The sequence below is a fragment of the Kocuria sp. CPCC 205235 genome, assembly GCF_040980905.1.
Taxonomy (GTDB): Bacteria; Actinomycetota; Actinomycetes; order Actinomycetales; family Micrococcaceae; genus Kocuria; species Kocuria carniphila.
This window is the reverse complement of the sequence record NZ_JAVKPR010000003.1, coordinates 173,014-260,718: the sequence shown is the minus strand read 5'-3', so window position 1 is coordinate 260,718 and position 87,705 is coordinate 173,014. Positions and strand designations below refer to the sequence as shown.

Genomic DNA, 87,705 nt, shown 5'->3' with positions numbered 1-87,705 from the left:
CCTCGGCGTCTATCCCGGCACCGACGCGCCCGGCCCACGCCCCGCAGCTACCCTCTCAGCTGCGAAGAGCCTCCAAAGTGGTTCTCACGCACGATGTCGCGCAGCGCGACAACCTGCGCGTGGGTCGCCACGACGGCATCATCGCCGTGGTCGAGGCGCTCAAAGGCCAGCCGTTGTTCGGTCACATGACCCTGAACCGTTCCGAGCGCTCGCCGATCGCCGCGCTCGTCACCGACGTGCTGGAACGTTCGGACGTGTAGGTCGCAAGCTTCTTTCGACGCCGACGTCGCCCGTGACCTGTTTGACGCAGGTCACCGGGCGGCGTTTCGTCCTGTGAGCACTCCTGCAGGACAGTAGCTGCTTGCTGGACGGGGAGGTTGATCCATAGGTCTGGCCTGACGTTTGAAAGATTGTTGATGTGATGCTATTCGCTTGTGAAAGTCCGGCGTACTCTAACGTTCACCACCGGGTTTTTGCGTCAGTTCTCAATGGCGAGAAGGCGTGCCCGCTGGTAACGACCGTGCGATGGGGCTGCTATGAACGAGAGCAAGGTATTTGGAGGCGGCGGGTGGTGCATCAACAATAACGCGCAAACGCGCATTAGTCTGCTGTGGCTCGTGGTATTCCCTGGTGTTTCCCACGTGAAAACGAGTAAAGCAGGGTGGATAACCAATGGGTAGTAATAAACAATATGGGTTTTTTGGTTTTGCAATTGCGATGCTCGCTATTGTCATTCTTTCGGCGTTAGCTCTTTCGTCATGGCACTCGTCGGCGGGTCCACTACTCTTATGTGGAGAGGTTTGACACTTCTGATGATGGGGGTGGGGATTGGAGCCCTTAGTATTGTCGTAACGAGAAAGGTTGGGAGTGAGTCAGAAGACGAACAAGGGAATTCATAGATGAGCACCTAATGAAGATGTCTAGTTTTGCTAAATTTCTTCTCTTCATCGCGATCCTGGTACTAGTTTGATGGTGGATGAAGAGTGTATTCCCACTGGTGTCCCTACCACTTTCCCGCTCGGTGCGAATTATTATTGGCGACCCCGTATGATTAATGGAATTATCATGCAATTCTACTATTGCTTTACGGTTAGTGGGAGTGTGTCCCAAATGCGATGGGTGCCAGCACTTTCAGGAGCCTTCATTTCTATGGAAGGTAGGCCCAAATTTCAGGGCTGGGTGCAGTATCGCGCGATTCTCCCATTGAGGGCGGTTAGTGTAGTCTTGCGGAAAGAGAGTACTATGAAATTCAAAAGCCCAATTACGGCTTACTGCAGCGGCTACGTAGTAATGGCAATTATTGTATGCGGGTGGTTACTAGTCTCTGAAGGGGTTGTATTTTCTCTAGCACTTTTCCTTTCGTTCTTATTTTTAAGCTCCCTGACAACATCCCTAATTATGATTTCTGATACGGTTTGGGGAAATCATCTGCGCTGGGTATCAAACGCGTATAAAACTGAGAGTGCGAGCGAGCAAGACATAGAAAAAAATCTCAAGAATGCTCGACGCATATTTATCTGCGTTTGCGTCATCAGTGCGATACTTTCAATCCCTGTTTTTATAGAGACGGGGGACATTTTACAAATATGATGAACAAGCATGGTGCCTGAGTGTAGGGTGTTCAGCAGAAGGCACTTTGACCAAGGTAATGTAAGGCGGTGGTCATGAGAAACAACGGGATGACTATTACGGCGACAATCTTACTTTTAGGGATTGGGGGTCTCGTAATTTGGAGATTTGCGACGACGTCGGACCTAGACGACTTAAGGATTGTATTGCTGTTTATGGGAGTGTCTGCCTTCGTGGGTGCCCTTGTAATTAAGCCTGAAAATTTCTGGGGAAAGAGGATGAGGAGCTACTCCGTATCCATGGGCACTCGAGATTCTCCTCCTAGAAAGTCGAAAGAAGATGTTATGAGGACAAAAAAGATCATGTTTCTCTTATCGGGAGCGTGTGTGTTGTTCGGTATTATGGGGTTCCTGGTTTAGGGTGGAATTGTCTGCTGGAATTTAAATCCTCGTTCGATGGACTCAGGAGTAATCAAGTCAGCAATTTTTTCCATTTGAAGCTATGGGAGGGGGCAGAATGAATGTGAGAATTCTCATCCAGTCAATGTTTTTGTTCTTTACAGCGGTCGCCGTAGGTATTGTGGCATTCATTGTTACGGATGATGGATGGCGCGACGAGCCCTCCATGGCAGTGTGGTTCATGCTTGCCTTCGCCGCTCTGTACTTCGTCATGTTTTTTATCTACCGCAACAATCTCGAAATCAACCGATCAGTAGCCCGCTACTTTTCGAGCACTGGAAAGGGTGCCACGGAGGACGAGGCGATGGAGCTTGTGCGACGCTACTCACCGTTCATGCTCCTCGGGGGAGCAGTCTTCCTGGTTGCCGGAATTGTCGGACTAACGACAGGCTGAGCCATTCCGCTGGGCTGACTGACAACGTGGTAGTTGACCACATGTTGGTCAGCCCAACGGAATCGGCCAAGGTACGTGGTCCGAGACGTCCGTGAGGTTGAAGTCCATGTCGGTGAAGAGGTCGTCGAGTAGGTAGTCGTCCGCGGCCTCGATGCCTAGCTTGTGCCCCTGGCCAGCAAAGGGGCCGTCGAGCACCTTGGAATAGACACACACGCCGGTTGCCGTATCCACGGCAATGCGTGTGGGGCCGGGTGTCAGGGGATGCTCCGGAGTGAAGGGGCGGTAGCGCGTTCGCGGGGTGACGGTCGCGAGCCACACCTTCCGGTTCGCGAAGCGACCTTCCACCACGTCCGTGAGATTGGACGGTCGCTGTTCGGGCAAATTGTTGGGAATGGGCGCGGGGCCCACGCATTCAACCGGATCGAGGACCGCTTGCCAACGGCCACCTCCGAACATGGGATCACCGTAGGCGGCCTCGGGGCGGCGCCAAACCAGGCCTTCGTCGGTGTAGACCGGGGTTACGAGCGCGGGCGGTAGCAGCCAGGACTTGGGCGTGGCGGCAACGTAGAAATCGTCGCGGGACTTCTCGAGCGACGTCGCCGTGTAAAGCAGCTTGCCCTGCAACGTCTCGACGCGCAGATCCGAGGGGCGTCTGAGCCACGCGCGAACCGGAAGGGCTGCTGGCTGATCGTCGCGTTCCATCCAGTACAACGAGAACTGCAGCGTGTCCCACCGCCACGGGGACGACCGGCACAGCGCAGCGAACTGATTGGCCGGTACGGTCACTCGGGCGGGGCGAGAATCCCACGGTGCGCTCATGCCCCCAGTCTAGGAACTCGTACTGCACATCCCCTGAGTTGCCTGGCGCTCGGCGCGGGCGTGCCTAGGATGGAGATCATGATGCAGCCAATGACGGCGAGTGTCGGGGTATTCGTGGGGGAACAGCTTCAAGCGGCCAACGCTTCCGGGTGGCTGGCCGCGGCGACTTGTGCCCTGGGGGTCCTGGTTCTTGCATGCACCGGAGTGTGGTTAGCCGCGACCGACATTCGGTACCACCGACTGCCACGCAAAGTGGTCTGGCCGCTCTATCCCGCCGTCACTGCACTATTGGGGGTCTCTGCGATTCTCGCTGGTGAGCCCGTTCGTTGGTGGTGGATGCTGTGGGGCCTCATGATCATGGGCGGTCTTTTCGTTCTGCTGCGCCTCGTCTACCCGGCAGGCATGGGCCTGGGGGATGTTCGGCTGGCTGGAGTTTTGGGGATCGCCACGGGGTTCGCGTCCGTGGGTCATACGTTCATGGCCATTGCGGTGACCTTTGTCTTGGCGGGTTTGTTCTCTGCAGCGCTCTTGGCTATGCACAAAATCGACATGACCTCGCGCGTCGCTTTCGGTCCCTTCATGCTGGTCGGCAGTTTGGGAGTCTTGGCGTTCGTGTAGCCAGCTCCGGTAGACAAGAACCTCAGGATGCCGACCCAACCAACAGGAGGACTTCCCCGTGGCCACACCCGAATTCATCGTGGAAATGCGCAAGAAGATCGGTCACGACCTGTTGTGGCTGCCCGGTTGCACCGCGGTGGTCATCCACGAGGGCAAGGTGCTGCTCGGTCAGCGATCGGACAACGGTAACTGGGGCCTGATCACGGGCATCGTCGAACCGGGGGAGGATCCGGGCGTTGCCGCCCGGCGCGAATGCCTCGAAGAAACCGGAGTGGACGTCCAGGTCGAAGCGCTCGTGCGGGTCAAGGCCTACGACGTCGTGCGGTTCCCTAACGGGGACATATGCCAGTTCCTGGACCACACCTTCCTTTGCCGTTATGTGAGTGGCGAAGCGCGGGTAGCGGACGACGAATCCTTGATCGTCGGTTGGTATGACTTAGACGATCTGCCGCCCATTCCCGAACATCAGTTGGAACGGTTGCGGGCGGCACAGGAATTCTCGGGGACCACCGACTTCGTGCGCTGAAAATCCCATTACATTCCTCGATCTCATATGAGACGCAGGCTTTGCTCATCTGATATTCTCCGAGTGTGACCCAGCTCTCCCTGCTGCGGTTGGATGCACCCCTCTGGAGGATCTCGTGAGTTCTGACCATGCCGCGGGACAGGCCCGCCCTCTCAAACGTTCGAACCTGGATGCGCTGGACATTCCGGTGCCCGCTTATGACCGTTCCAACGTCACGGTGGGGATCGTGCACTTTGGTGTGGGTGGCTTCCACCGAGCGCATCAGGCCATGTACCTGGATCAATTGATGAACCAGGGAGAGGCCCTCGACTGGGGCATCGCCGGCATGGGTGTGCTGCCCGGAGATGCTCGGATGCAGGAGGTCATGGAGGAACAGGAACACCTCTACACACTGGTCCTCAAGCACCCGGACGGCACTCTTGAACCCCGAGTGATCGGCTCCATTGTTGACTACGTTCTGGCCCCGGCCCAGCCCGAACGGGCCATGGACCTGCTGACCGCGCCCAGCACCCGCATTGTCTCGCTGACCATCACCGAGGGCGGCTACAACTTCAATCAGGCCACGGGTCGATTTGATGAGACCAACCCCGCTGTGGTGCACGATCTTGAGCAAGCCCAAGCGACGGAGAAAGGTTTGTCGGCGGAACCTCCTGCCACCGTCTTCGGGCTGGTTGTGGAGGCACTCGCGCAGCGCAAGGTCGCGGGGATCGAACCTTTCACCGTGATGTCCTGCGACAACATTCAGGGCAACGGGGACATGGCGCGCGAGCAATTTACCGCCTACGCACGATTGCGTGACCCTGCGCTGGCGCAGTGGATCCAGGGCACCGTGCCGTTCCCCAACTCCATGGTCGACCGCATCACCCCGGTCACCACGGACGCAGACCGCGAACTCGTCACGCAGGAGTTCGGCGTCGAGGACGCCTGGCCGGTCGTGTGCGAACCCTTCACGCAGTGGGCGCTGGAAGATTCCTTCGTGTCCGGACGGCCGCCGTTCGAGGAAGTCGGTGTGCAGGTCGTGCCGGACGTGGTGCCCTACGAACTCATGAAGCTTCGCCTGCTCAACGCGAGTCACCAGGCCCTGTGCTACCCCGGCTACCTTGCCGGTTACCGCTACGCGCACGAGGTGTGCCAGGATCCGCTGTTCATCGACTACTTGCTGGCCTACATGGACCGAGAGGCCACACCCACCCTGCAGCCCGTCGAGGGAGTGGACCTCCACGCCTACAAGCGACAGCTGATCGAACGGTTCGCGAACCCCAACGTCCGGGACACCCTGGCACGATTGTCCGCCGAGTCCTCGGACCGGATTCCCAAGTGGCTGGTCCCGGTCATCAAAGAGAACCTGGCAACCGGGGGAGATGTCACGCTCTCCGCCACCATCGTGGCCTCGTGGGCGCGTTACGCGGAAGGAACTGACGAGGACGGCCAGCCGATCGACGTGGTCGATCAACGCAAGGACCGCGTCATGATTGCTGCCGCCCAACACGATGATGACGAACTCGCGTTCATCCGCGATTCAGAACTCTTCGGCGACCTGGTGGAACACCCTGAGTTCACCGAACCGTATCTCGCGGCACTGCGAAGCTTCCGCGGCCAAGGAGCCCGAGCCACGATCCAAGCCGCGGTCAACGGAACCCCCGCCTGACCCGCGGAGTCTCCGAGCGGCGTCGTTACCTCAACTGCTCCTCGTAGCGGCGCCGCAAGGCACCATAGCGCTCGCGGAACTCGCCGATACCCGCGTCGCCGGTGGGCTCCAACTCGCTGTAGATCACGCGGGGCCATTCGGGTTGCTGTCCGGTCGCAACCCACGCGGCTTGGCGCGCGGCGCCCAGCGCCACGTACTCCCAGGAACGTGGAACGCTCACTGCCAGGCCCAGGGTGTCCGGAAGGACACTGCGCAGCGCGTCCGACTTGGCGCCGCCGCCGATCAGAAGCACGCGCTCCACATCCACGTGGATGTCGCGCAGGATATCCAGGCAGTCCGCCAGGGAATTCGCCACGGCCAGGACGGCGGAACGCGCCAAGTTCTCACGCGTGAATGACGCCCGGGTGAGTCCGTCCAGGCGGCCAGTGGCCTCGGGCAGGTTAGGCGTGCGCTCGCCGTCGAAATAGGGGAGCATCGTGAGCCCGCCGGCATCACTGGGGCCGCTGGAAGCCAGCCGCGTAAATTCGTCCAAATCCGCACCCAAGGTCTCGGCCGTGGTGGTCATGACGCGCGCGGCATTGATGGTGCAGAGCAGCGGAAGGTGCTGGCCCGTGGCATCCGCGAATCCCGCGGTGACGCCGGAGCGATCGATCGTGGGCTCGGCGCTGCAGGCGAAGACCGTGCCCGAGGTGCCCACGGAAATGGTGACCTCGCCCGGTTCGAGGTTCAGGCCAAGTGCCGCGGCAGCATTATCACCGGCGCCTGGGCCGACCACGGCGGGAGTCTCGCCGGACCCGCCCCACTTGGAACTCAACGACCCTGCGGTCTCGTGAGCCTCGAGCACCCGCGGCAGTTCCGGAACCGCGCCGAAATACTCCTCGAGCAGCTCGGGGCGGTACCGGTTGTCCGTGGCGTTGAAATAGCCGGTGCCGGAAGCGTCCGAGCGGTCCGTGACGAATTCCCCGCACAGATGCAGCGTGAGCCAATCGTGGGGCAGCATGACCCGGTGCACGCGGGCTGCGGCCTCGGGTTCGTTCTCCCGCAGCCACGCGAGCTTGGCCAGGGTCATGGAACTGATCGGCGCCATGTTCACGGCTTCCATCCACCAATCCAACCCGTGATCGGTCACCATGCGGGCAGCCTGTGGAGCGTTGCGCACGTCGTTCCACAGCAGTGCGTCATGCACGGGCTCACCCTGGGCGTCCACGGCCACCATGCCGTGTTGTTGCCCGGCCACGGATACGCCCACGACGTCGCTGCGCTCGGGCACGCCCGCCGCTCGCCACGCGTTCCTCAGGGCTTCCAGCCACACCCGTGGATCGACACTCGTGCCGTCCGGATGGGGCGCCGTGGCGGTCGAAAGCACCTCTCCGCTCTCCAGTTCCACGACCACTACTTTGCAGGACTGTGTTGAGGAGTCGATCCCCACCACCGTTGCGGGCATACGCTTTTACCTTTCGGACGTCGAGGGGTCAGCCGGCGCTGGCCGGGGTGGGTTCGGGGTGGTCGACGAGTGCGGCCAGTGCGTGGCGCAACGGCTCGTCGCACACAAGGACATTGATGAGCCCCGCCCTCGCGGCGGCATGTACGGCCGGTGCCCGACCGGCGTCGAAGGCGGCGGCCACCGTGGTGCGCGCGTTTCTGATCTGCTCCACCGAGGCCGCGACCACCATGGACTCGACCGGTGAGTCGACCGGCGTGCCATCCGTGGCCAGTAGGTGGCCCGAGATTTCGGCGACGGCGCCCGAGGCGCGGGCCTGCTCTGCGACCTCCGGGTTCACCCTGTTCCAGACGGTGGACAGCTCCGGAGACCAACTACCGATCGCGATCAAGGCCACGTCGAGGCTGTTCGCGCGATCCAGGGTCTGCGCAATTTCTGGGCTCTTCATGAGCGCGGGGGCGTTCTCCACAATGAGCGGTGCCCACAGGGGCCACGCGGACTGGCAGGTCAGGTCGGCCAGGAGCCGGGGAGCTGCCTGGCTGTCTTCGTTGCTGAGTGCCCCGGCCAACTGAATCACCTGATTGTGGGGGAGTGGAGGAAGTTCACGGGTCACGAGTTGGAGGGTGCGCGACCACGAAATGCCCAGCACGTCTCCCGGGTTGACCTGATCCATGAACACCCGGGCCGTCTCTCGGGCGAGGGTGTGGCGGTCCGCGGACCACGGCCCCGTTCCCACGGTGACGACTTTCTCGATGCCCAATGCGTGAGCTAGCTGGGCATCCTGGTCGTTATCCGGGATGGTGATCTCGATGCGGACGATTCCGGTGTCCTGCGCCTCCTGGATGAGGGCGGCCACCTGGAACCGGGACAGGTTCGTTTGTTTGCCGATGGCCACCTTGGATGCGCCGTCCACGAAGTACAGCTGCGCAAGTTGGGCTAAGAGTTTTTGGCGCTCCGGTTGATCACTGGGAGGCCATGGATCGGGTATGGACATTATTCACCGCATCTGAGGGGTCGGCTCTTGATCATCTGAGTCTATATGACTAGCATCACATCTCAGATGTGAATCCAAAGATTCTCACTTGAGAGTAGCTGACGCTAGCTGCGCTCTTCCGACATCAGAACACCGATGACAAGGAACATCATGCGTAACAGCACAGCTGCTCCGGATCGTGTCAGGGGCCGTCATCGCACCGCAGTGCGGCGAGGAGCGTGGTGGCAAGCATTGTTACTCGCTCTCGTCACGGGTTTTGCAATGACCGGTTGCGCCGCATCCGCGGACGAAACCAAGGACGAGATCGTCGTGGCCATCGTGTCCAACCCGCAAATGCAGGACGCCATGGAACTACAGGACGAGTTCGCCAAGGCCCACCCGGACGTGAACGTGAAATTCGTGTCCCTGCCCGAGAACGAGGCCCGCGCCAAGATCACCGCTTCGGTGGCCACCGGTGGTGGTGAATTCGACGTGGTCATGATCTCCAATTACGAGACGCCGATCTGGGCCGAGAACGGCTGGATCGAGAACCTCCAGCCCTACATCGACAAGACCGAGGGCTATGACGATCAGGATTTCATCGGCTCGATCCGTAATGCGTTGAGCTACGAGGACGACATGTACTCGGTGCCCTTCTACGGCGAGTCCTCATTCCTGGTCTATAACGAGGAAATGTTCGAGAAGGCCGGCGTGACCATGCCGGAGAACCCCACCTGGCCGGAGATCAATGAGCTGGCGGCCAAACTGGATGACCCGGACAACGGCGTTTCCGGTATCTGCCTGCGTGGCCTGGCCGGCTGGGGCGAGGTCATGGCACCGCTGAGCACCGTGATGAACACCTACGGCGGCGGCTGGTTCGATGAGGATTGGAATCCGACCCTTACCTCGCCCGAGACCAAGCAGGCCGTCAACGAATACGTGAACCTGGTGCGCGAGCACGGTCAGCCCGGCGCGGCCACCTCCGGGTACGGCGACTGCATCACCCGCTACAGCCAGGGGAATGCCGCCATGTGGTACGACGCCACGGCCATGGTCTCCTCGATCGAGGATCCCGCGTCCTCCACCGTGGCGGGGAAGAACGGCTACGCACCGGCACCCGTCATGGACACCGAGGATGCAGGCTGGCTCTACAGCTGGTCGCTGGCCATCCCCAGCACTTCCGATCACAAGGACGCCGCGTGGGACTTCGTGTCCTGGATGACCAACAAGGAGTACATCAAGCTCGTGGGTGAGCGCTTCGGTTGGGAGCGCGTGCCACCGGGGTCGCGCTACTCGACCTACGAGGTGCCGGAGTACCGCGAGATCTCGCAGGCGTACGCGCAGCCCACCCTGGATGCCATGGACGGTGCGTCGCAGGAATCTTCCATGACTCACCCGGTCCCGTACGAAGGACTTCAGTTCGTGGCCATTCCCGAATTCCAGGATTTGGGCACCCGCGTGGGCCAGCAGATCTCGGCGGCCGTGGCCGGTCAGATCACCGTCGATGAGGCCCTGGAGCAGTCCCAGGCCTATGCAGAACAGGTGGCTCGCACCTATCAGCGTGAGGAAGGCCAGTAACCGCCATGTCTACGTCAACCGGGGCTGCCCGTACTGGCCGCCCGCGCAAATCCCGCGCTCAAGCACCGCGTCGCAGTGACGCGTGGCAGCGGCGCCTCCCGCTCCTGCCGGCCCTGATCTTCACGATCGTTGCCACGCAGATTCCGTTCCTGATCACCATTTGGTACTCGCTGCGTTCCTGGAACCTGTTGAACCCGGCTTCGGACGTGTTCGTCGGGCTGAGCAACTACATCGAGATCTTCGCCGACCGCACGTTCCGGCAAGTCGCGATGAACTCGGTGATCTATACGCTCGGATGCGTGTTGATCGCCATGGTGCTCGGCATCCTGTTCGCCCTGTTGCTGGACCGCAAGTTCCTGGGCCGCGGCGTGGTGCGCACCCTGCTGATCACGCCGTTCCTGATCATGCCGGTGGCGGCATCCACACTGTGGTCGGTGTCCATGTTCAACCCGACCTTCGGCCTGGTGAACTGGTTCCTAGGAATCTTCGGAATCCCGGCCGTGGACTGGACGTCCTCCCACCCCGTGGTCTCCATTTTGATCGCCCTGGTGTGGCAGTGGACGCCGTTCATGATGCTGCTGATCCTGGCGGGGCTCCAGTCCCAGCCCAAGGATGTTCTGGAGGCTGCGCAGATGGACGGTGCGTCATCCCTGCAGACGTTCTTCTTCATCACGCTGCCGCACCTGCGCCGCTACATCGAACTGTCGGTGCTGTTGGGTGCCATCTACGTGGTCAACACGTTCGACCAGATCTACTTGATGACCGCCGGCGGCCCCGGTACCAGTAGCGCCAACTTGCCCTACTACATCTACCAGCGCGCCTTCCTGGGCTTTGACATCGGTCAGGCCGCAGCCATGGGCGTGGTGGTTGTCATCGCGACGATCATCATTGCCAACTTCGCCCTGCGATTGATTTTCAAGGGCTTCATGAGCACGGAGCAGAACTGATGAGCACCACCGTTCAAACACAGACGCCCTCCGTCGAAACCTCGGAGCCGCCCGTCCGTCGCAAGCGCAAAGGAGGCGGCGCGGGCTCCGCGGCGCTCACCTTGTTCACGTGGCTGCTGGCCCTCGGGTTCTTCATGCCCGTCCTGTGGATGGTGCTCACCTCGTTCAAACAAGAGGCCGACGCCGCCTCCAACCCTCCCAAATTCTTCTTCACTCCCACACTGGACTAGTACAAGGCCGTGTTCGAGGCCGGGGCGGGCGGGTACCTGTGGAACTCGGTGATCGCCACGGTCGTGTCCACAATCCTCGTGATCCTGTTGGCCATTCCCGCGGCCTACGCGGTGAGTATTCGGCCCGTGGAGAAGACCAAGGCCGTGCTGTTCTTCTTCATCTCCACCAAGATGCTGCCCGTGGTCGCCGTGATCATGCCGATCTACGTGGTGGCCGGCAAGCTCAAGGTGCTGGACAACATCTGGACCCTGGTGTTACTCTACACGGCCATGAACCTGCCGCTCGCGGTGTGGATGATGCGCTCGTTCTTCCAAGAGGTTCCGCGTGAGGTGCTCGAGGCCGCCCAGATGGACGGTGCGTCGTTGATGACCACCATGCGCGTGGTGCTGATTCCCATGGTGGCTCCGGGCATCGCGTCCACGGCTCTGATCTGCGTGATTTTCGCGTGGAACGAGTTCTTCTTCGCACTCAACCTCACGGCCGCGGATGCAGCCACGGTGCCCATCATGCTGGTGTCCACCATGACCAGTGAGGGTCTCTACTTGGCACGTCTCTCGGCCGCCAGCGTGCTGGCTTCACTGCCCGTGGTGCTCGCTGGTTGGATCGCGCAGAAGCAGCTGGTGCGCGGCCTGTCGATGGGCGCCATCAAGTAGACAACGCCCATCGACCCTGTCAGGGGTTCACGACAGCCTTCAACGCGCCTGGGCGCGTCCCCGTGGTAAGTGCCGCGGCGACGTCGTCCAGGCCGTGTCGTGTGGTGACCAAGGAATCCAAGTCCACAAGGCCCTGTTCGACCATGCGAATGGCCGTGTCCCACGTGTTGGCGTAGCGGAAGATCCCGGTCAGGTGCAGCTGTCGCTCCTGGATCAGGGGCACCGGAAGCCGCAGGGTATCCGCGCCCATGCCGACCAGCACCACGCGGCCTTCGGGTGCCAGGCGCTGCATCCCGGAGAGAATCGCGGGCTCGGCCCCGCTGGCGTCGAGGAGCACGGTGTAGCCGCTTCCGGGGAAGGGCTCATCCGGCGAGGGAGCGTTGTCCGCACGGAAGGTTTCGGTGGCGCCGTAGTTCATGGCCGTTTCCAGACGATCGTCGCGGGTGTCGGTCACCACCACGTCCAGTGCGCCGGCCAAACGGGCGCACTGTGCGGCCAGTAGACCGACAGGGCCGGCGCCGGTCACCAGAACTCGGTCACCCAGGGTGACGCCCGCGGCGCGCACCGCGCTGATGCCCACGGAGAGCGGCTCGAGGAGGGCGGCGGCGTCGTCGGAGAGTGCGTCGGGGACGGGATGTGAGAAGGCGGCGGGGTGGGTCACGTACTCGCAGAACACGCCGTCGATGGGCGGGGTCGCGAAGAAGCGGACGGCTGGATCCAAGTTGTACTGCCCGTGCAGCGTCTGAGGGGAAAACGGCTGCGGGATCCCAGGTTCCAGGGAGACGCGCTGGCCCACGTGACGGTCGGTGACCTCGGAACCAACGGCCACAATGACGCCGGAGGGTTCGTGGCCCAGAATCATGGGCTCTTCAACCACGAAATCACCGATCCGACCGTGCTCGTAGTAGTGCGTATCGGAACCGCAGACGCCCACCGAGGTGACGCGAATCAGCACCTCGTGCGGGCCGGGTTGCGGGGTATCCCGCTGTTGGACCTCCAGTTGATGCGGTGCCAGCAAGACGCTGGCCTTCATGACGGAAGGTACAACGGGAATGTCGGCGGGGCTGGTGAGAGTCACAGTGGTGGCCTTTCGCTCGTCGGTGCCTCGGTGCGCGGAGGTCTAGGAATAAAGGAAACGTCACGCGCCCCCCAAGAGTGCGCGTGACGTTTCGGATCATGGATAAGACATCAGTCCGGGAGGCGCTCGCCTGTGCCGGCGTCGAACAGGTGGACTCGGTCCCCGTTGGTGCTGACCCAAACCGTGGTTTCGGCCGCCGGTGGTTGCCGACCATCCACGCGGATCACGATGGGACTTGCATCCGCTTCTTCGCTGGTTCCGGTATTGGGAACGGTGTCCTCATCGTGACCGGCCACCCCTGCAAAGGGGGTGACATGCTGGTCCGAGCTGTGGTCGAGGTGGCCGTAGACGTACGCGTCTGCTCCGAGCTCCTCCACGATGTCCGCGACAACGGCCAGGCCCTGGCCGTTCTCGGACGGCACCAGGTCCTCAGGGCGAACGCCCACCGTGACCTCCGAGCCGGTGAGGGCTTCCCGGGCGGCGGCGCTGAGGGGCAGCTTGAGGCTACCCAGCTCCACCGCGCCGTCCTCGGTGACGGTGGTGCGGAACAGATTCATGGCGGGGGAGCCGATGAAGCCGGCCACGAATTCGTTGGCCGGGCGGTCGTAGAGTTCGCGGGGCGTATCCACCTGCATGAGCCGCCCGTCCTTGAGCACGGCCACGCGGTCGCCCATGGTCATGGCCTCGGTCTGGTCATGGGTCACGTAGACCGTGGTCACGCCCAGGCGACGGGTGAGGGACGCGATCTGGGTGCGGGTTTGCACACGCAGCTTGGCGTCCAGGTTAGATAGCGGCTCGTCCATGAGGAACACCTGGGGCGAACGCACAATGGCACGGCCCATGGCCACGCGCTGACGCTGGCCGCCGGACAGGGCCTTGGGCTTGCGATCCAGGTACTCGGTGAGGTCCAGGATCTTGGCGGCTTCTTCGATGCGCTTATTGCGCTCGGCCTCTCCCACCTTGGCGATCTTCAACGCGAAACCCATGTTGTCGCGCACGGTCATGTGCGGGTACAGCGCGTAGTTCTGGAAGACCATGGCGATGTCACGATCGCGCGAGGCGGTATCGGTCACCTCGTTGTCACCGATGTGAATGGCACCGCCGGTGACCTCTTCCAGGCCCGCGAGCATGCGCAGGGTGGTGGATTTACCGCAACCGGAGGGGCCCACGAGAACTAAGAACTCGCCGTCGGCGATGTCGAGGCTGAGGTCAGAAACTGAGGGGCGATCGGCCCCGGGATACTGACAGGTGACCCTGTCGTAGCGCACGCTGGACATGTAGTTCCTCTTTCCCGGCAGGCACGTGCCGGACGATCCGTAGGAGAAAAGGACGGCGGGAGTGACCTGCGCCACTCTCATCTGAGATCATAGCGAAACTCATGTGATAACCGCCACCCTTTTCACCACGGAAAAGAGGAACACCTTACGTGAATCAGCCGCGGGGGATGTTGCGCAGGTTGGAACGCGCCATGGACACGGCCTCACCCGCGCCGCCGTTGAAGACCATCTTGGACATGGCCGTGGCGAACCCGAAGACCTGAGCGCTCTCGATGTGCGGCGGGATCGACAGGGCATTGGGATCCGTGATGATTTCCACGACCGACGGGCCCTGGTGTGCGAGCGCCGTGGTGAAGGCGCCCTCCAGATCCTTGGGTTGCTCCACGCGAATGCCCTGCAGACCGGCGGCCTGTGCAATGGCCGCGTAGTTGGTCTGCGGTACGTCCACGCCGAAGTCGGGCATGCCGTCCACGAGCATCTCCAGCTTGACCATACCCAGGGACGAGTTGTTGAACACGACCACGGTTACGGGCAGGTTGTAGGCCGCCAGGGTCAGGATCTCGCCCATCAGCATGGACACGCCACCGTCACCGGAGACCGAAATGACCTGGCGATCCGGGTAAGCCATCTGCGCACCGATGGACTGGGGGAGCGCATTGGCCATGGACCCGTGCAGGTACGAGCCGATCACACGTCGAGTGCCTAACGGGTTGATGTAACGAGCCGTCCACACGTTGCACATGCCGGTGTCCGCCGTGAAAATCGCATTGTCCGAGGCCACCTGATCCAGAATCGAGGCCGCGTATTCGGGGTGAATCGGCGTCATCTTCTCGACCTTGCGCGTGTACGCCCCCACGGCCTTGTTCATGAGCTTGTCGTGCTTGGCCAGGGTCTTCTTGAGGAACGAGCGGTTCTTCTTCCGCTTCAGCTCCGGCAACAGCTTGAGAATGGTGGACTTCACGTCACCATGGACGGGGATGTCCACACCGGTGCGGCGGCCGATCACGGAGGCGTCCGTATCCACCTGGATGGTGGTGACGTCCGGCAGGAACTGGTCGTACGGGAAGTCCGTGCCCAGCATGATCATCACGTCGGCGCCCTTGAGTCCCTCGGCCGCGGCGCCGTAGCCGAGCAGCCCGGTCATGCCCACGTCGAACGGGTTGTCGTACTGGATCTGGTCCTTACCGCGCAGCGAATGCCCGATGGGGGCACCCAGGGTGTCGGCCAGCGCGATCACCTCATCGTGGGCGCCCGCCACGCCGATGCCCGCGAAGATTGCGACGTCCTTGGCGTTGTTCAGGGCGGTCGCCATGCGCTCGATAGTTGCGTCCGAAGGGACGACGGCGCCCGGTTCCGGCACACAGAACGGCCGCGCCTCGGCCTGGGTCTCGGATTCGGCGAGGTCACCCGGCAGGGTCACCACGGCCACACCGGGAACGGTCATGGCGTGCTGAATGGCCGAGCTGACCACGGCCGGGGACTGCTTGGGTGTGCTGATCAGCTCCGAGTACACCGAGCACTCGTTGAACAACCGGTCCGGGTGGGTCTCCTGGAAGTAGGACGATCCGATGTACTGCGACGGGATGTGGGAGGCGATCGCCAAGACCGGGGCTCCGGATCGATTGGCGTCGTAGAGGCCGTTGATCAGGTGCAGGTTTCCCGGTCCGCACGAACCGGCGCACACCGCCAGTTGGCCGGTGAGTTGAGCCTCCGCGCTCGCGGCAAAGGCTGCGGCCTCTTCGTGGCGCACATGAACCCAGTCAATGCCCCCCTTGGCAGATCCGCCGGTACGGCGAACCGCATCCACAATGGGATTCAGGCTGTCGCCCACCACGCCGTAAATGCGCTGGACGCCAGCGTCCATGAGTTGCTGGATGATTTGCTCTGCGAGTTTCACGTATTGCTCCTGCCGAACGGGGGTGACCGTGGCTCGGTCACAAGGTTGCTTCCGATCCAGCATAGGCGGACAGAAACACATCGGGGAGGGGTTTGTGAGGCGCAGGACCGCGCTTGGTGAGGTGAATCACTCCAAGGATGCGTCAAGAAAAACTTGACAGACCACCTCGTGTCAATGTTTCCTTGACACATGACTTGCGAACAGAAAACCAATGCATCCCGCACCCGAGCACACTGGACCGACATCGACTGGGCAGCCATCGACTGGACCGCCGTGAACTGGGCGGAGACTGCTTCACCCCGGATCAACTGGGTTGATTTCTACCGCAGTGCTCCTACCATCAACTTCGCGGGCGGAACCGCCCATCCCGTTCGTGGTACGTCCACCGCGAGTGATACACAGACCACCGCAACCGGGACCGGCGACGAGAACTACGGCGCAGCGGCGTCGTCGTGGACCGCTCAGCGCGAATTTCCCGTGACCGTGTTCGGTATCCGCGAGCCGCAGCCGGGCCCGCGTTGGAAGGCCCTGTTCGACGCGACCTGGCCCGCCTACCGTGCCTTCTACCAGTCCGGCCCGGACGCGCGACCCGAATTGGCAGAAGCCCGCGGCATGCTCGAGAAGTACATGCCCGAGCTGATGCCCACGTGGCGCAAGCTCGTGGAATTGACCGGCAACGACGACGTCGCGGCGCGCTTCCTGACCATGTGGAACTTCCCCGCGTTCGCACCGGCGTGCTCGCAGGCCGCCCTCACCGGCGAGGAGACCTCGCTGACCCGCAACTACGACTACGTCCCGAGCCTGTGGGAAGCCACCGTGTACTCGAGCGAGTTCACCGGGCGCAAGGTCATCGGCACCGGTGACTGCCTGTGGGGCCTGCTGGACGGCATAAACGACGCCGGTCTGGCCGTGTCCCTGACGTTCGGCGGCCGCCCTGGATCGGGCCCGGGCTTCGCGGTCCCGATCGTGATCCGCTACCTGCTGGAAGTGGCCGAAACCGCCGAACAGGCACGCGAGCTGCTGCGGGACCTGCCGGTCTCCATGTCCTACAACATCACGGTGGTGGACACTTCCGGCGACAAGTTCACCGCGTTCGTGGCGCCGGGCCAGCCGGCCGAGTTCTTCGACGCCTGCACCGCGACCAACCACCGCGGCAAGGAGCCCGAGTACCCCGCCAAGGCCGCACAGTTCTTCTCCAAGGAGCGTCTCGAGCACTTGGACCGCACGGTGGAAACCGAGATCACCGCGGACGAGATGCGCGATCAGTTCCTCACGGATCCGCTCTACCAAGACAACTTCTCCGGCGGCTTCGGCACGCTGTTCACCGCTCACTACCGCCCGGACAAGGGACACGTTGAGTACCGCTGGCCCGGTGTGTCCTGGAAGCGCGGTTTCGAGGACGCGGACGACACCCTGGACGTCGTACTGGTGGGCCGCTGAGTCTCGGTGGGATGATGGTCACGTGAGTACCGAAATTCCTGAACCCAGTGACGGACCGACTCCCGTGGCCCAGCTGGAGAGCGCGGCCATGGAGGTCGTGCGCCAGCTCGCCGCCAGCGGTGACCCGGAAGCGTTCCAGGCGCTCCTGCGCTTGAGCGGAACCGTGGGTGAGTCCCTCGGGATCAGCGCGCGCAACGTTGCGGCGGCGTCGTCGTGGACCGCCGTGGCCGGTGCGGCCGGGACTTCCCGGCAAGCGGCCTGGTCCCGCTGGAAAGCCTGACCTATCCCTTAAAAGCTTTGGCCCCGCACGGTGCGTGCGGGGCCGAAGCTTTTAACCTGAGAGCCGGTGATCGGCGACTAGGACCGATCAGTGGTTGGCTCAGTAGTTACCGGTCATGGTGGTGACGTCCAGAGCCTTGTCCAGCTGCTCCTCGGTGAGCTTGTCGCCGTCCACGTAGCCGAGCTCGATGGTGGCCTCGCGCACCGTGACCTTGTTGGCCACGGCGTGCTTGGCGATCTTGGCCGCGGCCTCGTAACCGATGGCCTTGTTGAGCGGGGTCACGATGGACGGAGAAGCTTCAGCCAGGAAGGTGCAGCGTTCCTCGTTGGCGACCAGGCCGTCAACCATCTTCTCCGCGGCAACGCGGGAGATGTTGGCGAGCAGGCGGATGGACTCGAGCAGGTTGGCGGCCATCACGGGGATGCCCACGTTGAGCTCGAACGCGCCGTTGGTGGAGGACAGTGCCACGGTGGTGTCGTTGCCGATGACCTGGGCGGAGACCTGGATGGCGGCCTCGCAGATCACGGGGTTGACCTTGCCCGGCATGATGGAGGAACCCGGCTGCAGGTCGGGGATGTGCAGCTCGCCCAGACCGGTGTTGGGACCGGATCCCATCCAGCGGATGTCGTTCATGAACTTCATGTAGGAGTACGCGATGTTGCGCAGCTGCCCGGAAGCCTCGACCAGACCGTCACGGTTGGCCTGGGCCTCGAAGTGGTTGCGGGCCTCGGTGATCGGCAGGCCGGTTTCTTCGGCCAGCAGCTCGATCACGCGGGCGGAGAAACCGTCCGGGGTGTTGATGCCGGTGCCCACGGCGGTGCCGCCCAAGGGAACCTCGGCCACGCGGGGCAGGGAAGCGTCGATGCGCTCGATGCCGTAGCGGACCTGTGCTGCGTATCCACCGAACTCCTGACCCAGGGTCACCGGGGTGGCGTCCATCAAGTGTGTACGGCCGGACTTCACGATGTTCTTGAACTCTTCGGCCTTCTTCTCCAAGGAGGTAGCGAGCACATCCATGGCGGGCTTGAGGTCGTTGATCAGCGCGTTGGTCACGGCCACGTGCACGGAGGTGGGGAACACGTCGTTGGAGGACTGCGAGGCGTTGACGTGGTCGTTGGGGTGGACCTCCACGCCCTCGGACTCCAGCGAACGGGAGGCCAGGGTTGCCAGGACCTCGTTGGTGTTCATGTTGGAAGAGGTTCCGGAACCGGTCTGGAACACGTCGATGGGGAAGTTCTCGTCGTAGTCACCGGAGGCGACGGCGTCAGCGGCGTCGCGAATGGCCTGAGCGCGCTGGGCGTCCAGGACACCCAGTTCCTCGTTGGCGGTGGCTGCGGCCTTCTTTACCTGGGCGAGCGCCTTGATGTGCTGGCGCTCCAGGGTAGAGCCGGAGATGGGGAAGTTTTCCACGGCACGCTGGGTCTGGGCGCGGTACAGGGCGTTCTTGGGAACGCGGACCTCACCCATGGTGTCGTGCTCAATGCGGTACTCAGTATTTTCTGCCATGACCCCTAGCTTATGCGCTCGGATCGGGGCCGGGCTGACGGTGGCGTGCCGTGACACGCCACCTTGCCGTGCAGAATCGAGTGCGCTGTCAGCCGCGCTCCGGGAACCACGGGCCGTGGCCGTAGACGAGTTCGGCCTTGCCGGCATCCAGGTGATAGAACACGCCGATCACTGCGGCGTCACCCTTGGAGACGGCCGCCGCGATCGAACGGGACTGGTCCAACATGCGGGCGGCAGTCTGCTTGGTGTGCTCCACGACCATGTCGGAGAGGGTGTCCAGACCCTTGCGCTTGGACTCCAGGACGGAAGGCGTGATGCGCTCCACCAGGTCGCGCTGGAAGCCGCGCGGTAGCTCGCCGGAGTCGACGGCGTTCTTGGTCGCCGTCACGGCGCCGCACGAGTCGTGGCCGAGCACCATGATCAGGGGAGTGCCCAGCACATCGATGGCGTACTCGAGCGTCCCCAGCACCGCATTGTCGATGACCTGCCCGGCGGTGCGGATCACGAACGCGTCACCCAGGCCCAGGTCGAAGATGATTTCCGCGGCCAGCCGGGAGTCCGAGCAGCCGAAAATCACGGCGAACGGCTTCTGTTTATGCTCCAGTTCCTTACGGCGCTGCGCATCCTGGTGGGGATGCAGGGTCTCACCTGCGATGAACCGCTCGTTGCCGTCCTTCAATCGCTGCCAAGCATCCTGCGGCGTCTTGGGCATGCTGGTCGGCTTGTCGGCGTCGCTGATCTTCGGTTGGATCTTTTCGCTCACGGTGGCTCCCGGTTCGACTCACGGTTGGTGCGTCACGGGAGCGTGTCCCGGTGGCGCGTTCCTAGCGTAAACCTCTAGGTGTTGTGCGACGTGCCGCGCATGAACATCTGGGCCAGCGAATCCCGAGCGCAAACAAATATGGCAGTCGTTCGTAGTAAAAACCGCACTTCGCGTGCGAACCACTACCCCAGATGCCGGGAGACCAACAATGTGTGCGAACCTCTGCCCGAGATGCAGGCAGCGCCGCGGATTCTGCGAACCTCTACCTCAGATGTGCCGCTCCATGATGCGGGCGAGGTGTGAGCTCAGCGCCCCTCGGCCAGCGCCTTCGCAACGTGCTCGAATTCGCCCTCGGTCGCCTTGCCCGTAAGGATCACGGTGGAATCATCGAGTTCGCCGACCCACGCGGTGAATTCTTCCTGCTTACCCGAGGGGTCACGGTGGTGAATGTCCCACGAGATGCCACCCACGTTCTTCTGCCCGGTCGCGGGAATCAGTTCTGTGCGCTGGGCCAACCATGTGGGGTTGGACTCGGCCGTCTGCACCATTTCGACCAACCGGTAATTGGGGGAGAGGTAGCCAACGCTCCAGAGGGGAACGCCTTCTTGAGAGTTGGCCTGCCAGCGCGCGTAGTTGGCGGTCCAGTCGTCGCCAAGTTCGGGCGCAGCCGGAGTGAACTCCGCTTGCTCCGCTACGAAGCCCGCTTCCTCGGAAACGTTCACATCCGCGCGGTAGGGCTGAGCATCAGGCTTAGGAGCGAGCCACAAGAACGGCAGGATGAGCATGAGCAGCACCGCCATGGAGATGATCATGCCGCGGATGGGTGCGTTGATTTTGGCCGCCTGCTTGGTGGTGATCTGGGGCAGCGGGGCGCCTTCCTCCGGGGTTGCGGAGGTGACCTGAGGCTCGTCAGGTTTGCGGGGCGGCGTCGTAGCTGAATCACTCACCCCTCTATTGTGCCGTGCCGTGACATACCCGCCCAATCGGACAAGGCCGGGGATATGCTGGAAACGCACGCAAGGCTTGTGTGCTCGCCCACGAACACGTGCGTCGCGAGATTCACGAGCGCAGCTGACTCGAAGGTGAGGAACATGGCGACTCAAACAACCGCAGGTAGCGCTTCAGGTAACGCGGCGGACCGAAATCTGGCTCTGGAACTGGTCCGCGTTACGGAGGCTGCCGCAATTGCCGGTGGTCACTGGGTTGGCGCGGGTGACAAGAACCGAGCGGACGGCGCGGCAGTGGACGCCATGCGTTCGTTCCTGTCCACGGTGAGCTTCAACGGAACCGTGGTGATCGGTGAGGGCGAGAAGGACGAAGCCCCCATGCTGTACAACGGCGAGCAGGTGGGTGACGGGCACGGCCCCGCTTCGGATGTGGCCGTTGACCCCATTGACGGAACCCGGCTCACCGCTCTGGGCATGAACAACGCCCTGGCCGTGATTGCCGTGGCGGACGGCGGTTCGATGTTCGACCCCTCCGCCGTGTTCTACATGGACAAGCTCGTGGTCGGCCCGGAAGCCGCTGACATGGTGGACCTGCGTCTGCCTGTCAAGCAGAACCTTCACCTCGTGGCCAAGGCCCGCGGCGTGAAAACCAACCAGCTCACGGTGTGCGTGCTGGACCGTCCCCGTCACCAGGGTCTCGTGGACGAAATCCGCGCGACCGGTGCCCGTACGCGCATGATTCTCGACGGCGACGTCGCCGGCGCTATCGCTGCGTGCCGCGAGGGAACCGGCGTGGACGTGATGATGGGCATCGGCGGTACGCCGGAAGGCATCGTGACCGCGTGTGCAGTCAAGGCCACGGGTGGTGTGATCCAGGGTCGCCTGGCTCCCACCGATGAGGCCGAGCGCGAGAAGGCAGCCGAAGCGGGCCTGGACGTTGACCGCATCTTGACCACGGACGAACTGGTGACCTCGGACAACTGCTTCTTCGCAGCAACCGGTATCACGGACGGCGATCTGCTGCGGGGTGTGCGTTACCGCGGGCCCAGGATCACCACCCAGTCCATCGTGATGCGTTCCAAGTCCGGCACCGTGCGCATGGTCGAAGCCGAGCACGTGGCCAAGAAGTGGGAGAAGTACGAGCGCGGCAACAACTGATCCACTGGCCTCTTTGAAGTCATTGAATACTCGCGCGTGATTGCCCCACGGGGTGGTCACGCGCGAGTGCTGTCCACAGCTAAGCTGTATGACGGTGTGCTGGGGACTAACGAAAGGACGCACCGTGTCATTGAGCGTGAACCCGTGTGACAACCGGAAGACGTGGGACGCCAGGGTTCGCGTGACCGGCGGAAATCCCCAGCTGCTGTGGGGTATCGGCGAGGCAGAAGCCCTCAGCGATGAGCAGATCAGCGTGGAACGCGTGATGGTGAACCGCGCCAATCAAACGATCGGCTACGGCCAGCTCCTGATCTACCCCGAAGACAAGCACACGGTGGTGGACGCTCGATCATTGCACGTGAAGAGTCCCCACGAACTCGTCAAGGTGCTGGGTGCGCTTCAGGACTACGCCCGCGAGAAGCACGACGGTGCGGTCCTTCGCATCAGCCCGGACACAGCGGTCAACCCGCAGCTGCTTTCCGACCTTGAAGAGGCGGGCTATCGCCGTCGGGACAAGATCCGCAAGGGTGAGGCCGGCCCCCGCGAACTGATCGTGCGTCTGGGCGAAACCGAGAGCGACCTGTCGAAGCGTCTCTCCAGCGGGACCCTCGAACGTTGCCGTGCCGGACTCAAGGTCGCCGGCGTGAAGGTTCGCCGCGTTTCCGCCAACACTCAGAGCTTGGCCAACGTAGGCCTGCGCACCGCTCACATCGATGATCTGCTCAAGGCTGTGGGCCAGGACTCCGTGTTCCTGGTGGCCACCGAACAGGCCGAGGGTGAGCAGGAAACTGCACTTGGCTACCTGTGGTTCGTGCACACCGGCGAATCCGCATTGCTCTACCGCGTGGGCTTCACTGATCGCGCCCGCCAGTTGGGTGTGGACGACGCTCTCTTGCTCACCGGTCTGGTGCAGCTCCAGCAGCGCCGCGTCCACAATGTGGTGGCCGGCGATCCGGATTCCGAGAACGCGTCCGTGGTTCTGCGCGAGCTCGCCGAGGAGCAGCGTGAGATCCTGGGCGTGTGGGAGTACCCACTGGTCAGCGCCTATCAATTGGCTGGCCGCGCCGAGAAGACCAGGCACAAGATTTTCGGAGAGCGCCCGCCCAGGAAGAAGCGCCGCTTCAAGGTTCTTTCGGCGCAGCCCGCTCGCGAGGATGATCCCACCGCGCCCGAGACCGGTTCCCTCGCGGCGCAAGATGCCAATAGCGCCGTCGACGCCGATCCGGACCTCGCTCGCCAGCCCGCCGCACCCAAGCAGAAGAAACAGCCGAAGTCGGCCAAGCCTGCGGCGTCGGTTTCCGAACCCTCAGGTGACGCGGCGACCGACACCGCTGACACGACCGAGCAGCCAGCGAAAGACAAGAAGTCACGTAGCCTGCCCAAAGTCACGGTCCCCAAGGTGTCCATGCCCACGCGCCCATCCTTCATGAAAAAGGACGACGCCGACGACGCCGCCTCGAGTGCCGATTCGAATGGCACCGATCCTGCCGAGCGCGGAAAGGTCCGCGGCTTCGCGCGACGGGTCGTGGACGAGGGCACCGCCGCCATGCGCGACGCCGCGCGCTGGTAATACTCACCACCCTGGGAGGACACACCTGAAGGGTCGATAGGATCCTCGGGAACACCTCAGGCGCCGTTGGGACCCTTTTGGCCAGCGTGGAAGGTTCTACTAACACCTCAGGTGTAAACGTGGGCTCTAACGCGACGTCAGGCGTGACGGTTCTCGCGAGATGACGAACGCATTTGAGGGGCCGGTAGGACCCTCGGGAACACCTCAGGCGCCGTTGGGACCCTTTTCGCCAGCGTGGAAGGTTCTAATGACACCTCAGGTGTAAATGTGGGTTCTAACGCGACGTCAGGCGTGGCGGTTCTCGCGAGATGACGAACGCATCTGAGGAGCCGGTAGGACCCTCGGGAACACCTCAGGCGCCGTTGGGACCCTTTTCGCCAGCGTGGAAGGTTCTAATGACACCTCAGGTGTAAATGTGGGTTCTAACGCGACGTCAGGCGTGGCGGTTCTCGCGAGATGACGAACGCATCTGAGGGGCTGGCGGGGCCCTCCGGAACAGCTCAGGCGCCGTTAGGGCCCTTATGGCCAGCGCGGAAGGTTCTAATGACACCTCAGGTGTAAATGTGGGTTCTAACGCGACCTCAGGCGCGGCGGTACTCGCGAGATGACGAACGCATCTGAGGAGCCGGTAGGACCCTCGGGAACACCTCAGGGGCCGTTAGGGCCCTTATGGCCAGCGTGGAAGGTTCTAATGACACCTCAGGTGTAAACGTGGGCTCTAACGACACCTCACGCGCAGCGCGGCGCCGTGCAATGTAGTGCGACGCAGTGCCAGCCGCGTACCGGCATCAGCGCCGCAGCAGCCGTAACTACCGCCCCGAAATGATGGACGTCGCCCGGGCCACCAACGGCGCGGGCAGCACGCGGGTGAGGGCCTCTACCGCGTGGAAGGTGCGAGGTGCCACCACGCGGGAACGGCGCTTGTCCACTGCGGTCATGGCGGAAGCCACAATCTGTTCCGGGCTCATCGCACGGCCGATCTTCACGGCACTGGAACCGACCACGTCGAAGAACTCGGTATCCACGGGACCAGGGTTCACGCAGGTCACCAGCACACCTGACTTGCGGGCCTCAACGCCCACGGCAAGAGTGAACCGTTCCACGAACGCCTTGCTGGCGCCATACGTGGCCATGTAGGGAATGGGCTGGAACCCGGCCACAGACGCAATGTTCACGATTGCGCCGGTGCGCCGCGCGGTCATCGACTGAAGCGCCTCGTGGGTGGTGGCCATCAGAGCGGTCATGTTGACGGTGGCTTCTTCGAGTTCGCGATCGATGTCCAGTTCGGCGAAAGCACCGTGCGTGCCGAAACCTGCATTGTTGATCAGGATGTCCAGCGAGTTGGAGCGAATCACGTCCACCAGGGTGGAGATCCCGTCCTGCGTTCCCAGGTCAGCGGCCACGATCTGCGCAGCACCGTCGGTCACGGTTTGAGACAGTTCAGTCAGCTTCTCCGTGCTCCGACCGGTGATGATCACCTGATAGCCGCGCCGGTGCAATTCGGCGGTGAAAGCGCGGCCAATTCCTCCGGTGGCACCGGTGATCAGAGCAGTTTTAGTCATGCCTCGATGGTACGCTCGCGGATTTTCTTCCGAGCCGCAGTGACCGCTTCCCGGGCGTGGCGCACGCCGGTGTAAGCGGTGTAGCCACCGGTCGAAACGGGCAGGTCCCATGTGCCCGCAAACGATACCGGCGAGCCACCGAACGACTTCTTGAAAGACGTGAATCCGTACCACTCGTGCTCTGGACCAGCGCCCTCGGGTGCGGTGCCGAACAAGTCGAACCACGCGAGGCCTTTCTCCTTGGCGTCCATGATCATCGTGACCACCAGCGGGATGCCCGCTGACAGCTTGCGGTGACGCTGATCCATGGCCGCGTGGGCGTAGGTGCGGGTGTCCGAGGAGTCGTACACGAGCGAGGCCGCAATGGGCTCGTCCTCGAGCTTCGCGAGATAGATCGCGGCAGCGCCGGCGGGCATCAGCGACCGGGCTACCGCGCGCAGGTAGTCGTCGTGCTGGCGGTTGAAATCCTTGCGCTTGGCGGTGTCGTCCAAGAACTTCAGGAGGTAATTGACGTCCTCCGGGTTGGATGAGCGCTCAATCGTCACACCCTTCTTGTGGATGTTCCGGTACAGATTTCGGTTGGTGGACTTCATGTCCTTGAGCAGCTCTTTCTCGTCCTTGCTGAGGTCAATGAGCTGCGTGTGCGAAGGCTGAACCTGACGCGGGGCAACCTTCATACCGCGGCGGCGCAACGAAGACTTCTCCGTTTCCAGACCGTCCACGAAATTCGCATTGGCCGGTTCCACGCGCACGAACCAGCACTTGTGCTCCTTGGCCACGCGCGTGAGGTCCGCCAGAGCGGCGTCGAAAGCCTGTGGGGAATCCGCCTCGGGACCGTACGGGCAGTACAGGTACCGGCCCGTGCGCCCGCCCTCGACCGTGGCCAGGTAGCGCCACCCGTCTCCGGAGGCCTGGACGACCTGGTGTCCGATGCTTCGCTGAAACTCTGCCCATTCCTGGGACTGCAGGATATTTGCCACGCGTCCACTGTACCGACCTGCCGCTCAGGTCAGAACGCGCAGCGCGGATTCGGTTACGGCACGGAGCAGGTGCCGTTGGGAGACAACTCCTCGGCGGTGGTCAACATCGCGGGGGAGGCCGGCACGGGCACCGACATGCCCACGCCCACACCACCCGGCGCGCCGGCCACACCACGGGCCGGAACGCTCGACGACGACGCCGCCTCAGCGCCGTCGTCCGTTGCCTTCTCGAGCACGCCCTGGAGATCGGACTGGAACAGCTCGAAGTCCGGGTAGGTGGGGAAGGACTGGTCGTAGAACGGTGGGCCCACGGCATAGGACTCGAGGTCGTGGTTCTTGGCCTTCATGGCCACGTTGACCAGGGAACCGATGGAGGACTGCGGAATGTCTGTCTCGATAATTTCTTCACCCGAGTTGGCCAGATCCTCGAACTTGGTGGCCACGTTGACCGGATTCAGTTGCTTGAGCATTGCGGCCTGTACGCAACGCTGGCGCGCCTGTCGGTCATAGTCCGTGGCGCCCTCGCGGGACCGGGCGTACCAGAGGGCGTGATGGCCGTCCATGTGCTGCACACCGGGTTCGATCCAGCCCAAGATGGGGTTCGGCAGACCGGTGTCCATGTTGGTGCCACCGCCCATGGGCACGCGTCCACCCACGTCCAGGGTGATGCCGCCCAGGGCATCAACCAGCGACTCGAAACCGTCCATGTCGATCAGCACGTACCCGTGGATCTCCAGGCCGGTGACGCCCTCGGCGGCATCCTTGGTGGCTTCTGCGCCGGGGTCGGCCACGTCCGGATAGAGGTTCTGGTGATTCTGCATCACGTCCGTGTAGATCGCGTTCATGATGCACTCGTCGCCGCAGCTGAACCCGCTGGGGTACACGTCGTGCAACGGGGAATCTTGCGGGAACGGCACGTTCTGCAGGTTGCGGGGCAAGGACACGGTCACAGTGCGACCGGAGTCCGCGTCCACGCTGAGCACGGTCATGGAGTCGGGGCGGCGGCCTTCGCGGTCATCACCGGCGTCGCCGCCCATGAGCAGGATGTTGTAGCGCCCGTCGTCCGGGGCGAACGGTAAACCGCCGCCAAAGATGTTGGAGACCGCCCCCCGCGCCACCGAGACCAAGTGGGCGGCATAACCCAAACCACCACCGGTGATGAGCATGGCCAGCACGGTCACGATGACCACGGCGCGGCGGACCTTGTCGCTCAACAAACCTGGTCTGATCAGGCGGAGCGTGTCGAACCACAGGAATACCCAGCCCAACGCGAGGCCCAGCAGGCCGAACATAAGAATCCACGAGGTGACCGAGTTGGTGAGCAGCCAGATCAGCGCGGTCTTCCACACGAGCCACAGCAGGGCAGCGAAGAGAATGAGCGCCCACACGGTTACGGTCACCCGGAGCGCCAAGCGTCCCAACGGCCTGCGTCCGGCCACCAGCTGAGCGGAGCCGGGAACCAGTGCGGTGGCGCCCAACAGCCACCACGCGCGCTTGGTGCGGTCGGCCGGTGCGGCGAACTTGGGGTTGATCAACGGATCGGCCACGTTGGAGCGCTTCTTGCGCGGGCCGCTACCGGGATCGCGGGTCGCGGAAGCACCGTGGAAGGTTTCTTCCGCGTAGCCACCATCCGGGTGGGGGGCTCCGGCCGTGGGCGGGTAGGGGGTACCCCCTACCTCGCTCGAGGATGATCCGTTCACGTGCAACTCCGTGCTGATGGGGAAGGCGGTGTTGCGGCCGGCTTACGCGGGTGATTGTGGGAATCACCCTCTCGCGAGTCACGACGCACTGCGGTTATTGTGCCGCTACTGGCTGAATCCTGGCCGAAAATCGACCGGGCAAAGCACTGCTACTCCTGAGTCGTGGCGCCTCGCAACACCGTGTCCCGCAGCGCCTGACCCTTACGGTGAGCGGTCTCGGACAGCTCCCGCGCGAAGTTCTGCAGGTTGTCGCGCAGGTGCTCGGCGGACGTGTCGGTGGCCGAGGCCAACACACGAGCGGCCAGCAGACCGGCGTTTCGGGCACCCCCGATGGACACGGTGGCCACGGGAACACCCGCGGGCATCTGAACGATCGACAGCAGCGAGTCCATGCCGTCCAGGGTCTTGAGCTGGACCGGTACACCAATCACCGGCAGGGGTGTGACCGAGGCCAGCATGCCCGGCAGGTGCGCCGCGCCGCCGGCACCGGCAATGATCACCCGCAGACCACGTTCGTGAGCGGTCTGGCCGTATTCGAGCATTTCGTGCGGCATGCGATGAGCGGACACGACATCCGCCTCGTACGGAATGCCCAGTTCTTCCAGGACCTCCGCGGCCAAGCGCATGGTGGACCAGTCCGAATCCGAGCCCATGACCAGTCCGACCACGGGCGCCCGCAGCTGCGACAGGGGGGTCGCGCCCCACGTGGGGTGCGCCTTGCCTTCGGACTGGATATGAGTGGGCTCTTCCGATCGGTCCTCACCGTCGCGAATGATGGCCGCCGCACGGGTCGCAATGCGGCGCAGTTCGGCCGTCTCATCCGCGGATCCAACCACGTTCACGTGCCCGATCTTGCGGCCGGGACGCACCGACTTGCCGTAGTTGTGAATCTTGGCGCGCGGCTCGGCGGCCATCGCGGCCGGGTATGCCGCGAAGAGGTCCTGATTGTCGCCGCCCAAGAAGTTCTTCATCACGGCAACATCCGCGTTGACCTCCGTGGCACCCAGCGGCCAGTCCAGAACGGCACGCAGGTGCTGCTCGAACTGACTGGTCACGGAGCCGTCCATGGTCCAGTGCCCGGAGTTGTGCGGGCGCATGGCCAGCTCGTTCACGGCAAAACCGGCGCCGTGGCCGGGGGTCTCGAACAGTTCGGCAGCCATCACGCCGGTGACGCCCAGTTCCTGGGCGAGCATGATGGCCGCTCCCGACGCCGCCGCGGCCACTTCCGGGTCCAGGCCGGGTGCCGGGGCGATCACCTCATCGCACACGCCGTTGACCTGCACGGACTCGACCACGGGCCACGCCTTGGTCTCGCCGGACGGTGTGCGCGCCACCAGAGCGGACAGCTCACGTGTGAACGGGACGGCTTCCTCCGCGAGCAAGCCGTCCTCGGAAGCCTGAGCGAACCACGCCGGGACCGGATCCTGGTGGACTGCCTGAGCGTCGTCGAGCTTCAACACGCCCTTGCCGTCGTAGCCGCCGCGTGGCGTCTTGAGAATCAGCGGCCATCCGGCCGTCTCGCCGAAGGCCAACAGCTCGTCCGCGGTGCGCACCTGGGCCCACTGGGGATTGGGCAGACCGAGCTTCTCCACGGCCTTGCGCATGACCAGCTTGTCCTGCGCGTGCACCAGCGCCTCCGGGCCCGGCTGCACCGACACCCCGGCTTCCTGGAGGGCGCGCAGGTGCTCGGTGGGTACGTGCTCGTGATCGAAGGTGACCACGTCCACCTCTGAGGCGAACTGCCGCAGGGTGTCCAAATCTTTGTAGTCCCCAACGGGGGTGGTGCGGACGGCGGCCACGGCCGAAACGTCCGGGCCTTCCGCCAGGACGCGCAATTCCACGCCCAGCTCGGTAGCGGCGGGTGCCATCATGCGGGCCAGCTGGCCGCCTCCGACAACACCAATGACAGGACCTGTAATGGGGAAACTCACGTTCCCCAGGGTATCGCCACAGCGGGCCACCAGCTATTTAGGAGTAGGATGCAGCTCAATATGCGGGTAGATCACGCACTTCTGCGGATCACCCATGAGCGTGCAAGTACCAGCGCGCATGACTTCCCCGAGCGACGGAAACCGAGAACCATTCGTGAATAGCATCATGGAACGCGCTGACGCGCTGTGGCACCTGTTCGTCAAAGAACTCATGAAGTTCGGCGTGGTGGGTGCGCTGGCGTTCGTCATTAACGCGACGCTCACGTGGATCCTGATGCACACCCCGTGGTTCGAGGACAGCCACATCAAGGCCAAATTCGTGGCCACGGTGGTGGCCATCCTGTTCTCGTGGGTTGCCAACCGCTTGTGGACCTTCCGCGAGAAGCGTCAAGCGGACAAGCGGCGTGAGTTGGTCCAGTTCTTGGTGGCCAATGGCATTGGCCTGGGCATTGAAATGGGCTGCTTGTTCTTCAGCTACTACGTGCTGGGCCTGCAGTCGGCCACGGCGTCCTTCATCTCGGGCACGATTATCGGCACCATCCTGGGCACCATCTTCCGGTACTTCGCCTACCGGTTCTGGGTCTTCCGCCAGGAGCTCGATGAGGACCCGGATTTCGCGGGCAGCCGCGAAGAAGAGTTCGCGTTCATCACCGGTCAGATCCCCGTGGTGCAGCGCAAGGACGAGACGGCCCACCAGGACTCGGACGCCTCATCCCGCTCTCGCACCGATTCGGACGCCCCGCCCAGCCAGATCTGAGCCGGAACTGACCGTCCGAATCGAGTCTGTCGGTCTGGTCCCTCACTCGCCCGACAACGGGACCGCCTTCTCCTGCGCCAGGACATCCGGCGTAACATCCGACTCGTTTGCGGTCAGCAACACAGCGCCGTCGCGCAAGAGCAGTCCCAAAGTGATCAACAGGGCACGTTCTTTCCAGCCGTTTTTCAACGGCACATACACGGTGTGGTCCTCGACCGCCGACGCCGCTCGCTCGGCTTCCCCCAGCAACTCACCGTGCGTGATTCCGGCCTCTGGCAAGGCATCATCGCCGTCCTGAGGTGCTTCCATTCCCATGTACGCGTCCGGAAATGATCGGACTTCGGCGCAGAAGTCGATGACCGGATCCGAAACATCTTCCTCACACGCGAAGGCCAAGGCCGGGGAGGCGACGGCCAGGACGTGTTCGGCCGGAACGCCGTCGTTGAGGTGACCTTCGAGCGCGGCGTGGACGGCGGCGTCGTCGGCGGAATTCTCACCGAACCGTACCGAGGCACCAACCCGTAGGGCGGCGAGGGTGAGAACTACGAGTCGCCAGTGTTGGCGCGGGGAAACGGTGATGAGTTGGCCGGACTCCACGTCCAATTCGTCGACCAGGAGGCTTGCGGATTTTTCGACCCAGTTGACGAGCACGCGGCCGGAAAGCTCAACACGTTCGTCCCCGTTGCGCCAGATGAGCGCGGGTGTGGGGCGTTCGGAAAGCTGGGCCAAGGCCTGTGCGAAAGTGGCCGGTGTGCGTCTCACGCAGAAACTCCTTAGGGTAAGTGACGGTCCCTCGTCCACACTGACGGCACGCCGGTCAAATCTGCAAGTCCGCCGAACCCAGCTTGACTCAGCAGGACTTACACGCGTGTAATTAGGGGGTCCGCTTCGGGCCAAGCGGACCAACCCTTCGCCTGGAGCGGTTGATTTCCCGCGGCCCAAATGGGCGGGTCACGGGCACCACATAGCTTTTGCGTCGGACGGAAGGACTGACATGGGAGAGGCCGCACGCCGCCACTTCAACGATCAAGAGGACACCGCCGAGCAGGGCCGTCCGAACGCGCACGAGGTGATCCCCGCAGATTGGTTCGTCGATCCCGTGGATCAGGCTCGTGGTGGATCCACCATGGAAGTCACCACCCTGGACGATCTCGCAAGCGCCTTCCTGGCTGCGCATCCCGAATCCGCAGGCGATGTGATGTTGCGATCCGATCGCCGCAAGACCACCGATTCCGAACCCGTGGCGCAGACCCCCGCGCAGCCGCCGGTTCCGCAGAATCTCACCGACGTGGACGTCCACGACCCGCAGAGCGTGGACGCTTCCGTGTGGCAGGCCGTTGCCGGCCTGTACTCCGTGAGCGAGGGCGACGCCGAAGGCGAACTCGCCTGGCAGACCGACGCTCTGTGCGCACAGACAGACCCCGAAGCTTTCTTCCCCGAAAAGGGCGGCTCGACCCGCGACGCCAAGCGCGTGTGCGAGGCGTGCCCCGTGAGCGGCGAGTGCTTGGACTACGCGATGTCCAACGATGAGAAGTTCGGCATTTGGGGCGGGCTCTCCGAACGCGAACGCCGCAGGCTGCGCCGCCGGGGACGCTGAGTAAGCGCATGAGCGAAGAACTTCCTCAGCGCAGCTGCAGCCGCCAGACCTGTTCCAGGGCCGCCGTCTGCACCCTGACCTACGTGTACTCGGACTCCACCGCGGTGATCGGTGCGCTGTCCGCCCGTTCCGAACCGCATGCCTACGACCTGTGCGCCTTCCATGCGGACCGCATGACCGCCCCGCGCGGGTGGCGTGTGGTGCGTCTGGAATCACCGGACGGCTGGAACCGCGATGACCTGGGCGCCATGGTCGAGGCCGTGCGCGATGACGAGCCGGCCGCGCGGCGTCGTCCGCAGTCACCGCAGCGGCCCGGAATGCGGGCCCCCGGGCGAGTATTGCGGGACGTTTCATTCAATCGCGCGCCGGCCGAAACCATTGGGGACGATCAACCCGGGAGCGGGCACGAAGCGAAGCCGCAAGCCGCACCGGAATTCCGGTCCGCGCCCATGCCGCAAAGTATGCGGCGCGCCCACCTGCGTCGCCCGTAATCCATCCGAAGTCAACTTGTTGTTCAGCGGGTAACCGGGCAGTCTGGGTGAGATCCAGCCACGCGAAGTGAGGTTCACCATGGCCCCCCATTCCCCCCGCAAGAGCACCTGGCGTTCGCGCGCCGTCACCGGTTTGGCGGGTTTCAGTGTGCTGGCCCTGGCCGCGTGCGGTACGGGTTCCGGGGGCGACGGCGCTGCGTCCGGTTCACCGGGCGACGGCGCCTCGAATGCCACAGCCACCGAGGCAGCTGCCGAACCCACCGTGACCGTGGCCCCTGCCGCGGACACCACCATGGTCAATCCCGTGGACCCGGTCACCGTGACGGCGGACCAGGGCAAGCTCACGGATGTCTCGGTCGTTTCCGATGACGGCCAAGAAGCCGCCGGGGAACTGTCCGAGGACGGAACCACGTGGACTTCCACCAAGCCCCTCGAATTCGATTCCGCCTACACCGTGACCTACACGGCGGACAACAACGGCCGCACCGGGGAGGGGACCTCCGCGTTCTCCACCGTGGACGCCGCCCACGAAATGGACGTTCGCATGAACGTGCGGGACGGCGGCACCTACGGCGTGTGGCAAGTGGTCGAGTTCGATTTCTCCGAACCCATCCTGAACAAGGACGAGATCGAGAAGGCCGTGACCGTCAACGGCGGCGGCGACCAGGACGGCGCGTTCCGCTGGTATTCGGACACCAAGCTGCGGTATCGACCCGCCGAACCGTGGGCCCCGGACTCCAAGGTGAAGGTTGCCATCGAATTGCTCGGTAAGGACGTGGGCGATGGGATGATCGGCAACGAGAACCAGACCGTGAACTTCACGACCGGTCCCGAACACCGCGCGTACGTGGATAACAACACCAAGACCCTGGTGGCCTACGAGAACGGCAAGAAGACCGGCGAATGGCCCGTGACCTTGGGCAACCCGGAATGGCCGTCGACCACGGGTAAGAAGGTCATCATCGAGCAGGCGGAATCGTATGAATTCAAGCCGTCGTCGCTGAACCTCTCACCCGGGGACCCGCACTACTACGAGCCCTTCAACGCCTCCAACGTGGCTCGACTCACGTGGAGCGGCGAGTTCATCCACCAGGCCCTGCCCTCTGCCATGCCGGTGTTGGGCTACCAAAATGTGTCCCACGGTTGTGTGGGTATGCCCGTGGAGGGCGCCAAGTACATTTTTGACACCTTCCGCCCCGGTGACATGGTGGAAGTGGTCAATACCGGTTACCCGCAGGCTGATCCCGACGACGGCTTTGGTGACTGGAACATTCCCTTTGACAAGTACTCAGACGAAAACTGGCACGGAAACTGGTGATATCCCCGGTGAGTTCTCCCACTACGGCGGTCAAGCGTCCCCGCGAGGCGAAATTTCGTCGCCTTCAACAAGTCTTTCTGGCGCTGACGTTCCCGATTCTCCTGATCGCCCTGGGGGTGCGGCTCGTGGCCACCCCGCTGTTCCTGTGGATCGAGTACCACCGCCCAGGGTTCCCCGCTGATCACTGGGGGATGACCACCGAACAGCGCATGACCTACGGGTCCTACGGGCTGGACTACATCATGAACTTCGCGCCGCCCGAGTACCTGAGCGGGTTGATCAGCGAAGAAGCCGGCATGTTGTTCCAGGACCAAGAGGTGTCCCACATGACCGACGTGCAACACGTCATCCAGTGGGGCTTCCTGGTCGCGTTGATTCTGCTGGTGCTCAGTGCGATCAGCTGCCTCTATCTGCACCGCCGCGCACCCGGCGCCGCGTCCGGTGCACTGTTCTTCGGAGCGTGGCTGACCGTTGCACTGCTGGTGATTCTCCTGGTCGTGGCGGTATTGGCCTGGGAGACGTTCTTCGCGCTGTTCCACTCATTGTTCTTCGACGCCGGTAGTTGGACCTTCCGCATCACCGACACCCTGATCCGGCTGTACCCCACCCAGTTCTGGATGGACGCGGCGATCGCGGTCGCCTTGATTGCCGTCATCGGTGCGTTCGTGACCATGTTGATCACGCGTCCGCGGATGCGTTCCGCCGCCCGCGGTGAACGTGCTGCCGTTGATGAGGGTTCCGGTCATGATGGCCGCGAAGAAACTGAGCACGAGAGGGCTGACGTTGAGGACTCCAACACGGAGCGCCAGGATGCCGACTCTGAACGCGATCAAACTCTTGGGAACCGGGAATCCGCGTCCGACCACTCGGCTAGCGAGAACCAAGGTGCACCGTCCGCAAAGGACAGGCCTAACCGCGATTCCGACGCTCCTTCCGCGCCCTGGGCCTAGTCGCTCGTTTCTCATAACGCCACCGCCCGCTGACACTGGGCGGCGTCACCCTCGCTTCTGAGGTGTCGCAAGGACCGCGCGTGACACCTCAGGGGCCATAAGAACCCCTTCGGACCATCCGGCGGGTCCTAATGTTGCACCAGACGCACCCCAGGGTTCTAGCGGCACCCAGCATGCGCACTCAACCGCCGACGCCGCCCGGTCCTGATCCCGACGCCGCCTGGTCCTGATCGCGACGCCGCCCGGTCCTGGGCCGGGGGCCATGTCCAGGATTCGTGTGTTAGCGGCCCGCGTCCGTTGTGGGGCCCGTTCGAACCGTTGGAGACGTCTCATGTTTTGTCAGAGCCTCTGTAGGAGCACTGAGGGGTTCTAACGGCACACCCGGTGCGGGAGGGGGTCCTTGCGGCGCTTGGAATGACAGTGGTGTCTTACAGGTCAGTGGCGAAGGGCGCAGACTGCTTCGTCCATGCGGACCCGCCATTGGATATTGGCGACCCTTGCGCCACCCTTAAATTTCAAGGGTTGCAGGGGGCCGTGTTGTAGTTGCGCGCCTAGATCCAGGAATCGAACCACATGCGCCAGCGCCAGTGGTCGTAGGGGATGGTCTGCCCGGTCCAGACGGGCCAGAAGAAGACGGCGCACACGACCACCAGACTCATGAACACGAGGGCAACGGTGGTCCAGCGGTGACCCCACACGGCGGAGATGAAGCGGTTGCGGGCCGCGGGCGTCCCTGCAGTGTCTCCGAACGGGGCGGCTCCCACTCGTCCGGTCAGAACTCCGAGTACTCCCACGATGATCAGCACCATGAACGGGAAGTACGCGAGCGCGTAGAAGTAGAACATGGTGCGCTCCGGGTAGAGGAACCACGGAAGGTACGCGGCGGCGTACATCCCCAGTAGACCTCCGAAACGCCAGTCCCGCTTCACAGCCCACAGCACCAGCGCGAATAGAACCGCCGCGATGCCCGCCCACCAGATCACGGGGTTGCCCTGATTCAAGATCGCCTGGGAACACGAGTCCACGGTGCATCCGTCCACACCGCGCTCGGGGGATTCATAAAAGTAGGAGGTGGGCCGAGCCAGGATGGGCCACAGTGCAGGGCCGGCCATATAGGTGTGTTCGCTATCCAGACCCGAGTGGAACGAGTACGCGGCCACGTGGTACTCCCAGAGGGAGCGCAGTGCGGGCGGAAACCACAGCAGGCCTTCGCCCGGGTTCTGCTCGGCCCATTGGCGGTGATAACCGTTGGCGGTGGTGAGCCAGCCGGCCCACGTGATGACGTAGACGATCAAGCCGGTGCCGATCATGGCGACGAAGGCGGGCAGCCCGTCCTTGACCACCGCGCCCCAGAACCAGTGCTTCACCCCGGCAATCCGGCGGGCATTCATGTCCCACAGGACCGTGAGAATGCCCAGTGCGGCCACCAGGAACAGGGCATTCCACTTCACCCCCACGGCGAGTCCGCAGGCCACACCGGCGGTGATTCGCCACCACCGGATCCCCAGCCACGGACCCAAGCCGTGGGGAGAGAAACGGGTGACCAGGCGGCGTCGTCCGTCGTCCCGGTCGAGCAGGAGGAACACGAAGGCCAGGAGCACGAAGAACATCAGGAAGATGTCCAGCAGCGCCAAGCGGGATTCCACGAGGTGGAGGCCGTCCAGGCTCGTGAGCAGGCCGGCGGCGGTCGCGAGAGTGACGGAGCGGAACAGCAGCCATGCCGCGGCGAAGATCAACGCGATGGACAGCGTGCCGAAGAGAGCGGCCGAAAAACGCCAGCCAAAGGGATCATCCGCGCCGAACAGCCAGAGACCACCGGCGATCAGCCACTTGCCCATCGGCGGGTGCACCACAAAGGACGGCTCGTCCAGATTGGCGGGGGGCTTGCCAGCGGCAAATGATTCGTCGGCGTTGGAGGGCCATTGTTGCTCCGTGCCGTTGAGCAGGAGCGAATAGGAATCCTTGAGGTAGTACGTCTCGTCGAACACCACGGCGTGCGGCCAGGAGAGATTGACGAACCGCATCACGCCGCCCAGCACGGTCACGATCAGCAGCGGAACCCACCACAACCTGGGCAATCGAGTCACGGCGGGTAGTAAGAGACCACGAAGGTCAGTGGAGGGGCCGCGGGTCACCGGCTGGGAAGCAGTCAGATGCACTCACTCATCGTAGGCGCTGGCTCTGAATAGGCCCTGTTCACGGGGGAGTTTACGGCGGTTCTCAGCTGACGATTGGACAGGGTTCGTAGAGTACTGGGTGTGAGCTCGCAAGAATCTACGCCTCAGGAAACCCCCCAGTCTTCTCCGGAGCACGCCGATCGAGGCGCGGTGGTGGTCGTGGGCACGCCCATCGGCAACCTGTCGGACGCGTCCCCCCGCTTGTTGGAGATCCTCCGGACCGCGGATGTGCTGGCCGTTGAGGACACCCGCACGCTGCATCGCCTTGCTGCTGGACTGAATGCCCACTTCACCGGCCGCGTCATGACTCACCATGAGCACAACGAAAACGAGCGGGTTGCTGAGATCCTCGATTTGGTCCGTGCCGGGAAGGTCGTGGCCGTGCTGTCCGACGCCGGGATGCCCACCGTTTCCGACCCGGGGTTTCCGCTCACCCGTGCTGCTGCAGAGGCCGGCCTGCGGGTGACGGTGATCCCGGGACCCTCTGCCGTGCTGGCTGCGCTCGCGGTGTCCGGATTGCCGACCGACCGCTTCACGTTCGAGGGGTTCCTGCCGCGGAAGGCGGGGGAGCGGGCCACCCACCTCAAGACGCTGGCCGAAGAACGCCGGACCATGGTCTTCTACGAATCACCGCATCGTCTGGCAGCGATGCTGGAAGCATTGCGGGACGGGCTCGGAGGCGATCGTCAGGCCGTGGTGTGCCGTGAACTGACCAAACTCCACGAGGAAGTCCTCCGCGATGACTTGGCGGGCCTCACCGAGTGGGCGCAGAACAACCAGGTGCGCGGAGAGATCGCGGTGGTCGTCCACGGTGCAGCAGCGGCAGAGGCTCCGCAACCCGAGGACCTCGTGGGCGACGTCGAAAAACTCGTGGCCACCAGCGACATCAAACTCAAGGCCGCCGCCCGCCAGATCGCCACGGACGCGGGCGTGAGTACCCGCCAGCTCTACGACGCCGTGATCGCCGCCCGCGGTCAACGCTGACATGTGAGGCCGAGATGCGCAGTTTTTCTCGGCCGCTGACATTTTCGGCAGAGGTCCGCAAGAAACCGGCTGGTTTCGCTGCGGACATCTTCCTCAAATGTTCCTGACTGTGAACCTCTACCCGATATGTCAGCGCCGGAAGATCGACGCCGGCCACCACGTGGCACGGAACTTTTGGCCGCCGTTGGCCCGGTGCATGAGCTCGTCGTGCACTTTGCCAAGGTCCGCGGCGGACGCAGACGGCTTCCACGACGCATCCGGGGCGGCGTAGCTCGCGTGCTCCACATCCGCAACGATTCGATCCACGGCCTCCGACGCCGCCGGGATCCCCGCTGCCATGCGTCGAGCCCGCACGCGTGGAGTGTCCGATTCTTTCGGGGAACCGCCATGGTCCACGGACAGGTCCTCCAGCTCGTCCCACGCCGCGTTCGCCCGATCCTGGGGCGAGAGCGAGGAGTTGGCCATGTCCGCCAACCGAGCCCGGCGGCGTCGTCCGCGCAAGAATCGCGGCAGGGCGGCCAGGAGCAGGAGAAGCAGCAGGACACCGCCGAGTACCAATGCCCAGACCGGAATCATCAGGGCGGTGCTGGTTTCCTGCTGCGCTTCGTCCGGCTCAGGGGTCTCGGGGGCGGACGGCTGGCTCTGCTCGTCCGTGGATTCCGAGGTCGGTTCCTCCGGCTGCGAAGGCTCCTGGCTGGGCGTCTCATCGGGCTGGCCGGAGGCGTCCTGACCGGGCTCGTTGCCGGACTCGGGGGCGTACTCCGGGGTGGTGGGAATGCCGGGGGTGGGCTCGAATCGCACCCACCCGACACCCTGGAAGTAGAGTTCGGGCCACGCGTGAGCGTCACCGGTGCCCACCTCGAAGCGCTCGCCGCCCTGCGGGTCCCCAACCGGGGCCGTGGGCAGATAACCCACAGCCACGCGGGCAGGGATACCCACCTCGCGGGCCATCAGGGCCATCGCGGGGGCAAAGTGGCCGGCGTAACCGGTGCGGGTCTCCATGAACTGTTCCATGCTGTCCAGGCCACCGGCGTCATAACCCTGGGCGAGCGGGGCATTCACGTCGTACTGGAAGTTGTGGCGCAGCCCGTTCTGCAGCGCCAGGGCACGGTCGTAGTCGTTGCCGGCACCCTCCGTGAGCTGCTGGGCCGCGCTGCTGATCGACTCGGGCATTTCGTTGGGGAGCCGCATGTAGTCGGCCAGCTCATCGTTCGCGCCCGACGACGCCGCCGAACGCATCGCTTCCGGCGTTGCCTGCGGTGCCGAGGACGTCACGGTGAACGTGCCGCCGGACATGTCGGAGGCCGCACTGAAAACCGAGAGGTCGCGGGGGTTCCAGGACCAACCCTCGTTGCCGATCCCGGTGAACTCCGTGGGCGCGTACGGGGCCGGGAGCCAGTGTTCGCTGTAATTCTCGAACGTGACCTTGGTCGTGACGGGATCCTCGCGGGACACCGGGTTGGTTTCGGGATCGGCGATGCCGTCCAACCCTTCCTCCAGGTTGTCCGTCTGCGGGAAGAACTCGGATTGGGAGAAGTCCGAGAGGGTCATGAGCCGCATGTGCTTGGGCTGCCCGTCAGAGGTGGTGTAGCTGAAACGCTGAACACGGTCGCTTTCCCGCAGGTCTTGACCGACCGCGCGCAGCGGACCCACGCCCGCGGCGCGCTCGGAGTTAAAGGAGCTTCCCTGGGGGAACGCACCGCTGAAGAATCCGGGCATCACCGTGGGAACGAGCAGTGTCACACCCAGGACACCGGCAATCACCAACAAGGCACGCGGCAGCCCGCCGGGAGTCGGCGCGATGCGTTGTTGACGGGTAGCACCCCACAACCTGGATCCGGCGAGCAGGGCGAGCGCGGCGAGGATTGCAGCACCCAGACCCCACATGGACACACTGCCCGGAAGGGTCAGGGCGGGAACCACGAGCAATGACAGGATTCCCACGCAGGCCAAACCCGCCATGCGTAGGCCCAGCAGAGCGGTTTCCATGAACACGGTCACGAGACCCACCAGGGCGCTCAACACCAGGGCCAGACCGGCGTTGTTTCCGTACGGCGCGGATTGTCGGGCCACGAAGGACCCGGAATCGCTCCACAGTTGCCCCGCTGCCGCAAAGGTTTCAGGGGTCGGAATGAACCCCAGCAGCGCGTGATCACTCAGGTGTAGGACGGTCAGCGCCAAGAGCAGGGCGGCGAGCCCCAGAACGGTCACCGCCGCAGAGGGTAAACGGAGCCACCGTGCGGCTGCGGTCACCAGTTGGACGATCACCACGGTGACCGCCACGGGCAGCACCCACCAGAAACCGGCGAGCGCGCCGGCCATACCCACGCAGCCCAGGGCGATGCTTGCCAGCAGCAGCACGTGCAGTGGGATGATCGCCATGCGCGGTGCACGCTGGTTCTGGGGTGCTTCGGGTGTCCGAGAATTTCCTGAAGCTCCCGACGGTGCGTCCGTACCTCGGGTGTCTCCGGCGGGTTCCGGACTGCCCCACGGGGTGGCCGGTGCGGCGGTGTGGCTCATGCGGTAGTCCTCGATCGGAAGTGCCCCATCACGTGATCCATGTTCAACTGTTCGACCCCGGGCGGTGCGGGCGGCGGATCCAGGAGGGTGGCGCCGTCCAAGATGGAGGTCCAGGCGGCGTCGATGTCCGTCCAGCGCGTCACGAGCACCACGGACCAGCCGGAGGTCTCCAGAATGTCCGCGCTCTCGGGGCGGGCCAGGGGAGGGTCAAGCACCATGATCACCGAACCCGCGACATTGCCCTTCGCGGCGGTCACGTAGCGGCGCGCGGCCTCCGCGGACAGTTTGCCGGTGATGAGCAGCAGCGGGTGGGTCAACGCTTCACGGTCGAAGCGGGCGGTCAGCGGATCAGTTGCGGCGTCCGGTTCGGGGCGGGACACCAACGCGGCCTGCGCCAAACCGTGCACCACCTCAAGGGCCGTGTTGTCCGTGACGGACGTGTCCCGCTGATCAGTGCCCTCCAAGTCGCCGTGCGGCAGCGCGCGTCCCTGGTCGTCCAGGGCGAAGACCACGGTCTCGCGGCGCGTCAGGTGGTCCAGAGCGGACGCTGTGGCGCGCACACCCCACTCGAACTCCTCGGTGGACGGCAGAATGCCCGCCCACACACGCTCGCCGGGCCAGTGCTCCTGGGCCATGTCCAGCACGAGCACGGCCTTCCGAGTGCTGCGCGGATCTTCCTGGCGCACCATGAGTTCGCCGTGCTTCGCCGACGCCGCCCAGTGCACCCGTCGCATCGGGTCACCGTGGCGGTACTCACGAGTGGTCACGTTGTCGGGACCGGGCTGCGGCATGGCCCTCCGCGACGGATCACCGCCGGTTTCACGGACCCGGGACGCACCCAGCTCGGTGAGGTCTTCGGCATCCGGGGCGACCTGCAGGGTGGTGCGCTCGGCCACGTCCAACAGCTCGGTCACCACGCCGAACGGGTCCTGAACGCGCACGGTCGCCGGGCCCAGTTCATACATTCCACGACGCCGCGGGCGCACCGTGTACTCCACGGGCACGCCGGAGACAGGCACCGAGAAATCCTGGTTCTTGCCCAGCTGCGGGTCCACCCTCTCGTGGACTTCGACCGCAGCGCGATCATGAGTGGTCGAGCCGGAAGTCTCCGAGCGGCGTCGGGAACCGAACTGCGAACGACGCCGCACACGCAAGGCGACCGAGGCGGCGTCGCCAACCGTGACCAGCGCCGGATCCACGGACCGTTTGAGTAACACGCGAGGTTTGATCAGCCACATTGCGAGCGAGGAGAACAACGGGAGCATGCCCAGGAACAAGGACAGCGCGAGCACGTCCTTGCGGCCCAGCCACGTGGCGGCGGCCAGGCACACGACGGCCGCGACCAGGAAACACCAGCCGCGCACCGTGAACTTGGCGCGGGAATCGACCCGCGCCTCGGCAGTCGGGGCGGTCTTAGTCATCGAGATCCGGAGCCGTCTTCGGTGGGCACACGAACGTCGTCGAGAATGGTGCGCACCACGTCCTGGGAGCTGTCGGTGCCGGAGCGGCGCTCGAGCAGGAGGCGGTGGGCGAGCACGGGGACGGCAATGGCTTTGACGTCGTCCGGAAGCACGTGATTGCGGCCGGCCAGGGCGGCCTCGGCGCGAGCGGCCGCTTGCATCTGGAGTGCGGCGCGGGGACTGGCGCCCAGGCGAAGGTGCGGGTGGTTACGCGTGGCCTGACACAGGGACACGATGTAGCGGCGAACCGCGGTGGACACGTGCAGCGAGCGGACGTACTCGACCAGCTGGGTGGCCTGATTGATGTCCACGACCGGCTGCAGATCCTTGAGCGGGGAGCCCGAGCCGTGACCGGCGAGCATGTGCACCTCCGCATCCGCATCCGGGTATCCCATGGAAATGCGGGCGGTGAAGCGGTCGCGCTGGGCCTCGGGGAGCGGGAACGTGCCGTCCATCTCGACCGGGTTCTGCGTGGCCACCACCATGAACGGGGTGGACAGTTGGTAGGTGGTGCCGTCCGCGGTGACCTGCGATTCGGCCATGGCCTCCAGTAGCGCCGACTGGGTCTTGGCGGAGGCGCGGTTGATCTCGTCACCGATCACCAGGTTGGCGAACACCGGGCCCGGCTTGAACTCGAATTCGCGGCGCACCTGATCGTAGACGGATACACCGGTGATGTCGGTGGGCAGCAGGTCCGGGGTGAACTGGATACGGCTCACCGTGCCACCGATCGCGCCGGCCAGTGTGCGGGCCAACATGGTCTTGCCCACGCCGGGAACGTCCTCCACGAGCAAGTGACCTCCCGCCAACAGAACCGTGAGTGCGGTGCGGGTCTCGGTCGGCTTGCCGTCGATCACCGAATTCATGCGGTCCAGGATGGCTTGGGTGTACGTGGAGAACTGCTCCATGGTTCCTCGTCTCGTGAGAAATCGCTGTGTGGTTTGGTTCTTATTCTCTCGCATAGAAACGCGCTATGGGCCATGTTGAGCGGGCGAGCCTCCCTGGGCGTGCCTCCACGGGCGTGCCTCGACCCGTGCGCCCGGCGTATCGTGGGCGGGTGATCGAAACGCCTATTGCCACCACGTTGTGGGACACCCACCAGCGCCCTCAGCCCGAGCCCGGAACCACTCCCGCGGCCTATTCGCCCGAGTGGTATCAATTGTCGGATTCGGTGGAGAGCGGCGAAGGAACCGAACGCCGCGCGCTCACCGACCGAGAGGGCCGACGCCGCAACGTCGAATTCCCCGCGCTTCCCGAGCCACTGCCGCACCCGGTCGTGGACAACCACACCCACCTGGACATGCAGGACGGGTTGGTTCGGGTGTCGGTGATGGACGCGATGGATGTCGCTCAGGCTGCCTCCGTGCGTGGTGTCGTGCAGGCTGGGTGCGACGTGGAGTCCTCACGGTTCGCCGTCTCCGCAGCGCAGTCCGTGCCGGGGGTGCTGGCAGCGGTTGCACTGCATCCGAACGAGGCGCCGTCACTGGCTGCCGCCGGTTCTTTGGCTGATGCGTTGGCGGAGATCGAGGCGCTGGCTTCGGAGGACCGCGTGCGATGCATAGGTGAGACCGGCTTGGACCACGTGCATACTTCCGAAGACGGTTACGCGGCGCAGGAGGAGTCCTTCAAAGCGCACATCGAGTTCGCCAAGAAGCACGACCTGGCTATGCAGATCCACGACCGCGAGGCTCACGACGATGTGGTGCGCGTTCTCCGCGAGGTCGGGGCCCCGGAGCGCACTGTGTTCCACTGCTTCTCCGGCGATCCCGAGTTGGCGCGGATCTGCAATGAGAACGGCTGGTACATGTCCTTCGCGGGGACGGTGACGTTCAAGAACGCGAAGTCCTTGAAAGCTGCGCTGCTCGAAGCCGACCGTTCGCTGATTCTGACCGAGACGGATGCTCCGTTCCTCACCCCGCACCCGTTCCGCGGCCGACCCAACGCCCCCTACATGGTGAACTACACGGTGCGCGGCATGGCCGAGATCCTTTCCGCTGACCTCGAGGAGCTGTGCCAGCAGATCTGGGCCAACTCCGAGAAGGTGTACGGGCAGTTTTAAGGGCCCCGTCCTGGATTTCGGTGGCGGCTGACATCTGAGGCAGCGGTTCGCGCTGAGATCGTGGGCTGCGGACATTTTGGGGAGCGGTTTACGCCGGGGTCGTAGTCCGACGACATCTGGGGTAGCGGTTCGCGCTGGGGTCGTGGGCTGCGGACATTTTGGGGAGCGGTTCGCGCTGGGGACGTGGGCGGAGGACATTCTGGGCAGAGGTTCGTAGTGATTCCGGGGTCGATGACATCTGTGGTCGAGGATCGTGGTGATACTAGGCCTTTTGCTACGACCCTCTGCCCTAGATGTGTCTGGCCCCCTCCGATCGACGAACCTCTGTCAGAAATGTTCACGTCTGGGCATCCTGATTCCGCAGGGGCGGGGCGAATGACATCTGAGGTTACTGTTCGCACTGACTCGCGTTGTGTGACTTGCCTCGTGACATCTCGGGGAGCGGTTTGCGCTTACTCGCGTGGTGCGGGTCGCCTCATGACATCTGGGGTTACTGTTCGCGCTGACTCGCGTTGTGTGAGTTGCCTCGTGACATCTCGGGGAGCGGTTCGCGCTTACTTGCGTGGTGTGGGTCGCCACGTGACATCTGGGGTAGCGGTTCACGCCGGGGTCGCGGTCCGACGACATCTGGGGGAGCGGTTCGCCCTGGGGCCGCCGGCGGAGGACATTCTGGGCAGAGGTTCGTAGTGATATCGGGGTCTCTGACATGCGTGGTTGAGGATCGTGGTGATACTAGGCCTTTTGCTACGACCCTCTGCCCTAGATGTGTCTGGCCCCCTCCGATCGACGAACCTCTGTCAGAAATGTTCACGTCTTCCGGTCAATTCCGTATAGGCGGCCTTCTGAATACCGGGAGCCGGCCACCCCGAGTACAGGAATCAGGTGAATACTGGGTTAGCTGCGATCACCAGGGCTCAGAGTGTTCAAGTCGTGTATCGGTCACTCGACTCAGATCGGGCTCGACGCCGAGATGTCCGCCGAGCCACGTCAGCCACTCCGCCAGTCGATCCATTTTGCGCAGGTCGTCGAAGGACACGATTCTTAGCTTCCATCCCAGACCCCGAAGCACCTCGTTCCGGTACATCTCGTCTTTATAGCTCGCATGATCCTGGCTGTGATCGCGGCCGTTGAACTCAACCGCGGTCATGTGCTCGGGCCAGGCGGAATCCAGGATGCTATGACCCCTGGGCGTCTCCACCCGGAAGTTCATGATCGGCCGCGGCATTCCGCAGGCCAGTACCAGCATTCGTGTCAGTGTTTCCATGGCAGACCACGTGGGGAACTGGATATCAGCCAGAGCTCGATGAACCTCTCTGACGGCACGAGATGCAGGCGGTAGTAACTCCAAAGCCTCTCGGATGGATTCGACCGTGAAAACATCCGGCTCAGAAGTTCCAAGGGGCTTCAGTCGGTCGATGCAGAGCATCGCATCGAGAGCAGCCGTGATGGACCATCGATCCATCATGGGCGCCGCGACCACCAGCGCCTCGACCGGATGAACAATGACCGAATCCCACGGGCCCTGATACGAACCAAGACTGTAAGACTTGGTCAACTTCACGTCAGGCAGGGAAGTGCGCCTCCGACCACCGTTCCACGACAATTGGTGAAGGTGTTTCTGATGGCGGCGAAGTTCACCACCGCGAAGTGGTTCGGGATGAGCAAAGATCCGGTTGGCCCAGGGGTAATGGTCCCCGTCGGGCAGTTTCAACAACTTGAGTGCGGTTGTACCGGTGATTCGGACGGTAGAGCTCGGCGTACCCAAATGCCATTGTAACAGCACGGTCCGCTGTAGGTGACTGACCGGCGCGTCTGCTCGGAACCAGTGACCGTAGGCGAGTTGGTGCATCTCCGGATCTCGGTGTAATCGTTCCGTGCGATTAGACCACCGGGCCGTTTCCGCCACGAGCGGCCGAGGTCCGCGATACAAGGTGGTTACATCAGAGCGGTTTGAGGGAGTGGAATCGGGCATGACCAGAATCTACGGAGTGAGCCACGACGATAGGTGTTTTCCACAGGTTCCGACCGCCCGAGTGGGGCCTGCACGGACCGGACTCGACACGTCCAGCTCAACAGCCCCAACGACCAAGCCCCGAGAGCCAAGCCCCAGCTCAACAGCCCCAACGACCAAGCCCCGAGGGGCAAGCCTCAGCTCCCCAGCTCCAATGACCAACCAACGATATTTATCCGTGAGTGCTGCTGACATCTCCGGAAAAGTAGCGCAGCGCGCGGAGGACACGAACATCTGAGGTCGAAGATCACGAAGATACCCGCGGTTTTACGACGATCCTCTGCCATGGGTGTATCGGCCCCAGAATCGCTACGAACCTCTTCCCCAGATGTTCACGGCTGCGGAACATCCCGCGAACTTGTGCCTCAAATGTCGCTCCCCGAGATGTCACTCTCTACACGTCGTTGCCCGCCGGGGCACCCCACCACCCACAACCCGACCACCCATTCAACGTAGGATGAACCGGTGACCGACCAGAGCCTTGACGGCCCGCTCCTGGGCCCCGCAGAAATTCGAGAACTGGCCGAGCGTGCGGGGATTCGCCCCACCAAGACGCTCGGTCAGAACTTCGTGATCGACCCCAATACCATTCGGCGGATCGTGGCTACGGCGCACCTCACCTCGGACGATCATGTCCTGGAGGTGGGGCCGGGACTGGGGTCGTTGACGCTGGGTCTGCTGGCGGCGTCGTCGGCGGTGTCGGCCGTGGAAATCGACCCGCCGCTCGCGGCCCAGCTCCCGGAGACGGTCGAGCGTTTCTATCCCGAGGCCGCCTCGCGCCTCAACATGGTGCTCGACGACGCCGCCCGCGTCACCGCCCTGCCCGGCGACACCCCGCCCACGGCGCTCGTGGCCAACCTGCCGTACAACGTGGCCGTGCCGGTGCTGCTGCACATCTTGGAAATGTTCCCCACCGTGCGCCACGGACTGGTCATGGTGCAGGACGAGGTCGCGGATCGACTGGCCGCTGGACCGGGATCGCGGGTTTACGGAGTGCCTTCGGTGAAAGCGAATTGGTACGCGGCGGTGTCCAAGGCCGGTGTGATCGGTAAGAACGTGTTCTGGCCGGCGCCCAAGATCGCGTCGGGGCTGGTGCGCTTCGAACGACGTGACCCGCCGGCGGACGAGTCGCTGCGCAAGGAAGTCTTCGCCGTAATCGATGCCGCTTTCGCTCAGCGGCGCAAAACCCTGCGTGCGGCGCTGAGCGGCTGGGCCGGATCCGGTGCGAGGGCGGAAGAGATCCTGCGTAACGCCGGAATCAACCCGAGTGAGCGCGGCGAGAAACTGGACGTCAAAGCTTTCGCGCGCATCGCCCAGGCCGCGGCGACGATCGCACAGGCACAGGCACAGGCACAGGCACAGACAAAGACACAAACACAGGCAGCAGCGCAACCGGATCACGAACGGAAAACTCCCGCCACGCCTGAGACGCAGCCCGAACCGACCACGGAGAACCCCGTATGAGCCCCGCCGGACTGCGGGCATCGGCATCGGCCCCCGCGAAAACGAACTTGGCGCTCCACGTTGGCGACCCCACACCGGACGGGTACCACCCGCTGGAAACCCTGTTCATCGCCGTGGACGTGCGCGAAACCGTGACGGCCTCCGTCAACACGCACGTGGCCCGGCGGGGGAGCGGCGTGATGGTCACGGTGTCCCCGGCACCCGGCAGTGAGTACGCGGAGATGATCCAGTCCGGTACGGCGCGGCTTTCTGACATCCCGCTGGACGATTCGAACCTTGCGGTGCGTGCCGCGCTCGCGGTGAGTGAGGCCCATGGCGACAATCCGGGCATCGAGTTACGCATCGACAAGGCGGTACCCGTGGCCGGCGGCATGGGCGGCGGTTCCGCTGATGCCGCGGCGGCACTCGTGGCCGTGGATGCATTGCTCGCCAAGCACCTCGATCAGCCGCGGCTCGGGCGTCATAGGCTCATGAACATCGGGTCGACTCTCGGCGCAGATGTTCCTTTCATGATCCTGGGCGGCCTGGCCGAGGGCCGAGGCAAGGGCGATGACCTCCGCACCGTCGAGACCGATGATCAGCTGCATCTGGTGTTCGTTCCCCAGGATCAAGGGCTGGCCACTCCGGCGGTGTTCCGGCAGTGGGACCACGCGCACCGCGTTCATACGGCGCACAGATCACAACGCGCACCGGACCCGCTGAACCCCGCTCTCGTACGTGCTGCCGCCATCGGCGATGCTCCAGGTGTGGCCACTTGGGTCCGCAACGATCTTCAATCGCCCGCCCTGGAGTTGCTGCCGGAGTTGGCTACACTGCTCAACCACGGCGTGGACCTCGGTGCCCTTGCGGGTTGGGTCTCCGGCTCGGGCCCCACGGTGTGTTTCCTCGCGGAATCTGCGGAGGCCGCGGAGAACCTGGTCAATGGCCTACGCCGCGAGCATCGCCACGCTTTTTCGACCACCGGGCCCGTGGTGGGTGCCCAACTGATCCCCGAGTGGGGCACAATCTAGAACAATGCGCCCGCGGACGCGGACCTTGATGTGAGGAGACAGCATGCCTATTCGTCCCCACCAGGTTCAAGCCGTGCCCAAGCCACTGGTCGAAGGTTTGGAGAAACTTCGCCAGGACCTCGACATTCCCGAGGACTTTTCGCCCGAGGTTCACGACGCCGCTCTGCACGCCGCGCGACATCCTCGCCTTCCCCGACTGGATCGGACCGATCTGGACTTCGTGACGGTTGACCCCGAGGGGTCCCGGGATCTGGACCAGGCGGTGTTCATCGAGGCGACGGAGCCGGGCTTCACCGTCTGGTACGCCATTGCGGATGTTGCCGCGTTCGTGAGCCCAGGGGATCCCATTGACCTGGAAGCCCATGCCCGCGGGCAGACCTTGTACGGACCTCATCAGCGCACGCCCCTGCATCCGCCGGAGCTTTCGGAGGATGCCGCGAGTCTGCTGGAGAACGAGACTCGTCCCGCGGTGCTGTGGCGGCTCACCTTGGATGCGACAGGACATCAGACGGCGCGCACCGTGCAGCGAGCCTTGATCCGCAGTCGCGCACAGCTCACCTATCGCGAGGTGCAGGACGCCCTGGATCATGGCACCGCCTCCGAATCCCTGCAACTCCTCAAGACCGTGGGTCAACTCCGCGAGCATATCGAACACGAGCGCGGCGGCGTGAGCCTGCAGATCCCAGAGCAGGAGGTGGAAACCTCCAACGGAGAATGGCACATCGTGCACCGCTCCGCTTTGCCGGTCGAGGGCTGGAACGCGCAGATCTCGCTGCTCACGGGCATGGCCGCCGCGGAGATCATGCTCGAAGCCGCCGTCGGCTTGCTCCGCACGTTGCCGCCCGCCGACGCCGCGTCCTTGCGCAAGTTGCGCGAGACCGCCAAGGCCCTGCGGATTGAGTGGCCGCCCGAAATGGACTACCCCGAGTTCGTCCGCACACTGGACCCGGAACGCCCCGATCACGCGGCCATGCTGTACTCGTGCACGCTGTTGTTCCGCGGCGCAGGATATCTGGCCTTCAACGGTCAGACACCGGAGAACTCCCAACACGCGGCTCTGGCCACCCATTATGCGCACGTGACCGCTCCGCTGCGTCGGCTGGTTGATCGTTACGCAAGTGAGGTGTGCCTGGCGCTGTGCGCCGGAGAACTGGTTCCCGAATGGGTCACGGATGCTTTGCCGCAATTGCCCAAGGAGATGGAGTCGTCCAACCGCAAGGCATCCGCGTATGAGCGCGGCATCGTGAACATGGTGGAGACGCTCATGCTCTCCCCGCACGTGGGTCAGGAGTTCACGGGGACCGTTGTCGAGGTCGACGAAACCGGCGAGAAGGGCCGGTTCATCATCAGGAATCCGGCGGTGGAGGCCAGCATCAAGGGCACGGATTTGCCGCTGGGGCAGGAGATTCGTGTGCGGCTGGTCGAGGCGGACACGGCAAACGCCCAATCGCGATTCGAGCTCGTGGAAGCCATTGATGGTGCGGCGTCGTACAGCGCGGCTTCATCCGCCGCAGCTAGTGTCGGAAGCACATCCACAACTGAAAGGTAGGCGTCAATGTCCGTCGTCAAGATCAATGCCATCGAGGTTCCCGAAGGTGCCGGCCCCGAGATCGAAAAGCGCTTTGCTGCCCGCAAGCACTCCGTGGATTCCGAGCCGGGCTTCGAAGGTTTCCAGCTGTTGCGCCCGGTCGCGGGGGAGAACCGGTACTTCGTAGTGACCACGTGGGCCACCGAGGAAGACTTCGTGGCGTGGCGCGACGGCAACGCCCGCCAGGCTCACGCGGGTGAAGCCAAGAAGCCCGTGGCCACCGGAGCCAGCCTGCTCGAGTTCGAGGTCGTCGAGCTCTAACGGCCCTTCAAATGATTCCACCGCCCGTTGACCCACATACCGGTCAGCGGGCGGTATTGAATCGGCCGCGGTAATAGCTGGGCGCCAGGCCGTAGCGCAGGGTGAACGACCGTCGTAGGTTCTCATCGCTGCCGAACCCGGCGAGTCGAGCGGTTTCCGTCACCGTGTGCCCAGCGTCCAACAGCGCCTTGGCCGAGTCCAGCCGCACGTGTTCAATGAATTTCGACGGCGTGAGGTTCAGTTCCGCCCTGAACAGCCGGGTCAGGTGGCGCTCACTGACATTGACCAACGCAGCCAGCGACCCCACGGAGTGCTCGGCACCCGGGTCCGATGTCACGGCGTCGACGGCTCTCTGTAACCCCGGGGTGGCCGGGCTCGGCCAACGTAAGGCGGCCGAGAATTGCGATTGTCCTCCCGCACGCTGCATGTAGACCACCAGCCCGCGGGAGACATTTCGCGCCAGTGCCTCACCGTGGTCGGCGTTCACCAGGGCCAGCGCCAGATCGATGCCGGAGGATACCCCGGCGCTCGTGAACACCGGGCCGTCCTGGGTGTAAAGGGCATCCGGAAGCACATTGATCTCCGGATGCTCGCGCGACAACCGATCCGTGTGCAGCCAATGAGTGGTGGCGCGCCTACCGTCGAGCAGACCGGCTTTGGCCAGTAGAAACGCACCAGTACACACGCTCGCCACACGATGGGACCGGTCGGCCAACTCGCGTGCCGTGGCGATCAGATTTTCGGGAATCGGTTCGTCCACCAGGCATTCGCCGCCGGCCACCACCAGCGTGTCGATCGGGCCGCTTTTCAAGGCCGACGACGCCGCCTCGGTCACCAACGGCGTGCCCACCGTGGTCAGCACGTTGCCACCACTCGGTGAAACGTAGCTCAGGGAGTACTGCGCGCCGTGCAGATTCGCGTCCGAGAAGACCTCTGCGGGGCCGGTGACATCCAGCATTTTCACGCCGGGGAATGTCAGGAAGACAACGTTGTGGGAGTGGGCCATGGGACCAGTATGTCCGAATTTCAGGGATTGCTGGCGTCATGTCCATGGCTTCACGGAGCAATAGTCACCAGACTGATCAGTGAACCAATCGAAAAGGAGCAACACACATGACTGACACCATTGCAGGCATTTCCGTTCCCGATACCAAGCTGACCCGCGAGGTCACCGAGTACATCCGTGATACCGAGAACGATCTGCTCTACCACCACTCTCGTCGAGTTTTCTTCTTCGGTGCCTTCCAGGGCCAGGTGCGCAATCTGTCCGTGGATCACGAGCTGCTCTACGCGGGCGCCATGTTCCACGACATGGGGCTGACCCAGGGTTACATGGATTCCAAGCTCCGTTTCGAGGTGGATGGTGCCAACGCGGTCAAGGAGTTCCTGCTGGACCACGGCACCTCCGCTCAGCGTGCGCATGATGCTTGGCTGGCCATCGCCCTGCACACCACCCCGGGCGTTCCCGAATTCTTGTCCCCGGAGATCGCACTGGTCAGTGCGGGCGTGGAAACCGATGTGCTCGGTATGCACCTGGACGACCTCTCCGACGAACAGCGCAACGCCGTGGTGGAAGCCCACCCCCGTCCGGACTTCAAGAATCGGATCCTCAACGCCTTCAACGACGGCAACGTGCACCGCCCGCACTCCACGTTCGGCAACATGAACGCGGATGTCCTGGAGCACTTCAACCCGGACTTCAAGCGCGACAACTTCGTGGAGATCATCAAGAGCAACGACTGGAGCGAGTAATCCCGCGAGGGCATCGCCATTGATGCGATCTAGTTGAGGCCGTCCACTTCCATGAGGAAGTGGACGGCCTCTGCCATGAATCGGTCGTGCTGCTCCACCTGCGCCCAGTGCCCGCAGTTCGGAACCATGACGAGTCGAGCATCAGGCATCGCGGCTGTCGCTCGGCGAGATCCCTCCGGATCGACCAGCGGATCTTCCGCACCGTGGAAGAAGAGGGCCGGGGCATCGATCTCGGCCACACGATCCGAGAGGTCGTTGAGCATCCGATCTCGACCAATCGTGGCCTGGTTGTAGCGGGTGTACCCCAGGGTGCCCCGGGGTTCTCGGGCCAACCGAACGAACTCCTCGACCACCGGCTCCGGCAGGGTAGCCGGATCTTTGACCATGGAGTTCAAGCTGGCCCGCACGAATCGGTTGGCGAAACGGCCCAGGGGGAGGAGCATCGCGTCCGGTAGCCGCGATGCGTACCAGGCCGCTCGCTGCGCCCACGGGGACTTCAAAGCCGGAGTCAAACCACCCGGCGCAACCAGGATCATCCCGGCAACCAGTGGAGCGTGTGACAGCGCCAGGTTGAGAGCGGCGTCCCCGCCCATGGACACCCCGCACACGATTGCGGAATCGATGCCCAGAACCCTCAGCACCTCCGCCAGCAGATCTGCCATATCGGCGGGACTGCCCACCGGGTCCACGAACATGCTGCGTCCGAACCCCGGCAGATCCACTGCCCACGCCTGACGGTCGGTGCTTAGCGGTTCGAATAACCGGTACCAGGAGATGGCCGAGCAATCGGTTCCACCGCCATGGATCAGGAGAAGCGGCAATCTGCCGGAGACCGCCGGCCCCGCACGGAGCACCCCCAAGGAGCACACGGAGGTTTCGACGTACCGTTCCTGGGTCGCTGCCGGGGTCAACATGCCCTCACCATATCCGGCCGACGAGCGTTGGCCCGAGGCTTACTCCAGCGCCTCGCCCAACTCCAGCCACCGCATCTCCAGCTCGTCCATCTGCTCTTGCAGCTCGGACTTCTTGGCGGACAGCTTGCCTAGCCCCTCGAAATCGGAGGGATCCGCTGCGGCCATGGTCTCGTCCAGGGCCTCGGCTTCCTTGTTGAGTTTCTGCAGCTTGCGTTCGACGGCGCCCAGTTCCTTCTGCGCGGCGCGCGCTTCGGAGCCGGAGAGTTTGGGCTCCAAAGCTGAGCCCGCGGCGGCGTCGGCACCGGAACCCGAAGAAGAAGCCGCCATCGGATTGGAGGCACCGGCCGAGCCAGCGGCCGACCCCGAATCGGAGGAGGCCGAGAGCTTCAGGTATTCCTCGACCCCGCCGGGCAGGTGGCGGAATTGGCCGTTGATCACCGCGTACTGCTGATCGGTCACGCGCTCCAGTAGGTACCGGTCGTGGGAGACCACCAGGAGCGTGCCGGGCCAGGTGTCCAGGAGGTCTTCCATGGCGGCGAGCATGTCCGTGTCCAGGTCGTTGGAGGGCTCGTCGAGGATCAGCACGTTGGGCTCGTCCAGCAGGATCATCAGCAACTGCAGGCGGCGTTTCTGCCCACCGGACAGATCCTTGACCGGGGTCTTGAGCTGCGCGGACGTGAATCCGAGTCGCTCGAGAAGCTGGGTGGGGCTCAGCTCCTTGCCCTCGGTCACGTAGCTGGTCTTCTTGCTGGCGACCACGTCCGAGACGCGGTCGTTGGCGACGTCGTCGAGTTCCGCCAGCTGCTGCGTGAGCGTGGAGATCTTCACGGTCTTGCCGCGCTTGACCCGCCCGGTGGTGGGGGAGACCGCGCCCGTGACCAGGCCCAACAGCGTGGACTTGCCCGCGCCATTGACACCCAGGATGCCTGTGCGCTCGCCAGGGGCGATCAGCCACGTGACGTCCTTGAGCACGTTGGTGGTGCCGTTGGCGCCCTCGAAGGACACCGAGACGTCCTCGATGTCCACCACGTCCTTGCCCAGCCGGGACACGGCCATGCGCGAGAGCGAGACCGAATCGCGGGGCGGGGGAACATCGGAAATCAATTGGTTGGCGGCGTCGATGCGGAACTTGGGCTTGGAGGTGCGAGCGGGTGCGCCGCGGCGCAACCACGCGAGTTCCTTGCGCATGAGGTTCTGCCGCTTCTGCTCGACCACGGCGTTCTGCCGGTCGCGCTCCACGCGCTGCAGTACGTAGGCTGCGTAGCCACCTTCGAATGGCTCGACCATGCGGTCGTGGACCTCCCATGTGTCCGTGCACACGGCGTCCAGGAACCAGCGGTCGTGAGTGACGACCACCAGTGCGCCCGAGTTCTTGGACCAACGGTTGTTCAAGTGCTTGGCCAGCCACGTGATGCCGTCCACGTCCAGGTGGTTGGTGGGCTCGTCCAGGAAGATGACGTCCCAATCCTGGGCCAGCAGGCTGGCCAGGGCCACGCGGCGCCGTTGCCCGCCGGAGAGCTCGCTGACGTCCGTGTCCCAATCCACGTCCGAGACCAGGCCGGAAATCACGTCACGCACCTTGGCATTCGAGGCCCAGACATGGTCGGGAACATCGCCGACGACGGCGTGCCCCACCGTCTGATTCGGGTCCAGCGTGTCCGCCTGGTCCAGCATGCCCACGGTGGTTCCCGAGCGTACGGTGACCCGCCCGCCGTCGGGATCGATGCGGCCGGCGAGCAGGCGCATCAGCGTTGACTTGCCGTCGCCATTGCGCCCGACAATGCCAATCCGGTCACCCTGATCGATGCCTATGGAGACCGCGTCGAAAACGGTCTTGGTCGGATACTCGAGGTGCAGATTCTCTCCGCCAATCAGATGTGCCACGCAGGCCAGGATACAAGCGTCAGGGTCATCCGGGAGAAGTGCCAGATTGGCGTGGGAGACTTGACCCATGCAAGAGACTTACGTGACCGCCCCCGTGGCCGGGACGGTTTTGGATATTCCCCAGGACTTGGCGAGCGCCGTCGAACATGTTCGCGAGCACCCGGGGCCCGTGGAAATCACGCTGGGCGCGGACCGTCCAGTGGGTCTCCACATGGGAAGTATGGTGCGTCGCCAGGCAGGCGATCAGTTGCGCAAGGCCGGCGCCGATCCGCTGATCCTGCGCGCACCGGTGTCCGTGGACGAGGACATGCCTGACGAGGGCGTGATCGCCGAGGCCGACGCCGCTCTGGTCCTGGCCCACGGCGTGGGCGCCCAGGCGCTCGTGCTCGCGTTGGGCGGCGTCACCCACCGCGGTCGACAGCGGCAACGGCTGTACTCCATGGTGGCCGCGCTCGCAGAAGCGGCTTCGGCTCAGGACGTGCGACTGCTCATGCAGAACCACACCACCGTGGACGAAGTGGTCATGCTCCTGGTACTCCTGGACCGAGAATTCGATCAGGACACCCTGGACGTTACCGAACCCGAGGTCACCTCACTCGCTTGGGACGTGTCCCGCTCTCGAGGAGCAGGCCAGTCCGACGCAGATGCGTGGGGATTCGTGCAGCGTGCAGCCAAACGCGCTCCCGTGCTCGTGCGCGGACTGGAGCCGGGGGAGACCCGCCACCTCGCCCAGGCGTTACCGGGTTTCGAGGAGGCCATGGCCAACGGCCGCGTGGTCACGGTGGAACACTGCTCGGGATCGCACTGACCGAAGTTCGGGAAATGTTATGGTAATTTTCCGTGCATCCCGTGTGGTGCACGGTTGTGTTGTCACGGCAGTGACGACCTTTCCGCCATGGTGTAATTGGCAGCACACCGGCCTTTGGAGCCGTGAGTCTAGGTTCGAGTCCTAGTGGCGGAACGTACGAACCACCCAGGTGCAGATGGGTTCCACCACCTGACGAGCAACCACGAGGAGTTAGCTCAGTGAGCATCGTCGATACCGCGGCCGATCAGAGCGCCGCGACCGGCGGGTCCAACCCCGCAGCAATCATCGTCCTGGCCGCAGGCAAGGGCACCCGCATGAAGTCCAAGACCCCCAAGATCTTGCATGAGATCGGGGGTCGTTCCATGGTGGGGCACGCCCTCAAAGTCGCGCGGGAACTGAACCCGGAGCAGCTCGTGGCGGTCATTCGTCACCAGCGGGACCTCGTGGAAGCGCACATCAATGAGCTGGATTCCGGTGTGTTGATTGCCGACCAGTCGGACGTTCCCGGCACCGGCAGTGCAGTGGATGCGGGTCTGGAAGTTCTGGACCGTGAAGCTCCGGTGTCCGGCACCGTGGTCGTGACGTACGGCGACGTTCCGCTACTCACCGCACAGACCCTGCAGGACTTCGTGACCTACCACCGCGACCACGGCAACGCCGTGACGGTGCTGACCGCGGATCACCCCGCTCCGGGCAAGTACGGCCGCATCCTGCGGGACGAGAACGGCCAGCTCGCGGAGATCAAGGAATTCAAGGACGCCACCGAGGAAGAGCGCGCGGTCGTGGAGGTCAACTCCGGCATCTTCGCCTTCGACGCTGCCGTGTTGCGCGATTCCCTGGCCCAGGTGGACACCAACAACGCTCAGGCCGAGAAGTACCTCACGGATGTTCCCAAGCTCGCTCGGGCCGCGGGCCACCGCGTGGACGCCCTGAAGATGACGGACTACATGGAGCTCGAGGGTGCCAACGACCGAGAGCAGCTCTCGGAACTCGGCGCATACCTCAATAAGCGCACCCTCAAGATGCACATGGCCAACGGCGTGACGGTCGTTGATCCGGGTACCACGTGGATCGATGACACCGTGCAGATCGAGCAGGACGTCACCATCCTGCCCGGTACTCAACTGCACGGTGCCACGCGAATTGCCGAGGACGCCGTCGTCGGCCCGGACACCTCCCTCACCAACGTGACCGTGGGCAACGGCGCAACCGTGATCCGCACCCACGGCAGCGACGCCGAATTGGGTGCGGGCGCGTCCGTGGGTCCGTTCGCGTATCTGCGTCCGGGCACCGTGCTGGGCGCCAAGGGCAAGATCGGCACCTTCGTGGAGACCAAGAACTCGACCATTGGCGAAGGCTCCAAGATCCCGCACCTGTCCTACGTGGGCGACGCGACGATCGGCGAGCACTCGAACATCGGTGCGGCCTCCGTGTTCGTTAATTACGACGGCGTCAACAAGCACCGCACCGTGGTGGGCAACCACGTGCGCATGGGCTCGGACAACATGTACGTTGCGCCCGTGACCATTGGCGACGGCGCCTACTCCGGTGCCGGCACCACCGTCCGCAAGGACGTGCCCGCCGGCGCACTGGCCCTCACCGAGGGGAATCAAGTCATCGTGGAAGGATGGGTGCAGAAGCACCGTCCCGGAACCGATGCCGCTAAGGCTGCGGAAGCGTCCAACGGCTCCTAAAACTCTGACCGCGCATCCCAGGCCTGAACCGGGCACGAGACACGCGACCAGCGCTCCATCAAGCATTTCGAGGAAAGCGAGTTCACATGACCGGAATTACGAATGCGGGGTCGAACCGCATGGTTCTGCTCTCGGGTCGTGCACATCCGCAGCTGGCGCAGGACATCGCGCGCGAACTGGGCACCGAACTGGTCCCCACCGACGCGTACGACTTTGCCAACGGTGAGACCTACGTGCGATTCGGTGAGTCGGTGCGTGGCGCGGATGCGTTCCTCATCCAGTCCCACCCGGCACCCATCAACCAGTGGGTGATGGAACAGCTGATCATGATCGACTCGCTCAAGCGCGCATCGGCCAAGTCCATCACCGTGGTCAGCCCGTTCTACCCGTACGCCCGCCAGGACAAGAAACACCGCGGTCGTGAGCCCATTTCCGCTCGTCTGATTTCTGATCTGTACAAGACCGCCGGCGCTGACCGTCTGATGTCCGTGGACCTGCACACCGCGCAGATCCAGGGCTTCTTCGACGGCCCCGTGGATCACCTCATGGCCATCCCGCTGTTGAGCGACTACGTGCGTTCCGTGGTGGACGAGTCCAACGTGACCGTGGTGTCCCCGGACACCGGCCGTGTGCGCGTGGCCGAGCAGTGGGCCGAACGTCTGGGCGGTGCACCGCTGGCCTTCGTCCACAAGACGCGTGACATCAACGTTCCCAACCAGGCCGAGTCCAAGCAGGTCGTGGGCGACATCGAGGGCCGTACCTGCGTGCTTATCGACGACATGATCGACACCGGTGGAACCATCACCGGCGCTGTCCGCGTGCTGCGGGACAACGGCGCCAAGGATGTCATCATTGCCGCCACTCATGCGGTGTTCTCGGACCCCGCGGTGGAGCGCCTGGCCAACTGTGGTGCCATGAAGGTTGTCGTCACCGACACCCTGCCGGTTCCGAAGGAGCACCAGTTCGAGAACCTCGAGGTCATCTCGATCGCACCGTTGATCGCGCGTGCCATCCAGGAAGTCTTCGAGGACGGCTCGGTGACCAGCCTGTTCAACGGCCGGTCCTGACCCGCATGATCCGCGTCCGGTTCCCCTGAACCGTGACATGAAAAAGCCACCCGCCGGAATCCGGCGGGTGGCTTTTTCATGTCTGGCGGGTGGAACCCTTAGCGGGTGACCCACACGTGGTTGGTCGCGGAGGACCAGCGCACGGTGTAGCCCTTGGAGAAGCGCTGGTGCACTTGGTTGCCCACGCGGTACTCGTCGGTCACGGGGAACCCGTAGCCGCGCTCATGACCGCGCTTGCTCCAGAACTTACCGATGGCCCCATACTCCTTGATGGTGTTGGAACCGGTGGACGGTGTCCACATGACCTTGTGGGTGCGGCCGGTGGCCGTGGTGAAGCTCTGGTAGGCACCGCCGGAGATGGAGCGCTCTTCCGTGGACGGGAAGCCCAGTCCGCGCTCGCGACCGGTCTGCACGAACTTGTTGCCGATGCTCGAGGTGTTGCGCACCATGTGGGCACCGGTACGCGGGTGCCAGTACGCGGTGGCCTTCACGCCGTTGCGCACGAACTCCTGGTAGCGACCACCCGAAGCGGCAGCGCGCTCCGGGGTCACGGCCTGGCCCCACTTGGCGGCACCGCCGGTGGCGCGGTAAATGGAACCGATACCGCCGCTCACCGAGTAAGACTGGTTCACCGCATTGGTGCTCGGCGCGCGACCGCCCAGCGGCTTGTAGTTGCGAGAGCTGGCCATGGACTGCAACTGGGCCCAGGATCCGCGGTACTGGTTGGAGTCACCGGAGAAGGGGCCCGAGGCCGAGAACTGCCAAATGTCGTACGTGGACCAACCGTTGGGCATGGCCCCGGCACCGGTGGTGTTGTACGCGGCGATGTGCAGCGGGTGGGTGTTGAACTGCGCGGTGTTACCCGTGCAGGTGCGCCACCAGTCGGTGGTCGTGTAGATCGCGGGCAGGCGGCCGGTGCGCTGCTTGTAGCGGTCCGAGAAGGACTTGATCCACGAGTTCATCTGCGGCTGGGACATGTTGTAGCACGTGTTGCCCAAGCTCGAGTACGGGTTGTACTCGATGTCCAGCAGACCGGGCAGGGTCTTGCCGTCCGCGGACCAACCTCCGCCGTTGTTCACGAAGTAGTCGGCCTGGGCCGCACCTGAGGACACGCTCGGCAGGGCGAAGTGGTACGCACCGCGGATCATGCCCACGTTGTAGGAGCCGCTGTACTGCGACGCGAACGAGGGGGACTTGTAACCGGTTCCCTCGGTGGCCTTCACGTACGCGAAGCGCGCGCCCTTGGAGTACTCGGCACTCCAGTTCACGGTGGGCTGCCAACCGGACACGTCCATTCCCATGATGCCCGCGGGGCGCCACGTGTTGGCCTGGATCATCAGGGACATCGAACCAGCCGGGCCCACTGTCTGGGTGCTGGACGGATCGGATTCCGGGCTCTCCCGGGTTTCCGGGGTCACGGCACCGACCGACGCCGACGCCGCCGGGGCGGTTTTCGTGTCGAGTTCCTTTTCGACCTGCTCGAGTTCCGCTTCGGACTCGGGGGACAGGTTGGTGGTTTCATCCATTGACTTCATGCGCTGACCCATGGTGGCGCCGGGGTTCTTATCCCCGGTCTTGGGCGGTGCGCTCGGAAGCTTGGGATCTTTGACCACGGTGTCGAGTTCTTCGGTTTCCACGGACACCACGTTGCCGCGGTCGGGATCGAGGTTCTCAGTGGGGGTTTCGGCAGCAATGGCCGGAGCGAATGTGGTGAATGCCAGAATAGCCGCGGTAACGGCAGCGGGCAGGGCTGTCTTTCGGGGGGAGATCACACGAATTGCCTAACTGGGGGATGGTGCGCGGGGGCGCTTGGGCATTGGAGGCATCAAGATTCTAAACAACTTTCAGGGAATTAATGGATTAATTTTCGAGAATCGATCACGAAAGCATTTCAAGGCTGCAAATTTTCGGTTTCGTACACGACCGGTTCGCCGGGACTTAACCGAGGTTGCCCTTCACCGCGCAAGGCAGTGAAGGGCCACGAGGAAGTGTCGACGGCACGGTGACGGTCCGTCGAGAAGACGGTCAGTAGGCGCCGTCGGAGGCGAAAACCGCCTTGAAGGTCCGTAACAAAATGATCATGTCCTGAACCGGGGACCAGTTCTCCACGTAGTACAGGTCCAACCGGACGGACTGTTCCCAATCCAGATCGGAGCGACCGGAGACCTGCCACAAGCCGGTGATACCAGGACGCACCCGGAGTCTGCGGTAGACGTGCTTCTCGTACCGGTCCACTTCGGAGGCCAGAGGAGGCCGGGGACCTACCAGGGACATGGAGCCGCCCAAAACGTTGAAGAACTGGGGGAGTTCGTCCAGGCTGTAGCGCCGCATCCACTTTCCGGGGCGGGTGACGCGCGGGTCGTCCTTCATCTTGAACAGCACACCACCCTGCGACTCGTTGGCCACCAGCAGCGCGGCCTTTCGCTCCTCGGCATCCACATACATGGAACGGAACTTGAGCATCCTGAACCGGCTGCCGTCAATGCCCACTCGCTCCTGTGCGAAGAAGGCAGGACCGCCGTCGTGCATCTTGACGATCAGGCCGAGTACGAGCAACACGGGCGACAGAATGAGCAGCGCACAAGACGCCCCCACGATGTCGGTGCCGCGCTTGATCATCTTCTTGGACCGAGTGAAACGCGGGGTGGCCACGTGGATGAGCGGTAGCCCGGCCAGTTGTTGCGTGTGGATGCGGGGGCCTGCAATGTCGGTCAGGCCCGTGTTCATGACCAATCGGATGTGCTCATCAGCCAGCGCCCACCCCAGGTGGCGGATCTCGCGCGTACTCAGGGGTACCGATGCGGTCATGACCAGGGTCTCGATGCGGTTCTCGCAGCACGCCTGCACGATTCCGGCCACGCTGGGACGAACACCGTGTTCCAACGTATTGACCGGCATCTCGACGTGAGCCAGTTCTTCGGGAACGTCCCGTCGTGAGCGCGGCATGTACACGGCCACCGGTTTGAAACCGGCATCCGGGCGGCGCTGGAGCTCATCCACCATCTCCACGGCGCCGGGGAAACGGCCGATGATCATGGTGCGGGACATAGCCTGGCCCTTGAAGCGCCGTTGCATCAGGTTGTGCCGTGCCACGAAGCGGCCGCTGATCAACGTGAGAAGACCGAGCGGGAGGGCGATGAGGACGTAACCGCGCGCCGTCGGAATGTCGAAGGCGTAGGACACGATAGCGATCGCGCCGAAAAGGACCAGGGTGGAGGTGACCACTTGTTTGGTTTCTTCGACACCATTACCGATCAAACGGACTCCGCGCGTGCCGCGCAACTCCAACCAGGCCCACCAACCCAGTCCGAGAATGACACCGACCAACCAATACGGAACGGGAATTGATTCGAGCGGGAGAAACCCGTCGCCCAAGCCGAAACGGATCAATTGGCTCAACGCCAACGCCACCGCTAACGCCAGGGCATCGGATATCCGCAGAGTCTGCTGGTATTTCTCACGCCACAACGCTTGCGTGTGGCGCACTGTTGGCCCCTTGAACATGATCGTCGGTCCCTCCCCCTGAAAACGGTCGACGAGAGTGCATAAAAACTTGCACCGCGTCGGTACGGCTGTGATGAGTGAGGCGGCCGCACCGTGGAATCTCCCCCGAGATTCACGCTTCCCACGATAGCGTGATTCACCCGCGAACGGCCCCTGTCCAGGACATATGGGTACATAACGGGGGACGAGCCTGTGAGCGGTTCGGGAGATAAGGACCCGTGGTATTCTGGGAAAGTTGCCAAGGCGAGGGGGTGGCGTATTTTGCTGCCCCGTTATCGACGACGGCTGGTGGGATCGTGAACTCCCGTGACCTCACGGAACGGGAGCGCCATGCGGTACCGCACCACGTCGGTTTGCTGACCGGTTCAACGATTGGTGCGAGTGCCATTCGGCGGTCAGTGTGGTGACGAGCCGATAACCCACAATCTAAGGAGTCCCACCATGGTGGATATCATCAACATTCCCGGTACGCTGCGCACCGAGTTCGGCAAGGGCTACGCCCGCCGCGTGCGTCAGAACAACCAGATCCCCGCAGTGATCTACGGCCACGGTGCCGAGCCCCTGCACGTGGTCCTGCCCGGCCACGAAATGATGCTGGCTTCCCGTAACCCCAACGCTGTGCTCGAAATCAACGTTGACGGTGACGGCCACCTGGCCATGATCAAGGAAGTTCAGCGTCACGCTGTGCGTCCCGAGATCCTGCACATTGACCTGCTCACCGTGCGCCGCGGCGAGCGCGTGGAGGTCGAGATCCCGGTTCACGTCGAGGGTGAGGTCGCACCGACCGCCGTGCACAACGTGGAAGAGAACGTTCTGGTCATCGAGGCCGACGCGCTCAAGGTCCCCGAGTACGTCGTGGTCAACATCGACGCTCTCGAGCCGGGCGAGCACGTCTACGCCAAGGACATCACCCTGCCCAGTGGCGTGGCACTGATCTCGGACGAGGAACTGCTCGTCATCAACGTCTCCGAGCCGGTCCAGCAGGACCTGGGCGAGGAGCCGGAAGAAGGCGAAGAGGCTGCTGAGGGCGAGGAAGCCGCTGACGAAGAGGCCCCCGCCGAGGACGCAGAGTAAGTATTTCTTCACCCGCGCGGCCTTGCACGGGCGGCGCAGTGAAGTGATCGAACGCGGCGGCAGGTACCCACGGGTGCCTGCCGCCGTGTTTTCGTGAACGCGGGTTCCGTGTACGCGAGCCCCCGGAGGCATTGAGTGGGCGAGGGGTGGGCACCGGTGACGCGCGCGATAGGCGTCATATCCAGAGACAGCGTGACGGCGCTGTAACGACTTGAAGAACGAACCGAAGGAGGCCCTTCGTGGCTGATCGCACATTGGTGGTGGGGTTGGGAAATCCCGGCGACCGTTACGCGGGGACTCGACACAATGCGGGTGCCATGGTGCTGGCCGAACTGGCCGGCCGTGCCGGGGCCAAGCTGTCCGCCCATAGGACTCGCGCCGCGGTAGCGGAAACGCGGATGAGTCCCGGAGCGCCGAGGCTCGTCCTGGCTCAGCCCCTGACCTACATGAACACGTCCGGCGGACCGGTGTCCTCCTTGCTCAAGTACTACGACCTGGATCTGGACAACCTGGTGGTCGTGCACGACGAAATCGACCTGCCGTACGGTGCCGTCAAGCTCAAGCGCGGTGGGGGAGAAGGCGGCCATAACGGGCTGCGTGACATTACCAAGGCGCTGGGCACCAAGGACTACGTGCGGGTGCGGGTGGGCGTGGGCCGACCTCCCGGCCGAATGGACACCGCTGACTACGTGCTCAAGCGTTTCTCCGGCGCGGAGTCAAAGGAACTGCCCCTGCTGATCAGCGATGCCGCCGACGCCGTGGAGATGCTGACCGAAAAGGGTCTGGTCGACACGCAGCAGCATTTCCATGCCAAATTGTCGTGACGCCAGGCGGGTCACGGCCCGCGTGCGGCGCTCGGAATCGGAGCCGCGTAACCCAACTGAGTTCGGGCGCTCAATCTGGCGTAACCACCATTAGTCACCGTCCACGCGCGGGGCTACGGTGGAGACGGCCAGTCCATTAGCCGATGAGCGACAGCTCGTGAGAAGGAGTCATGACCACTACCCCCCTGGACAATGAGCAAGTCCTGCAGCTGAAGCAGGATTTCCCGCTGCTCACCGAAACACAGGTGGCGGGTCATCCGCTGGTCTACCTCGACACCGGCGCGACCTCCCAGGTCCCGCTCCCGGTTGCCGACGCGGAACGGGATTTCACACTGCGCCACCGCGCCGCCGTTCACCGCGGTGCCCACACCCTGGCCGTGGAGGCCACGGACTTCTTCGAGGATGCTCGCGCCACGGTCTCGCGTTTCGTGGGCGCGGATCCATATTCCCTCGTGTGGACGTCCAACGCCACCGAGGGCCTCAATCTGCTGAGCTACGCGATGTCCAACGCGGCCGCGGGTTCCAACGGGTCGGAGAACGCGGAGCGTTTCCGGATGGGCCCGGGTGACGAGATCGTCACGACCCAGGCCGAGCACCACGCCAACTTGATCCCGTGGCAGGAACTCGCCGCACGGACCGGCGCAACCCTGCGCGTGGTCCCCGTGGACGAACGCGGTCTGATCACGCCGCAGGCGGTCGCGAACACACTCAGCGACCGCACCAAGCTCGTGGCCTTCACGCACGTCTCCAACGTGACCGGCGCGATCACGGACGTGCCCGCCGTCGTGGCCGAGGCCCAAAAAGTCGGCGCACTCACGGTGCTGGACGCGTGCCAGTCCGTGCCACACATGCCCATCGACTTCCCGGCCCTCGGCGTGGACTTCGCGGTGTTTTCCGCCCACAAGATGCTGGGCCCCACGGGCATCGGCGCGCTCTACGGACGCCGCGAGTTGCTCAACGCACTGCCCACGTTCCTCACCGGCGGCTCAATGATCACCAAGGTCACCACGGAGCACGCCCGCTACCTCGACTCGCCCGTCCGCTTCGAGGCGGGCACGCAGCGCATCAGCCAGGCCGTCGCGTGGGCCGAGGCCGTTCGTTATCTCGAGCAGATCGGCATGAACCGCATCGAAGCGTGGGAAGCCGAGCTCGGGGGTCGGTTGGCCCGCGGGATCACGGAGATCGACGGCGTTCGCCTCCTCGGTCCCGAACCGGGCGTTGAGCGCGTGGGCCTGGCCAGCATCGATGTTGCCGGGGTGCACGCACACGACGTGGGCCAGCTGCTGGACGTCGCCGGTATCGCCGTGCGCGTGGGCCACCACTGCGCGCAGCCGCTGCACCGCGAGTTGGGCCTCACGGCCAGCACGCGCGCGAGCACCTATTTGTACAACACCACCGACGACGTCGATCGCTTCCTTGACGAGCTCTCGCGCGTTCGCGGCTACTTCCGGGCGGAGGGCGCATGAGCGCAGAGTTGGACCAGCTGTACCAAACGATCATCCTCGAGCACTCCCACAAGCGCAGCGGCGAAACCGACCAGGACGTGTCCTCGGCCGGGGAACGCAGCGGTGTTTCCCACCAGTACAACCCCACGTGCGGCGACGAGATCACCGTGCGCGTGGCGGTGACGGAGGGGGAGAACCCGACCGTGGAGGCCGTGGAATGGAACGGCGAGGGCTGCTCGATCTCCATGGCGGCGGCGTCGGTGTTGTCGGACATGGCACCCGGGATGAGTCTGTCCGAGCTGGGGAAAATGATCGAGCACTTCCGCGAGATGCTCAGATCGCGCGGCCAGGTGGCTCCGGACGAGGAGATCCTGGGTGATGCGGCGGCCTTCGCGGGGGTGTCCAAATTCGTGGCGCGCGTGAAGTGCGCAATGCTCAGCTGGGTGGCCGTGGAGGACGCGGTGAACCAGGCGGCGTCGAAGGCTCGAGCGAACTAGCTTGACGGACGCGGGAATGCGCCAGCAGCCCGCGAGCCTGACATGACGAACGGCCGGCGAGAACTCTTGAGGTTCTCACCGGCCGTTTCGTTGTGCTGTCGAGGCCCGGTCGCGCGGGACCTAGTTGTCGTAGACGTCCGGGTCCACGCCGTGCGCACGGACCTTCTTGTACTTGGCGTTGCGGGCGAGCAGCAGGCTGCCACCGATGATCGCGGCGAGCATGGAGCCGAAGAGGATGCCGACCTTTGCATGATCGTTGTGGGGGCTGCCGATGCCGAAACTCAACTCGGCCACGAGCAGGGACACCGTGAAACCGATACCGGCCACGAACGACATGCCGAACAAATCGAACCAGGTGTAGTCCTTGTCCTTCTCTGCGGGGCTGAACCGGTCCATCAGCCAAGCCGCACCGAAGATGCCCACGGGCTTACCGATCAGCAGACCCGCGACGATGCCCAGAGCCACGGGATCCGCGGCAGCGGACTTGATGCCGTCGATACCACCCACGGCCACGCCGGCGGAGAAGAACGCGAAGATCGGGATGACCAGACCGTTGGAGAGAGGGCGGAAGCGGTGCTCCAGGGCGGGGGCCAGTCCCATCTCGGGATCCTCGTGGCGGATCACGCGGGGCGTGGTCTTCATGACGGGAACCATGAAGCCCAGCAACACGCCGGCAATCGTTGCGTGCACGCCGGCCTCGTAGACGCACCACCACGTGGCCACGCCCAGGGGCAGCAGGATGACCCAGGCCGCCCAGTGCTTGGCCATGAACCAGTTGGCGTACTTGTGAGTGAGCACCCAGAAGATGATGAGCAGTACCGCCGCACAGCCCAGGAAGAGGCCGCGCACGGATTCCGTGTACACGAACGCGATGATGATGATCGCGATCAAATCGTCCACCACGGCCAGCGTCAACAAGAAGGTGCGCATGGCGGTGGGCAGGGCCGAACCCACGACCGCCAGGACGGACACGGCGAAGGCGATGTCCGTGGCCGTGGGGATGGCCCAGCCGTGCATGGCCGTTTCCTCCGCGCCGGCCGCAATATTAATGCCCAGATAAATCAACGCGGGCATGATCACGCCACCCACGGCGGCGACCACGGGCAGCATGGCCTTACGAATATTGCGCAGCTCGCCGTTGACGAATTCAGTTTTGAGCTCGAGGCCCGTGAGGAAGAAGAAGATGGCCAGCAGACCATCGGCGGCCCATTCGCCCACCGTGTGATCAAAACCGGGAACACCGATGCCCACGTGAGCGTCACGCACACCGAAATAGAAGTCACCCAGCGGTGAGTTGGCGATGACGAGCGCGGCCACCATCGCGATCAGCAACAGCAGGCCGCCCGTGGTGTCACGCCTCAGGAACGCCCCCGGATTGCCCGCGCGTGACGGATTGTTCACGGCCACATTCAACGCCAAACTCCATTCGATCTGCGGATATCTTGGGTCATCATATAGCCTCACCAACTAAAAACCGGGGGCCGCAGGAGCGACCCCCGGTTACTACCGAGTGCCTGACCGATCAGTGCTTGGCGATCCAGGACTCCGCGGCGCGAGCCTGCAGGGTCAGGGCCTTGCCGATGTAGGGCTCAGCGGCGGCGGCGATCTTCTTGCCGACCAGCGGGATGTTGGCGACCACGTCACCCGCCACGTCGATCACGGTCTCCTCGCCGGTGGGCTTCAGCGTCTGGGTGGCATTGGCGCCCACGGGCAGGCCATGAGCCTTGATCTCGGTGCGGGCATTACGGGAGCCATCGGCGGCCGGAGCGTCGTAGGTGTCCACCTGGTTGAGCTTGACGGCACCCTTGACGAACTTCTGGACGACATCGGGCAGCTTGTCCGCGGACATGGTCCGCACGGTGGTCACGGTGAACGCCGTGTTGGTGTCACCGGAAACCTCGAAGGATTCCAGCTGCGTACCCGCGCGGTCGCTCACGTGCCGGACGAAGGCCTCGTCGACAAAGGTCTTGAGCACGGTCTCCAGCGGAGCCTTGACGGTGGTGGAGGCGTTAACAGACATGGTTCTCCTTGAAATCGATGAACGCGAGACGCGTTGTGGCCAGCGCAACCAATCCTAGGCCCAAGACCAAACCGGACACCTGAGAGAAGCCGGAGTTGGGCTGTCCGCTAAAGATCGGACAGTCAGTTTGCCCCCAGGGCACTGCCGATCACGTGCTCAAACCTAGACTGAAAAAGACCGCGGCGGGGGAATGTCGAGGGTCATAAATACGGGTGGGGATCCCTTGACCTGCGTGTTTTCACCACGCTGACCAGGCACGCCGCTGACCCATAAGCGGTGCGCGTTTCATCAGGGGGATATAGATGACCGGTTCCAGTTCGCCTGCCACGGGCACGTTGATGCAGCCGACGCGCCGCGAGAACCCCGGTGCTCGGCATGGAACGCGCACCCTGCCGGCTCCGCATCGAGAAGCCCACGATCCGGAGCCGCCGCGCGGGCCCGTGGTGCTGCACGTGGTCGAGGCGTTCGGCGGGGGAGTGGCCGCGGCGGTACGCGATTACGCCCGGGCCACCCCGGAATGCGATCACCATCTGTTGTGCCACTTGCGCCCGGAGGCCGTGAACCTCGAGGACGAGCGGGACACTGATTTCGCGTCCGTGCGTTTCCTTCCCGGCGGCCACCTGGCCAATTTGAAAGCCACCCGCTGGGCCATCAGCGAGATCCACCCGGATGTCATCCACTCCCACTCCAGCTACGCCGGTGTGTATGCGCGCCTGGCCGTGGGGCACCTACCGCGTAAACCGGTGGACACGCTGTCCCCGCTGCGCACCCCCGGGGCCCCCACCACCCGCGCCGAGCGACACGGTGACCTGTTGCGCGAAGGCCAGCGGCGGCGTCGTCTCCGTGCCGAGAAATTGGCCGAGCGCGGCCCACTGCGGCGCAAGGTACAGAAGTACTTCGACCCCGCACTGGCCCACATCAAGCAGGTGTACACGCCGCACGCGTGGTCGTTCTCTCGCCTGGACCATTCGCGACTGACCCGCCTGGGCTTCTGGGCCCTCGAAGGTGCCCTGGCCGCACGTACGGACGTACTGGCGGGCTGTTCCAAGGCGGAGAACAACGTGGCCCACTGGGGGCCGGTGTCCCCGCGCACGGTCTACGTGCCCAACGTGGCCGAACCGGACTCGGTGCGCAAGCCCACCAAGGGTGCGGACGAACCGCTGGTCCTGGCCGGTGCCGGTCGCCTCACGGCCCAGAAGGACCCGGTGTTCTTCGCGGAGACGGTCCAGGCCATTCGCGATGCCGGATTCCGCGTGGCCCCCATCTGGGTCGGTGGCGGTGACGAGGACGTGGAGCAGTTGTTCCGCGACTACGGCATCAAGGTGACCGGCTGGATCTCCCACGAACAAGTACAGGAGCAGCTCAAGACCGCGGACGTTTACCTGCACACTGCGCGCTGGGAAGGGTTCCCCATCACGGTGCTCGAGGCCGCCGCGAACCACATCCCGGTGATCGTGCGCCGCATCCGAGTGTTCGACGATTCCGGCCTGCCGCTGGTCGTGGACACCCGTTACCTTGTGAGTACCCCCGATAGTCGGGGGGTCTGGTCGCTCGGCCGGGTATGGCTTTGTTGCCCTGCCATCCATGGTCCGGGGGGTGTTGCCGCCCGGTCGAGAGACACGCGTTGACCGCTGATAGGGACACGGCCCAGCACTGCTGAGGTCTCTTCGTAACGTGGGTGCCGGCATCGGGTGTCGTGACTGCGACCAGCAGTGATGCGTCAAAGGAGGACAGCATCATGGAGACAAGATTCGCGGTCGTGATCGGCTTAGACGTTGGGAAGACAGGCCACCATGCCTGCGCCCTGGACCCCGGCGGAAGCCGGTTGTTCGACAAGCCCCTGCCCCAGGACGAGGCCCAGCTGCGGGAGCTGTTCACCGAACTCCAGAAGCATGGCAACGTGCTGATGGTCGTCGATCAACCCAACACCATCGGAGCACTGCCGATCGCGGTCGCCCGGGATGCGGGCTGTGCCGTGGCCTACCTGCCCGGACTAGCGATGCGAAAGGCCGCGGACCTGTATCCGGGCCGGTCCAAGACCGATGCACGCGACGCGTTCATCATCGCCGACACCGCCCGCACCATGCCGCACACCCTCCGTGCCGTCGACCGTGACAACGAGGTCCTCTCCGCATTGAAGGTCCTCGCTGGCTTTGATGAGGATCTCGCTCACGAAACAACACGGGCGCTGAACCGGATCCGGTCGCTGCTCACGCAGATCCATCCTGCCCTGGAACGGGTGTTCGCCGGCGGTAGCCTCGCCAACAGTCTCACCCTGGAGCTGCTGATCAAGTATGGCGGCCCCACCGGGCTCAAGACCGCAGGCCGGGGGAAGGTATTACGGTTCGCCCGCGCCCACTCTCGCCGAGACCCCGAAGCCCTGATCGACCAGATCTTCGCGGCGCTGGGTGAGCAGACCGTGGTCGTTCCTGCGACCGCCGCAGTGGAGTTGGTGATCCCGAGAGTCGCTGGCCAGGTGAAAGAGCTGAAGGAGCAGCGAGCGACGGTGGCTAGGGAGGTCGAGGGGATGTTGGAGGACTTCCCTCTCGCCTCGGTCTTGAGGAGCATGCCGGGGATCGGCCTCAAGACCGCCGCGCAGATCCTCCTGAACATCGGCGACGGTTCCGCGTTCGAGACTCCCGGCCACCTCGCGGCCTACGCCGGGATCGCGCCGGTCACACGAAGATCCGGGACCTCGATCCGCGGAGAGTTCCCCGCCCGATCGGGCAACAAGCGGCTGAAGAACGCCCTGTTCTACTCTGCCTGGGTCGCCTCGAACCACGACCCGATCTCGAAGACCTACTACGATCGCAAACACGCCGAGGGCAAGCGCCACAACGCCGCCGTGATCTGCCTGGCCCGCCGCCGCTGCAACGTCATCTTCGCGATGCTCCGCGACGGCACGTACTACCAGTCACCCACACCAGTCCCGACCCCCGAGCCACCCACTCTCGCGGCTTGACTCGAAACATAGGGACACCCCCCAGGATGTGGCGGCGCGCTGGAACGAGATCGTGGATCCGGAGACCCGGGACCACCTGTGCGGCTGGTCCCAGCAGGCGTTGTGGGAGAACTGCCGCAAGATTCAACGAGACCGACTGTGCGAGATCTACGGGGTGCACGTACCCCTCCTGGAGAAGAAGGCGCTGGGCGCGCCGTCGACACCATGACGACTGATGCACTGCGGGCACGAGAGCTACAGGGGAGAGTTATGCAACAAGGCAACTATGCGGGAATTCCGGGACAGGCGATGTGGACCCGTCGCGGAACCGACGCACTTCAAACGTGGACCCACACCCCCGTGGACGGGCAGGCACGAGGGCTCGTGCTACTCGCACCACCGGTGGGTCGCGAACACATTCAGGCCTATCGCTCCAACAGGCAACTGGCCATGCTCTTGGCCTCGGAGGGCTACTGCGTGGCCCGGGCGTGCTACCGCGGAGTGGGAGATTCGCACGCGCTGGAGCCGGATCAGAACGTGGTGGAAGCTTGGCGGCAGGACCTGCTCGATACCGCGGCCCACGCGCGTCAGGTGTGCGGGACGGAGGAGCTTCCCGTGTGGGCCATCGGTCACCGGATGGGAGCCACCCTGCTCGCCGGGGTCGCCGAGCACTTCGATCACGTGATCGCCTGGGAACCCGTGGCGGGCTCCGTCCTCGTGAAGCAGTGGTCCCGACTGCGCAATGCGACCCTGCCCGATATCCCCGTGGGCGACCGCGTGGACCTCATGGGGCTGTGCCTGAGTAACGAGCAGGCCGCGCAACTCTCCAGTCTGCGCGACCCCCGCAGACTCGCGAACCTGCCGGAGCACGTGACGATCTTCCGCGAGAAGGATCAACCGCGCGCCAAGGTCATGTACGGCGTGGAGTCCCAGGACACCCGCGTGCACTACGACATCCTGGATCAGCTGATCCGCATGCTCCCGCGCCCCGTACTCACCCCCGTGGGAGGCGACGGCCGCGGACCACTGCGCAATGAATTCACCGCTCCCACCGGGGTCGAGTGTGCCGAGGAGATCGTGCGGGTCGAGCCCAAGGACTACATGGGCGTACTCACGGGCCCGGTGCTCACCGATAAGCCTGGCCGCCCGATTGCCTCGCAGCCGGGTAAGCCCGTCACGTTCTACGCCCCGGACGCCTCCGAACCGCGCGACGGTTCCGCGCTGTGGTCCGAGACCGCGCGGGAACTTGCCGGACACGGGGTAGCGAGCCTGCGTGCCGATCGCGACGGTGCCGCGGATCGCGCCGAACTCTGGGCGGACCGCGATCCCAACCCGTACCGGCACGCCAACGCCCAGGCCATGCGCGAGCAGGCTCAGTGGCTCGACAACCACTTCAACTCGACCGTGGTGGCCACGGTGCTGTGCTCGGGCGCGTGGGACACGCTGTGCGCCGCCCGCGAGCCTGAGGGCATTCCGGTGGAGGGGATAATCCTGCTCAACCAGAACGAATGGCGGATGAAGCAAGAGTTCTTCGACGAGCTGCGTAAGACGTACGACGCCGACGCCCGCCTGCACGCCGCCGCGCTCACCTCCCGGCAGGCCAAGGAGGAACTCGCCCGCCCGGCCACGCCGCGCAGGGACGCGGTGAAGGACAAGGTGGCCGGGGCGGCGTCGGCGGCACAGAGCGTCCTTGGTGCCGTCAAGGAAAAAGGCTCCTACGCGCTGCGCCACTACGCGCCCGAACCGGTCTGGAACCTGATTGCGCGGCACCCCGAGGCATCCATTGCCGACTACATCCTGGACCGCGCTAGTCGCAATGCCCGCGTGGTGCTGCTGGTCGGACCGCAGGACGAGCCCCGCTACCGCGAAACCCTGACCCCGCGAGCCGTGGCGCGGCTCACCGGGCGCGGCCGCGACATCCGCGAGGAGTACCTACCCAACGTGGGCCATTCCATCCTGTCCCGCACCGCCCGCGACGTGGTGATCACACGAGTCGTTGAACTGCTCTCGCAGTGGGAAGGGCGGTCGCCCGCGAATGGCTAAGCACTCACTCCTCGCCGACAAGGCCACCGAAGCCGGCGAATCCCGCCTGGGCGCCAACATTGCGTGGAACTACATCTCGGGGTTCACCAGCGTCTTCGGACTACTCCTGCTCTACCCGTTCGCAATCACGATCGTGGGCGCGGAAGCGTACGGTCTGTGGGTGTTGGCCTCCAGCGCGATTCAGCTGCTGACGATGTCCGATTTCGGCCTGGGAACGGGCATCGTCCGCACCTTGACCGACATCCCGGACAACGCTGAACATCGGCGGGATCGGCGCAGTTTCGTGGCGGTGGCGCTCGCGGTGTTCTCGGTCCTGTCGGTGGTGCTCACCGCCCTGTACTTCGTGGCTTTCCCGCTGTACCTGACCACCGTGGACGTCCCGGAACAGGACCGCAATGCCGTGCTGCCGCTGGTGATCGCGGCGGGTGCAACGCTGTTCTTCTCCGTACTGGGGCGCGCGTGCAATTCGATTCTGTGGGCCCTGAACCGCCCGGACATCGAACGTAAGGCCGCCGTGGTCGCCATCCTGGGGCGAGCGGCGGGTTATGCGCTGCTGATCCCGCTGGAGGGTGGGCTGATCGCGATCGTGATGGTGGAGTGTGTTTCGCTGTTGCTTCCGCCGCTCGTGTGTTTCTGGGCCGTGTACCAGCGGTTTGGGTTGCCCCGGATGATCCGCGGTGCGTGGCGACTGCAGGGCAAGCCGCTGTTGAAGATGTCTTCGGTGCTCTCCATCGGTTCGCTGTCGCTGCTGGGTGTCTATCAGTTGCCGCTGTTCATCGTGGGACCCACGCTGGGTCTGCAGGCGGCCACGGCGTTCGGCGCGCTCATGCGCGTGTTCCAGAGCGCCCGGTTGATCATCAGTTGGGTCGTGATGCCGTTTGCGTACCCCATTAAAAAGTCTGCGCTGGGGGAGGCCGGGGAATTAAAAAGTCTGCGCTGGGGGAGGCCGGGGAGCACATCCGGGTGGCTTTTACCGTGTCCCTGCTGGTGGGACTGCTGATCAGCGTGCCGCTTGCGGCGCTTCCCAATGAGCTGCTGACCGTGTGGCTCGGTTCCGAATTCGCATTCGCCGCTCCGGCGCTGGCCGTGGTGGTCGTGGGCGTGATGGCCGAGGCCATGGGCCAGGTACCCAACCTGATCATGACCCTGCGCGGGAACCCGTTGATCGCCTCGCTCATCAGTCTGGCTGTCCTGTTGCTGACCCTGCCGGCCGTGTGGATTGCCTCCGACACCGGAGACCTGGGCTACGTGATGCTGGCTGCTGTGGCTCCGTTGCTGTTGCTCGTGCCCGTGCAGATCTACTTCAGCGAGCGCACCGAAACCAGCGGTTCGCGGGCCAAGCACGTGCTTGAATGGCTGGGCATGGTCGTGGCGGCCGCAGTGGGCGCCGTCCTGAGCATCGGGGTGTGCGCCTTGATCCTGGGAATCGTGTTCCTGGGGGCGTTCAAACGGATCCGACGCCGCGACGACGTTCTCAACGAGCGCGACGCCGATCAGGCCCCGGCCTGACGCCGCTCACTTCCGAGCCGATCACGACCACAAAGATTCTGGGAGCCTTCAGGCCACTTCTCGCGTGAAAAGTGGCCTGAAACTGCCCGACATTGCGGTGTGGGCAGGGAGAGCGTTCACCGCCCGGCGTGGTCAGGCCCGAGCCGCCCCCAACAACTGCCGGTAGGTGTCCGCCGTGACCAGCGCGTCGAATTCGGTGGCGGCCTTGTCCCAGCTGGCCTGTCGCATGCGCTCGCGGTCCTCCGGCGACTGCTGCACGTGCCAGGTCATGGCCTCAGCCAACGCCTCGGAATTCCGCACGGGCACCACGGCGCGCTCATCCACGGTGAGGTCCTTGGCATCCCCGGTATCGGTGGTGATCACGGGGACCCCTTCTCCAATGGCCTCGATGCCGGCCATGGGCAGCGCCTCGTGGTAGCTGGAGAACACCACGGCGTGGGCGGTACGGATCAGCTCGCGCACGTTGTCGACCGGTCCCAACAGAGACACGGCGTCGCGGATGCCCAGCCGGTCGAGTTCGCGGGTGAGCTCCCGGTTGTCGTTGGCCACCCCGTGCCCGGCGCACACCAGGGTGGCCTCGGGGACCTGTTCGCGCACCCTCGCGAACGCGCGGAACAGGTTGGGGTGGTCCTTGGGCTCTGCAAAGCGAGCCAGGTGCACGAAGACCGGGTCCCCCGACGGTTCCGGGGCGGGAGCACTGGCCGTGGCGCTGCCGTTGTGCACAATCCGCATCTGATTCACCGGGAACCGGTAGCCCAGCTTCGCGGCAAAGTCCTTGGCGGAGGCCGAACACGCCACCACGGCGTCGAATCGACCGGAGAGTCCCGCGACGGTCCGCCAGACCACCTTGGCCACGGGGTTGGAGGAGACATCCAGACTCGAGTGCAGCGTGGACACCCGCGGGCGACCGTGTGGAGTGAGCTCATTAATCAGATCGGACTGGTGCAGGTGTGAGTGCACCACGTCGATCTTGTGCTTCTTCACCAAGCGGAGCACGTCGCGAACGCCCTTGGCCGGCACCACGGACTTGCGGGACATCCCCGAGTACGTGGTGGTCGTGGCCACCGATTCGAGCCGGGAGGACAGCGAGGCCGGCGAGAGCAGGACCAGCAGGTGTGCCTCGTCGCCGGGTCTGGTGACACGGAGCAACTGCTCGATCAGCGTCTGGGCGCCGCCGGTGTCGGCGTCATTGACGACGTGCAGAATGCGCATGAGGCAACCTTTCGGTGGGGTGGGTGATCGTGCTCGATGGCGGGTCGGTGCTCGTGGACGCCGGTGGGTCCGGCCATGAACGGGTCAGTTCCAGCCCCAGACAAATGCCGGCCATGCCCCAGATCCAGAAGGCGGAGTCGTAGCTGATGGTCAGGCCGGAGATCACGGCCCACACGATGAACGCGCACACACCGAGCCACAGCGGATTCCGCCCACCGACGCGCAGGATCAGCACGGACATGATCAGCACCAGACCCAGCCCGAAGAAAATGCCACTCTCCAGGATGACCCGCCCTTTCACGCTGTAGATGTCCGGCAGCGGGTTGTAGTGCTGCAGATCGCCCAGCGGCATGCGGTGGGTCAGGAAGATCTCATTGGTGTTGCCCCGGCCCACGCCCCACAGGAACACGGCGGGGTCCGCGAAGAAATACCGTACGGAGGCGGCGATCGACGAATAGCGATCGGACCAGGACCAATTGAAGGATTCACTGCGGTCCTGGAGCGTGCGCGCACCGATGGCCACGGCACCGGCGAGTCCCGCGGGCACCAGAATGATGCTGGCCCACGCGTTGCGGGCGGCGTACGGGGCAATCGCGGCGATCAGCACCACGCCCAGCACGACCACGGCGCTTCCGGAGCCTGAAATGGCCACGGCCCACAGCACCAGCGTCAGGGCGACTCCGTCCCGCAGGTTGATGGTGCGGTGGTAGTGGCGCACCAGGATCACGAGCGCCATGGCCATGAGTGACAGTGACCCCACCATGAACGAGGTTTCCGGGAACATCCCGAACGGCCTGCGCACGTAGGTCAGGAACGTTTCCGTGAACTCGGAGACATTGGCGTAACCGGGCAGATCGTAGAAGGACTCGAACGGCACGGTGTCGAGAATGTCGAAGAAGATGTACTTCTGCACCAGTGCGTACGCGGCGCTGAGCAAAATGGTCCAGCTCAACCACGCGATCGCCCGGTAGCGCAGGAACACGATGGCCGCCGCAGCACCCGCGAAGGGCAGGGTGAACACGACCCACGTCACGGACCCGGCGACCTGCCACGGTTCCGGGCTGATGAACATCCGCACAGCCGCGGCAAAGAACGGAGCGGTCGCCACGAGCAGCGCGGTCCACATGATGGGCATGTACTTGGCGCAGCGAGCAATCAACGCCACGGCCACCACACTGGTCAGGGGCAGGTTGGTGTTCGACCCCATGGGTAGCGCGGCAAACGGCAACGCGGACAACACCAGCAGCGCTCGCGACAGGTTGCGGTCCAGACGCGTCCCGGTTTCGGGCAGGGCACCGCGCTTGGGCAGCCGCACGTGCTTGGGGGCCCAGATGGCCCACAGCGGCCGCTGCCTCACGCTCGCTCCGCGCTCATCACCGCGGCCACGGACGGCGCCCAGTCCTGGTGCTTCCCGGTCGACGACGCCGCCGCGTGCGTTCCGTGCCCCGAACCCTCGCCCACAGGCTGGCGCGAGCTGTCGCGTGAACCAGACACGGCGGCGTCGAACGCCGTGCGCAGGGCTGCACCGAAAGCATCGGTGTCGTGCACGTCCGCGGCGGTGAAGTGCGGGTAGTCGCCGGCTTGGGCGCGCAGGGACGCGAGGTCCGAGGACACCACGGGCACCTCGGCGCCCACGGCCTTGGCGAGCACGCCGCTGTGCGCGTCGAAGTGGGTGTAGGGCAACACGATCACCGCAGCGTTGAGGATGAACGCGTTGAAGTCTTCGCGGGACAGGAACTCGTCCGCGAAGTCCACGCAGCGGTCGGCCGCAGCACGGCGCGCGAGCGAATAGGACAGTTCGGGACTCTCTGCGGCACCGCGCACGAGCAGCGGGATGCCCGCGCGCACCGCCGCGTCCATGGCCAGCTCGATGCCCTTGTTGGCGCGCAACTCACCGATGCACAACGCGTAGGGCGTGCTCGGAATCGCACTGGATGCTGGAGCGTCGGCCAGTTCGAGACGTGAGGACACCGGCAGGTCCACCGCGGTCACCGGCTTGGCCGTGTAGCCGCGCACGATCTCCCCCTGGTCCTGACCGTGGGTGATCACCTGATCGGATCGGCGGGCGCACGAGCGCTCGAGCCACAGCAGCACGCGTTCGCGCACGGCCGGGTTCGTGAGGTCGAAGTGTGGTTGGGCGTTATGCACGAACACCGCGACCGCCTGACCTCGGGATGCGCACAGGACCCGCGGCAGCGGGTATTTGGTGGAATCCAGCGCCAGCACGGCACGGCCGTCGGCCTGTTGGGTGACCGAGCGGACGGCGGCGTGCTCGCGCACCAGATCCGCGACCTGAAGAACGGGCTTGACGAGTTTGCCGAGCTTGGAGGTCGGAGCCTGCGTGCGCCGCGGCGGCACCGTCTCCACGACGTGCACCGGATGATCCGATCTCCAGCCCAGATACTCCCGGGCACCCGGGCGGGACACGAGCCATACCCTGCCGGCCTGCGGGTCCTCCAGCAACGCGAGCGCGAGGTCGGCGGCGTGCTCGAGCTGCCCGCCGTACTCGGTGGGGCACACCACCACGGCATCGCGCGGGGTGGGTCGTGTTGGTCGTGACGGGATGTCGTGCTCAGCGTTCATGAGAGCCTCCGGCTTGCAATCGTCGTGAACGAGAGGACGGCTTATCACCGCGCACCAGGACGATCAGCAATCCGAGAACCAGACCCACGAAGAAACCCAGGGCGGTGTTGAGCACCAGGGAGGGCGCGGCGGGATTCTCCGGGGTCGCGGCGCGTTGCACCACGGTCAGATTGACTCCCGCTTGTTCGCCACGCTGGGGCCCGGATTCCAGCGACTGGCCGACCTCCACCAAACTTTCGGCGGTGGCCTGCGCCAGGCGTGCGGTGTCTTCGGGCGCATCCCCCGTGGCGGTGATCGTGATCATCGCGGTATTGGGCTGATTCGTCACGGTCACGGCGGATTCGGCCAGCGATTCCGGTGTGACGTCCAGACCGAGTTCATCCACCACCGGTTGTAACACCGAATTGGTGGTGGCCACCTGCGCGTACGAACCGGCACGGGCCATGGCGAACTGTTCGCCCATCTGCAAATCGGTGACCGACTGAAGGTTGGCCACGTTGACGAACACCTGCGCCTGGGACTCGTAGGACTTCGGCATGATCATGGCCGAACCCGCGCCCGCGATGAGTCCCAGCATCGCGGTCAGAACAACGATCCACCACTGCTGTTTCAAGCAGCGCATGTACTGATTGAGATTCACTCATCTTCCCCTCGAATAAATGCAAACGCTCACGACCCGCGCGAAAGCGGTACGGACCGTTCCCCAAAATGTTCGCATTCAAAACTGCAACGACACCACCCAACATCTGGCGCGGCGGGATCGTTGATTTCACGGATTCGTGCCCTTATGTGTGGACGAATCATCAGGGGCGCCGCGCGGTGGCCACTTCCTAGACTGGAGGCGAGACACGCAGGGGAGAGCGTGCTCGTCACTACAGGGGGAATCAACGTGAACGACAACAGGGAAACCGAACTCGAATACCCGCTCATCAGCGTGGTGATTGCGGTGTACAACGGCCAGGACCTGGTGGGTCAGGCCATCAGCAGCGTGCTGCGGCAGACCCATCCGAACATCGAGCTGTTCATCGTGGACGACGGGTCCACGGACCATACATCGCAAGTGCTCGAAGGCTTCGAGGCACTCAGCCGGCCCGGCCGCGAGGTCCGTGTTCTTCGTCAGGACAACGCGGGCTGCGGGGCCGCTCGCAATCAAGCGCTGACCATGGTGACCGGGGATTTCATCACGTTCCTCGACGCGGACGACACGTTGCTTCCGAACCACCTCAGCACGCTCTTGGAACGCTACGAGGAACTCGACACCAACGAGAGCGCGTCCCGAACCGTCGTCTATGCCAACGCCTTCCAATGCACCACGGGCGGGATCAACTCCGGGCGTCTGCAGTACCGCGAGAAGATGCCCGAAGCCGATCAACAGCGCTCGGTGATTCTGGAATACAACATCGGTAGCCTCTACGGATTGTTCCCGCGCTGCTTTTTCACCGAGGTGGGAACTTTCGACCCGGAACAGGTCTTCGTGGAGGACTGGGAACTGTGGCTGCGCGCCATCTACTCCGGCTGGCGTTTCGACCGCGTGGACGAGGTCACGAACATTATTTCGTGGACCGGGGGCTCCATGCAGTCCCAGCGCGATCGCATGGCCGCGGGTGAGGAGCTGGCCCTGCAGAAAACCCTGCGGCGTTTCGACGGAAAATTCAGCACCGAAGAACGTGCCAAACTGCTGCGGCGACTCAACTACGGGTCTCCGCTCGCGGCGGCGTCGGAAGCGGAACAGGCACTGCGTGACGGCCGCGGGGACGACGCCAAGGAGCATCTCAAGCGCGCTGCCGAGATGATGCCCACGCAGCGTCGCGTGCGGGTCAAGTCGGCCATCGCCCATTTACCGGGCGGCACGCGCTGGTTGGTCAACCGGCAACGATCCGTGGACCGCAGCGTGGGGTACAACGAGCAGATGCGCCGCTGAGTCGGCACACGAGTCACGCGAGGTAATGCACGCGGCCAACGCACGCGTGGCCTGCGGGATTGGGAGCTCGCACCGATAGCATCGACTGCGACCCGCCCCGGATGCTCGGGGTTCAGCCTCGATTCCCGGGAGAGTTCATGCACGCCCACGTCGACCTCGGTTCCGTCACGGTCGCCCTCCTGGGGCCTCGACGACTGACGACGACGCTGCGCGACACCTACCAGCGCGCCGCCGCCGGGGTCGTGGAATTCGACCGCCCGGAGGACGTGTCATCGCGATCACTGAACGGGGTGGGCTACGCGGTCATCGCTGTTCCCGAGACCACGGATTCCGCCGACGCCCTCGATGGCGCTGATATCTGGCGCGGCGCGCTCGCCACCGCTGGTGCCGCTTTGCCGGTGAGCGTGGAACGAGTTGCCGAACGAACCCGCGGCAGCATCACCCTGGTGGGAGGCGGCCCCGGTGATCCGGGACTGATCACCGCCGCGGGTCTCCACGCGCTCGCGCACGCGGACGTGATTTACGCCGATCGCCTGGCCCCGGCCGTCACCGACGAACTGGCTCCCGGGGTGCGGGTGGTTCCGGTGGGTAAGCGCCCCGGACACCACCCCGTACCCCAGTCCGAGATCCAGACCCAGATGATCGAAGCTGCTCTGGCGGGGGAGACCGTGGTCCGGTTCAAGGGTGGCGACCCCTTCGTGTTCGGGCGCGGGGGCGAAGAACTGCTGGCCTGTCGTGAGGCGGGTGTTGACGTCCATGTGATCCCCGGGATCACCTCCGCCGTGGCCGTTCCCGAGAACGCCGGCATCCCGGTGACCTTCCGTGAACTGAGCCGGTCCTTCACCGTGGTCTCCGGACACGACCCCCTGGACGAGAACGAGCTGGAGCACCTCGCAGGGCTGTCCCGCTCCGGGGCGACCATCGTGCTGCTCATGGGCATGGCCACCCTGCCACAGACCGTCAGCGGGCTGGCCCGTCACGGACTGGCCGGGGAGACAACCTTGGCCGTTCTGGAGAAGGGCTTCAGCCCCGAGGAACGCAGCACCTATACGACCCTCGCCACTGCCGTGGTGGATACCGCCGCGGCGGGCTGCGCCTCTCCCGCCGTCACCGTGATCGGCCCCGTGGTGCACGCGCTCGCCGACGGCGCTCGGCCGGGCTCGGGCGTGCCGGCGTCGGAGGTGCCTACTTCATACGCCCCTGTTTCAGCTGCGTCGAACGGGGACACACCGGACGCGGGCACACCGGACCCGGGACGGGAAGCGCGGTCATGATGGCCCGTGATGAACCGGCCGCACAGGCCAATGGTGCTGTCCAACGAACCGCGCATGCGCGGCCCGTTCTGCTGGCTTGCGCTCACGGCACCGGGAACTCCGAGGGCCAGGCCGCCGTGGCGCAACTCGTCGAGGAGATCCGCGCGGAACTCGAATCGGTCCGCGTGATCGACACCTGGGTCGACGTCCAGGAACCGAGTCTGACGGACCGCACCCGCGAACTGGCGCGCGAGCCCGCCGTGATCGTTCCGCTGCTGCTTTCGGCCGGGTACCACGTGTACGTGGACATGGCTCGGGCCATCAAGGGGAACCCGGATCATCGAGTGGCTGCGGCCCTCGGACCCGATCCGCGCCTGTCCGTCATCATGGCCCGACGTCTGACCGAGGCCTTGCGAGAACAAGGTGCAGCGCCGATCACCGAGAACGACACCGTGATCATGGCCGCCGCTGGATCCTCCGAACCTGACGCCGTGCGGGATTGTCGAGTCACCGCTGATCACCTCGCCCATGAGCTCGGTGTGCCGGTTCAGGTGGCCTTCCTCTCGGCGGCAGAACCCACCGTCAGCGACGCGGTCGCGGAGGCCCGCGAATCAGCAGGCAACTTGGCAAGCAACCGGGCCAGTGGCCTAGAAAACGGCCAAGAGCGTGGATCAGAGAGTGGATCGGGGTCCTGCCAAGTGGGCGGCTCAGCGACTGGCCGAGTGAGCACAAGTGGCCGAGTCCTGGTGGCCACCTATCTCCTGGCACCGGGGTTCTTCCATAACAAGACCTTGAAAGCTGGCGCAGACATCACCGCTGCACCTCTACTCTTGCCGGATGCACCCACGCCGCCCGAACTCACCGAACTCGTGATGGAGCACTACGAACAGGCCGTTCACGGATAACCGGATCAAGGTTGTGTCGGCACGGGCTCATGCACAGGCACAGGCACAGGCACGAGCGTCAGCTCAGTAGCCACCACGCCCTACAAGCCGTCTGCGGAGCCCTCCGCGCGGGCGTGATCGCACACCGCACGCACCATGGCACCCAGTCGGAACCGTTCGGGCACTACGGCCAGCACGTCGGCCTCTTCCAACGGCTGCACACACACGGGACCGATGGCCACCGCGGTGCAATGACCACCCCTCAATGCACTCACCAGCGATTCGTACGTGCCCGCGGCGCGGGCGGCGTCGAACAACGCGTCCGCGGCCGGTGCGGCGGTGAACGTCACGTAGTCCACGTCTCCCGAGGCAATCGAGCGGGTCAGGTCGGCCAGCCTGGAGCCTTCGTCTGCTGAGGCCCACTGATAGGGGGCCACGGTGAGCACCCGGAAACCGGCATCGGACAACCGCGTGAGCTGTTCCTCATCGGTGATGCCGTGTACCTGAACCGCCACGGTGCCGCGTGAATCACGAGCGATTAAAGCGTCCACGATCTCACTCGTGCGCCCCGACTGGCCCGTGTACTCGCACGGGATCTGCTTCGATTGCAGCTGCCCCTTGGCCTTGGCACCGCGCGCGTAGACCGCCGTTTCGCGCAGTAAGTGCACCAGGTCGTCACGCAGATCGGCGGTTTCGGCCACGGCCAGCCACCGTTTGAGCCCGTAGCCGGTGGTGATCACGACCGTCTCCGGACGCGAGGCGAGGATGTCGCGGGTGGCGGCCAGAACGGCGTCGTCCTGGTCGGCGGGGACCAGCTTGAGTGCCGGCGCGTGCAGCACCCGGGCGCCTTGCCGTTCGAAAGCGCCCGCCTGTTCATCGGCGCGCCGGTGCGCGGTGATGGCCACGGTGCGGCCGGTCAACGGTGCCTCTGCGTGAGCGTTCATGTCTCCAGCGTACGAGCTGAGCGTGTCTGCGGCGGCGAGTAGGCTTGGGCGCGTCCCCGACACTCTCAGGGGATTTTACCGTCCACACCAGGAGTAGCCCGCACATGTCCCTGACCGGTTTGCACACCGCGCTCACCGAGGACCGCACGTTCGCCAACATCTTTGCGCAGGCGTCCCGCCCGCCGGCCGAACGGTCGAGTGAGACGATCATCAGCGCTCCGGACGGCCTGCGCGCACCCATCCTGGCCCAGATCGTGGCGGGTCTCCACGACGACGCCGCTGGGTCACCTTCCGGTCCCGCCCCCGTGACCTTCGTGGTCACCGCGACCGGCCGTGAGGCCGAGGACCTCGAGGCGGCACTTGCCTCCTATCTGCCGGCAGAGCAGATCATGAACTTCCCGTCGTGGGAAACGCTGCCCCATGAACGGCTGTCCCCGCGTTCGGACACCGTGGGCCAGCGGCTCAGTGTGTTGCGTAAGCTGGCGCACCCGGGATCCGACGAGGCACCGCTGCGCGTGATCGTTGCGCCCGTGCGTTCCGTCCTGCAGCCGGTCGTGGCCGGGCTCGGTGACATGCAGCCCGTGACCCTGGTGGCCGGTGAGGAATACGCCTTCGATCAGCTCATCAAGGACCTGGCCAACGCTGCCTATTCGCGCGTGGACATGGTCACCAAGCGCGGTGAGTTCGCGGTGCGCGGTGGCATCATCGACGTCTTCCCGCCCACCGAGGATCACCCGGTGCGCCTGGAATTCTTCGGTGACGAACTGGACGAAATGCGCTGGTTCGCCGTGGCCGATCAGCGCACGGTGACCGGGGTGGATCACCCCACCAGGATCGTGGCCTCGCCGTGCCGCGAACTGCTGATCACGCCCACGGTGATGTCCCGCGCGGCCAAGCTCAAGGATCAGCTGCCCGGTGGCCGGGAGATCCTCGAACGCATTGCCGGTGGTCAGTACGTGGAGGGTATGGAATCACTTGCTCCGCTGCTCGCGGACGACATGGTCCCTGTGCTGTCCTTGGTGCCCGAGGGATCCATGACCGTGGTGATCGAACCCGAGAAGGTGCGCGCCCGCGCCCACGACCTGGTGGCAACCAATCAGGAATTCCTCATGGCCGCGTGGGAATCGGCCTCCGGCGGCAGTGATGCTCCGTTGGATCTCAACACCGCAGTCGAGTCCGAGGACGGGCAGGAACGCAGCCTGGCCGCCGGATCGTTCCACGAGATCGCGGAGACCCGGCAACTCGCCCTGGACCGATCCGTGGGCTGGTGGTCGATCACCGGACTCAACGTGAACGCCGTGAGCGTGGGTGACATCGACGCAGATTCCACCGAGGAAGAAGTTCGCCTGGCGGACACGGACGCGGACACCCTCAACGTCGCGGCACGGGAACCCGCGCGATTCTCCGGCGACGTGGACGCCATGTTGCAGTTCATGGCGGGTCGCATGGCCGAGGGTTGGCGGGTCGTGCTCGTCACCGACGGACCCGGTCCGCTCGACCGACTGAGCGAGTTGCTGCACGGTGCCCAGATTCCTGCCGCCCATTTCGAATCCATCGACGAGGCGCCCGAGTCGGGGTTGGTGGAACTCACCACGGCGCGTGCCGGTCGAGGGTTCGTTTTCGAGGGGCCGCGGATCGCGCTGCTGACCGAGGCCGATGTTCTGGGTCGTTCCACGGCGTACACCACCCGGGACATGCGCAAACTGCCGCAGCGGCGCAAGCGTAACCAGGTGGACCCACTCACCCTGCAGAAGGGTGACTACGTGGTGCACGAACAGCACGGTATCGGTCAGTTCATTGAACTCGTGCAGCGCCCGATCGCCGGTGCGATGATCACCCCGGGTCAGCCCAAGCCCATGCGCGAATACCTCGTGCTCGAATACGCGCCGTCCAAGCGCAACGGTCCCCGGGACCGCCTGTTCGTGCCCACCGACCAGCTCGATCAGGTGAGCACGTACGTGGGCGGGGAAGCGCCGTCGTTGTCCAAGATGGGCGGCTCGGACTGGAACAAGGCCAAGCGCAGCGCCAAGAGGGCCGTCAAGGAGATCGCCAACGAGCTGATCCGGTTGTACTCGGCGCGCATGGCGTCCAAGGGACATCCCTTCGGACCGGACACCCCGTGGCAGCGTGAGCTGGAACAGGCGTTCCCCTACATCGAAACCCCGGACCAGCTGACCACGATCGACGAGGTCAAAGCGGACATGGAACGCCCCATCCCCATGGACCGCCTGATCTCCGGCGACGTGGGCTACGGCAAGACCGAGGTGGCCGTGCGTGCCGCGTTCAAAGCCGTGCAGGACGGCAAACAGGTAGCGGTTCTGGTACCCACCACGCTGCTTGCCCAGCAGCACACCGAGACGTTCGCCGAGCGGTTCTCCGGATTCCCGGTACGCCTGGCAACGCTGTCCCGGTTCCAGACCGCCAAGGAATCCAAGGCCACGCTGGAAGGCCTGCGATCCGGCGCGGTGGACGTGGTGATCGGTACCCACCGGCTGCTCAGCAAGGAAATGCAGTTCAAGAACCTGGGCCTGGTCATCATCGACGAGGAACAGCGCTTTGGCGTGGAGCACAAGGAGAAGCTCAAAGCCATGCGCACCGACGTGGACGTGTTGGCGATGTCCGCTACGCCCATTCCGCGCACCCTGGAGATGTCCATGACGGGCATCCGCGAAACCTCCACGCTGGCCACACCGCCCGAGGAGCGCCATCCCGTGCTCACCTACGTGGGCCCGTACACCCAGAAGCAGGTGTCCGCGGCCATCCGGCGTGAGTTGATGCGCGAAGGTCAGGTGTTCTTCATCCACAACCGGGTGTCATCGATCGATGCGCAGGCCAAGGCACTCGCCGAACTCGTACCCGAGGCGCGGATCGCGGTGGCCCACGGTCAGATGACGGAGTCCCGGTTGGAGCAGATCATCGTGGACTTCTGGGAGAAGAAGTTCGATGTGCTGGTCTGCACGACCATTGTGGAAACCGGTCTGGACATCGCCAACGCCAACACGCTGATCGTGGACGGCGCGGACCGTTACGGCCTGTCGCAGCTGCATCAGCTGCGCGGCCGTGTGGGACGTGGCCGCGAACGCGCCTACGCGTATTTCCTGTACCCGGCGGAGAAGCCCCTGAGCGAAACTGCCCTGGAGCGGCTCAAGGCCGTCGCGGCGCACAACGAACTCGGTTCGGGTATGCAGTTGGCCATGAAGGACCTCGAGATCCGTGGTGCGGGCAACCTGCTGGGTGGCGAGCAATCCGGTCACATCGCAGGTGTCGGTTTCGACATGTACCTGCGTCTCGTGGGCGAGGCCGTGGCCGAGTACCGCGGTGATCAGGACCAGGCGCCGTCGGAAATGAAGATCGAACTGCCCGTCAACGCGCACCTGCCGCACGACTACGTACCGGGGGAGCGGTTGCGCCTGGAGGCATACCGCAACATTGCCAATGCCGCCACGGAAGAGGCCGTGGTGGAAGCCGGCGAGGAGCTTCAGGACCGTTACGGACCACTGCCCACCCCGGTCAAGAATTTGTTGGACGTGGCGCGACTGCGCATCTTGGCGCGCGCTTCGGGACTGACGGATGTGGCCACGCAGGGCAACATCATCAGGTTCGCGCCGGCTGACCTGCCGGAGTCGCGAGAGATGCGGCTCAAGCGCATGTACCAGGGTGCGCAGATCAAGGCGATCCCGGGAACCGATCGGCGCATGGTGCTCATTCCCAAACCCAAGACGGACCGGATCGGCGGCAAAGACCTCGTGGACGAAGCGATCCTGGCTTGGGCACGCGAAGTGCTTGACGCGATCTTCCCGGTGACCACGACGCAGCCTCCCAGCGATCAGGACTGAGCTGACGCCCGTGCCGTGTGCTGCACGTCAGACATGCTGTGCGGTGCATGCGCGGAGGTGGCCACCTGCGGGCGCGCGTTGCTGACGTAGTTGTACACCAGCGCGCCCAAGGCCACCAGGATCACCAGAGTCAGCAAGGTCGTGACTATTGTGGCCGCTCGCGAACCGTTCGAATCATGGTTAGATCTGTGTCGCTGGATCGTGTTCTCGCTCAACTGAATGTGCCCCATCATCTGTTCTCCCCCGGGTGCTCCCCTTACCGTCCCGGACCTTCACTATGCTCCGGCAACAGGGGTGGGGGCCAGAGGGAATCGCGAATTTGGGGATAAATCCGCGCAAGTGTGGACAGCTTGAACACGGGTTTGTCCACCATTCGGCGGTTCATTGGGTGAACAGTCTCTAAATTCTTCTCTCGCTTGCTACCGTAGAAGAAGCACTCTGCTCGGTGGGGACCGTGCAGTGTTGGTCTTGAGGGGGAATTATGGCGGCTGAGCGCACCACCACA

Annotated in this window: 72 protein-coding genes, 1 tRNA gene and 3 pseudogenes (1 of these 76 only partly in view); 43 read left to right on the top strand and 33 right to left on the bottom strand. The window is 64.3% G+C overall.

Annotation, left to right across the window (positions count from 1 at the left end; genetic code table 11):
• Together RF638_RS04030 and RF638_RS04025 are read left to right on the top strand one after the other, a co-directional pair.
• Positions 1-260 (top strand): annotated as a pseudogene (locus RF638_RS04030) (hypothetical protein); the annotation flags it as partial.
• A gap of 1,825 nt (positions 261-2,085) precedes the next feature.
• Positions 2,086-2,421, top strand: coding sequence for a hypothetical protein (locus RF638_RS04025; RefSeq protein WP_368841475.1), 336 nt, complete (start codon positions 2,086-2,088; stop codon positions 2,419-2,421).
• Positions 2,422-2,469: 48 nt separating this feature from the next.
• Here RF638_RS04025 and RF638_RS04020 read toward each other — a convergent pair whose 3' ends face one another.
• Positions 2,470-3,240 carry a hypothetical protein gene (locus RF638_RS04020; protein WP_368841474.1) on the bottom strand — a complete coding sequence of 257 codons (771 nt, stop codon included), beginning with the start codon at positions 3,238-3,240 and terminating at the stop codon, positions 2,470-2,472.
• A 78-nt stretch (positions 3,241-3,318) separates the two neighbouring features.
• On the opposite strand from RF638_RS04020, the gene RF638_RS04015 reads away from it, so the two are divergent.
• The 3 genes from RF638_RS04015 (at position 3,319) to RF638_RS04005 (ending at position 6,032) form a co-directional block, all read left to right on the top strand.
• Complete coding sequence (locus tag RF638_RS04015; RefSeq protein ID WP_095796994.1) at positions 3,319-3,858, top strand: A24 family peptidase; 540 nt, start codon at positions 3,319-3,321, stop codon at positions 3,856-3,858.
• A 58-nt stretch (positions 3,859-3,916) separates the two neighbouring features.
• Positions 3,917-4,384, top strand: a complete 468-nt coding sequence (locus RF638_RS04010) for an NUDIX domain-containing protein (RefSeq protein ID WP_368841473.1) — start codon at positions 3,917-3,919, stop codon at positions 4,382-4,384.
• Between the two features lie 115 nt (positions 4,385-4,499).
• Complete coding sequence (locus RF638_RS04005; RefSeq protein ID WP_368841472.1) at positions 4,500-6,032, top strand: mannitol dehydrogenase family protein; 1,533 nt, start codon at positions 4,500-4,502, stop codon at positions 6,030-6,032.
• Positions 6,033-6,057: 25 nt separating this feature from the next.
• Here RF638_RS04005 and xylB read toward each other — a convergent pair whose 3' ends face one another.
• Both xylB and RF638_RS03995 read right to left on the bottom strand, forming a co-directional pair.
• The gene (xylB, locus tag RF638_RS04000) at positions 6,058-7,476 is read right to left on the bottom strand and encodes a xylulokinase (protein WP_368841471.1); all 1,419 of its coding nucleotides are present in this window, start codon (positions 7,474-7,476) and stop codon (positions 6,058-6,060) included.
• 28 nt (positions 7,477-7,504) lie between these two features.
• Complete coding sequence (locus RF638_RS03995; protein WP_315277373.1) at positions 7,505-8,467, bottom strand: sugar-binding domain-containing protein; 963 nt, start codon at positions 8,465-8,467, stop codon at positions 7,505-7,507.
• A gap of 261 nt (positions 8,468-8,728) precedes the next feature.
• On the opposite strand from RF638_RS03995, the gene RF638_RS03990 reads away from it, so the two are divergent.
• The 3 genes and pseudogenes from RF638_RS03990 to RF638_RS03980 all read left to right on the top strand — a co-directional run bounded on the left by RF638_RS03990 (position 8,729) and on the right by RF638_RS03980 (position 11,855).
• Complete coding sequence (locus RF638_RS03990) at positions 8,729-10,024, top strand: sugar ABC transporter substrate-binding protein (RefSeq protein WP_238663097.1); 1,296 nt, start codon at positions 8,729-8,731, stop codon at positions 10,022-10,024.
• A 5-nt stretch (positions 10,025-10,029) separates the two neighbouring features.
• Positions 10,030-10,971 carry a carbohydrate ABC transporter permease gene (locus RF638_RS03985; protein ID WP_095796837.1) on the top strand — a complete coding sequence of 314 codons (942 nt, stop codon included), beginning with the start codon at positions 10,030-10,032 and terminating at the stop codon, positions 10,969-10,971.
• Positions 10,971-11,855: pseudogene (locus RF638_RS03980) on the top strand (carbohydrate ABC transporter permease). The gene RF638_RS03985 and the pseudogene RF638_RS03980 overlap by 1 nt, the downstream one beginning before the upstream one ends.
• Positions 11,856-11,874: 19 nt before the next feature.
• Here the strand turns inward: RF638_RS03980 and RF638_RS03975 are convergent.
• From RF638_RS03975 to RF638_RS03965, 3 genes are all read right to left on the bottom strand, one after another.
• Positions 11,875-12,888: an NAD(P)-dependent alcohol dehydrogenase gene (locus RF638_RS03975; RefSeq protein WP_368841470.1), complete on the bottom strand. Its 1,014-nt coding sequence runs from the start codon at positions 12,886-12,888 to the stop codon at positions 11,875-11,877.
• A gap of 155 nt (positions 12,889-13,043) precedes the next feature.
• Positions 13,044-14,210, bottom strand: a complete 1,167-nt coding sequence (locus RF638_RS03970; protein ID WP_368841469.1) for an ABC transporter ATP-binding protein — start codon at positions 14,208-14,210, stop codon at positions 13,044-13,046.
• Positions 14,211-14,364: 154 nt separating this feature from the next.
• Positions 14,365-16,107 carry a pyruvate dehydrogenase gene (locus RF638_RS03965; protein WP_368841468.1) on the bottom strand — a complete coding sequence of 581 codons (1,743 nt, stop codon included), beginning with the start codon at positions 16,105-16,107 and terminating at the stop codon, positions 14,365-14,367.
• Positions 16,108-16,296: 189 nt separating this feature from the next.
• On the opposite strand from RF638_RS03965, the gene RF638_RS03960 reads away from it, so the two are divergent.
• Together RF638_RS03960 and RF638_RS03955 are read left to right on the top strand one after the other, a co-directional pair.
• Positions 16,297-17,547, top strand: a complete 1,251-nt coding sequence (locus RF638_RS03960) for a C45 family autoproteolytic acyltransferase/hydolase (protein WP_259917355.1) — start codon at positions 16,297-16,299, stop codon at positions 17,545-17,547.
• 22 nt (positions 17,548-17,569) lie between these two features.
• Positions 17,570-17,827 (top strand): hypothetical protein, encoded by a 258-nt coding sequence (locus RF638_RS03955; protein WP_129700474.1) that lies wholly within the window; start codon positions 17,570-17,572, stop codon positions 17,825-17,827.
• Between the two features lie 99 nt (positions 17,828-17,926).
• Here RF638_RS03955 and RF638_RS03950 read toward each other — a convergent pair whose 3' ends face one another.
• The 3 genes from RF638_RS03950 to RF638_RS03940 form a co-directional block, all read right to left on the bottom strand.
• Positions 17,927-19,333, bottom strand: coding sequence for a class II fumarate hydratase (locus RF638_RS03950; RefSeq protein WP_129700476.1), 1,407 nt, complete (start codon positions 19,331-19,333; stop codon positions 17,927-17,929).
• A gap of 88 nt (positions 19,334-19,421) precedes the next feature.
• Positions 19,422-20,045, bottom strand: a complete 624-nt coding sequence (locus RF638_RS03945) for a carbonic anhydrase (protein ID WP_095796991.1) — start codon at positions 20,043-20,045, stop codon at positions 19,422-19,424.
• Between the two features lie 356 nt (positions 20,046-20,401).
• A complete protein-coding gene (locus RF638_RS03940) occupies positions 20,402-21,043 on the bottom strand; it encodes a DUF4245 domain-containing protein (RefSeq protein WP_129700478.1) in 642 nt (213 codons plus the stop codon).
• 144 nt (positions 21,044-21,187) lie between these two features.
• Between RF638_RS03940 and glpX the strand changes: the two genes are divergently transcribed.
• Complete coding sequence (gene glpX / locus RF638_RS03935) at positions 21,188-22,201, top strand: class II fructose-bisphosphatase (RefSeq protein ID WP_129700480.1); 1,014 nt, start codon at positions 21,188-21,190, stop codon at positions 22,199-22,201.
• Positions 22,202-22,325: 124 nt separating this feature from the next.
• Positions 22,326-23,771: a hypothetical protein gene (locus RF638_RS03930; protein WP_129700482.1), complete on the top strand. Its 1,446-nt coding sequence runs from the start codon at positions 22,326-22,328 to the stop codon at positions 23,769-23,771.
• 809 nt (positions 23,772-24,580) lie between these two features.
• Here the strand turns inward: RF638_RS03930 and RF638_RS03925 are convergent.
• The 5 genes and pseudogenes from RF638_RS03925 to RF638_RS03905 form a co-directional block, all read right to left on the bottom strand.
• The gene (locus RF638_RS03925; RefSeq protein ID WP_368629171.1) at positions 24,581-25,333 is read right to left on the bottom strand and encodes an SDR family NAD(P)-dependent oxidoreductase; all 753 of its coding nucleotides are present in this window, start codon (positions 25,331-25,333) and stop codon (positions 24,581-24,583) included.
• Positions 25,330-26,313 (bottom strand): lipid II:glycine glycyltransferase FemX, encoded by a 984-nt coding sequence (locus RF638_RS03920; protein WP_368629172.1) that lies wholly within the window; start codon positions 26,311-26,313, stop codon positions 25,330-25,332. Before RF638_RS03920 ends, RF638_RS03925 begins: the two co-directional genes overlap by 4 nt.
• Before the next feature lie 53 nt (positions 26,314-26,366).
• Complete coding sequence (locus tag RF638_RS03915; RefSeq protein ID WP_259917388.1) at positions 26,367-28,013, bottom strand: LCP family protein; 1,647 nt, start codon at positions 28,011-28,013, stop codon at positions 26,367-26,369.
• Between the two features lie 149 nt (positions 28,014-28,162).
• Entirely contained in the window at positions 28,163-28,666 is a 504-nt protein-coding gene (purE, locus tag RF638_RS03910) for a 5-(carboxyamino)imidazole ribonucleotide mutase (RefSeq protein WP_311198973.1), read from the bottom strand.
• Positions 28,667-28,774: 108 nt separating this feature from the next.
• Positions 28,775-29,932, bottom strand: a pseudogene (locus RF638_RS03905) (5-(carboxyamino)imidazole ribonucleotide synthase); the annotation flags it as partial.
• Positions 29,933-30,110: 178 nt separating this feature from the next.
• Between RF638_RS03905 and RF638_RS03900 the strand changes: the two are divergent.
• Entirely contained in the window at positions 30,111-30,701 is a 591-nt protein-coding gene (locus RF638_RS03900; protein WP_095796989.1) for a GtrA family protein, read from the top strand.
• Positions 30,702-30,743: 42 nt separating this feature from the next.
• Here the strand turns inward: RF638_RS03900 and RF638_RS03895 are convergent, their stop codons facing one another.
• A complete protein-coding gene (locus tag RF638_RS03895) occupies positions 30,744-31,463 on the bottom strand; it encodes a TIGR03089 family protein (protein ID WP_095796826.1) in 720 nt (239 codons plus the stop codon).
• A gap of 232 nt (positions 31,464-31,695) precedes the next feature.
• Between RF638_RS03895 and RF638_RS03890 the strand changes: the two genes are divergently transcribed.
• The 4 genes from RF638_RS03890 (at position 31,696) to RF638_RS03875 (ending at position 35,057) form a co-directional block, all read left to right on the top strand.
• A complete protein-coding gene (locus RF638_RS03890; protein WP_095796825.1) occupies positions 31,696-32,298 on the top strand; it encodes a WhiB family transcriptional regulator in 603 nt (200 codons plus the stop codon).
• An 8-nt stretch (positions 32,299-32,306) separates the two neighbouring features.
• Positions 32,307-32,789, top strand: coding sequence for a DUF3499 domain-containing protein (locus tag RF638_RS03885; protein WP_315280078.1), 483 nt, complete (start codon positions 32,307-32,309; stop codon positions 32,787-32,789).
• 79 nt (positions 32,790-32,868) lie between these two features.
• Positions 32,869-34,107 carry an Ig-like domain-containing protein gene (locus tag RF638_RS03880; RefSeq protein WP_368841467.1) on the top strand — a complete coding sequence of 413 codons (1,239 nt, stop codon included), beginning with the start codon at positions 32,869-32,871 and terminating at the stop codon, positions 34,105-34,107.
• 8 nt (positions 34,108-34,115) lie between these two features.
• Entirely contained in the window at positions 34,116-35,057 is a 942-nt protein-coding gene (locus tag RF638_RS03875; RefSeq protein WP_315280083.1) for a TIGR01906 family membrane protein, read from the top strand.
• A gap of 551 nt (positions 35,058-35,608) precedes the next feature.
• Here RF638_RS03875 and RF638_RS03870 read toward each other — a convergent pair.
• On the bottom strand, positions 35,609-37,144 hold the full coding sequence (locus RF638_RS03870) for a dolichyl-phosphate-mannose--protein mannosyltransferase (protein ID WP_259913806.1): 1,536 nt from the start codon (positions 37,142-37,144) through the stop codon (positions 35,609-35,611).
• Positions 37,145-37,384: 240 nt separating this feature from the next.
• On the opposite strand from RF638_RS03870, the gene rsmI reads away from it, so the two are divergent.
• Complete coding sequence (gene rsmI / locus RF638_RS03865; protein ID WP_259913822.1) at positions 37,385-38,218, top strand: 16S rRNA (cytidine(1402)-2'-O)-methyltransferase; 834 nt, start codon at positions 37,385-37,387, stop codon at positions 38,216-38,218.
• Between the two features lie 129 nt (positions 38,219-38,347).
• Here the strand turns inward: rsmI and RF638_RS03860 are convergent, their stop codons facing one another.
• From RF638_RS03860 to RF638_RS03850, 3 genes are read right to left on the bottom strand one after another with little or no spacing between them, the layout of a single operon-like run.
• Complete coding sequence (locus tag RF638_RS03860; RefSeq protein ID WP_259913804.1) at positions 38,348-40,738, bottom strand: transglutaminaseTgpA domain-containing protein; 2,391 nt, start codon at positions 40,736-40,738, stop codon at positions 38,348-38,350.
• Positions 40,735-42,159, bottom strand: coding sequence for a DUF58 domain-containing protein (locus RF638_RS03855; RefSeq protein ID WP_129702299.1), 1,425 nt, complete (start codon positions 42,157-42,159; stop codon positions 40,735-40,737). The genes RF638_RS03860 and RF638_RS03855 overlap by 4 nt, the downstream gene beginning before the upstream one ends.
• Positions 42,156-43,106 (bottom strand): MoxR family ATPase, encoded by a 951-nt coding sequence (locus RF638_RS03850; RefSeq protein ID WP_129702298.1) that lies wholly within the window; start codon positions 43,104-43,106, stop codon positions 42,156-42,158. Before RF638_RS03850 ends, RF638_RS03855 begins: the two co-directional genes overlap by 4 nt.
• A 149-nt stretch (positions 43,107-43,255) precedes the next feature.
• Between RF638_RS03850 and RF638_RS03845 the strand changes: the two genes are divergently transcribed.
• Positions 43,256-44,257: a TatD family hydrolase gene (locus RF638_RS03845; protein ID WP_095796819.1), complete on the top strand. Its 1,002-nt coding sequence runs from the start codon at positions 43,256-43,258 to the stop codon at positions 44,255-44,257.
• 904 nt (positions 44,258-45,161) lie between these two features.
• Here the strand turns inward: RF638_RS03845 and RF638_RS03840 are convergent.
• Positions 45,162-45,818 carry a hypothetical protein gene (locus tag RF638_RS03840; protein ID WP_095796818.1) on the bottom strand — a complete coding sequence of 219 codons (657 nt, stop codon included), beginning with the start codon at positions 45,816-45,818 and terminating at the stop codon, positions 45,162-45,164.
• Between the two features lie 915 nt (positions 45,819-46,733).
• Between RF638_RS03840 and rsmA the strand changes: the two genes are divergently transcribed.
• The 4 genes from rsmA to RF638_RS03820 are packed head-to-tail and all read left to right on the top strand — an operon-like array spanning position 46,734 to position 50,591.
• Positions 46,734-47,732 carry a 16S rRNA (adenine(1518)-N(6)/adenine(1519)-N(6))-dimethyltransferase RsmA gene (rsmA, locus tag RF638_RS03835; protein ID WP_368841466.1) on the top strand — a complete coding sequence of 333 codons (999 nt, stop codon included), beginning with the start codon at positions 46,734-46,736 and terminating at the stop codon, positions 47,730-47,732.
• Positions 47,729-48,742 carry a 4-(cytidine 5'-diphospho)-2-C-methyl-D-erythritol kinase gene (locus RF638_RS03830; protein ID WP_095796816.1) on the top strand — a complete coding sequence of 338 codons (1,014 nt, stop codon included), beginning with the start codon at positions 47,729-47,731 and terminating at the stop codon, positions 48,740-48,742. Before rsmA ends, RF638_RS03830 begins: the two co-directional genes overlap by 4 nt.
• Positions 48,743-48,785: 43 nt before the next feature.
• Positions 48,786-50,291 carry an RNB domain-containing ribonuclease gene (locus RF638_RS03825; RefSeq protein WP_095796815.1) on the top strand — a complete coding sequence of 502 codons (1,506 nt, stop codon included), beginning with the start codon at positions 48,786-48,788 and terminating at the stop codon, positions 50,289-50,291.
• 6 nt (positions 50,292-50,297) lie between these two features.
• Positions 50,298-50,591, top strand: a complete 294-nt coding sequence (locus RF638_RS03820) for an antibiotic biosynthesis monooxygenase (protein ID WP_095796814.1) — start codon at positions 50,298-50,300, stop codon at positions 50,589-50,591.
• 43 nt (positions 50,592-50,634) lie between these two features.
• Here RF638_RS03820 and RF638_RS03815 read toward each other — a convergent pair whose 3' ends face one another.
• Complete coding sequence (locus tag RF638_RS03815; protein ID WP_095796813.1) at positions 50,635-51,597, bottom strand: GlxA family transcriptional regulator; 963 nt, start codon at positions 51,595-51,597, stop codon at positions 50,635-50,637.
• Between the two features lie 107 nt (positions 51,598-51,704).
• Here RF638_RS03815 and RF638_RS03810 point away from each other — a divergent pair, with 107 nt between their 5' ends.
• On the top strand, positions 51,705-52,343 hold the full coding sequence (locus tag RF638_RS03810) for an HD domain-containing protein (RefSeq protein WP_095796812.1): 639 nt from the start codon (positions 51,705-51,707) through the stop codon (positions 52,341-52,343).
• A gap of 29 nt (positions 52,344-52,372) precedes the next feature.
• Here the strand turns inward: RF638_RS03810 and RF638_RS03805 are convergent, their stop codons facing one another.
• Together RF638_RS03805 and RF638_RS03800 are read right to left on the bottom strand one after the other, a co-directional pair.
• Entirely contained in the window at positions 52,373-53,257 is an 885-nt protein-coding gene (locus RF638_RS03805) for an alpha/beta fold hydrolase (RefSeq protein WP_259913782.1), read from the bottom strand.
• A gap of 39 nt (positions 53,258-53,296) precedes the next feature.
• Positions 53,297-55,141 (bottom strand): ABC-F family ATP-binding cassette domain-containing protein, encoded by a 1,845-nt coding sequence (locus RF638_RS03800; protein ID WP_259913779.1) that lies wholly within the window; start codon positions 55,139-55,141, stop codon positions 53,297-53,299.
• 67 nt (positions 55,142-55,208) lie between these two features.
• Between RF638_RS03800 and RF638_RS03795 the strand changes: the two genes are divergently transcribed.
• The 4 genes from RF638_RS03795 to RF638_RS03780 all read left to right on the top strand — a co-directional run bounded on the left by RF638_RS03795 (position 55,209) and on the right by RF638_RS03780 (position 58,710).
• The gene (locus RF638_RS03795) at positions 55,209-55,949 is read left to right on the top strand and encodes a hypothetical protein (RefSeq protein WP_259913777.1); all 741 of its coding nucleotides are present in this window, start codon (positions 55,209-55,211) and stop codon (positions 55,947-55,949) included.
• Between the two features lie 81 nt (positions 55,950-56,030).
• Positions 56,031-56,102: transfer RNA gene (locus RF638_RS03790), tRNA-Gln, on the top strand.
• Between the two features lie 161 nt (positions 56,103-56,263).
• Complete coding sequence (gene glmU / locus RF638_RS03785; protein WP_254049278.1) at positions 56,264-57,643, top strand: bifunctional UDP-N-acetylglucosamine diphosphorylase/glucosamine-1-phosphate N-acetyltransferase GlmU; 1,380 nt, start codon at positions 56,264-56,266, stop codon at positions 57,641-57,643.
• An 86-nt stretch (positions 57,644-57,729) separates the two neighbouring features.
• Complete coding sequence (locus RF638_RS03780) at positions 57,730-58,710, top strand: ribose-phosphate diphosphokinase (protein ID WP_095796808.1); 981 nt, start codon at positions 57,730-57,732, stop codon at positions 58,708-58,710.
• 98 nt (positions 58,711-58,808) lie between these two features.
• Here RF638_RS03780 and RF638_RS03775 read toward each other — a convergent pair whose 3' ends face one another.
• Both RF638_RS03775 and RF638_RS03770 read right to left on the bottom strand, forming a co-directional pair.
• On the bottom strand, positions 58,809-60,482 hold the full coding sequence (locus RF638_RS03775) for a GH25 family lysozyme (protein WP_129702285.1): 1,674 nt from the start codon (positions 60,480-60,482) through the stop codon (positions 58,809-58,811).
• 253 nt (positions 60,483-60,735) lie between these two features.
• Positions 60,736-62,214: a sugar transferase gene (locus RF638_RS03770; RefSeq protein WP_368841465.1), complete on the bottom strand. Its 1,479-nt coding sequence runs from the start codon at positions 62,212-62,214 to the stop codon at positions 60,736-60,738.
• Between the two features lie 441 nt (positions 62,215-62,655).
• Here RF638_RS03770 and RF638_RS03765 point away from each other — a divergent pair, with 441 nt between their 5' ends.
• From RF638_RS03765 to sufU, 4 genes are all read left to right on the top strand, one after another.
• Entirely contained in the window at positions 62,656-63,288 is a 633-nt protein-coding gene (locus tag RF638_RS03765) for a 50S ribosomal protein L25/general stress protein Ctc (protein WP_095796805.1), read from the top strand.
• A 239-nt stretch (positions 63,289-63,527) separates the two neighbouring features.
• Positions 63,528-64,112 carry an aminoacyl-tRNA hydrolase gene (pth, locus tag RF638_RS03760; RefSeq protein WP_129702280.1) on the top strand — a complete coding sequence of 195 codons (585 nt, stop codon included), beginning with the start codon at positions 63,528-63,530 and terminating at the stop codon, positions 64,110-64,112.
• Positions 64,113-64,282: 170 nt separating this feature from the next.
• A complete protein-coding gene (locus RF638_RS03755) occupies positions 64,283-65,578 on the top strand; it encodes an aminotransferase class V-fold PLP-dependent enzyme (protein WP_095796803.1) in 1,296 nt (431 codons plus the stop codon).
• Complete coding sequence (sufU, locus tag RF638_RS03750; protein WP_095796802.1) at positions 65,575-66,054, top strand: Fe-S cluster assembly sulfur transfer protein SufU; 480 nt, start codon at positions 65,575-65,577, stop codon at positions 66,052-66,054. The genes RF638_RS03755 and sufU overlap by 4 nt, the downstream gene beginning before the upstream one ends.
• 120 nt (positions 66,055-66,174) lie before the next feature.
• Here the strand turns inward: sufU and nhaA are convergent, their stop codons facing one another.
• Both nhaA and RF638_RS03740 read right to left on the bottom strand, forming a co-directional pair.
• Complete coding sequence (gene nhaA / locus RF638_RS03745) at positions 66,175-67,455, bottom strand: Na+/H+ antiporter NhaA (protein ID WP_254049260.1); 1,281 nt, start codon at positions 67,453-67,455, stop codon at positions 66,175-66,177.
• Positions 67,456-67,576: 121 nt separating this feature from the next.
• A complete protein-coding gene (locus RF638_RS03740) occupies positions 67,577-68,074 on the bottom strand; it encodes a DUF2505 domain-containing protein (RefSeq protein ID WP_095796800.1) in 498 nt (165 codons plus the stop codon).
• A 302-nt stretch (positions 68,075-68,376) separates the two neighbouring features.
• Here RF638_RS03740 and RF638_RS03735 point away from each other — a divergent pair, with 302 nt between their 5' ends.
• The 6 genes from RF638_RS03735 to RF638_RS03710 all read left to right on the top strand — a co-directional run bounded on the left by RF638_RS03735 (position 68,377) and on the right by RF638_RS03710 (position 74,567).
• Complete coding sequence (locus RF638_RS03735; RefSeq protein ID WP_368841464.1) at positions 68,377-69,702, top strand: glycosyltransferase family 4 protein; 1,326 nt, start codon at positions 68,377-68,379, stop codon at positions 69,700-69,702.
• 110 nt (positions 69,703-69,812) lie between these two features.
• On the top strand, positions 69,813-71,036 hold the full coding sequence (locus RF638_RS03730; RefSeq protein WP_368841463.1) for an IS110 family transposase: 1,224 nt from the start codon (positions 69,813-69,815) through the stop codon (positions 71,034-71,036).
• Positions 71,037-71,064: 28 nt separating this feature from the next.
• Positions 71,065-71,244 (top strand): hypothetical protein, encoded by a 180-nt coding sequence (locus RF638_RS03725; protein ID WP_368841462.1) that lies wholly within the window; start codon positions 71,065-71,067, stop codon positions 71,242-71,244.
• A gap of 41 nt (positions 71,245-71,285) precedes the next feature.
• A complete protein-coding gene (locus RF638_RS03720) occupies positions 71,286-73,058 on the top strand; it encodes a hypothetical protein (RefSeq protein ID WP_368841461.1) in 1,773 nt (590 codons plus the stop codon).
• A complete protein-coding gene (locus RF638_RS03715; protein ID WP_368841460.1) occupies positions 73,051-74,058 on the top strand; it encodes a lipopolysaccharide biosynthesis protein in 1,008 nt (335 codons plus the stop codon). The genes RF638_RS03720 and RF638_RS03715 overlap by 8 nt, the downstream gene beginning before the upstream one ends.
• Positions 74,022-74,567, top strand: coding sequence for a hypothetical protein (locus RF638_RS03710; RefSeq protein WP_368841459.1), 546 nt, complete (start codon positions 74,022-74,024; stop codon positions 74,565-74,567). Before RF638_RS03715 ends, RF638_RS03710 begins: the two co-directional genes overlap by 37 nt.
• A gap of 132 nt (positions 74,568-74,699) precedes the next feature.
• Here RF638_RS03710 and RF638_RS03705 read toward each other — a convergent pair whose 3' ends face one another.
• From RF638_RS03705 to RF638_RS03690, 4 genes are read right to left on the bottom strand one after another with little or no spacing between them, the layout of a single operon-like run.
• Positions 74,700-75,779 carry a glycosyltransferase gene (locus RF638_RS03705; RefSeq protein ID WP_368841458.1) on the bottom strand — a complete coding sequence of 360 codons (1,080 nt, stop codon included), beginning with the start codon at positions 75,777-75,779 and terminating at the stop codon, positions 74,700-74,702.
• Positions 75,754-77,136: a hypothetical protein gene (locus RF638_RS03700; RefSeq protein WP_368841457.1), complete on the bottom strand. Its 1,383-nt coding sequence runs from the start codon at positions 77,134-77,136 to the stop codon at positions 75,754-75,756. The genes RF638_RS03705 and RF638_RS03700 overlap by 26 nt, the downstream gene beginning before the upstream one ends.
• The gene (locus RF638_RS03695; protein ID WP_368841456.1) at positions 77,133-78,362 is read right to left on the bottom strand and encodes a glycosyltransferase; all 1,230 of its coding nucleotides are present in this window, start codon (positions 78,360-78,362) and stop codon (positions 77,133-77,135) included. Before RF638_RS03695 ends, RF638_RS03700 begins: the two co-directional genes overlap by 4 nt.
• Positions 78,352-79,002, bottom strand: coding sequence for a YveK family protein (locus tag RF638_RS03690; RefSeq protein WP_368841455.1), 651 nt, complete (start codon positions 79,000-79,002; stop codon positions 78,352-78,354). The genes RF638_RS03695 and RF638_RS03690 overlap by 11 nt, the downstream gene beginning before the upstream one ends.
• Before the next feature lie 222 nt (positions 79,003-79,224).
• Between RF638_RS03690 and RF638_RS03685 the strand changes: the two genes are divergently transcribed.
• From RF638_RS03685 to RF638_RS03675, 3 genes are all read left to right on the top strand, one after another.
• On the top strand, positions 79,225-80,283 hold the full coding sequence (locus RF638_RS03685) for a glycosyltransferase family 2 protein (RefSeq protein WP_368841454.1): 1,059 nt from the start codon (positions 79,225-79,227) through the stop codon (positions 80,281-80,283).
• 137 nt (positions 80,284-80,420) lie between these two features.
• A complete protein-coding gene (cobA, locus tag RF638_RS03680; RefSeq protein WP_368841453.1) occupies positions 80,421-81,557 on the top strand; it encodes a uroporphyrinogen-III C-methyltransferase in 1,137 nt (378 codons plus the stop codon).
• A complete protein-coding gene (locus RF638_RS03675) occupies positions 81,554-82,441 on the top strand; it encodes a sirohydrochlorin chelatase (RefSeq protein ID WP_368841452.1) in 888 nt (295 codons plus the stop codon). The genes cobA and RF638_RS03675 overlap by 4 nt, the downstream gene beginning before the upstream one ends.
• A gap of 80 nt (positions 82,442-82,521) precedes the next feature.
• On the opposite strand, the gene RF638_RS03670 is transcribed toward RF638_RS03675, so the two are convergent.
• The gene (locus RF638_RS03670) at positions 82,522-83,364 is read right to left on the bottom strand and encodes a uroporphyrinogen-III synthase (RefSeq protein ID WP_095796795.1); all 843 of its coding nucleotides are present in this window, start codon (positions 83,362-83,364) and stop codon (positions 82,522-82,524) included.
• Positions 83,365-83,468: 104 nt separating this feature from the next.
• Between RF638_RS03670 and mfd the strand changes: the two genes are divergently transcribed.
• Positions 83,469-87,200 (top strand): transcription-repair coupling factor, encoded by a 3,732-nt coding sequence (gene mfd / locus RF638_RS03665; RefSeq protein WP_368841451.1) that lies wholly within the window; start codon positions 83,469-83,471, stop codon positions 87,198-87,200.
• On the opposite strand, the gene RF638_RS03660 is transcribed toward mfd, so the two are convergent.
• Positions 87,191-87,433: a hypothetical protein gene (locus RF638_RS03660; protein ID WP_095796793.1), complete on the bottom strand. Its 243-nt coding sequence runs from the start codon at positions 87,431-87,433 to the stop codon at positions 87,191-87,193. The genes mfd and RF638_RS03660 overlap by 10 nt on opposite strands.
• A 248-nt stretch (positions 87,434-87,681) precedes the next feature.
• Here RF638_RS03660 and RF638_RS03655 point away from each other — a divergent pair, with 248 nt between their 5' ends.
• Positions 87,682-87,705, top strand: partial view of an adenylyltransferase/cytidyltransferase family protein gene (locus RF638_RS03655; RefSeq protein WP_368841450.1) — the beginning only. The gene runs 561 nt beyond the window's last position; the window shows 24 of its 585 coding nt (coding positions 1-24); the start codon lies at positions 87,682-87,684; its stop codon lies off the right edge, out of view.

Coding starts and splice junctions, on each gene's coding strand:
- RF638_RS04025 (WP_368841475.1), top strand. CDS start 2,086: ATGAATGTGAGAATTCTCATCCAGTCAATGTTTTTGTTCTTTACAGCG.
- RF638_RS04020 (WP_368841474.1), bottom strand. CDS start 3,240: ATGAGCGCACCGTGGGATTCTCGCCCCGCCCGAGTGACCGTACCGGCC.
- RF638_RS04015 (WP_095796994.1), top strand. CDS start 3,319: ATGATGCAGCCAATGACGGCGAGTGTCGGGGTATTCGTGGGGGAACAG.
- xylB (WP_368841471.1), bottom strand. CDS start 7,476: ATGCCCGCAACGGTGGTGGGGATCGACTCCTCAACACAGTCCTGCAAA.
- RF638_RS03995 (WP_315277373.1), bottom strand. CDS start 8,467: ATGTCCATACCCGATCCATGGCCTCCCAGTGATCAACCGGAGCGCCAA.
- RF638_RS03990 (WP_238663097.1), top strand. CDS start 8,729: ATGACCGGTTGCGCCGCATCCGCGGACGAAACCAAGGACGAGATCGTC.
- RF638_RS03985 (WP_095796837.1), top strand. CDS start 10,030: ATGTCTACGTCAACCGGGGCTGCCCGTACTGGCCGCCCGCGCAAATCC.
- RF638_RS03975 (WP_368841470.1), bottom strand. CDS start 12,888: ATGAAGGCCAGCGTCTTGCTGGCACCGCATCAACTGGAGGTCCAACAG.
- RF638_RS03970 (WP_368841469.1), bottom strand. CDS start 14,210: ATGTCCAGCGTGCGCTACGACAGGGTCACCTGTCAGTATCCCGGGGCC.
- RF638_RS03960 (WP_259917355.1), top strand. CDS start 16,297: ATGACTTGCGAACAGAAAACCAATGCATCCCGCACCCGAGCACACTGG.
- RF638_RS03950 (WP_129700476.1), bottom strand. CDS start 19,333: ATGGCAGAAAATACTGAGTACCGCATTGAGCACGACACCATGGGTGAG.
- RF638_RS03945 (WP_095796991.1), bottom strand. CDS start 20,045: ATGCCCAAGACGCCGCAGGATGCTTGGCAGCGATTGAAGGACGGCAAC.
- glpX (WP_129700480.1), top strand. CDS start 21,188: ATGGCGACTCAAACAACCGCAGGTAGCGCTTCAGGTAACGCGGCGGAC.
- RF638_RS03925 (WP_368629171.1), bottom strand. CDS start 25,333: ATGACTAAAACTGCTCTGATCACCGGTGCCACCGGAGGAATTGGCCGC.
- purE (WP_311198973.1), bottom strand. CDS start 28,666: ATGGGCTCGGATTCGGACTGGTCCACCATGCGCTTGGCCGCGGAGGTC.
- RF638_RS03900 (WP_095796989.1), top strand. CDS start 30,111: ATGGAACGCGCTGACGCGCTGTGGCACCTGTTCGTCAAAGAACTCATG.
- RF638_RS03890 (WP_095796825.1), top strand. CDS start 31,696: ATGGGAGAGGCCGCACGCCGCCACTTCAACGATCAAGAGGACACCGCC.
- RF638_RS03885 (WP_315280078.1), top strand. CDS start 32,307: ATGAGCGAAGAACTTCCTCAGCGCAGCTGCAGCCGCCAGACCTGTTCC.
- RF638_RS03880 (WP_368841467.1), top strand. CDS start 32,869: ATGGCCCCCCATTCCCCCCGCAAGAGCACCTGGCGTTCGCGCGCCGTC.
- RF638_RS03860 (WP_259913804.1), bottom strand. CDS start 40,738: ATGAGCCACACCGCCGCACCGGCCACCCCGTGGGGCAGTCCGGAACCC.
- RF638_RS03855 (WP_129702299.1), bottom strand. CDS start 42,159: ATGACTAAGACCGCCCCGACTGCCGAGGCGCGGGTCGATTCCCGCGCC.
- RF638_RS03850 (WP_129702298.1), bottom strand. CDS start 43,106: ATGGAGCAGTTCTCCACGTACACCCAAGCCATCCTGGACCGCATGAAT.
- RF638_RS03830 (WP_095796816.1), top strand. CDS start 47,729: ATGAGCCCCGCCGGACTGCGGGCATCGGCATCGGCCCCCGCGAAAACG.
- RF638_RS03825 (WP_095796815.1), top strand. CDS start 48,786: ATGCCTATTCGTCCCCACCAGGTTCAAGCCGTGCCCAAGCCACTGGTC.
- RF638_RS03820 (WP_095796814.1), top strand. CDS start 50,298: ATGTCCGTCGTCAAGATCAATGCCATCGAGGTTCCCGAAGGTGCCGGC.
- RF638_RS03815 (WP_095796813.1), bottom strand. CDS start 51,597: ATGGCCCACTCCCACAACGTTGTCTTCCTGACATTCCCCGGCGTGAAA.
- RF638_RS03810 (WP_095796812.1), top strand. CDS start 51,705: ATGACTGACACCATTGCAGGCATTTCCGTTCCCGATACCAAGCTGACC.
- RF638_RS03805 (WP_259913782.1), bottom strand. CDS start 53,257: ATGTTGACCCCGGCAGCGACCCAGGAACGGTACGTCGAAACCTCCGTG.
- RF638_RS03795 (WP_259913777.1), top strand. CDS start 55,209: ATGCAAGAGACTTACGTGACCGCCCCCGTGGCCGGGACGGTTTTGGAT.
- glmU (WP_254049278.1), top strand. CDS start 56,264: ATGAAGTCCAAGACCCCCAAGATCTTGCATGAGATCGGGGGTCGTTCC.
- RF638_RS03780 (WP_095796808.1), top strand. CDS start 57,730: ATGACCGGAATTACGAATGCGGGGTCGAACCGCATGGTTCTGCTCTCG.
- RF638_RS03770 (WP_368841465.1), bottom strand. CDS start 62,214: ATGTTCAAGGGGCCAACAGTGCGCCACACGCAAGCGTTGTGGCGTGAG.
- RF638_RS03765 (WP_095796805.1), top strand. CDS start 62,656: ATGGTGGATATCATCAACATTCCCGGTACGCTGCGCACCGAGTTCGGC.
- RF638_RS03755 (WP_095796803.1), top strand. CDS start 64,283: ATGACCACTACCCCCCTGGACAATGAGCAAGTCCTGCAGCTGAAGCAG.
- sufU (WP_095796802.1), top strand. CDS start 65,575: ATGAGCGCAGAGTTGGACCAGCTGTACCAAACGATCATCCTCGAGCAC.
- RF638_RS03740 (WP_095796800.1), bottom strand. CDS start 68,074: ATGTCTGTTAACGCCTCCACCACCGTCAAGGCTCCGCTGGAGACCGTG.
- RF638_RS03735 (WP_368841464.1), top strand. CDS start 68,377: ATGACCGGTTCCAGTTCGCCTGCCACGGGCACGTTGATGCAGCCGACG.
- RF638_RS03730 (WP_368841463.1), top strand. CDS start 69,813: ATGGAGACAAGATTCGCGGTCGTGATCGGCTTAGACGTTGGGAAGACA.
- RF638_RS03720 (WP_368841461.1), top strand. CDS start 71,286: ATGCAACAAGGCAACTATGCGGGAATTCCGGGACAGGCGATGTGGACC.
- RF638_RS03715 (WP_368841460.1), top strand. CDS start 73,051: ATGGCTAAGCACTCACTCCTCGCCGACAAGGCCACCGAAGCCGGCGAA.
- RF638_RS03705 (WP_368841458.1), bottom strand. CDS start 75,779: ATGCGCATTCTGCACGTCGTCAATGACGCCGACACCGGCGGCGCCCAG.
- RF638_RS03695 (WP_368841456.1), bottom strand. CDS start 78,362: ATGAACGCTGAGCACGACATCCCGTCACGACCAACACGACCCACCCCG.
- cobA (WP_368841453.1), top strand. CDS start 80,421: ATGCACGCCCACGTCGACCTCGGTTCCGTCACGGTCGCCCTCCTGGGG.
- RF638_RS03675 (WP_368841452.1), top strand. CDS start 81,554: ATGATGGCCCGTGATGAACCGGCCGCACAGGCCAATGGTGCTGTCCAA.
- RF638_RS03670 (WP_095796795.1), bottom strand. CDS start 83,364: ATGAACGCTCACGCAGAGGCACCGTTGACCGGCCGCACCGTGGCCATC.
- mfd (WP_368841451.1), top strand. CDS start 83,469: ATGTCCCTGACCGGTTTGCACACCGCGCTCACCGAGGACCGCACGTTC.
- RF638_RS03660 (WP_095796793.1), bottom strand. CDS start 87,433: ATGATGGGGCACATTCAGTTGAGCGAGAACACGATCCAGCGACACAGA.